The organism is Kribbella sp. NPDC051936 (assembly GCF_040680955.1).
GTDB lineage: Bacteria > Actinomycetota > Actinomycetes > Propionibacteriales > Kribbellaceae > Kribbella.
In genome coordinates this window covers 447,542-559,510 of sequence record NZ_JBFAXS010000006.1, presented here as the reverse complement: position 1 = coordinate 559,510, position 111,969 = coordinate 447,542, and the positions used below count along the sequence as shown (strand labels likewise).

The following is a 111,969-nucleotide window of genomic DNA, read 5'->3' as shown; positions in this document are numbered from 1 at the left end:
GGCGCGCAACGCCGCGATCACGTCCTGATCGGGTTCGTCGGCGGCCTCGGCCTCGGCGATCCGCTGGGCGCAGGCCCCGATCGCCTGCCGGACCGCTTCGAGCGCGATCTCGTACCCGAAGATCTGCGCGGTCGTCCACTTCGCCCTACCCAGCGCCGGAAGCACAGTCAGGTTGGCGAGATTACCCACAGATAAACGATATCCGACGCCTCGGGTCAGCCCGACGGCGGCCGCCGGGACTCAGACGCCGTTCTGGTTCTGCCCCCTCTTCCTGCGGTTCCGGAAGTCGCCGGTGACCTGGCCCCGCGGGTTCCGGACCAGTCCGTCGTCACCGAGACCGCCGACCTGCGTGGCCCGCCTCGCCTGACCGCCCGACACAGTGCCGCCGTTCGTCACCGCTCGCCGAGTCTCGGCCCGCTTCTGTCCCCACTTGCCCATTACGATCACATCCCCAGGATCGATGGAATGCGCGACTCTACGAGCGTGCAGGAGCAAACGGGCGTTCGAATCAGCCCGCGGTCAGCACACCGTGGACGGAGCATCGCGCCGACCAGCCCATCGGGTGGACCTGGACGACCATCCGGCGGCGGCAGGTCCCGCAGTACCTCGGAGGTTCCAGGGCCAGCGCCTGGCGGCAGTCCTCGTGACTGCCGTCGGCGAGCTCGCGGCCGCAGCGGCCGCAGTACGTCTCGGTCACAGCGTCTTCTGGAGTTCCTTGACCGGCATCTTCAGCTCGGCGAGCAGGTCCAGGTCGGCGGTCGCCGGGCGCCCGAGGGTGGTCAGGTAGTTCCCGACGATGACCGCGTTGATGCCGCCGAGCAGGCCCTCGCGGGTGCCGAGATCGCCGAGGGTCAGCTCCCGGCCGCCGGCGTACCGCAGGACCGTCCGCGGCATCGCCAGCCGGAACGCGGCGATGGTGCGCAGCGCGTCCTTGCCGTCCATCACGTCCAGGTCGCCGAACGGCGTCCCCGGCCGCGGGTTGAGGAAGTTCAGCGGCACCTCGTGCGGGTCGAGCTCGGCGAGCTGGGCCGCGAGCTCGGCGCGCTGCTCCAGCGACTCGCCCATGCCGACCAGGCCGCCGCAGCACAGCTCCATGCCGGAGTCGCGCACCATCAGGCAGGTCTCCCAGCGCTCTTCGAAGGAGTGCGTGGTGACGACGTCGCCGAAGTACGAGCGGGCCGACTCGAGGTTGTGGTTGTAGCGGTGCACGCCCCACGACTTCAGCTCGTCGACCTGAGCCTGGGTCAGCATCCCGAGCGAGCAGGCGATGTTGATGTCGACCTCGGCGTTGATCGCGTCGATCCCGGCCTTCACCTGCGACATCAGCCGCTCGTCCGGCCCCCGGACCGCGGCCACGATGCAGAACTCGGTGGCGCCGGTCTTCGCGGTCTCCTTGGCGGCCTCGACGAGCTCGGGGATGTTCAGCCAGACCGCCCGCACCGGCGAGGTGAACTGGCCGGACTGCGAGCAGAAGTGGCAGTCCTCGGGGCAGCCGCCGGTCTTCAGCGAGATGATCCCCTCGACCTCGACCTCCTCGCCGCACCACTTCACCCGGACGTCGTGGGCGAGCGCGAGCAGCTCGGGCAGCCGGTCGTCGGGGGTCCGGAGAACCTCGACCAGCTGTTCCTGGCTCAGCCCGATGCCCTGCTCCAGAACCTGCCCACGTGCCACGTCCAGGATGTCGCTCATCATTCTCCTGCCTCAACTCAACGGTCCGGGCTCACAGTAGGTCAGAGGGGTACGCCGGGGCTGCGGCGGGCGTCACGTGGAACAGATGCCCCCGGAGTGCCTCATCGCCACTCTCCGCACTCTCCCGGAAAAGTTTCTGGATTTTTCTGGGAAACCTCGTAACCCCCTGTAGAAGGGCTCGTTGATGTGTACGAAGGCGGTTACCGCAAGGAAGACCGCCACCTGATTACCAAGAGCGACAAGGCCGATCATTACGATCAGCACGCAGAGTGGTCACAAGGCCTGAAGCTCGCGGAAATCGGATGTAAGGTAGTGACCAAGAGCTCGGGTCGCCAGCTGTGGTTGGTGACCCGATCCCAAAGCGCCGGGCGCCTCACCCCGGCTTGAGTGGGTCCCTCGGGAAACGATTTGGGCGGAAACGTTCCCGAGGGACCTGCTCCCTTTTCCGGACCTTTTCACAAAGCCTCAGCAACCTACTGCTGAGGCTTTTTCATTTGCTTCTTTTCGCACCGCTTTGTTACGGCTCCGTCACAGCCTGCTTCGGGAAGATCGGCAACCGCAGCGCCCCCGGAGCCTCGGCCGGTACGACGGGGTGCGCCGGCTTCACCGGTTGGACGCGTTCGTACGCCGATCCGGCCGCCGGACGCGGATCCGCCTCGCCCTTGTTCGGCCAGAACGACAGGGCCCGCTCGGCCTGGGCGGTGATCGTCAGGGACGGGTTGACGCCGAGGTTCGCGGAGATCGTCGAGCCGTCGACGATGTGCAGGCCGTCGTACCCGTAGACGCGGTGGTACGGATCCACGACGCCCGACGCCGGTGAGTCGCCGATCGCGCAGCCGCCGATGAAGTGCGCCGTCATCGGCACGTTGAACGGCTCGCCGATCGTGCCGCCCGGCGTACCGTTCATCAGCCGCGCCATCCGCCGGACCACCTGGTTCGCGACCGGGATCCAGGACGGGTTCGGCGCGCCGTGGCCCTGCTTCGACGTCAGCCGCCAGCGGCCCAGCCGGTCGCGCTTGCCGAACGTCGTGATCGAGTTGTCCGCGGTCTGCATCACCAGCGCGATCACGGTGCGCTCGGACCAGTGCTTCAGGTCGTACAGCCAGCGGATGTTCTTCCGCTGCACGCCGAGCTCGCGCAACCAGGTCCGCCAGCGCGGCTTGTCCCCGTCGCCGTCGGTCAGCACGGTCTGCAGCAGCGACATCGCGTTGCTGCCCTTCCCGTACCGCACGGGCTCGATGTGGGTGATCTCGTCGGGGTGGAACGACGACGTGATCGCGACGCCGTAGCTGTAGTCGACGTCGCGGTCGCGGGAGATCGCGCCGAGCAGCGACTCCGAGTTCGTCCGGGTGAGGACGCCGAGCCGGTCCGACAGCCGGGGCAGCTTGCCCTCGTCACGGAGCCGGTGCAGCAGCTTCGCGGTCCCGAGGGCCGAGGCCGCGAACACGACCTGCTGCGCGGTGAACCGGCGGGTGGCCTTCTTGTTCGACGTCCGCCGGGTGTCGATCGCGTATCCGCCGCCGGTTTCTTCGGGGAGCGGCTCGACCGACGTGACCGTGGTCAGCGAGTACACCTCCGCGCCGGCCTTCTCCGCCAGGTACAGGTAGTTCTTGGTCAGCGTGTTCTTCGCGTTGTGCCGGCAGCCCGTCATGCACTCGCCGCAGTTGATGCAGCCGGTACGGCGGGGGCCCGCGCCGCCGAAGTACGGGTCGTCGACCTCCACGCCGGGCTCACCGAAGAAGACACCGACCGGTGTCGCGCGGAACGTCTCGCCGACCCCCATGTCCTCGGCGACCTGCTTCATCACCTTGTCGGCCGGTGTGAACCCCGGGTACGTCGTCACGCCCAGCATCCGCTTCGCCTGGTCGTAGTACGGCGCCAGCTCGGACCGCCAGTCGGTGATGTGCGCCCACTGCCGGTCGGCGTAGAACGCGGGCAGGGGCTCGTACAGCGTGTTCGCGTAGTTGAGGCTGCCGCCGCCGACCCCGGCGCCGGACAGGATGATCACGTCGCGCAAAGCGCTGATCCGCTGGATGCCGTACATGCCGAGCTTCGGGGCGAACAGGAACCGCTTGCCGTCCCACGAGTTCTTCGCGAAGGCGGCGTCCTCGAACCGCGCCCCGGCCTCCAGGACGGCGACCCGGTACCCCTTCTCGGTCAGCCGCAGCGCCGACACCGACCCACCGAAGCCGGACCCGATGATCACGACGTCGTAATCGAAGGTCATGGGGCCTCCCGGTCTGGACTGAGGAGCGGAGGGAGCGAAGCGACCGGAGCGACGAGGGAAGACCGGGAGTCACAGCCCCATGACCCGCCGAGCGGTAGCGAGGCATTCAATACGGTCACGGGCGGCCGATCTTCTTCAGCACCCGCAGCGCGCCGGTCATCAGCTCGGCGAACTTCTCGTCGGACAGACCGTGCGAGGCGGCGATCGGGAGCAGCCGCTGGGTGGCGATCGCCTGTGGCTCGACGTACCGCCGGATGCCCTCGACGCCCTGCCGCCGGCCGAGACCGGACTGGCGCATGCCGCCCATCGGGGTGTCGATCGAGCCGAACGTCGCGCCGTACCCCTCGTTGACGTTGACCGTACCGGCCATCAGCTGCGCCGCAACCGCGCGGCCGCGGCGGCCGTCCCGGGTCCAGACGCTCGCGTTCAGGCCGTACTCGCCCTCGTTCGCGCGCTGGATCGCCTCGGACTCGTCGGAGAACCGGTAGATCGACACGACCGGGCCGAAGGTCTCGTTGTCGAAGCACTCCATCGCCGGAGTGACGCCGGACAGCACGGTCGGCTCGTAGAAGAGCGGCCCGATGTCCGGTCGCGGCTTGCCGCCGGCCAGAACGGTCGCGCCCTTCGACCGGGCGTCCTCGACATGCCGCGTCGTGGATTCCAGCTGTGCCTTCGAGATCAGCGAGCCCATGTCGACGTCCCAGCCGGTGCCGGCGCTGAGGCGGAGTTTCTTCACCCGGTCGACGAAGGCCGTGACGAACGCGTCGTACACCTGGTCCGCGACGTACAGCCGCTCCATCGAGACGCACAGCTGGCCCGCGTTCGCGAAGCAGGCGCGGACGGCGCCCTCGGCGGCGCGGTGGATGTCGGCGTCGCGCAGGACGAGCATCGGGTTCTTGCCGCCGAGCTCGAGACTGCAGCCGATCAACCGCTCACCCGCCTGCTTGGCGACCAGGCGGCCGGTCTTCGTCGAGCCGGTGAAGCAGATGTAGTCGGCGTTCTGGATCAGCGCGCCGCCGACCGTCGGGCCGTCGCCGTTGACCGGGATCCACGCCTCCCGCGGCAGGCCCGCCTCGTACAGCAGCTCGATACCGCGCAGCGCGGTCAGCGGGGTCTGGCTGTCGGGTTTGTGGACGACGGTGTTGCCGGCCAGGATCGCCGGCAGCCCGTCGGAGATCGCCATCGTCAGCGGGTAGTTCCACGGCGAGATGATGCCGACGACGCCCTTCGGGACGAACCGCGTCTCGGCGCGGGTCAGCAGCGGGAAGATCCCGAGCTTGCGCTGCGGCTCGAGCAGCTCGAACGCCTTGCGGCCGTAGTACCGCGCGGTGAGCGCGACGTGGGCGAGCTCCTCGAACGCCTGCTTCCGCGCCTTGCCGGACTCGCGGATGATCAGGTCGACCAGCTCGTGCCGGTGGTCGAGCACCAGGTCGTGGTACCGCAGCAGGATCGCGGCACGCTCGGCGAGCGGGACCCGCCGCCAGGTCTGCTGGGTCCTCCGGGCGGTCCGGACCGCCGCGACCACGTCGTCCGCGCTCGACACCGGCAGGTCCGCGATCGGCTGCCCGGTGGCCGGCGCGTACGACGTCCGAGTCCCGGCCGTGGCCCGCAGCAGACCAGACAACCGGCGGATCACCGACTGGTCGGTCGCGTACGAGGCGGTGGGGTCGAGCTCCGGATCCGCGGGTATCGACGTCTGGTCGCTCATAGAGGAAGGCTACCTGCCGGTAATGCAGGGTGTCAGTATCAGAGAATGGTTAAGCTGATCCGCTGATACCTGCGAAGGGGTGGAACGTACAGATGGTGGACAGCGGGGGGCTCTGGACGCCTCCTGAGGACGAGCTCGGCGAGGCGCTGCAGACAGCCCAGGTGCTGATCGAGGAAGGCCGGGCCGACGAGGCGGGGCCGTACCAGCAGCGGGTCATCGAGCTGGCCAGGGAGCGGGCCGAAGGGCACCCGAACCACTACGAGGCCAAGCACCTGATGGCCGCGACCCAGTACGAGCTGGCCGGGTCGCTGAACGCCTCCGGCCGGCACGAGGAGGCGCTCGCCGCGCTCCACGAGGCGCAACTCGGCTACACCGAACTCCAGGACGCCGGCGTACTGGACGCCACCTGCTTCCTCGCCGACGTCCGCGCCCGGCGCGCGATGACGCAGGCGCACCGCGGCCACGGCGCCACCGCCGTCCTGGAGATGGACGGCGCGGTGATCGCGTACGGCCAGCTCGTCGGCGGCGAGGACGGGCTCAAGCACCAGCCCGACTTCGCCCGCGTGCTCGCGATGAACGCGCTCATCCTGCGCCGGTACGGCGACCCCGCGCTCGCCGTCGCGTCCGCGGACGCAGCGACCCAGCTGTTCCTGCAGCTCGCCGACCAGATCAACGAGAGCCCGCAGTCGCTGTCCTACGCCCGCTACCTGTGTACGGCGACCGCGGTGTCGGCCGACGTCCACGCCGCCGAGGGACGGCTGGACCTCGCCCTCGAGGCGGACGAGATCGGACTCACCACGGCCGACACGCTCGCCGACTCCGACTCGACGACCGACATGCGTACGCTCGTCGCCGCGCTGGTCCGCAAGGGCAAGCACCTCGGCACCGTCGGCCGCCTGGAGGGCGAGTCCTGCCTGCGGACGGCGTACGACACCGATGCCGAGACGGCAGCCCGCGTGGTCGAGGAGCTGGACCGGGGCCTGCCGCTGACGCTGGTCGCCGCACTGGAGAACGCGGAGCTCAAGCTCGGCCCGTTCGAGCAGTACCACCGCCTGGTCGCGCTCAGCGAGCCCGCGCCGGGGATGACGCTGGCGACCGTGTCCGGCCGGACGGACCCGGAGTCGGCGGCACAACGCGCGGCCGAGCTCGCCGAGCTGGTGCGGCCGCTGCTGCGCGAGGACGCGGACACCGCGCTGACGCTGGGCCTCGAGGCGCACTACCTGTTCGCGATCTCGTCCGAGCGGGAGTCGCACCGGATGCGGTTCCAGACCGCGACGTACGTGCCGATCTGGGCGCAGCTGCTGCTCGACATCTCCGAGGGCTACTTCCAGGCCGGGCGGACCGAGATCGCGCTCGACCTCGGCGGCTGGTGCGCGGAGGTGGCCACCGCGCTGATCCCGTTCGCCGACGCCGACGAGGCGATGAAGGAGCTGGCCGGGGCCTGCTACCGGCACCACGGCAACCTGCTCGCCGCCACCGGCGACCTGGCGGCGTCGTACCAGGCCCACGAGGCGGCGGAGCAACTCCAGCTCGGCCGTTGAGAGGCGGTAAGACCCCCGCTGCTTGACGCGCTTTCCGCCCGGACGGACGCTGGCGCTGAAAGGGGGAGGCTCATGGATGTCGTAGAGCTGCACAACCGTACGGTCGCGAACTTCGCGGAACTGGCCTCCGGGGTGACTGCCGGCCAATGGTCGGCGCCGACCCCGTGCTCGGACTGGGACGTCCGCGCGCTGGTGAACCACGTCGTCGGCGAGGAGCGCTGGACCCGGCCGCTGATGGAGGGCCGGACGATCGCCGAGGTCGGGAACACCCTCGACGGCGACCTGCTCGGGGACGACCCGGCCGGAGCGGCGTCGGCCGCGGCCGAGGAGGCCCGGACCGCCGCGACCCGGTCGATCGACAAGGTGCACCTGTCGTACGGCGACGAGGATCCGGACGAGTACCTGCGCCAACTCGCGGCCGACCATCTCGTGCACGGGTGGGACCTGGCCGTGGCCACCGGCGCAGCGCCGCGGATGGACGCCGACCTGGTCGACGACGTCGCGACCTGGTTCGCGAAGCGCGAGGAGCTGTATCGCTCGGCGGGCATGATCGGCGAGCACCTCGACGGCTTCACCGAACCGGCCGACGCGCTGCTGGCCGCCTTCGGAAGGAACCCGCGGTGGAGTCCGGCGCCGTAGTCGAGCGGTTCGGCGACGCCTTCGACCAGTGCGATCTGGAGACGGTGATGTCGCTGGTCACCGACGACATCGTGTTCGAGTCCACCTCGCCGTCGCCGGACGGCGGGCGCTTCGAGGGCGCGGACGCCGTCCGGGCGGAGTGGGCGAAGCTGTTCGAGAACACCGTCGACCCGCACTTCGAGACCGAGGAGCTGGTGGTGGCCGGCGATCGCGCCGTGGTGCGCTGGCGGTACTCGTGGCGCATCGACTCCGGCGACCGCGGCCACGTCCGCGGCGTGGACGTCCTGCGCCTGCGGGACGGGAGGATCGCGGAGAAGCTCTCCTATGTGAAGGGTTAGTCCTGGAGTTCGGTCTTCAGGGCGCCGACGAACAGGCCGGCTTCGGCCTCGGTCATGCCGGTCTCGGACACCACCAGCGCGGTCGCCTGGTGGAGCTCGCCCGCGGCCTTGAGCGCGCGGGTGCGCTCGGCCAGGTTGGTGCCGGGCCGGCGCACCAACGGCGTCCCGGTGGTCGGCGGCACGTACCGCCCGAGGCGGATGTCGTCGACCAGCTCCTTGGAGTGCTTGAGGTCGAGGCCGGTGCGGTCACGGATCAGCTTGACCGCGTGCACCGCCTTCTTCGTGGTGATCAGGAACCGCACCTGATCGACATCGTCCGCGGACAGTCGGCCTCGCGCCGCGGCGAGGGCAACATTGTCCGTCTCCTGGCTGCTCCGTCGGCTGAACAATCCCATGCCGCAATCCTTCCAGAACCCATCAAGCCCGGTGAACTCGAAGCCCGTCGGCGAGCAACCGGAGGATCTCGGGCCAGGCCAGACCGCCCAGCTCGCGGTCGGCGGCCGCCGTACCGCCGCGGGCCATCCGTTGCCCCGCGGTCTTCGGCTCCTCACCGGGCAGCACCGCGCGATGCCCGGCCTCGGGGACCGTCACGATCCGCGTCGGCCGGTCGCCGCGCCGTCGCGCGATCTCCTCGGCGAACTCGACCGCCGGCCACACCCGGTCGTCCCCTCCCGCCACGAGCAGCACGTCGCGGATGCGCTCCACCGGGATCCGGGCGCGCTCGGCATCGGCGTACGTCGCCACGCTCTGCCGGTACAGCCCGACGTAGCTCGGCGGGTCGTCGGCGGCTGCCCAGCGCGGGTCGAACGGTACGAACGGCAGCGGCTCGCCCTGCCAGGTCCACGCCGACCGCTGGCTGCCGTCCTCCAGGACCCGGCCCCACACGTAGGCGCTCGGCGCGAACGCGACCACCGCGTCCACGCGCTCGTCCAGCGCACCCAGCAGCAACGCCGCCTCGGCGCCCCACGAGCTGCCCATCACGACCAGCCGATCGTGGTCAGCCAGCTCGTCCAGCGGGAACGACTCCAGCGCCACCTCGTGCGTGACGGTCCAGCGCGGCGCAAGGACGTCGTACCCCTCCGCCTCGAGGAGGCGCGCACGGTCCGAGTCCGGCGCACCGCTCGAACCGTGCAGGAGCAAGACGCCGGTGCTCAACCGACGACGACCTCGACCCGCTGGAACTCCTTGAGCTCCGTGTAGCCGGTGGTGGCCATCGCGCGCTTGAGCGCACCGACCAGGTTCATGGTGCCGTCCGGGACCCAGGAGGGGCCGAACAGGATCTGCTCCATGGTGCCGGTGACGCCGACCTCGACCCGCTCGCCGCGGGGCAGGTCCTGGTGCCAGGCCTCGGCGCCCCAGTGGTACCCGCCGCCGGGGGCGTCGCTCGCGCGAGCCAGCGGCGAACCGACCATCACCGCGTCCGCGCCGCAGGCGATCGCCTTCGCCACGTCACCGGACCGCCCGACCGAGCCGTCCGCGATGACGTGCACGTAGCGCCCGCCGGACTCGTCCATGTAGTCTCGCCGGGCCGCCGCGACGTCGGCCACCGCCGACGCCATCGGCACCGCGACGCCGAGCACCTTCCGGGTGGTGTGCGCGGCGCCGCCGCCGAAGCCGACCAGGACGCCGGCCGCGCCGGTCCGCATCAGGTGCAGCGCCGCCTGGTGCGTCGCGCAGCCGCCGACGATCACCGGGACGTCGAGGTCGTAGATGAACTGCTTCAGGTTCAGCGGCTCCGCCTGCCCGGACACGTGTTCGGCGGACACCGTCGTGCCGCGGATGACGAACAGGTCGACCCCGGCGTCCACGACGTGCTTGGCGAACTGCTTGGTGCGCTGCGGCGACAGCGCGCCGGCCACCGTGACACCGGAGTCGCGGATCTCCTGCACCCGCTGGGAGATCAGCTCGGGCTTGATCGGCGCCGCGTAGATCTCCTGCAGCCGGTGCGTCGCCTGCTGCGCGTCGAGGGTGGTGATCTCCTCGAGCAGGTTCGCCGGGTTCTCGTACCGCGTCCAGAGGCCTTCGAGGTTCAGGACGCCGAGACCGCCGGCCTTGCCGATCGCGATCGCGGTGGCCGGCGACATCACCGAGTCCATCGGCGCGGCCAGGATCGGCAGCTCGAACCGGTACGCGTCGATCTGCCAGGCGACCGAGACCTCCTCCGGGTCCCGCGTCCGGCGCGACGGCACGATCGCGATGTCGTCGAACGCGTACGCCTGCCGGCCGCGCTTGGCCCGGCCGATCTCGATCTCGGTCATCTGGTGTCCTAACGGGTGTGTGCAGGCGGGGTCAGCGGCCGGAGTAGTTCGGCGCCTCGACCGTCATCTGGATGTCGTGCGGGTGGGACTCCTGCAGGCCGGCGGAGGTGATCCGGACGAACCGGCCCTTCTCCTGCAGCTCTGCCACCGTGCGGGCGCCCGTGTACCACATCGACTGCCGCAGGCCGCCGACCAGCTGGTGCGCGACGGCCGACAGCGGGCCGCGGTACGGCACCTGGCCCTCGACGCCCTCGGCGATCAGCTTCTCGTCGCCGCTGCCGTCGTGCTGGAAGTAGCGATCCTTGGAGTACGACTTGCGCAGGCCGCCGGCCGACGACATCGCACCGAGCGAGCCCATCCCGCGGTACGCCTTGAACTGCTTGCCGTTGATGAACACCAGGTCGCCCGGCGACTCCTCGCAGCCGGCGAGCAGCGAGCCCAGCATGACGGTGTCCGCGCCCGCGACGAGCGCCTTGGCGATGTCACCGGAATACTGCAGGCCGCCGTCGCCGATGACCGGGACACCGGCCGGCTTGCAGGCCAGCGACGCCTCGTAGATCGCGGTCACCTGCGGCACGCCGACACCGGACACGACCCGCGTCGTGCAGATCGAGCCCGGGCCGACGCCGACCTTCACGCCGTCCGCGCCCGCGTCGACCAGCGCCTGCGCGCCCGCGCGGGTGCCGACGTTGCCGCCGACGACGTCCACGCCGCGGGTCGCCGGGTCGGCCTTGAGCTTGCGGATGATCTCGATCTGGGCCTGGGAATGACCGTGCGCGGTGTCCACCACGAGCACGTCGACGCCGGCCTCGACCAGCGTCATGGCCCGCTTGTAGGCCTCGCCGAAGAAGCCGATCGCGGCGCCCACCATCAGCCGGCCGGTGGCGTCCTTGGTGGACAGCGGGAACTTGTCGCGCTTGACGAAGTCCTTCAGCGTGATCAGGCCGGTGAGCTTGCCGGCCTCGTCGACCAGCGGCAGCTTCTCCACCTTGTGCTTGCTGAGCAGCGCCATCGCGTCGTCGGCGGCGATCCCCTGCCGGCCGGTGATCAGCGGCTGCTTGGTCATCACCTCGCGGACCGGCCGGGACAGGTCGGTCTCGAAGCGCATGTCGCGGTTGGTGACGATGCCGACCAGGACGCCGGCGTCGTCCACCACCGGGACGCCGGAGATCCGGTACTGCCCGCAGAGCGCGTCGGCCTCGCCGATGGTGGCGTCCGGGCCGATGGTGATCGGCTGCGCGATCATGCCGGACTCGGAGCGCTTGACCAGGTCGACCTGCTGGGCCTGGTCCTCGATCGAGAGGTTGCGGTGCAGGACGCCGAGGCCGCCCTGGCGCGCCATGGCGATCGCCATCCGGGCCTCGGTGACGGTGTCCATCGCGCTGGACACCAGCGGGATGTTGACCTCGACGTTACGACTCAGGCGAGACCGGGTGACGGCCTCGGACGGGATGACGTCGGACTCGTTCGGCTGCAGCAGCACGTCGTCGAAGGTGAGACCGAGGACGGCGAACTTGTCGGGAACTCCAGCGGGGGTGATGTCCATGGGGAAAACGAGCACCTTTTGTACGGCGGCAACGGGACCCCATCCTATCCGCGCCGCCGCCAGGCCCCGAATCCGCCGTCCACAGGCAACCGCCCGCCGCTGGGCGACGGGCGGTGCGTGGCCGGACGGTTACCGGATCGGCTTGTTGACGACCTCGAGGATCTGCAGCAGGCTCGCGTCGGTCGTGGAGCCGTGGGTCCGCTCGATGGCGGCGTGCTTGCCCTCCGGGTACTGGCCGGTGGAGTGCTTGCCGGTCGGGTAGGTCTTGCGGACCGAGCCGGTGCTGACCTTCCCGCTCGAGTGCTTCCCGCTCTTGGCCGACTTCGTGCTCTTGGCCGAGCTGCGGGTGTCGATCGACTTCGCGGTCGCGTCGGGAACGCCGAAGAACTGCTCGGCGCTCTCGTTGGTGACCTGCAGGCCGGTCGGCGTCGGCAGGACCTCCTGGATCTTCTCGACCAGTTGCTCCACCTGCTGCTGGACCTGCTCGGTCTGCTCCGGGACCTGCGTGACCGGGCTGCTCGGCTTCGTGTCGTCGCCGGAGGTGTCACTGGTACCGGTGCTGTCGGTGCCGGCGGGCGTGGTGCTGTCCGAACCCGGCGGCGTGGTCTCCTCGCCACCGGTCTGACCGTCGCCGGACCCCGCGCTTGGCGTACCGGTCGGGTCGCTCACCGTGTTGTCGCCGGTCCCGGTCCCGCCGTCGCCCGTGTTCGTCTCGCCGTTCGTCGGCGGTGGAGTCGCGGTGGTCGTGTCCGTCGGCGTCGGGGTCGGGGTCGCCGGCTCGGTCGGCTCCTCGGTCGGCGTCGACGGCGGCGTGTCCGGTGGGTTCTCGGTCTTGGTGTCGGTCGGCTCGTCGGTCTTGGTACCGGTCGGCTCGTCCGTCTTGTCGTCGGTCGGCTTCGGCGTCGCCGTCACCTCGGTCGTCGGCTTGACCGGCTCCTGCGTCTTCTGCTCGACGGTCGGCCAGGCAAACGGCAACTCGCGGGTCGCGATCGGCCTGCCCTCCGGAGGCACCACGACCTCCGGCGTGCCCTTGAGGTCCTGCGCCTGCGGGTCGTCGTCGGTTGCCGCGCCGTCCTTGCCGGACTGGGCGGCGTGCTCGGCCTTGGCCTTCTCCTTGAAGTCCTTGCCGACCTTGACGATCTTGCTCCGGTCCACGACCGGCGAGCCGTCGACGTCCTCCTTCGGGAAGCTGGTCTGCGGGCGGACCGCGTCGACCATCTTCTCGATGACCTTCTCGTACGGCGACAACGGATCGCCGGTGACCGCCGCCGCGACCCCGGAGACCGACAGCGCGGCCACCGCGGCGACACCGAAGGCCAGACCGCGGGTCGCCATCTTGCGGGCGAACGGGTCGGTCATCGGGTTGAGCGCGGCGCAGCGCGCCAGGAAGCTCTCCGGATCGTCGATGGTCTCCACCGGGAGCTCGTCCTCGACCTCCACCGCGAGCCGTAGATCGGCCAGCAGTGCGACGGCCGGGTCGTGCTCGCCCGCCGAGCGGGCGGACTCCCCACCGGCGGCAAGCAGATCGAGCAGTGCGTCATCGGCCTCGATCGCGTCCAGGTCGAATCGGTCAGCCATGATGCCCCTCCCCTGCTCTTCCTCGTTCCAGCTGTGTTTCATGCCCCACGAACCCCCTGAGCGTGTTCAACGCCCGATGCTGTGCGACCCTCACCGCCCCCGGTGTCATCCCCAGTGCCCGGCCGGTCTCCTCGGCTGACATCCCCGCAACGACGCGAAGGCGCAGGATCTCGCGCAGTTTCTCCGGCAGCTTGTCCAGCAGCCCCATGATGTGCTGGACCTCTGAGTGCCGAACCGCGTGCTCCTCCGGCGTCGGTGACTCGTCCGCGCCGTCCGGCAGGTCCGGCGTCGAGACGTCGGCGACCGCGAACGCACGCTGGGCATCGGCGACCTTGCGGGCCGCGATGCCGTAGACGAAAGCCTCGAAAGGCCTCCCCTCGTCGCGGTAGCGGCCGAGCGCGCCGAAGACCGCGACACAAACTTCTTGCGCGACGTCGTCGACCATGTCGGCGCCGCCGGGATAGGTCCACAGACGGGACCGTACGTAGCGGTGCGCCACAGCGCGCACCCTGGTGAGCAGGTCGTTGAGAGCTGTGCGGTCCCCGTCGCCGGCCAGCGCGGCAAGATCCCTGAGCTCGACCCGGTCGTGGGTGTCAGGTACTCGGACCTCTGTCACCCCTCGCCCCCTCGTGTTCGGACCGGTCAGCTCGAAAGATGCTACGGCGCTCAACTCTCCTTGCATAGTGGCAATTCGTGGTCAACCCCGGGTTTTGGTCACGATCTGTCACTACTGGCCGGTTCGGTTCACCGCGGCGCGCTGAACCGGATGAGTTCGGTGGCGTGATCGCCGCCCCAGTCGATCGGCGTGCGGCCGGTCTCCAGCCAGCCCGCCCGGCGGTACAGGCGCTCCGCCGCGCCGCGGTTGCCGACCACCTCGAGCGACAGCGGCCGCCCGAGCTCCGCCGCTGTCTGCACGCAATGGTCGAGCAACTGGCGGCCAACCCCCTGACGCGTCGCCGTCGGATCCACGAACAACCGCTCCACCTCGGCGCCGTCGCCCACTCCCGTCAGCACCGCGTGCCCGACAACCCGCTCACCGGCTCCGGTCACGGCCACCCAGCAGCCGAGCGCCGCCTCCGGCGTCAGCCACCGCTCCGGGTCGGCGGGCCAGTTGATCGGATAGCCGGCCTGCTCGTGCACCACCCGCAACAACTCGACGCAGACCTGCAGGTCCTCGGAACGACGCTCGCGAATCGACACAGCTCCTATGAGAACAGAGCACCGCCCGGCAGTTACCTGCCGGGCGGTGCTCTGTGTGCTGTGCTGTCGAACTACTGCCTGACTACCGGCTTACTACTGCCTGAGGTCAGTGACCGTGCCCGTGGCCGTGACCGGCCGCGGCGGGCTCCTCTTCCTCGGGCTTGTCGACGACCAGCGTCTCGGTCGTCAGCAGCAGCGCGGCGATCGAGCCGGCGTTGGCGAGCGCGGACCGGGTCACCTTGACCGGGTCCAGCACGCCCTGGGCCAGCAGGTCGCCGTACTCACCGGTGGCGGCGTTGAAGCCGCTGCCGGACTCGAGCTCGGCCACCTTCGACGTCACGACGTAGCCCTCGTAGCCGCCGTTCTCGGCGATCCAGCGCAGCGGCTCGACGATCGACTTGCGGACGATCCGGACACCGGTCGCCTCGTCACCTTCGAGGTCGAGGCCGCCGTCCAGGACGGTCGCCGCGTGCACGAGAGCGGAGCCGCCGCCGGCGACGATGCCCTCCTCGATCGCGGCCCGGGTCGCGGACACCGCGTCCTCGATCCGGTGCTTCTTCTCCTTCAGCTCGACCTCGGTGGCCGCGCCGACCTTGATCACGCAGACGCCGCCGGCCAGCTTGGCCAGCCGCTCCTGCAGCTTCTCGCGGTCCCAGTCGGAGTCGGTGCGCTCGATCTCGGACTTGATCTGGCTGACCCGGCCCTCGATGTCCTCGGCCTTGCCGGAACCCTCGACGACGGTCGTGTTGTCCTTCGAGACCACGATCCGGCGGGCCGAACCGAGCACCTCGAGGCCGACCTGGTCGAGCTTCAGCCCGACCTCGGGGGCGACGACCTGCGCGCCGGTGAGCGCGGCCAGGTCCTCCAGCATCGCCTTGCGGCGGTCGCCGAAGCCCGGCGCCTTGACGGCGACCGAGGTGAAGTTGCCGCGGATCTTGTTCACCACGAGGGTGGACAGCGCCTCGGCCTCGACGTCCTCGGCGATGATCAGCAGCGTCTTGCCGGACTGCACGACCTTCTCCAGCAGCGGCAGCAGGTCCGCGATCGCGGAGATCTTGCCCTGGTGGATCAGGATGTACGGGTCCTCCAGCACCGCTTCGCCGGCCTCGGCGTCGGTGATGAAGTACGGCGAGATGTAGCCCTTGTCGAACTGCATACCCTCGGTGAACTCGAGCTCGGTCCCGAAGGTGTTCGACTCCTCGACGGTGATCACACCGTCCTTGCCGACCTTGTCGAACGCGTCCGCGATCAGCGCGCCGATCTCGGCGTCGCGGGCGGAGATGGTCGCGACGTGGGCCATGTCGCCCTTGTCGTCGACCGGCTTCGCGGTGTCCACCAGCTTGGCCGACACGGCCTCGACGGCCGCCTCGATACCGCGCTTGAGACCCATCGGGTTGGCGCCGGCGGCGACCGCCCGGAGGCCCTCGTGCACCAGCGCCTGCGCCAGCACCGTCGCGGTGGTGGTGCCGTCACCGGCGATGTCGTTGGTCTTGGTGGCGACCTCCTTGGTCAGCTGCGCACCAAGGTTCTCGAACGGGTCGTCCAGCTCGACCTCACGGGCGACGGTGACACCGTCGTTGGTGATGGTCGGGGCGCCCCACTTCTTGTCCAGGACGACGTAACGGCCCTTCGGGCCGAGCGTCACCTTCACCGTGTTCGCGAGCTTGTCGACGCCGCGCTCCAGCGCGCGCCGCGCGTTCTCGTCGAACTCGAGGATCTTCGGCATGAAAAATCCAGTCCCTCTCTGAAATTCGCTCTTCGTCAACAGCACGGACGACCTCGCTGCGCCCAGACCGACTCCGCCCCGGCGCCGGTGTGCGGCCCCAGGGCGGTGTCAGTCAGGAACAGCGAGCGATCGTCACTTGCTGACGACTGCGAGGATGTCGCGGGCGCCCAGGATCAGGTAGTCCTGGCCGTCGTACTTGACCTCGGTGCCGCCGTACTTGGAGTAGATGACCTTGTCGCCGACGGCGACGTCCAGCGGGACGCGGTTGCCGTTGTCGTCGATCCGGCCCGGGCCGACGGCGAGGATCTCGCCCTCCTGCGGCTTCTCCTTGGCGGTGTCCGGGATCACCAGGCCGGACTTCGTGGTCTGCTCGGCTTCGAGCGGCGCGACGAGGACGCGGTCCTCGAGCGGCTTGATCGTGACCGACACTTGCTGACCTCCACGGTCGAATTCGCTTGTCTGTGGCATGTGGTCGCGCTCCCCTGCCGTCGCGGGGGTCAGAGGCCGGACCGCTGGCACCCTCGTGTGGAGAGTGCCAACACCGAATCTAGGCCGCGATTAGCACTCGGTCAACTCGAGTGCCAGACGAATTCTCAGCGGCCGGGTAATCGTCCGGGTACGGAATGTGGCCGAACGCTGGGCCGGACCCGGGTCCGCATGCGACCGTTCTCCCAGAGCGATCACAGGAGGGGCCCATGGCGTTCAAGCTGCCCGCGTTGCCGAAGCTGTCCGGCCGGACGATCGCGCTCCTGACCGCCGTCGCCGCGGTCGCCGTCGGCGCCGGCGCGGCCAACACGTCGAAAGAGTCGCCACCGGCCGCCGGCCCGCCCACCGCGGCCCCGGCAGCAGACCCACCCAAGGTCGACGAAGCGGTGTCGAACGACGCGACGGCGGCCGAGCTGAAGGCAGCGGCCGCGCTGCCGCAGTGCAGGTCTGCCCGGCTCGTGCCGGTGAACCGCAGCTGGGGCATCCCGATGCCGTCGATCCTGGGCAGCACGAGCACGACCTGCAACCTCATGTACGGCGACGACCCGTTCCGGGGCTCCAGCCGGACAGGTGATCCGGAGACCGCGATCCAGGTCCTCCAGCGCAACCTGAACTTCTGTTACGGCACCAAGCTCGCCGTCGACGGCATCTACGGCACCAACACCCGCACTGTCATCAAGATGGTGCAGCGCAAGCACCACCTGGTGGTGGACGGCATCTACGGCCCGAAGACCCGCTCCGCGATGAACTGGCGCCTGTACTCGATGGCTACCCGCAGCTGGAGCAGGAGCTGTTCCAGCCCGCTCTAGGCTTACCGGGTGACTGTCACGGCGTTGCTCGATGGACCAGGCGCTGAGGTGCTGGCGGCTGCTTGTGCCGAGTACCGCCCCGGCAGAGAGCTCCAGCTCGTCGAGAAGCTCAGACGCTCGTACGACGCGACGCTGGTCACGACTGCGGTGACCCAGGCCGCACTGCGCCACCGTGCGACCGCCAAGTTCGGTCCGGACGCGGAGCGCATGTACTTCACCCCGGACGGCCTGGAGCAGTCCACCCGCACCACAGTGAGCACCCACCGCGCCGTACGGATCGCAGCCACCCAGCTCGACACCGTGGTCGACCTGGGGTGCGGCATCGGCGGCGACCTGATCACGATGGCGCGCGCCGGCCTGCGGGTCACCGGCGTGGAGCGGGACCCCGAGACAGCAGCGGTCGCCCGGGCGAACCTGGCCACGTTCGACCTGCCCGGCGACGTCCTGGTAGGCGATGCACAGACAACGGACCTCACGCCGTACGACATGGTGTTCGCCGATCCTGCGCGGCGGGCCGACGGGCGGCGCGTGTTCGATCACAACGCCTACTCGCCGCCGTGGTCGTTCGTCACTTCGCTCCTGGAGCGGACGGCGTGCGTGAAGGTGGCGCCCGGCATTCCGCACGACGCGATTCCCGACGGCGTGGAGGCCGAGTGGATCAGCGATGCCGGTGAGGTGAAGGAAGCCGCACTGTGGTCCGGAAAGCTGTACGGCGGTATGCCCCGCCGGGCGACGCTGCTGCCGAGCCAGGCGAGTGTCGCCGAAGCGCCGGACGCCGAGGTCGGGCCGGTCGGGCGGTACATCTACGAACCGGACGGCGCGGTCGTCCGGGCCGGTCTGGTGACGGCGGTCGCGGCAGCCGTGGGTGGATGGCTTCTCGATCCGCGCATCGCTTACGTCACGGCGGCGCAGCACGTGCCGACGCCGCTCGCCTCGGCGTACGAGGTGCTGCAAGAGCTGCCCTACAAGGAGAAGGCGTTGCGCGCGTGGGTTCGCAGCAACGGCATCGGCACACTGGAGATCAAGAAGCGCGGGGTGGATCTCGATCCGGCGCAACTGCGCAAGAAGCTCGCTCCGAAGGGTGCGGCGTCGGCAACGCTGATCATTACGCGGATCGACCGGGACGCCGTCGCCTACTCGTGCCGCAGAGTGGCTGATGGCCGATAGCACCAGGCCCGACGGCCGGCCTCTCGAGTCGGAGCTGTTCCCGTCCGCGGGCGCACACCGATGGGTTTCCGGAGGCACCAGTGCGGTGCACACCCACGACGAGGGGCACTTGGTGTACGCCGCCCGCGGCGTCATCTCCGTCCACACCGATCACGGCACCTCGATCGTGCCCGCCAACCGCGTCGCCTGGACGCCGGCGCACGCGACGCACCACCACCGCGCGCACGGCGAGACCGACATGCGGATCGTGTTCCTGACCGCCGGACTGGCACGGCGCATCCCGGACCGCCCGGCCGTCTTCCTTGCCTCCGGTCTCGCCCGCGAGGTACTCCTCGCCCTGACCAGCCGCCAACTCGACACCGGAGCCCGGCGCCGCCTGGAACACGTCCTCGTCGGCGAACTCCACGAAGCCGCCGAGCAACCGCTGCAACTCCCCGAGCCGCGCGACGACCGCCTGCGCACCATCGCGAAACTGCTGCACGAGAACCCGGCCGACAACACCCCGCTGGCCGAGCTCGGCCGTGCGGCCGGCGCCGGCGCCCGGACGCTCAGCCGGCTGCTCCGCGACGAGCTCGGCATGACCTTCTACGAATGGCGCACGCAGCTCCGGATCTACCATGCCCTCGTGCTGCTCGCCGCCGGCCACGACACCACGTACGTCGCGCACGCGTGCGGCTGGGCGAACCCGAGCGGCTTCATCGCGGCCTTCGCGGCGATCGTCGGCACCACACCCGGCCGGCACCGGGCCGAACAGTCCTGACTTGCGCTCGACCTGTATTCGAACATATGATCGATCTCGCGAGCGGGTCTCCGGGGACCTGCCGGCGGGCGAGGTGCTGCGTCCGCTGCTGCTCTCCCCGGAGGCCCGCCACCAAGGTCGGTTCCCCTACGATGCCGGGCCGTCGCACGGCACCCGCAGCCGGTGTTTCACCGGCATCCGGAGCCGCGCCACCGCGATGTTCGCGATCGCCGCGGGGATCGAGGACGGCGCGCCGTCCGGAAGCTCCTCGCTGCCGCCGCCGGCGCCTGTCCCGGCGCGGGCGGATCGGACGAAGTCCGCGACCAGACGGTCCCACTCCTTCGGACGCCGCAGCATCGCGTGCGCCTCGCCGCGGACCGAGTACGTCGTCACCGCCACTCCGGCCGCCCGCAGCCGCGCCGCGTACGCCGTCGTACCCGCCGGATCGGTCATCCTGTCGTCGGTGCCGTGCACGAAGGTGACCGGCGGACGCAGTGCGGCGAGCGGTTCGCGGGCCGGCAACCACGGGGCCAGCCCGAGTACGCCCGCCACCCGTGGATGATCGCCCGCGGCGACAACCGCCCGCCCGCCCATCGAGTGCCCGATCAGGAACACCCGCGAGAGCACCGGCGGCAGCTCGTCCAGGACGGTCCGCAGATCGACGGCCGCGTCGCCGGCGTCGTTCCAGCCGCGGAAGCGATACCGCAGGAACCCGATCGCAGCCTCCGGCGCCGCCGCGCGCGCGGCCACCGCGAACGGCCACATCCGCAACAGCGCGGGCCGCCACAGATGCGGGACGGCGTGCGAGTGCTCCGACCCGCCGTGGGCGAGCAGCACCAGATCCGTCGCTCCGGCCGGGCGCCGGACGAAGTCGACACCCGGGCAGCTCACAGCTGGTTGTACAGCTCGGTCGGCTCCTTGCGGATGGCCATCATCCGGCCGGGCGGCGTCTCGGTGAAGCCGTACGAGCGGTAGAGCTCGTGCGCGTCGGCCGTCGCCAGCAGGATCTGCCGCAGGCCCTTCAGGTCCGGGTGCTCCAGCAGCGTCGACACGACGAACCGCCCGAGGCCGTGACCCCGGTGCGACTCCAGCACGAACACGTCGGCCAGCCACGCGAACGTGGCCCGGTCCGTCACCATCCGCGCGTACGCCACCATCGCGCCGGCCGCGTCGTACACCCCGAGGTTGAGCGATCCCGCGATCGCGCGGTCCACCACCTCGCGCGGGATCCCCTGCGCCCAGTACGACGAACTCAGGAAGCTCTGGACGACAGCGGCGTCGACGCGTTCGGCGGTGTCGTCGGCCTCGAAACCGTCCGGCCCGGTCCACTTCATTTGTTCAGTACCTCCGTGATCGGCATCGAAGAATCGGCGGGGAGATCGAGTGGCGACGGCTGCTTCCCGGCCCGGACCAGTTCGGAGCCGAGCGCGGCGACCATCGCGCCGTTGTCGGTGCACAGCCCCGGCCGCGGCACCCGGACGGCGATACCGGCCGCGGCGGCCCGCTCCTCGGCCATCGCCCGCAGCCGCGAGTTCGCCGCGACACCGCCGCCGATCAGCAGGTGCTCGAACCCGCGGTCCTTGCAGGCGTCGATCGCCTTGCGGGTCAGCACGTCGCAGACCGCCTCCTGGAAGGCTGCGGCCACGTGGTTCACCGGCACGTCCTCACCGTCGCGGCGGCGCGCCTCGACCCAGCGCGCGACCGCGGTCTTCAACCCCGAGAACGAGAAGTCGAACCGGTGCCGCTCGAGGTCGCGCTGCGACGTCAGCCCGCGCGGGAACGTCACGTACAGCCGGTCGCCGCCGTCGCGCGCCGCCTTGTCGATGTACGGCCCGCCCGGGAACGGCAGCCCGAGCACCCGCGCGACCTTGTCGAACGCCTCCCCGGCCGCGTCGTCGATGGTGCTGCCCATCGGTACGACGCCGTCGGTGATGTCAGTGATGTCATGGACCGCGAGCAGCGACGAGTGCCCGCCGGACACCAGCATCGCGACACAGCCCTTCGGCAGGTCACCGTGCTCCAAGGTGTCGACCGCGACGTGCGCCGCGAGATGGTTCACGCCGTAGATCGGTTTGCCCAGCGACAACGCCAGGCCCTTGGCCGCCGCGACACCGACAAGCAGTGCACCAGCCAGCCCGGGGCCGCTGGTCACCGCGACCGCGTCCACATCGGTCGGCTTGATCCCGGCGGTCTCGCAGGCCCGCCGGATCGTCGGCACCATCGCTTCGAGGTGCGCGCGACTGGCCACCTCGGGGACGACACCGCCGAACCGGGCGTGCTCCTCGACACTGGACGCGACCGCGTCGGCGAGCAGCGTCTGCCCGCGCACGATCCCGACGCCGGTCTCGTCGCACGACGTCTCGATCCCCAGGATCAAAGGCTCGTTCACAGTTCCTCCCGCCACCGCATGATCAGCGCGTCCTCGCCGCCGCCGTAGTACCCCTGCCGCCGGCTGATCTCCTCGAACCCGAACCCGGCGTACAGGGCCTGCGCCGACTGATTGCCTGAGGCAACTTCAAGCAGAACCGTCCGGCCCGCACAACGGTCCAGGGCGATCGTCATCAGCTGCCCACCGATACCGGTCCGCCGCTCGGCCGGCGTCACCGCGATCCGCAGTACCTCGACCACGTCCTCCACAACCGGAGGCACCAGCAGTACGGCGTACCCGACGACCGCGCCCTCGTCCGCGACCAGGATCGTCCGGTCCTCGGACATCCGCCCGAACTCGTCCGCCCACGCACCCGCACTCCAGGCGTCCGACCCGAAGCACACCTCGTCGAGCGCGACCAACGCCGGCAGATCGTCCGCGCGCGCAGGCCGGATGGCAGGTCTCACAGCACGCTCTTCGGCCCGGCGGACATGGTCACGTCGGGGCGACGAAGGTACATCGGCTCCGGCTCGACGACCACCAGGGTCCCGGTCGCGACACCGGTCGCGAGCACCTCGGCCGACGGATACTCGGCAACCGCGTCATCGGCGGCCGGCGGCAGACCCAGCACGTCGCCGTACAGAACAGCACCTCGGCCGATGACGGGCAGCCCGGACAGCACGTGGGCGACGTCGGCCGGCTTGTCGACCGCGGGCCCCTCCAGGCGCCGGCGACTCCCGTCCGCGGCCGGCCCGTCGTACAGCGCCCAGTAGATCTCCTTGCGGCGCGCGTCCGTGGCGACCGCGACCGGCAGGGTCAGCGACGACTGGCGCGCGAGGATATCGAGGCTGCAGACACCGGAGACCTCGATGCCCAGCACGTCGCCCATCGTCCGGGCCGTCACCAACCCGACCCGCAGCCCGGTGAACGGGCCGGGGCCGACGCCGACCGCGATCCCGGTCAGGTCGCGCGGGCCGGCTCCCGCTGATTCCAGCGCCGACGCGATCGCAGGGGCGAGCAGCTCGCCGTGCCGGAGCGCGTCGACGGTCGTCGACGAGGCGACGATCTCACCGGCCGGCGTCGCCAGCGCGACCGTGACCGCGGCACTCGAGGTGTCGAAGGCGAGCAGCATGTCAGTTCTTCCCCAAAGCCGACACGCGGACGCCGGAGGTGGCCCAGCGCGGGCCGACCGGGGTGATCCGCAGCGCGCGCGTCTCGTCGGTGTCGTCGTCGCCACGCGTCACCACGATGTCGAGCCGGTCGGGCGCGAGCGCCTCGGCCAGGCCGTGCCCCCATTCGACGACGGTGACCGCGTCCTCCAGGCCGGCGTCCAGGTCGAGATCGTCCAGCTCCGCGAAGCCCCCGACCCGGTACGCGTCGACGTGCACCAGCGCGGGCCCGTCGACCAGCGACGGATGTACCCGCGAGATCACGAACGTCGGCGATGTGATCGCGCCGCGCACCTTCAGCCCGGCGCCCAGCCCTTGCGTGAACGTCGTCTTCCCCGCCCCGAGGTCCCCAGACAGTACGAGCACGTCGCCAGCCCGCAGCTGCCCGGCCAGCTCCTCGCCGATCGCCCGCATGTCGTCGGCGGTCGGCACCTCCAGCTCGAGAGGCATCGCCTTGGCGAAGATCAGGTTGTGCGCCTGCTGGTCGACGACGGAATATCCCCGCCGGCGCCAGAACTCCACGGTGTCCGGCAGCTCGATCCGCGCGATCAGGTTCACCCGGTTCAGCCCCCGCCGTACGGCGACCTCCTCGGCGCAGCCGACCATCGCCGAGGCGACGCCGCGGGCCTGGGACCGCGGGTCGACCGACACGCGGCGCAGGTTGAGGATGTCACCGGCCTGCTCGAACAGCATCGCGCCGAGCGGCACCCCGTCGCTGAGCACGAGCAGCCCGCCGTGCTCCGCGAGTGCGGCCGCCACGGTCGTGACGTTCTCGGACAGCTGCGTCGACGGCGGATCGAGCACCCGCCGCGCGGCGAACGCGTGGTGGATCACCGACACGATCTCCGCGGCATGCTCGGGTGTCGCGTCGACGACGTGCAGGTCGGTCATGACCCCCCTAACGATTGTTCAGCTCTCTCGATCATCCCAAGGAGGGCGGCGGTGAACTCGCGGTGGTGCTCGATCAGGCCGAGATGGCCGCAGTTCTTCACCTCGACCAGCTCGGCGCCGGGCACCCGCCGGACGATCTCCTCGGCGTGGGCGAACGGCGTCAGGTGGTCCTTGTCGCCGCCGATCACGACGCACTCCACCTTCTGCAGCGGCTCCAGCGCCTCGAACTTGTCGTGCAGCGCGAAGATCGGGTAGAAGTCCGCGATCACCTCGATCGGCGTCGCCGCGATCATCTCGTTGACGAACTCGGTGAACGCCGGCGGCACCTCGGAACCGAACGAGTACTTCCGGGTGAGCAGGTAGCTGAGGTCCGTCCCGGCCTTCCGGCTGCGCTCCACCACGTCCGGGATCCGGGCCAGCGCGGCGACCGTCGGCGTCGCGAGCGCCCGCGCCAGCATGCCGACCTTGCCGGGGAACATGATCGGGACCTGGTCCAGCCCGCCGGCGCTCGTCGAACACAGGCCGACGCCGATCACCCGGTCGCCGAACAGCTCGGGATGCTGCTCGGCGAGCGCCATGATCGTCATACCGCCCATCGAATGACCGATCAGGATCACCGGCCCGGTCGGCGCGAACCGCTCGACGATCCCGTACAGGTCCTGGCCGAGGTGGTCGATACTGACGCCGTCCTTGGGCGACCGGCCGGAGCGGCCGTGCGAGCGCTGGTCGTAGAAGACCATCGTGCCGATGCCGGCCAGGTCACGGCGCTCGAAGTGCCAGGCGTCCAGGTTCAGGCCGTACCCGTGGACGAAGATCACGGTCAGGTCCTCGGGCGGCAACGGCAACTTGCGGCTCAGCCGTCGCTTCGGCGGTGGCGCGGGTCGCCGGGAACGCTTGAGTTCGTCCACCTCGACGTACAACTCGACGCCGTCGTCGGCGGTGAAGATGTACGGCGTCCCGCGCTGCGAACCGAAGGGCTCCGCCTCCAGCTGCTTGCGCTGGCCCGAGCGCCGCCCGATCACCTGACGCTCGACCGCGACACCGGCCGCGGCACCCGCCGCCAGCACGCCGACCGCGGCCCCGATCAGACCAGCAGTCCGACTTGCTTTGGACATGCCGGCCTACCTTTCGGCCGGGGTGGCGGGGTGGGGCAGGTCCTGAGCGCTGTCGACGTACCTGCGCGGGATGCGCACACCCAGCCGGGTCACGATCTCGTAGTTGATGGTCCCGGCCGCGTCGGCCCAGTCGTCCGCGGTCGGCTCGCCCGCCGTCCCCGAGCCGAACAACACGACCTCGTCGCCCGCCGCGGCCTCGTCGTCCTCGAGATCGACGACGCACTGGTCCATGCAGATCCGGCCGACGATCGCCCGGCGCCGGCCGTGCACCTGGACCGGGCCGCCGTTCGACGCGTGCCGGGGCAGGCCGTCGCCGTACCCGAGCGGGACCAGGCCGAGCGTTGACGGGCGCGGCGCGGTCCAGGTCAGACCGTACGAGACGCCGGCGCCGGCCGGCACCCGCTTCACCATCGCCAGCCGCGCCTTCAGCGTCATCGCCGGCTTCAGCCCGAGCTCGGCCGACGGCAACGCATGCCCGAACGGCGACAGCCCGTACGTCGCGACGCCCGGCCGGACCAGGTCGAAATGGGTCTCCGGCAGCGCGAGCGTGGCGCCGGAGTTCGCCAGGTGCTTGAACTCGGCGTCGACGCCGAACGACTCGGCCACCTCGATCGCCTCGGTGAAGGTCGCCAGCTGCGACTCGTTCACCGGGCTCTTCGGCTCGTCCGAGGACGCCAGGTGCGACCAGATGCCCTTGATCTCGATCCGCCCGGCGGCCTGCTCGCGGACGGCGGCGCGGATCAGCGCCGGCCACTCCTCCGGTACGGCGCCGCCGCGGGACATGCCGGTGTCGATCTTCAGGTGCACCCGCGCCGGACGGTCCTGCACGCCCGCGGCCAGCTCGTCGATCTCCCACGGCGCCCCGGCCGACAGGTCGATCCCGGCCTCGATGGCGTCGGCGAGCGGCTCGCCGGGCGTGGTCAGCCAGCAGAAGATCCGCCCGGTGTCACCGGCCTCGCGGAGCGCCAGCGCCTCCTCGAGCACCGCGGCGCCGATCCAGTCGGCGCCGGCCTCGCGAGCGGCCCGGGCGACCGGGACCATCCCGTGCCCGTACCCGTCGGCCTTGACCACGGCCATCAGCTGCGCACCCGCGGCGCGGGCGCGCAGCGTGGTCACGTTGTGACGGATCGCGGCCAGATCGACCACCGCCTCGGCGCGGACCGGGCGGGACTGAGGAGTAGGCATGGTCGGTCCAGGGTATGTCTCCCAGCCCCACGCCGTCGCGAGCAGGTGCTCGGCGCGGCGCATCGGCGTGCTGGAGCGAAGGCCTCGATGTGGTTTCATCGTGGCCTTTGCTCCAGTGCGGCGAGGTGGCGTGCCGAGTGCCGCGCAGTAGGCGTGGGGCTGGGAGACATGCCCTCGTCTCAGGCGCCGTCGATGAGGGGCGCGAGGGCGGTCATGGTGTGGAAAACCGTGTCCGCATCGGAAAGTTTCGCGGGGTCGGTCATGCCGGCGTACCCGAAGACCTTCATCCCGGCGGCGACCGCGGCGGCGACGCCGAGCGGGCTGTCCTCGATCACCAGGCAGTCGACCGGCTTCACGCTCATCGAGGCGGCCGCGTGCAGGAACAGGTCGGGGGCGGGCTTGCCGTGTGCGACGTCCTCGGCGCTGAAGATCCGGCCTTCGAACCGCTGCAGGAAGCCGACCGCGGTCAACGCCGTACGGATCCGCCGATGGGTGCCGGAGGAGGCCAGGCAGTAGGTCAGGCCGCGGTCGTCCAGGTGGTCGAGGACCGCCTCGACGCCCTCGATCGCCCGCAGGTTCGCGAACCCGTCGAACAGCCGCTGGTGGTAGCGGTCCTCGAGATCGGCTGGCAGCGGCCGCCCGAGCCGCGCCTCCGCCGTCCGGCGCATCGACGCCATCGACCCGCCCATGAAGTCCCGCACCGCTTCCTCGAACGTGTACGGCAGCCCCGCCTCGGTGAGCAGCTCGGCCAGAATCGTGTTGGCCAGCCGCTCGGAGTCCACCAGCACACCGTCGTTGTCGAAGATCACCAGTTCCGTCACATCCAGAACCCTAAGCCTCAATCCGTGGACGAGTCGGCGGTACGGACGACCCGGCACGCCAGCCCGCCGGGGAGCTTTCAGGGGTTCACCTCTGAGAGTGTCCCTTCACCCCCTGCACACCGTGGGCGAAGGGCCCAGTTGGCAGGTGAACCTCCCAAATGCGGGCCTGCCGACGGGTGCTGTGCGTTGGATCCACGGTAGGTCGCGCACGTTCAGCGGCCACCGCGAGAACGCGGTGGCCGCCGGGGGTCGCGAGAGCGCGAGGGTCAGCTCTCCTGGATGGAGAAATCGGTGAAGGCGAAGCGCTGCTTGGTGTTGTTGGTGGAGACGACCTCCACGCCGTAGTCGACCTGCCAGGTGGTGGAGTTCGCCGGGATCCACTTCCGGGCTTCCAGGTCCTGGAAGAACGACTGCAGCGGCATGGTGCCGGCGGTCTGGGTGTTCACCGACTTGTAGGTGAAGATGCCGCCCGGAGTGTTGGCGCCGTCGGTCTTCCAGACCTCGTACTGCTGGCCGCCGATCGTCGTGGTGCCGATCTTCGAGCCGGCCGGGGTCTGGCCGGAGTTCTGGGTCCAGATCATCAGCTCGTTCTCGAAGCCGTTGTTGATCCAGATGTCGAACGCCACGTTGTAGATGCAGCCCGAGCAGCTCGGCGCGGTGGCGGCGAACTTCGCCGACTGGATCCGCGCGAGCGGGAAGTCGGCGTAGTCCTTGTGCACGTTCGGGTACGCCTGGACGCCGAGGTCACCGGGCTTCGGCTGAGTGACGTCCTCGAACCAGTTGTCGTAGTTGCAGACCGACATCGTGTACGTGCCGTTGTGGTTGTTCCACATGTTGTTGTGCACGTAGTACTGGCCGTAGGTCCGGCCCTCGCCGGCGTTACCGGTTGCTGTGGTTACCCAGCCCGGGTTGGTGCAGCTCTTGGTCCCGGTCGGTGTGCTCGTCGGGGTGCTGCTCGACGGGCTCGTCGGCGTGCTGGTCGGCGGGCTCGACGTGGGCGGCGTGGTCGGTGTGGTGGTGGTCTGCGTCGGCGTCGCGGTGGGCGTGCTGGACGTCGGCGGCTTGGTCGGCGTCGTGGTGGTGGACGGTGCCGGGGTCGTGGGCTGACCCGCTACCGCGGCGAAGTCGTAGTGCGCCGTGTACGTCAGCTTGGTGCCGGCCGCGTACTTGCTGCCGTCGTACCGGAGCGCACGCAGGCGGTAGCTCTGGTCCGTCGTGCGGCTCGGGTCGATCGACAGCATCGCGGGACCGGAGGGGGTCGCGGTGATCGCGACCGGCTTCTGGCCGAAGCCGTGCAGGACCGTGCATCCGGAGTACGCGTCCAGGACGCAGGTCTCCACACGTCCGGCACTGGGCAGGGCGGTCACCGTGCTGTCCGCGGCGTTCGCGGTCGCGACCGGCGAGTCCTTGCTCGCGTGCACGACGATCGGCGCCGCGACCAGCACGCCGACCGCGAGGACGGCCGCCGGGAGGAGGGTGCGACTCCGGAATGATCGGGGGGAGGGGGGCATGCGAAACGTTCCTGTCTGTCTCTGACGGTCTGCCCGGTGTTGCCCCAGTGCTACCGGGCGACCAGCTCTTCGGTTGGGTCCCCAGGAAGGTTGCTCTCGCGTACGGCGCCTGACGTTATCCAACCGTGACCAAGAGATGTCAACCCCGGGTCCTGAATTAACGGAGCCTTCACCTGCAACGCGAGCGCTGCCGGCAGCGTCCTCAGAGTGTGAACACACGGATGATCTCACTCTCCGCGACGGCTCTGCTCCTCCTGACCGCGTGCGGGACCGAGGCCGGAACCGGCTCCGGGGACGACGCGCGGAACGGCGCCGCGCTGACCGGGCGGACGTTCCTGTCCACCTCGGTGAGCGAGAACGGGAAACCGCGAGAACTTGCTCCGCGGACCCGGATCCGGCTGGAGTTCACCGAGGACGGCCGGTTGTCCTTCGATGCCGGCTGCAACTCGTCACAGGCGAAGGTGTCGACGAGCGACGGCCGGCTGGTCCTTGACAAGGAGATCACGTCGACGCTGATCGGCTGCATGGAGCCGCTCCAGAGCCAGGACGCCTGGATGGCCGGCGTGATCGCGGCCGAGCCGGCCTGGAAGCTCGACGGCGACAAGCTCGAACTGTCCACGGACAGCGCGACAATCTCGCTGCTGGACCGGCAGACCGCAGTGCCGGACCTCGCGCTCGACGGGACGAAGTGGGCGCTGTCCACCGTCGTCACCGGCGAGTCCGCGTCGCACCAGGTCGGTTCCGAGAAGGCCTGGATGACGCTGAACGGCGAGCGGGTCACCGGTTCGACCGGTTGCAACGAGTTCCAGGGCACGGTCGCGCGCGGGACCGGCACGCTGACCTTCGGCGAGCTCGCAACCACCCGGAGGGCCTGCGCGGAGGCCGCGGCCACGCTGGAATCCGTTGTCCTGAAGGGATTGAAGGGCGAGCTGACCTACACGATCGACGGCTCGACGCTGCAGCTGCGCTCCTCCTCCGGCGGCCTGGACTTCACCGCGCTACGCTGACGCGAGTAGGCTCGGTCGCACCGACAGCGGCACCGTCTTCGCGGCCGGCGACGAGCAGATCGTCGAGGTGGAGTGCGCCGGGGCCAAGGCGCTCTTCCTCCGGCTGCGCTCGGCCGAACGCACCGCCGCGGTCACCGAAGCCGTCAACCGGCACACCCTGACCTGGACCGAACCGGTCCTGCGATCACAGCTGTCCCTGGAGACGGACCCGTACGGCCTCGTTCCGTTGCTGATGGCAACAGGCGGCGGGGCGGCCGAGCCCGCCACCGCGGACCTGCTGGAACGGGCTCTCGTCCACCCGAGCGAGCAGGTCCGCCAGGCGGCCGGCTACGCGATGCGGATGTCGAAGGCCTGGACCTCGTTCTTCGTCGTCTCGTAGGAAACCAGGAGGTGCCCGCGGTCCTTCAGCTGCTGACGTTGGGCCGCGGTCAACGGGATCGTCCACTGCTGGATGCCGCGCGTGACCTGCTGTGTGGCCTGCTGCACCAGGTGACCGCTCATGTCCGGCGACCACGGCGGCGTCGCCCCGTCGGTGATCGCACACGGCGTGAACCCGTAGTCCGGCGGCGGGTCCGCCGTACACGACGTCGTCCACACCGGGATCGCTCCGAGCTCCCCACTGGTCAGGAACGCCCGCGCGGTGCCGGTGCCCTTCGACGACGTGACCAGGTGGACGGCGTTCCCGCGCGCCGTCGCCGACAGGATCCGGAGGTCGTCGGCCGGCACCCGGCCGGAGATCGGTACGCCGTTGCGCGCGGACTGCGCAATCGTTTGCGGCGACAGCGCGCCGTTGAGGTTCGGGTTCGACACATCGGGCGGCGCCGGTGTCGTCGGACGGTCCGCGGGCGGCGTGTAGCCGGGGAGCGTGGCGAGGCCCCAGCGGTACGGGTCGGACTGCACGGATCCGAGCGCCGACCAGCCGAGCCGGGTGCTCATGTCGATGTGCCGCAGCGTCGTCGTACCGGGCGCCGACGTGTCGTCGTTGTCGTACGGCGTGATGTTCAGCCCGAGCCGCGACGGGTCGACGGCGGACGGCAGGTCCGCGAGCGGGATCTTCACCTCGAGGTCGTACCCGCCGCCGGTGTAGGCGTGCGGCACGGTCGTCTCGTTGCTCCCGACCCACTGCGCCGTCGACGCGACCTGGACGCCGGGCGCGTTGCCGGTGTCGAGAGCGCCGCTCGAATAGCCCTGGTGGTTGTCGGCGTCCCGTTCCCAGCACGGCGCACCGGTCTGGGTGAAGGGGAAGATGCCGAGCTTGAACGTGTTCGCCGTGTCCTTGAGGTCCTGCGACGCGGTGCCGCGCGGGTCGAGCAGGATCTCGACGGAGTCGGCCTGCCAGTGCCCGACACATTCGGCCGGCGTCACGGCGTACGACTGGAAGTCGTCGCGGACGTGGATGAAGAAGTACAGCGCGTCGTCGGACCGGCTCACCTTCGCGGTGCTGCCGGCGCCGGTCGCGGACACGCCGCAGTCGTCGACACCGGTGCAACCGCTCGCGCCCTGCCAGATCCGGCCGAGGTCGAGCGTCGGGCCGGGGTACTCACCCGGATCGGCCTTCCCGTCGACGACCGGAGCCTGTGCTGTCTGCGGGATCGCCGTGGTCGGCACGAGGGTCAGGGTGAGGGTCTCGCTGCCGGTGGCGGTGCGGATCGGGATGCTGACGTTCTGCTGGGCCGGCAGGGTCGCGTCGGTGTTGGTGAGCTTGAACGTGACGGTCGTGTCCGCTCCGGGTGCCAGATCGTACGGCTTGGCGTTCGCGTCGACGGTGAAGTTCGCCGGGAGATCGAGCGACACCGCGCCGGTCTGTTGCTTGGCCGACCAGTTGTGGACGACGACTGGTACGTCGATGGTCTGTCCGACGCCCATCGACTGGATCGCCTGGGAGCGGCCGAGCCGGTTGGCCTGCGGTGCGGTGTTCCGCAGCCACTCGTCGTACTCCTGCCAGTTCCCCCAGCGCTGGAAACGTCCCTCGGCGGCGGAAACGATTCGTACCACGTTTTCCGTGTAGCCCGTCGCGTGGCCGGTCGTCGTGTAGAGCGCGGAAACCTTGGCGTTCTGGTCGACCGTCGCGCCGGCGGCGGGCGTGACGGTGAAGGTCAGGTCGGCCGACTGCTTCGGTTGCACCTGCCGCGGACCGTCCACCGACCAGCCCGCCGGAACGCCGAGCTGAACGTTGCCAGCAGCAAGCTTTCCGCCGGGTGCCCGCAGGTGCACGGTCGCCTGGAACGGCTCACCGGCGACGTTGTAGAACCGCGAGAACGTGATGTACTCCAGCGTTCCCAGCGGCAACCCGCCCGGATCAGGCTTCTTCGCACCGAACAGAATCGCGTCGTCGCGGCCGGCGAGCGGGCTGCTGTTCGGCTGGAACGGCACGAACGACTCGGTCATCCCGAAGCGCGGACAGGCCGGCGCCGACGTGCCCTTGTACATCACGCGGCTCTGTGTCGGGTACGCCGCGCGTCCCTCGTCGGCGACCTGCTGCCAGATCTTCGGCGTCCCGGCCTGCTGCCCCTGCGAGTTGCCGGCCGGCCAGGTGTACGGCGAGTTGTAGCCGGTCCACACGCCCGCGACCGTGTCGAGGCCGGTCGGTGTGAATCCGGTGGTGCAGTTCGCCGAGGCCGTCGTACCGCCGGCGCCCGCGGTGCTCCCGCCGGAGAAGACCTTCTTCACCTGCCAGGTGCTGAGGGCGTGCGGGCCCTTCAGTTGCTCGGGGAACCTGGCCGGATCCGCGGCCGCGAGCACACCTTCCCAGATCAGCCGGCCGGCCTGCTGGTGGTTTCCGTGGCCGGCGGCGAGGGTCGGCGTGAAGCCGATGTAGATCTCCGGCTGCGTCTCGCGGATCACCCGCGTGACCCGGCGGAGCGTTTCCTGCTCGTCCCAGAAGTACTGCGTCAGCGGTGCGCTCTGGTTGTAGAAGAAGTCGATCCGGTCGAGGTTGAAAATATCGACGGTCCCGGAGCGGTAGTGCGCGACCCGGTCCTCGTTCTCGCGCCGCAGACCGAGGTCGGGGCCGAGTTCCGGGCCGGTCGCGTTCCCGCCGCCTTCGCCGCGGGTCACCATGATCACGCCGCACTTGACGCCGTACAGCTGATGCCAGACACCGCACGGGCCGATGATGCTGGTGTCGTCGTCGGGATGGGCCCACTCTCCCATCACGTCGATCTTCGTCCGTGCGTCGGCGACGTACGCCCGCGCCTGCTGCGCGTGCGCCGGCAGCGGCAGCACAGCCAGGACGACCAGGACCACGAACCCCACGAATCGCTTCACGAGCACACTCCAAGGGCGGCGGAGGCAACGCTCCAGTCCTACGTCCGGCCCGCCGCGCCCGCAACACCAATCGCGCGCCTCAGCTCAGGATGCGGCGAGTCACCTCGGGGAGGGCCTGCGCGACGGTCATGGCCGTAACCGGTCCGCCGCCGGACGCGAGGTTGGCCGCGGCGGCGTGCAGGTACGCACCTGCGGCGGCCGCGTCCAGCGTGGACAGACCAGCGGCCAGGAGCGAACCGCACAGGCCGGCGAGGACGTCGCCGGCGCCGGCGGTGGCGAGCCACGGGGTGGCGTTCGTGTTCACCCGCACTTCGCCGTCGGGGCTCGCGATCACCGTGGTCGAGCCCTTGAGCAGGACGGTCACGTCGAACCGCTCGGCGGCCAGGCGGGCGTGCTTCAGCCGCTCGGCCTCGACGGTCGCGCGGTCGACGCCGAGGAGGCGGGACAGCTCGCCTGCGTGCGGGGTGGCGAGGACGTTGACGTGGTCGCCGGAGTCGTCGAGGGCCTTCAGGCCGTCGGCGTCCAGGACTACCGGCTCGTCGGCGTCCAGCAGGTCGCGGATCCGTGGGATGTCCAGGTCGTCGCCGAGTCCGGAGCCGATCGTCCAGGCCTGCACGCGGCCGTCGCCGACGACCTCCGGATGGGCCTCGCGCACGGCGCTCGCGACGGCGTCCGGGCCGATGTAGCGCACCATGCCGACCGGGCCGGCGAGCGCGCCGGAGGTGGCGATGACCGCCGCGCCCGGGTATTGCGTGGAGCCGACCATCAGGCCGAGTACGCCGCGGGAGTACTTGTCGGACTCGCCGTGCGGGACGGGGTACAGCGCTCGTACGTCGGATGCCTGGAAGGCCTGCACCTCGGCGGGCGAGGGATCCAGGCCGATGTCGACGAGGTGCACCGGGCCGCAGGCGGTCGCCGCCGGATCGACGAAGTGGCAGATCTTGTGCGTGCCGAACGTGACGGTGAGGGCGGCGTCGACGTGCGGCTCCGGAGTCTCACCCGTGTCGACATCGACGCCCGACGGCGTGTCGACGGCCACGATCGGTACGCCGTTGTCGTTGGCCAGCCGCACGGCCGCGAGCGCGTCGGGGCGCAGGCCCGGCCGCCCGCCGATGCCCACGATCGCGTCGACCACGACGTCGGCGGCGGCGATCTCCTCCTCGACGGCCCCGGAGATCTCGGCGGAGACTTCACCGGTCGTCGAGACGCCGCGCCCGCCGGCCTCCGTCAACGCCGCAAGGCCCCGCGCGTGCACCTTGGGCGAAAGGAGTACGGCCGTGACTTTCGCGCCGCGACGAGCCAGCCGCGCGCCGGCGTACAGCGCGTCGCCGCCGTTGTCGCCGGAGCCGATCAGCAGCACCACGCGGGCGCCGTACGTGCCGCCGAGGAAGTTGCTGATGGCAACCGCGAGACCGCCGGCCGCGCGCTGCATGAGCGTGCCCTCGGGCAGCTTCGCCATCAGCTCGGCCTCGGCCGCCCGGACCTGCTCGACGGTGTGCGCGTGCCGCATGGTCAACCCTCCAGGACGACGACGGCGGAGGCGATCCCGGCGTCGTGGCTGAGCGAGAGGTGCAGGCTCTGGACGCCGAGTTTGGCCGCCTGCGCCGCGACCGTGCCGGTGATCTCCAGCCACGGCCGCCCGGTCTCGTCGGTCTGTACCTCGGCGTCGTGCCAGTGCATCCCGCCCGGGGCCCCGAGCGCCTTCGCCAGCGCCTCCTTGGCCGCGAACCGGGCCGCCAGCGACGCCGGCGGCTTCACCGCCTCGACGGCCGTGAACACCCGATCCCGCAACCCCGGCGTCCGCTCCAGCGTCCGCATGAACCGATCCACGTCGACCACATCGATACCCACGCCGACGATCATGCAGCCACCCTAGCCGCCGTCGGTGAGGGGCGAGGTGGTGGATTGGCGCACGCGCATGTCGACGGCCAGGTCCAGGCGCAGGGCGGTCGGGGTCTTGCCGCGGGACAGGTCGAGGACGACCCGGGTGGCGAGCTGGGCCATCTGCTGGAGCGGCTGATGGACGGTCGTGAGCGGCGGCGTGACCCAGTCCGCCATCGGCAGGTCGTCGTACCCGACGACGGACAGGTCGCGCGGAATCTCGAGGCCCAGCTCACGGGCGGCCTGGTAGACGCCCAGCGCCTGCATGTCGCTGCCGGCGAAGATCGCGGTGGGCGGGTCGGCGAGCCGCAGCAGCGCGAGTGCCTCGCGGTGGCCGCCGCCGACCTCGAAGTCGGCCCACCGGATCAGCGCGGGATCGACCTCCACTCCGGTCGAGCGCAACGCGTCGGTGTACCCGTCGACGCGTTGCCGTGAGCACAGCGTCGTGACCGGACCGCCGATCATCCCGATCCGGGTGTGGCCGAGCGTCCGCAGATGCGTCGTCGCCAGCCGCCCGCCGTTCCAGTTCGCCGAGCCGATCGAGGGTACGTCGTCGCCCACGTCGCCGACCGGATCGACCACGACGAACGGGATCCGGCGCGCCTCCAGCTGGGCGCGCTGGTCGGCGTCCAGGTCCGAGAACACCATGATCACGCCGAGCGGTCGCCGGTTCAGCACCGACTCGATCCACTCCTGCCGCGGCCGCAGCGCGCCGCCGCACTCGGACAGCACCAGCTCGACGCCCTCGGCGCGGACGACCTCCTCGACGCCGCGGATCAGCTCCATCGCCCACTCGCCGCCGAGCTGGTTGAACACCAGGTCGATCATCGGGCCGGCCGTCGTGCTCGCGCTGCGCCGCCGGTACCCGTGCTCCTGGATCAGGCTCTCGATCCGCGCCCGGGTCGCCGCGGCCACGTCCGAGCGCCCGTTCAGCACCTTGGAGACGGTCGGCACCGACACCCCGGCCTGCTCGGCGATCTTGGCAATGGTCGGCCGTTCGCCCACGACGCCTCCCGATCCGAAACTTTCGGACCAGGCTACCTGTGGATCGCGCGTCCCCGGGCGTCCGCTACGCCGCTCAGCCGGTAGAAGTACGTGTTGACCTGGTCCCGCCACTCACGCGCGTTCGACAGTTGCGTCCCGAAGCGGGCGGTGATGTCGGCCCGGACGGCCGGCTCGAAGCGTTCGGCGATCACCTGCCAGCGCGCGACCATCGCCTCCACCTCGGCGTACCCCTGGAAGTGTGTGTCGTAGATGTGCTGCAGCACGCTGCTGCCGCTCTGCAGCACGTGGTCGTACGGCACGTGGTGGAAGAACAGCAGCAGCTCGTCGGGACACGTGTACGGGTCCTCGTACCGACTCGCCAGCGGCTCCGGGTACTGCCCGGTGAAACCAGAGCCCGTCTTCACCGTGCGGTCCACGCCGACGCCGTACCGGTCCGCGAAGTGGTACCTCCCCGTTCCCGAGTACTCGTAGCCGTTGACGCTCGGCCCGTAGTGGGTGCCCGGCGTCACCATGAACCCGACGCCGAGCGGCGCGGTGTACCGCTCGTACGTCTGCCACGAGCCGGCCATGATCGTCACCAGCTCGCTGCGGGTCCGGTCGTCCATCGCGAAGGTCGCGGCGGCCCACTCGTGCAACAGGCTGACCGGGTCCGCGGCGGGATCCCACGCGAGCCGCCCGAACGCGTAGAGGTTGCTCTGCGCAAGCTTGCTGCCGGTCCAGTTGGCGTCGTCGCCGACGTTGGACACGGCAACGATCGCGCCGATCCGGTCGGCGACCGTCGCGCCACCGCCGCCGCTGGTGTCGAACTGCAGGATCTCCCGCCACCAGGGCCCCAGGTAACACAGGTCCTGCTGCTGGCCCGAGTACTCCTGCGTGACCTGGAGCTCGACACCGAACACGGTTTCCTGGATTTCCCCGAGCAGCGGCGAGACCGGCTCCCGGACCTGGAAGTCCAGCGGCCCGTGCTGGATCTGCAAGACAACGTTTTCCTCGAACCGTCCGTCCAGCGGGACGACCGCGTCGTACGCCGCGCGCGCCCGATCCGTCCGGCGATCGCGCCAGTCCTGCTCGGATTCCGCGGCGGAAACCCGCCAGAAAACCGTTCCGCCGTACGGCGCCACCGCCCGGGCCAGCAAGTTCGCACCCTCGGGGTCGCGGGCGGTCCGCACCACCAGGCCGCCCAGGTCGGGGACCACGTCGTACACCCGGGCGATCGCGGCGGCCCACCAGCGCGCGACGCGTTCGTCGCGCGGGTCGTCGACGAAGTCGATCGCGAGACTCACCGCGATCCCGTAGTCCCGGAAGACGCCGGCGAGCCGCGCCACGTCCGGCAGCTCGGCGTTCGCGAGGGCGACCGTGTTGATCCCGATCGAGGCCAGCAACCGCGCGTACGCCCGGACCCGGGTCAGGTCGGGCACCACCTCGCCGTCGCGGAAGAAGATCGAGCCGCCCGAGTACCCGCGCCGGACCGCGCCGGACAGCTCGTCCCAGTGGTCCAGCATCCGGATCGGTACGGCGGGCTGCTCGACGACGGTGAAGTCGCCGCTCATCCACTCGAAGTACCTGAGCAGGTAGAAGTATCCGTACAGCAGGCCGTGCCCACCCTCGGCCGCGACGACCAGGTCGTTGCCTCGTCGCACCACCACGAACCCCTCGACGCCCAGCCCGTGCTCGGGGACGGCGGCCTCGACCTCGCGCCACAGGGCGGTCTCGCGGACGCGGCTCAGCGCGCAGACGGCGACCTGGACGTCGGTGCGGAAACGGCGGACCTGCCGGAGCTCGGCCCGGATCGTCTGGGCGAGCACCCCGGACGCGTGGACAGTCACCTCGGGCAGGCGTTGCGTACCCAGCCAGGCGGAATCGGCGGTCATCGAGCGCTGATCCTGACATACCGGACGGTCACCGAGCGGTGACCGAAAGTTTCGAAACCGTACTGTAGCTGACGCGACCGTGTCGGAGCTGAGACCAAGGCCACTCCGGTCCGATGTGGGTGCATCCGTCGCCGATGGGAAGAATGGGCCACATGCTGCAGCCGTCGCGGGAGGTGACTCCCTACACCGAGCTCGACCGGGCCACCTGGGCGCAACTGGCCGAGACCACCATCTCCCCGCTGACGGCGGACGAGGTCGAGCGACTGCGCGGTCTCGGCGACGAGATCGACATGGACGAGGTCCGCGAGGTGTACCTGCCGCTGTCGCGGATCCTCTCGCTGTACGTCCGGCACGCCCGCGCACTGCACGCGGACACCGAGGGGTTCCTCGGCAAGCAGGTCGAGACCCGCACGCCGTTCGTGATCGGGATCGGCGGATCGGTTGCCGTCGGCAAGTCGACGACCGCCCGCCTGCTGCGCGAACTGCTCGCCCGCTGGCCCGAGCACCCGCGGGTCGCGCTCGTCACCACCGACGGTTTCCTCTGGCCGAACGCCGAGCTCGAGCGCCGGAACCTGATGCAGCGCAAGGGCTTCCCGGAGTCGTACGACCGCAAGGCCCTGCTCCGCTTCGTGGTCGAGGTGAAGTCCGGGATGGACACGGTCGAGGCGCCGGTCTACTCGCACCTGCACTACGACCGGATGCCCGGCGTACGGACGACCGTCGAGCAGCCCGACATCCTGCTGCTCGAAGGCTTGAACGTGCTGCAGCCGGCGCCCCGGCACGCGGACGGCAAGAGCGGTCTCGCGGTCAGCGACTTCTTCGACTTCTCGGTGTACGTCGACGCCGCCGCCGACGACATCCGCTCCTGGTACGTGGCCCGCTTCCTCAAACTCTGGGAAACGGCGTTCCGCAACCCCGAGTCGTACTTCGTCCGCTACGGCGAACTCAGCCGCGAGGAAGCCATCAAGAAAGCCGAATCCCTCTGGGACGGCATCAACGGCCCGAACCTCCGCGAGAACATCCTCCCCACCCGCTCCCGAGCCACCCTCGTCCTCCGCAAAGGCCAGGACCACGCCGTCCGCTGGGTCCGCCTCCGCAAACTCTGACCTGGCGGCCGACCGTCAGGCGCGGGCGCGGAGCGCCGGTACGACGGCCAGCGCGACGACTGCTGCCGTCAGGGCGAAGGCGACCGGGTAGCCGGTGCCGCTGACGATCGCCCCGAAGACCAGTGCGCCGAGGCCCCAGCCGCCGTCGTACGCGAGGTTCCAGAGCGCGCTGACCTGGCCGTAGCGGGACCGGTCGACGCGGTTGTACATGAGCGCCAGCGTCAGGTTCTGCGCGGCGCCGAACCCGATGCCGAAGCAGGTCGAGCCGATCAGGATCGCGGCCGCGCTCGGCAGGAAAACCAGCGCACCGGCGCCGGTCACCGCGAAGATCAGCGCGGGGGCGAGCAGCTTCGCGGGACCGATGCGATCGGCATACCGCCCGGCCAGCCACCGCGCGGCCGGCGCCGCGATCGCCTGCAGCAAGAGCGCCGTCGCCACCATCGACTGCTTGCCCGAAGCAACGGCCAGCGGCAGAAAGGTCACACTGATCCCGGCCGCCACAGTCACCGCCGCGAACACCAGCGTCGGCATCAACAGCCCACTCCCCCGTACGCCGCCCAGCACCTTCACGTGCTGCTCCTCGACGTCGACCCGCGCTGGCAGCCCGACCAACGCCACGAGCCCCACCAGCGAGGCCACCGCGGCCAGCACGAACAGCGCGCCAAAACCAACCACGTGAGTCAGGTAAACCCCGAGCGGCAGCCCGATCACCGCAGGCACCCCAACCGCAACGCCGTACACCCCCAGCGCCTCACCACGACGGCTCGCCGGCGCCAGATCCGCGACCAATGCCACCGCCCCGACAACCAGAATCGCCAGCCCCGCACCCCGCACCACGCAGACGGCCAGCACAACCGGCAGCGACGCCGACACCAGCAACACCAACGAAGGCACCCCGAGCAGCACCAGCCCAGCCCCGAGCACCACCTGGTACCCCCACCGAGCCAGCATCCGCGGCACAACCAACTCGACCCCCACCGCGGAAAACATCATCGCCGCAGTCGACAGCCCCGCCCCGACCCCACCGGACCCGTTGGCCGCGAGGTACATCGGCACCGCGGAGGTGAGCAGATACATGCTCAACCCGGACCCGAATACCATCACCAACAACCGAACGAACTGGCTGCTCAAAAGCCGCTCAACAGCAACTGCGGGAACCTCGCACACGCTGGTCATATCTAGAAGGTAGAGAACAACTGGTATGCCCCACAGATCCAGTTTCAGACCCGCATAGAGGACCAGTTCAATGATCAGCGGTCTGTCACTTTGTCGACAAGAGACTCAGACGACCAGCCTCAGAGCGAAGCGATCAGAGGCGGAAGGTGTCCGCCTCCCCGGCCGGCGTCGCAGTACCGCGCGAACATCTCGGTCGCCTCCGCCGCGGCGAGAGCCTCGGACGAGTACAACTGGGTCTCACAACGGTTCCAGGTCATGGCCACCCCGACCGGCAGCGACGCCTTGCGGCAACAAATCGACGAACCCGACCACTTTCAGACTGAACCCTCACCGCCCGCTACCGCGGTCGACCCGCCGAACCCCGCGTCACCGGCCACTCGTCTACTGACTCGGCTAGTGGCTTCCGACACGCCTCAATCAAGCTCGGCGAAATTTGACTCTGCCAGACTATTCAACGCATCAATAACGTGCTGGCGGGTAACCTTGGAAACTACGAGAGTATCTGACAACACGCATGCACCTGAGGTTCGGACTTCATCAGATACCTCTTGATTGAGCCGCACAACATCGTAGACAGTGAGGCGCCATTGGCGGACGCCGCTGCGGACAACAACGTCAGTGAGGTACCCTTTCGCTTCGGTTTCGAATTCATAACCCTCAAGGTAATCCGGGAAATGCACCTCAAACGGAACTTCTGGCATACGTCTACCGAACCTTAATCTTGGCGAGTTCGTCAGCGAATTGTTGAGGAGTTAGATTCGCCCCAGGCCTTGGAACTATTTCATAATGCTCCAGATCCTGACGGCCCCTTTGAATTATTCGCAACGTATTTGGGATCGTGGTCTGATCGATCTCGTACGGCACGAACCAGAACGTAACACCACGTAACCCGCCGTAGCCACAAACCTGCAGCTACCTGCAAATTCCCGAAAATCTGTAACGCCCGTCGCGCGGCCGCGGCTGGGGGCGAGTACACGAAGTCTGGGCCTTCCACCGGTTACCTTCACTTGGTGGGAAGTGTCGTGCACGTTTGGTCGGCGCGCGCCGGGCTCGAGAGCAGGTTGACAGCACGCAAGCTCCTGCTCGATCTCGCCGGGACGCTGGTCGATCGGCCGTCGCTGCGGCACGACGAGGCGGGGCGCCCGCACGTCCCCGGGCTGGCCGTGAGTGTCACCTACTCCCAGCACCGAGTCGCCGTGGCCGCGTCGTACGACGGTCCGGTCGGTGTCGACCTGGAAGAGATCACGCCACGGGATTTCCAGTCGCTGGCGAACCGTTGGTTTACCCAACGCGAGTTGGACTGGATGGCTGGGCAGCAGGATCGACTGGAGGCGTTTCTGCAACTCTGGACGGCCAAGGAAGCTGTCGGTAAGGCGCTGGGCGCCGGACTGCGGGGGTCAGGGCTGCGGCGGGAGATGCCGCTCGGCGGCGGGCGGATTGAGTCCGCGCCCGGTCTCTCGGTGACATACCTGCCCTGCGCAGGCGGCGTACTCACCCTGGCGGCGCCGACAGGTGTCGGTGTCCACCTGGCGTCACCGGGTCTTGACCCGGTGTGTGCGCGTGGGTAACTTTCGCGTCGCGGGGGAGTATCTGTAATTCAATTACTTTGGCGTTCGCCCCTGCCCGCCCGGACTGAGTTGGTGACACCGATGGAACTGACCCGACGCCAGACCCTCGGACTCGCGGCGGCTGCCGTCGCTGGGTCCACGGTCGCCGGCACCATGACCGCTTCCGCCCACACCGACCGGTGGGTCCGCGACACCCTGCTCCGGATGACGCTGGAGCAGAAGGTCGGCCAGCTGTTCGTTCTCTACGCCTACGGCCCGACCGCCGCCACCGCGGACGCGCGCAACACCAGCTTGTACGGCGTGGCGACGCCGGCCGAGGTGGTCGCGAAGTTCAACCTCGGCGGCGTCATCTACTTCACCTGGACCGACTCGGTGAAGGACCCGCAGCAGATCGCGAACCTGTCGAACGGCCTGCAACAAGCCTCACTGGCCAACACCGGCATCCCGCTGCAGATCAGCACCGACCAGGAGTACGGCTCGGTCGTCCGCGTCGGCCCGCCGGCGACCCAGTTCCCCGGCGGGATGGCGCTCGGCGCGACCCGCTCGGCAAACTTCGCGCGCGAGGCGGGGGCGATCGCCGGCCGCGAGCTGAAGGCGCTCGGCATCACCACCGACTTCGCCCCGGACGCGGACGTCAACGTGAACCCGCTGAACCCGGTGATCGGCGTCCGCTCGGCGTCGTCGGACCCGGCGCTGGCCGCCGAGATCGTCGCCGCGCAGGTGAAGGGGTACCAGCGCGACGGCCGGATCGTCTCGACCGCGAAGCACTTCCCCGGGCACGGCGACACCGAGACCGACAGCCACGTCGGGATACCGGAGATCCACCACACCCGCGAGCAGTGGACCGAGATCGACCTGCCGCCGTTCCGGGCCGCGATCCGGGCCGGCATCCAGTCGATCATGACCGCGCACATCGTGGTGAAGGCGCTCGACCCGTCCGGCGACCCGGCGACGCTGAGCCGTCCGATCCTGACCGGGATCCTGCGCGAGCAGCTCCGGTTCGACGGCGTGGTGATCACCGACTCGCTGGGGATGAAGGGCGTCCGCGACAAGTACGGCGACGCCGAGATCCCGCTCCGGGCGATCGAGGCGGGCGTCGACCAGCTGCTGATGCCGGTCGATCCCGGCCTGGCGTACAACTCGGTGCTCGACGCCGTCCGCGGCGGCCGCATCTCCGAGGCGCGCATCGACGAGAGCGTCACGCGCATCCTCAAGCTCAAGTACAGCGGCGGCCTCGTCGACCAGCCGTACGTAGACCTGTCCCGGATCGCCACGGTCGTCGGTACGCCGGCCAACTACGCCGCGGCCCAGCGGATCGCTGACCGCAGTACGACGCTCCTGCGCAACGACGCCGATCTGCTGCCGCTCTCCCCCGCGCCGCGCACGATCGTCGTGACCGGCTACAGCCCGGCGACGCTGGCCGCGGCGCTGCAGCGCCGTGGTGCGACGACCGTCGTGAAGGACACCGGCACGGCGCCGAGCGACGCGAAGATCACCGACGCGCTGGCCGCCTCCGCCGCCGCCGACCTCACCGTCGTACTGACCAACAAGGCGTGGGACACCGAGGTCACCGACAAGCTGGCCAAGCAGCAGAAGCTGGTCAACGGCCTGCTCGCCACGGGCCGCCCGGTGATCGTCGTCCCGGTCCGCGATCCGTACGACGTCGCGTACTTCGACGACCCGGCGACCACGCTGGTCACGTACGGGAGCACCGCCGTCTCGATGGAGGCCCTCGCCAAGGTGCTGTACGGCGAACTCGCGCCGACCGGCAAGCTCCCGGTGGAGATTCCTGCGAAGCCGGACGCGAACGGCGAGGCGGCCGTGCTGCACCCCTTCGGCCACGGGCTCACGTTCGACCCGCGGGACACCCGGCTGACTGTTGCCTCGTACAACATTCACGCCGGGGCCGGCGAGGACAACGTTTTCGACCTCGAGCGGACCGCGCGGGCGATCAAGGCGCTGGACGCGGACATCGTCGGACTACAGGAGGTCGACGTCCACTGGGGCGACCGCAGCCAGTGGCTGGACACGATCGCGGAACTCGCCGGAAAGCTCGGGATGTACCCGGCGTTCGCGCCGATCTACGACCTCGACCCGGCGGCCGTCGGTCAGCCCCGTCGGCAGTACGGCGTCGGGGTGCTCTCGCGGTTCCCGGTGGTGCGGGTCGAGAACCATTCGATCACCCGGCTGTCCACCCAGGACCCGAACCCGGTGCCCGCACCGGCACCCGGTTTCCTCGAGGTGGAGGTCGACGTCCGCGGGCGGCTGCTGCACGCGTACTGCACGCATCTCGACTACCGCGGGGATCCGACCGTGCGGCGGATGCAGGTGGCGGACACGGTCCGGATCCTGTCCCAGGATCGGCGTCAGGATCTGCAGATTCTCGTCGGTGACTTCAACGCGGAGGCTTCCGCACCGGAGCTCTCCGGGTTGTGGACTCGGTTGACGGACTCGTGGACCGCGGCCGCGGAAACCGTTGGCGGGCCGAGCACCTACCCGGCGGTCGCCGCCGTCAAGCGGATCGACTTCGTCACCGTCGGCAAGGGGCTGTCCGTGCGGAGCGCGGAAGTGCCCGCCGAGGTGCCGGTCGCCGAGGCCGCGAGTGATCACCGCGCGATCGTCGCCCACCTGTCCTTCCGTCGCTGACCCGCTCTGGTTCGAGGAGAGATCATGAAACGACGCAATCTGCTGGCCGGCGCCGGCGCGCTCGCCGCCGCCCCGCTGATCGACGTACCCGCCGCGCAGGCTGTCTCCAGCCGGAAGGTGATGACGGGCGCCGAGGTGCTCGCGAACGACGGCTGGCGGGCGTTGTCCGGCCAGAAGGTCGGCGTGATCAGCAACCCGACCGGCATCCTCCCGGACTTCAGCCACGTCGTGGACACCATGCACGCGTCCGGCGCGGTCGACATCGTCGCCGTGTTCGGTCCAGAACACGGTTTCCGCGGCAGCGCACAGGCCGGCGGCTCGGAGGGCGACCACGTCGACCCGCGCACCGGGATCATGGTCTACGACGCGTACGGCGCGAACGCGGACAAGCTCGCCGGGCTGTACACGAAGGCCGGCGTGGAAACCGTGGTCTTCGACATCCAGGACGTCGGCGCCCGGTTCTACACCTATATCTGGACGATGTTCGAGGCGATGCTCGCCGCGGTCCGCACCGGCGCCCGGTTCGTCGTCCTCGACCGGCCGAACCCGGTCGGCGGCTACGCCCGCGGCCCGATGCTGAAACCCGGCTACACCTCCGGCGTCGGCAAGAAGGAGATCATCCAGCAGCACGGCATGACGGTCGGCGAGCTGGCCCGGATGTTCGACGCCGAATACCTGCCACTGGAGCCGAACGGCGGCCGGCTGAAGCAACTGACCGTGATCGAGGCGAAGAACTGGAAGCGGGACCAGCTGTTCGACGACACCGGCCTGACCTGGGTGATGCCGAGCCCGAACATGCCCACGCCGGACACCGCGCTGCTGTACCCCGGCCTGTGCCTGTTCGAGGCGACCAACATGTCCGAGGGCCGCGGGACGACACGCCCGTTCGAACTGATCGGCGCGCCGTACGTCGACTACAAGTGGGCGCAGGCGCTGCAGACCAAGGACATCCCGGGCGTCGCGTTCCGGGAGGCGTACTTCACGCCGACGATCAGCAAGAACGCGAACGTGCTGTGCGGCGGCGTCCAGGTCCAGATCACCGACCCGCACCGGGTCGAGGCGATCACCGCGGCGACGCACATGATCGTCGAGGCCCGTAAGCTCTACCCCGAATTCACCTGGCGGGCGGAGACCCCACCTGGCCGGTGGATCGATCTGCTGACCGGATCGGACCGATTCCGGACCATGCTTTTGGCGGATGCGACCGCCGAGGAGATCGTGGCAGCCTGGAAGTCCGAGACCGACGCCTGGACGGCCCGGCGCGCGCAGTACCTGCTGTACAAGGGAGCTCACCGATGAAGCGGTGGGCCGCACTCACGACTGTCTCTGCGGTGATACTGACGATGGCTTCCCCTGCTGTTGCTGCCGGCCACAGTTCCGGGCGGTTCGACCGCCCGTACTCCGGCTACGCGCCGAAGACCACGCTGCTGCGTGACGCGACCCCGGCGAAGGCCGGCCTGGACCCGGCGCCGATCGACGCCGCGCTGGCCCAGGTCGCCGGCTGGACGCAGCCGATCGGTTCGGCGAAACCGTTGTACGCCGGCGCCGTCACGCTGCTCGGCCACGACGGGAAGATCGTCACCCGGACCGCCACCGGTCTGGCCCTGAAGTACGCCGACGGCCAGGGCACCGAGCTGCCGGCGGACCAGCAGATCCCGATGCGCACCGACACGATCTTCGACCTGGCCTCGGTGTCCAAGCTGTTCACCTCGATCGTCACGCTGCAACTGGTCGAGAAGGGCAAGGTCGACCTGGACGCGCCGATCGCGACCTACGTCCCGGAGTTCGCGGAAAACGGCAAGGAAACCGTCACGGTCCGGCAAGCACTCACGCACACCAGCGGATTTCCGTCCTGGCTCCCGCTGTGGAGCGCGCAGCCGGACCCGGCGTCCCGGCTGCAGATGGCCCTGACCGCGAAGCTGCAGAACGCGCCCGGTACGACGTACCTGTACAGCGACCTGAACCTGATCGCCCTCGGCGAGCTCGCCCACCGGGTGACCGGGAAGACGCTGGACAAACTGGTCGCCGACGGCATCACGAAACCGCTGCAGATGCGCGACACCGGCTACAACCCGGACCCGAAGAAGAAGCCGCGGATCGCCGCCACCGAGTACCAGTCCGCGCCGCCGCGCGGGATGGTGTGGGGCTCGGTGCACGACGAGAACGCCTGGTCCCTCGACGGCGTCGCGGGTCACGCGGGCGTGTTCAGCACCGCCGACGACCTCGCCGTCCTGGCGCAGACGTTCCTCAACGGCGGCAGCTACCGTGGCGCCCGGATCCTCAAGGAATCCTCGGTGACCGCGATGATCACGAACTTCAACCAGGGCTTCCCCGGCAACGACCACGGCCTCGGCTTCGAGCTCAACCAACGCTGGTACATGGGCGGCCTGTCCGGGCCGCGCACGGCCGGCCACACGGGCTACACCGGCACATCGCTGGTGATCGACTTCGACTCCCGCTCGTTCGCGATCCTGCTCACCAACCGCGTGCACCCGAGCCGCAACTGGGGCAGCAACAACCCGGCCCGCCGCGCGGTCGCCCAGGGCCTCGCGCTCGCCCTCGGCGTCGGCCCGCGGCACGGCAAGGACGCCTGGTTCTCCGGGACGACGGACAACGCGACCAGCACCCTCGACACGAAGGTCGTCGTACCGGCCGGCGGCGCGAAGCTCGCGTTCGACCTGTTCGTCGACACCGAGGACACCGACCTGCTCTACCTGGAGACGTCCGCGGACGGAACGACGTGGACGAAGGTTCCGTTCACGGTCCGGGACCGGGGCTCGGTGATCGACACCGACGGCTCGATCAGCGGCTCCGGGGACCGGCACTGGCACCAGGTGACGGCGGAGCTGGGTGCGGGCGCACAGACCGTCCGCTGGCGCTACACGACCGACCCGCTGTACCAGGGCCGCGGCGTCTACGTCGACGGTGTGAAGATCACGAGCGCGTCTGGTCTTCTTCTCGACGGCGAACGGACACCGGAATCATTTACCGCAACAGGTTGGAGACTTTCGCGTCGGTGACCCCATCTCGTGCATAGTCGCCGTACCGTGGCTGTCATGAATTCAACATCCTCTCCAGAACCCACGGGGCCGCTGCTGGTCCGGGTCCGCGCGGTGATGCCCGCGCTGGCGCCGGCCGAGCAGCGGGTGGCGAACGCGGTCCTCGCGGACCCGGGCGGAGTGGCGGCGATGACGATCTCCGAACTGGCCGAGGTGGCGTCCACCTCGGAGACCACGGTCATCCGGTTCTGCAAGCAGATCGGCGTCCCCGGCTATCCGCAGCTCCGCCTGCAGCTGGCGGCCCAGTCGGCGCAGGAGAGCGTGCGCCCGGAGGTCGGCGGGGACATCGAGCCCGGCGACTCGCTGGCCGACGTGGTCAGCAAGGTGGCCTTCGCCGACGAGCGGGCGGTCCGGGAGACCGCGCAGCAGGTCGACGTGGACGCGCTGGCCAAGGTCGTGGACGCGGTAGTGAAGGCCAAGCGGGTCGATCTCTACGGTTTCGCGGCGAGCGCCTTCGTGGCCCTGGACCTGCAGCAGAAGCTGCACCGCATCCGGCGCGTGGCGTTCGCCTGGTCGGATGTCCACATCGCGCTGACCAGCGCGGCGCTGCTCGGGGAGGGCGACGTCGCGATCGGCATCTCGCACACCGGCACCACGGTCGAGGTCGTCGAGGCGCTCGAGGAGGCCGCCAAGCACGGCGCGACGACCGTTGCGGTGACCAACTTTCCGCGGTCCCCGCTGGCCCGGACCGCGGATCTCGTCCTGACCACGGCCGCCCGCGAGACGACGTACCGCTCGGGCGCGATGGCCAGCCGGATCGCGCAACTGACGGTGATCGACTGCCTGTTCATCGGGGTCGCGCAGCAGGTGCTGCCGGACGCCCGGAAAGCGCTGGAGGAGACGGCCAGCGCGGTCCGCGGTCACCGCCTCAAGGGGTCCGAGTAGCAGCCTGTCAAGATTCAACGGAATTGAAAATCCTTCAGTAGAAAACTAACATCGATCCCGTGACCTCACCGACCGAGCAGCGCAACCCGAGGACGCTCGCCATCGATGCGGTGGGCACGTCCGAGATCCTCCACCTCGTGAACAACGAGGACGCCCTGGTCGCCGGGGCGGTCAGCGCGGTGATCCCGGAGCTGACCAAGGCCGTCGACGCCGCCGTCGAGGCGGTCCGCGGCGGCGGCCGGGTGCACTACTTCGGCGCCGGCACTTCGGGACGCCTGGCCGTCCTGGACGCCGCCGAGCTGCTGCCGACGTTCCACGTGCCCGACGGTCTGGTGGTCGCCCACCACGCCGGCGGGATGGAGGCGCTGCTCCGCGCGGTCGAGAACGTCGAGGACTCCGAGGAGGGCGGCGCCGCCGACGCGGCCGCCGTCACCGGTCAGGACCTCGTCGTCGGGCTCGCTGCTTCCGGGAGCACGCCGTACGTCGCCGGCGCGCTGAAGGCGGCGCGTGCCGCCGGGGCGAGCACCGTCCTCGTCACGTCCAACCCGGATGCGCCGCTGGCGCCGCTCGCGGACGTCGTGATCGCCGCGGACACCGGCCCCGAGGTGATCGCCGGCTCGACCCGGCTGAAGGCCGGCACCGCGCAGAAGATGATCCTGAACGCGTTCTCGACGACGCTCATGATCAAGCTCGGCCGCACCTGGTCCAACCTGATGGTCGACCTGGTCGCCACCAACAAGAAGCTCCGCGGCCGGATGCTCCGGATCCTCGCCGAGGCCACCGGCGCCGACGAGGACGCCTGCGAGACCGCACTCGCGGCCGCCGACGGCGAACTCAAGCCGGCCCTGGTCCACCTCCTCACCGGCACACCGATCCCCGAGGCCCGCGCAGCCCTCGAAGCCGCCCACGGCCGCGTCGCCACCGCCCTGGCCGAACTCGCCTGACACGGGCGGGCTATATCACCGCCCGCCGGCAGGTCAGACGGAGATGTCAACGGACGGGCGGAGTTCGGCGGCTGCGGCGAGGGCCTCGTGGGCCGGGTTGTCGAGGAAGGTCTTGAGGAGCTCGGCGTCGGCGGGGCGGTCTAGGTATGGGAGGGCGATCTGCTCGTACGCCGCCTGGAAGCGCGGGCCCCAGCGGCGGGTGCCGAGGCGGGCGGTGCGGGAGCAGTTGTCGACCATGTAGGCGACGTCGCGGGAGTGCATGTACGGGAGCAGCGAGTCGACGGCCTCGATCACCGACTCGTTGACGATCTCGGACCATGCGTGGCCGCGCGCCGCGAACTCGTCCACCTGCGCCATCATCGTCGCCACGAACAGCCCCGCGGTCAGCGGGTCGACGACGGCGGGCGCGGTGTCGCGCCGGGCGTGCACCTCGGCGCTGTGGGCCCACATCGGGCTGCCGCCGATCTCGGTCATCGGCCGGCTCGCCAGCCGCTGCTCGGCGAGGATCACGCTGCGCAGCTCGGTGCCGTCGGCGACCTCGTCGTAGATCTCGGCGACCAGGTCGCGGGCCGGCCCGTACGTCGCGGAGTACGCGCGGTCGAACAGGTCCTCGTCGCCGCACACCGCACGCACCGCCGCGAGCCCCGACTCCGAGATGGTCCGCGCGATCGGCCCGGTGATCGCCTCGGTGGAGCGCTCGTACGCCGTCACCGGATCTGCCCCGTCGATCCGGAAGTAGCGGTACAGCGCCTCCACCAGCCCGTGCACCGCGCCGAGCAGGATCGCCCGCTCCCCCACGATGTCCGAGCGGTACTCGTCGCGCAGCGTGGTCGCGAACGTGTACGGCGACCCGAGCCCGACCGACCAGGCGAGCGCCCGGTCCCACGCGTGCCCGTCCGGATCCGCGTGCACGGCGATGCTCGCGTTGATCCCGGCCCCGTTGACGGTCGCGCCTTGCTGGTACAGGCGACGGACCGAGTCCCCCATGCCCTTCGGGCACACCGCGATCACCGGATGTCCCTCGGGGAACGCGCTCCCGGTCGAGGTCAGGTGCCCGAGCAGGAATCCGTGGGACAGGCCAATGGTCGCGCCGGGCTTCAGCACCGCAAAGATCTCCTCGTGGTGCGCGGCCAGCGCCGCGTCCGCGATCAGCAGGATCACCAGGTCGCTCGCGGCCGCGACCTCGAGCCAGTCCCCCAGCGTCCCGTCGGCCTCGGTGAACCCGTGGGCGTGGGCGTCCTGCGCGGACCGCGATCCCGGCCGCAGGCCGACCGTCACGCTGATGCCGGTCCCGTCGAGCGAGTCCCGCAGGTTCAGCGCCTGCGCCCGCCCCTGCGGACCCCACCCGAGCACGCCGATCCGCTCGACCCCGTGCAACGCCTTGGGCAGCAAGGGAAACAGGTCCCGCCCACCCCGCACGATGTCCTCGGACCCGCCGGGAACGTCCATCACCTCAACCCGAAACACCGAACTCTTCATGCCCACCAGTCAACGGGCGGCGCAGCCATTGCAGCAAGCGCAATATGTGCAGCGGACCGGTGCACGAACTGAAACGGACGTGCGTCACTCACCAACCGGCCCGGAGCTCGCGGGTTCACGCCTGGGGCCGGGCGGCGCGGCCGGCGCCGGCGGGCTTGGTGAGTGACGGAGGTCCGCCCCTTCGACAGCCCGCCGGAGCCGTCAGGACTCGAGGCCGACTGCCTTCAACGGGTTCGGCCACGCCTTCAGAGCGGCGAGCAGGTCCGGGTCCTGGGTGGTCGCCAGAGCCTGTTCGTAGGCGTCCGTGATGACGTCGGCGATGCGGACCGCCGACCCGGTGTCGGCGGACCGTACGGCGGCCTCCACCATCGCGAGGCTGATGACGTTGGAATGCACCTCCGACTGCGGGATCGTCGACGTCCGGACGGCGTCGACGAACTCGGCCAGCGACCCGGCGATCTCCTCCGGCTCGTCGGCCATTGCCGCGGGCAACGCTTCACCGGAGGCCAGCTCGGCGACCGGTGCGTTGTCGCCGTCCCAGGTCGCCGTACCGCCGGGGGCGCTCGCCCGCCACAGGCCGTTCCACGACGTCTCCAGGCCCGGGGCGCACCAGCTGCCGGTGAAGGCGAAGCGGGTGCCGTCGGAGTAGGTGAAGATCGCGGAAGCGGCCGCGTTGCCGTCGAACCAGCTCCAGGACGGGTTGTACGAATCGCAGTACACCGACACCGGCTCCGACCCGATCAGCTTGCGGGACAGGTCGAACTGGTGGATCGCCATGTCGACCAGGAGCGGCTCGGCCATCCGCTCCCGGAAACCGCTGAAGTGCGGCGCCTTGAAGAACTCGCACGACAGCGTCCCGATCGACCCGAGCTCGGCCAGCTGACGCTGGAAGGCGTTCACCGCGCGGAAGTAGCGGCGGGACTGCGAGACCATCAGCAGCCGGCCGCTCACCTCACTCGCGGCGACCATCGTCAGACATTCGCGGACTGTCTCCGCGAGCGGCTTCTCGCACAGCACCGGGACGCCGCGCAGCAACGCCTCGACGCTGACCTTCGGATGCGCCACCGGCACCGTGACGTCGATGACCGCGTCGAACTCGACGGACAGGTCGCCCATCGCGGCGGCGACCGGTACGTCGCCGAATCCGTGCTCGTCGGCTGCCGCGCGCGCGACGTCCAGGTCGAGGTCGACGAGGCCGGCCAGGACGACGTCGGGGTTGGCGGCGATGGTGCGCAGCCAGGCGCGCCCCATCCCGCCGGCTCCGACCTGCAGCAGTCGCAAGGGTTCAGGCATCGGCAGGCTCCTCGATGGGTCCGGTGTACCCGTGGCCGTTGAAGAAGTCGTCGGTCTCGTAGCGCAGCAGCGTCGGGATCTTCCGCTCGGGCAGGTCGGTGTTCACCCACGCGACGCCGTTCGCGATCACCCTACGCACGTCCTTGTGGTGATAGACCGGGTAGTCCTGGTCGCCCGGCGAGAAGTAAAAGATCTTCCCGTGCCCGCGGCGGTACGTAATGCCGGAGCGGAACACCTCGCCGCCGGAGAACGAGGAGACGAAGATCAGCTCGTCCGGGACGGGGATGTCGAAGAACTCGCCGTACATCTCCTGCTGCTCGATCACGATGGGGTGCGGGACACCCTGCGCGATCGGGTGCGTCGGGTTGACCGTCCAGACCAGCTCGCGGTCGCGCTCACTGCGCCAGCGCAGCGTGCAGGTGGTGCCCATCAGCTTGCCGAAGATCTTCGACCAGTGCCCGGAGTGCAGCACGACCAGGCCCATCCCGGACAGCACGTGCTGGTACACGCGGTCGACCACCTTGTCGTCGACCTCGCCGTGGGCGGCGTGGCCCCACCACACGAGGACGTCGGTCTCCGCCAGCACGTCCTCGGTCAGGCCGTGCTCGGGCTCGTCGAGGGTCGTGGTGGCGACCTTGGCGTCCGGGAGGTTCTCGGCGATGCCGGCCGCGATGGCGGCGTGCATGCCGTCGGGGTAGATCTCGCGGACGTGCGGCTCCACCTGCTCGTGCCGGTTCTCGCCCCAGACGAGTACGCGAATCGTCATATCTCTTGTCCTTAAGGGTTATTTGACGGCTCCGCCGATGGCGCCGGCGGCGATGTACTTCTGCGCGGCGACCAGCAGCACGATGGCCGGGATCGCCGAGAGCACCGCGGTCGCCATCACCGCGTTCCAGTTCTGCACCTGGGTGCCGAGGTACTGGTAGATCCCGAGCGTCACCGGCCGGACGCCGCCCTTGGTGGTCAGCGTCAGCGCGAACAGGAAATCGCTCCAGGAAAACAGGAAACTGAACAGCCCGGCGGTGATCAGCGAGTTCTTGCTGATCGGCAGCACGATCGCGACGAACGCCCGGAACAGCCCGGCGCCGTCCACCCGCGCGGCCTCCACCAGCGACGGCGGCAGCGAGAGCATGAACGAGCGCAGGATCAGGATCGCGAACGGGATCCCGCTGCTGCAGTTCGCGACGATCAGGCCCGGGATCGAGTTCAGCAGCCCGATCCGCTCGTACGCCGTGTACAGCGCGTTCGCGATCACGATTCCCGGAATCATCTGCGAGATCAGGATCGCCAGCAGCCCGATCGACACCCAGCGGGACCGGAACTGCGAGAGCGCGTACGCACACGGCGTCGCGATCGCCAGACTCAGCACGACCGTTCCGGCCGCGATGATCATGCTCGTGACGAGGTTTCCGCCCTGCTCGTCGAGAGCGCGTTTGTACCCGGAAAACGTCGGATGCAACGGCAGGAAACCGGCGGTGAGCGTGTTTCCGGACGGCTGCAGCGAGGCGTTCACCATCCAGTAGACCGGGAACAGCATCACGCACAGGACCAGCACGCCGATCACGGTGTAGGTGGTACGTCGCATCAGGTCCCCCTACTCGTCGACGGCACGACGGGTGCCGCGCAGGTAGAAGATCGCGAACACGAACGAGATCGCGATCAGGATGTTGGACAGTGCCGCGCCCTGGCCGAATTTGAAGTCGATGAAGGACTTCTCGTACGACTGGGTCGCCAGTGTCTGTGTCGCATTCGCCGGCCCGCCGCCGGTGAGGCCGAGGATGATGTCCAGGACCTTGATGGTGTAGACGACACCGAGCATCAGCAGCACACTCGCGACCGCCCGCAGGTTCGGCCAGGTGATGTACCAGAAGGATCGCCACCCGGTCGCACCGTCGAGCTGGCCGGCCTCGTACAGCTCGTCGGGGATCTCCGCGAGACCGGAGTACAGCAGCGTCACGTTGAACGGGATGCCGATCCAGATGTTCACGCCGATCACCGCGATCAGCGCCACCGACGGCGAGTTCAGCCACGGCACCGGGTCGCCGATCAGGTGCAACTTCAGCAGCGTGCGGTTCAGGATGCCGCTGTCCTGCTCGAGGATCGATCGCCAGGTCGCGCTGGACACGATCAGCGGCAGCAGCCACGGCAGCAGGAGCAGCGACCGCAGCAGCCCGCTCAACGGGAACTTCTTGTGGAAGAACAGGGCCAGCCCGAGGCCGATCGCGAACTGGAAGGCGATCGACCCGATGGTGAACAACGCCGTGTTCAGCATCGCGTCCGAGAACAGCTTGTCCGTGACGACCGTGCTGTAGTTCTTCAGCCCGACCCACGGCGCGGCACCGGTGAAGAACGTCTTCAGCCCGTAGTCCTGCAGGCTCATCAGCAGGTTCTTCACCACCGGGTAGCCGAACAGCGCCACCATCGCCACCGCGGCGGGCAGGACGAACAGCACCTTGGTGAGGGACTCGCCGCGGTGGCGCCGGCCGCGAACCTTCTCGCGGCCGGCCACCGTCGTGCGTGTGAGCGTCACCATTGCATCAGCCGCCGGAGGCCTGCTTGAAGGCGTCCTGGGCCGAGGCCTTACCGGTGAGCGCCAGCTGAATCGCCTGGTAGATCACCTTCGCGGCGTCCGGCCACTTGTCACCCAGTTTGCCGGTCCGCGACCGGGCGGTCTTGACCTGCTCGGCGAAGGCCTTCATCGACGGCACTTCCTTGGCGTACTGGTCGAGCAGCGACAGCTTGGTCGGGAGCGTGAACCGGGCCTTCGCCCAGGCCAGTTCGTTCTCGTCCGAGTTCAGGCACTTCACGAAGTCGGCGGCCTTCTGCTGCTTGGCCTGGTCCTTGTTCAGCGGGACCGTCCACGCCTCGCCGCCGAGCGGCGCGACCGGCGTCTGGTCCGGCTTGTTCAGCGGGAACGTGACGACGTCCCACTTCACGTTCGGCGACTTCTGCAGCGCCGGGATCTGCCATGGGCCGTTGAGCATCATCGCGGCCTTCCCGGCCACGAACTGGTCCTTCACATCACCCTGCGTCCAGTTGATGACGCTCTTCGACGCCGAACCCGCCTTGACGAGATCCACCCACAGCTGCAGGGCTTCCGCCACCTGCGGGCTGGTCAGGTCGGTCTCGTCGCCACCGTTGGTCCACATCGCCGGCAGGAACTGCCACGAGCCTTCGTACGTCGCGTTGGCGTTGAACGCCATCCCGTAGCGACCGGGCTTGGTGAGCTTCTTGGCGGCCGCCTTCAGCTCCTCCCAGGTCTTCGGCGGCTGCACGCCGGCCTCGGCCAGCATGTCCTTGTTGTAGAACAGCGCGATCGTGTTGGTCACCGGCGCCAGCCCGTAGAGCTTGCCGTCGTACGACGTCGCGTCGACCATCCCCTTGATCACGCCGTCGCCGTTCAGGCCCATGTCGTTCAAGGGCGCCAGCGCGCCGGTCGCGGCGATCTGCTGGACGTCGGGGTTGTCGAGCATCAGCACGTCGGGCAGCGTCTTCGACGAGGCCTGCTGCAGCACCTTCTGGATCAAGGTGTCACCAGGCACCGTCTCCCGTTGAATGGTGATGCCGAGCTGGGACGCGCAGGAGTCAAGTCCCTTCTGCACAAGGGATTTGTCCGGGTCGTTGTTGTAGTAGTCCAGGACCGTGAGGCTCTTGACGCTGTCGCCGGATGCGGACGACTGGCCGCCGCCGTTGTCACCGCAGGCGACCAGCAGGAGCGACACCGTCGTCGCACCCGCCAGCGCGGCGGCGATCCGCTTGCTGATCATGACATCGGACTCCTTCAAAGCGTTTAACCGATGGACGAGGGGACTGGGGCGGATGTTGTGGATTTGGCGGTAAACCGCTTAACTGAGGTGTTGAAGGACTATGTTCCGTACGTCACACCGCTGTCAAGGGCTCAGAGGGGGTCGATCGATGGTCACGATGCGCGACGTCGCTCAACGGGCGGGAGTCTCGATCGCGACCGTCTCGTTCCTGCTCAACGACACCAAGCCGGTGACGGCCGCGACCCGCGCGCGGATCGAGCAGGCGATGCTGGAGCTCGGCTACCGGCGCAACGTGGTCGCTCGCGCGCTGGCCAGCAAACGCACGCACATCGTCGCGATGGCGTACCCGGCGCTCGAGCACCGGTTCGGGATGTCGACCGCGGAGTTCTTCACCAGCGCGGCCGAGGCGGCCCGCAAGCAGGACTACCACCTGGTGCTGTGGCCGGTCGGCAACGACGGCGTCGAGCTCCGGGAGCTGCTCGGGCAGGGCTTGGTGGACGGCGTCGTCCTGATGGAGGTGCAGCTCGACGACCCGCGCATCGAGGTACTGCGCCAGTCCGGGACGCCATTCTCGCTGATCGGGCGGACGACCGAGCTCGACGGCCTGTCGCATGTGGACATCGACTTCGACACGACCGTCGAGGACGCGGTCGAGCACCTGTACGAGCTGGGGCATCGCGAGCTCGTGCTGATCTCCGGTGACCTGGACGACCCGCGGTTCCACGCCTACGGCCCGTGGGTGCGGACCGAGGAGGCGTACCGGCGCATCGCTGCGTCGTACGGCCTGCCGGTCGTGGTCGTCCCCTGCTCCGACACCACCCAGGCCGGGAAAGGAGCCGCCGAACGCGTGCTCGCCGAGTATCCCGAGACGACCGCGGTCCTGGTCCTCAACGAGTACGCCGCGCTCGGCGTCGTCTCCGGACTGAAGCGCGCCGGCCACGACATCCCGGGCGACATCTCGGTCCTGTCCCTGCTGACGGTGCCGGAAACAGCCGTGATGAGCGACCCCGAACTCACCATGATGCGCACCCCGGGCCCCGAGCTCGGCCAGCTCGGCACCGAGGCCCTGCTCCGTCAGCTCGAGGGCGACGCACCGCTGCCACCGCAGCTGGTGCCGGCGAAGCTGTTCGCGGGCGCTACGGTCGCAGGTCCCAGAGCGCCGCGACCAAAGGCCGGCGCAGGTCGGCGCGGCGCGCGCAAAGCCCGATCGTGAGCGGTTCCAGGTCGGCCGGGAGCTCGGTCAGCTGATCACGCACGGCCGACGACTCGAGGACGAGGCGCGGCACGACGCCGACGCCACATCCCAGCGCCACCAGGGCGAGCAGCGCCTCGTGCCCGTCCGGCTCGGCGGCGATCACCGGCTTCACACCGTTCCTGCGGAACCAGCGGAACGCGTTGTCGCGGACCAGACCCCGGGCGGGTACGACGTACGGGCCGTCGGCGGCGCTGTCGCGGGCCTTGACGAGGACCAGGTCGGTGACGGCAACCGTTCGGGTGACCAACGATTGCGGGAGGCGCCGGGGAATACCGGCCACCGCGGCGTCCACCTCGCCCTCGTCCAGACGGGCGAGCGCGGCGGCCGCGTCGCCGGTGCGGATGGCGAGGCGGATCTGCGGGTGTTCCGCGCGCAGCGGCGCCAGCAGGTCCGGCAGCAGGGTCTGGCAGGCGGTGACGGTGGCGAAGATGCGCAGCTCACCGGTGAGACCGGCCGGCTCGGCGGAGCCGGACCGGTAGTCCGCCCACAGTTCCAGCGCCTGCTCGGCGTACGTCGTGAAGCGTCGCCCCTCGGCGGTCAGCACGACGCCCCGTGGCCCGCGATCGAGCAACTGGGCGCCGGCCCGCGTCTCCAGGCGCTGGATCGTGCGGGTCAGCGTGGCCGCGCTGACGTGGCACTCCAGGCTCGTCCGGCCGTAGTTGAGGGTGCGCGCGAGGTGCAGGAAGAGCTCCAGTTCCCGGTGCTCCACGGTCACCTCCGGCGGGCGTACGCCTCGATCTCGATCTTCATCCGCGGGTCGGACAGCCCGCACACCAGCATCGTGGCGGCCGGGCGGATCTCGCCGAACGCGCGCCGCAGCGTCGGCCAGCACGGCTCGAAGTCGTCCCGGTCCGGCAGCATGTACCGCACCCGGACGACGTCGTCCAGCGAGCATCCCGCCGCCTTCAGGGCGTCCGCGATGTTCACGATGCAGCGCTCGGCCTGCGCCACCACGTCGTCCGCGATCGTCATCGCCGAGTAGTCGAAGCCCGTCGTCCCCGAGACGTGCACCCAGTCGCCGTCGACCACGGCGCGCGCGTACCCGATCTGCTCCTCGAACGTCGAACCGCTCAGAATCGCCCGTCGCTCAGTCATACCCCGAACGCTAGGCAACCGCGGGCCGCGCGGTCGAGCCGGCCAGCCGGATCGTCGGCTTCGGGACCTGGTACGTCGTGACGTCGCCGCCGTCCATCACCGCGAGGATGGCCTCGCCGACGATCGTGCCGAGACCGTGCACGTCGACCGTCACCACGCTCAGCGGCGGAGTGGCCAGCCGGGCGACCGCGGTGTCGTCCCACGCGATCACCGACAGCCGGCCGGGGACGGCGACGCCCAGCTCCTTCGCCACGGCGAGACCGCCGATCGCCATCAGGTCGTTGTCGTACACAACGGCCGTCGGGACCCGACTGCCGGTCAGCAACCGCCGCGTCGCGTCGCGGCCGGCGTCCTCGGAGTAGTCGCCCTCGATGACGCGGCCGTCGACGTCCTGCTCGGCGCAGGTCGCCATGAACGCGTCGTCGCGCGCCTGGCAGTGCAGCATGTCGCGCGGACCGCTGACCCGCGCGATGTCGCGGTGGCCGAGGTCCGCGAGCGCCCGTACGGCGGCCCTGGCGCCTTCGGCGTTGTCGACCAGCACGTTGGTGATCGGGGCCTCGAGCTCGGGCCCGCCGAGCAGCACCGCCGGCACCGCGAGCCGCTCGAGCTCGGCGAGCCGGGGGTCCTTGGTCCGCAGGTCGACCATGACGATGCCGTCGACGTGCCGGCTCGGCACCCAGCGCCGCCAGATCTCGATCTCCTCGGCGGTGTCGGCCGCGAACTCGATCAGCAGGCTCACCCGCCGGCCGTCGAAGACCTCCTCGATCCCCTGCACGACATCGGCCATGAACGGCTCCATACCGAGCAACCGCCCGGGACGCGCCAGCACCAGCCCCGCGATCCGCTCGCGCGACGTCACGTCCCCCATACACTGCCCTCCAAGGCCATCGAAGCCACTATATTCACAGACCTAACTAACTCGACAGATTGCGGATGTTCCGATGCAGCAGGTCAGCGACGCGTCGCGATCACCGGGCTACGACCCGGCACCGACGAACAGCCGTGCCCTCATTGTGGACAGCATCCGCTCCGCGGGCACGGTCAGCCGGGTGGAACTCACCCAGATCACCGGCCTCACCGCCCCGTCGGTCACCACCGTGGTCCGGCGGCTGATCGACGACGGGCTGGTCGACGAGGCCGGCCGCGGCTCGTCCACCGGCGGCAAACCGCGCACGCTGCTCCGGATCAGGGCAGCGGCCCGGTACGTCGTCGGCGTCCACCTGAGCGCCGACAGCCTGACGTACGTGCTGGTCGACTACGCCGGCGGGGTGGTGGCGCGCTGGCGGCGCGCCGGGCCGGGCGAGGCGAGCGACCCGGAGCAGGTCGTGGCGCGGATCGCGACCGAGACCACCGAGCTGATCGAGCGGTCGGGGATCGACTCCTCGCTGGTTCTCGGGCTCGGCTTCGTGTGTCCCGGCCCGCTGATCCGCAACCGCGGCGTCACGTCGGCCCCGCCGTCGATGGCGCGCTGGGTCGACTTCCCGATCCACCAGCGCCTGGAAGAACGTCTACAGTTGCCGGCGCTGCTCGAGAACGACGCCACCGCGGCCGCCGCGGGCACGCGGCTGACCACCAGCCACGACGTCTCGGTGATGGCCGCGCTGTTCATGAGCGAGGGCATCGGGTCGGGCCTGCGGCTGAACGGCAACGTCTACCAGGGCGCGCACGGCAACGCCGGCGAAGTCGGGCACGTCTGCGTCCAGATCGGCGGCCCGCAGTGCTGGTGCGGGAGCACCGGCTGCCTCGAGGCGATCGCCGGGCCCGCGACGGTCGTCGCCAAGGCCCGCGCGGCAGGGCTCGACCTCGGCTCACAGCGCCGTACCGGCGTGGCGGCGTTCGCGGCGATCGCCCGGCTGGCGCTGACCGGCGACTCCCGGGCCGAGGCGATCCTGCGCGACTCCGCGTCCTGGCTCGCGCTCGGCGCGCAGACGATCACGAACATGTACGACGTCCAGCTGCTCGTGCTGACCGGGCCGGCCTTCGCCGTCGCCGGGACGATCTACCTGCCGATCATCCAGGAGCGGATCCAGAGCTCGGCGTTCGGCCGGGCCGTGAACACCGAGGTGGTCCTCGACGAGCGCGGCCACGACGCCGCCGCGATCGGCGCGGCCCTGATGATGCTCCGCTCCGGGACCGTTTCGGCCTAGCCTTCGCCGTTTGCTCCACTCTGCGCGGTCAAACCGTTACTGATCAACGTCTTGTCTTATGTTTATTAGGCGAACTAAGTTACCGCCAGCTTCCCTGGCGGGTGCCGGGGTGACGTGCGGAAAGGACGATCAATGCTCCGGAACCCGAAGGACCGTACGAGGACGCGGCGCCTGGTGAGCGTCGCGGCCGTCGCGACAGCCACCGCCCTCCTGATCAGCGCCTGCGACGGCGCCGCCGCCGGCGGTGGGCAGGCAGCCGCGAAGGACGCCTCCGTCACCGTCGCGGCCGGCGACATCACCGCGGAGAACTTCAACCCGTTCAGCACTACCGCGCTGCAGCCGACGCTGGGCGTCATCTACGAGCCGCTCTACTGGTACAACTTCGCGAAGCAGTCGGACCCGACGCCGGTGCTCGCCACGGGCTACTCCTGGAACGCCGCCGGGACCGAGCTCACCATCAAGACCCGCCACGACGTGAAGTGGAACGACGGTCAGCCGTTCACCGCCAAGGACGTCGCGTTCACCTTCAACCTGGTCGCGAAGACCCCGGCGCTGAACCCGTCGGGCCTCGCCGCCACCGCGAAGGCGACGGCCGACGACACCGCCGTACTGACCTTCAAGTCGAAGTCCCTGATGCAGGAGCCGGCCGTGCTCGCCAACCAGGCGATCGTGCCCGAGCACATCTGGAAGGACATCAAGGACCCGACGACCGACCTGAACAAGAACCCGGTCGGCACCGGGCCGTTCAAGGTCAAGTCGTACACGCCGCAGAGCTTCGTGCTGACCAAGAACGACCAGTACTGGGAGCAGGGCAAGCCCGAGATCAAGGAGGTGCGTTACCTCCCGGTGAGCTCCGCGGACGCTGCCAGCGCCGCACTCGTGGCGGGCAAGGTCGACTGGGCGAGCGCCTACCTGCCCGGCATCGACAACATCATCAAGTCCGGCAAGAACCTGACCTACGTCAACTCGCCCGTGATGACGACCGTCATCGTGACGTGCTCCAACGCCCAGCTCGGGTGCGCCGGACCGCAGACCGATCCCGCCGTCCGCAAGGCGATCTATCTCGCGATGAACCGCGAGCAGCTGGCCAAGCTGGCCGGCGGCGGCGTCGCGGGTGTCGGCTCGCCGACCCTGCTGCTGCCCGGTCGCGACGACGAATGGATCGCGGACTCGGGCAAGGCGAAGCTGCCGCAGGCGCCCGACACCGCCGAGGCGAACAAACTCCTCGACGCGGCCGGCTGGACGAAGGGCAGCGACGGCGTCCGGTCCAAGGGCGGCAAGCGGCTGTCGCTGACGGTCCAGACCGTGACCGGCTGGAGCGACTACATCTCGATCAACGACACCCTCAAGCAGCAGCTCGCGGCCGTCGGCATCGAGCTCAAGCCCAGCCAGGTCTCCTGGAACGAGTGGAACGCCGCCCAGACCAACGGGAAGTTCCAGCTCTCGCTCGACTCCGTCGGCCTCGGCGCCTCCACGAACCCCTACTTCACCTACGACGGCAAGCTCGCCACCGTGAACACCGCGCCGGTAGGCAAGACCGCCACCGCCGGCAACCAGTCGCGGTTCTCGAACCCGGCCGTCGACGCCGCGCTCAAGGTCGCCGCCGGGACGACGGACAAGGCCGCGCAGAAGGCGGAGTACGCGAAGATCCAGACCGTCATCGCGGACCAGCTGCCCTACATCCCGGTCTACGTGAACTCGATGCTGACCGAGTTCAACACCTCCCGCGCCACCGGCTGGCCGACCAAGGACAACATGTACGTCCTGCCCGCGGCCTGGAAGGCCTGGGACGCCGGAATCGTCCTCAAGACCATCAAGCCCGCCAGCTGAGCGCGGGTCCGCCGTGCGCTATCTGCTGCGAAAGCTGGCCTTCTACGTCGCTGCACTCTGGGCGGCCCTGACCCTGAACTTCCTGATTCCCCGGCTGATGCCGGGGAACCCGGTCGACCTGATGTTGTCGAAGCTGGCGACCAAAGGCCCGGTCACCCCGACGACGCGGAACGCGATCCAGGCACTGCTCGGCACCGACACCAGCTCGTCGCTGTGGGACCAGTACTGGACGTACCTGCACCAACTGGTCAAGGGCGACCTCGGTACGTCGATCGCGTACTTCCCCGCGCCGGTCTCCCAGGTCATCGGCCAGACACTCCCCTGGACCGTCGGGCTGATCGGTCTCGCGACGGTGATCTCGTTCGCCGTCGGGATCCTGCTGGGACGCGCCGCCGGCTGGCGGCGCGGTTCCTGGGTCGACAGCCTGATCCCGGTCACCACGATGCTGCAGTCGGTGCCGTACTTCTGGCTCGCGCTGCTGCTGCTCTTCCTGCTCGGCAGCACCTGGCCCGTCTTCCCGCTGACCGGCGGGTACGACGTGTACTCCGTGACGCCCGGCTGGAGCCTCCCGTTCGTGCAGTCGGTGCTGTACCACGGGGCGTTGCCGGCGTTGACGATCGTGATCTCGTCGATCGGCGGCTGGATGCTCGGGATGCGCAACATGATGGTGTCGACGCTGTCCGAGGACTTCGTCGTCACCGCCGAGGCGAAGGGGCTGACCCCGCGCCGGATCCGGTCCCGGTACGTCGCCCGCAACGCGATCCTGCCGTCGGTGTCGGGATTCGCGATCTCGCTCGGGTTCGTGGTCGCCGGATCGATCGTCACCGAGGCGGTCTTCACCTACCCCGGCATCGGCTCGGCGCTGTTGCTTGCCGTCAACAACAACGACTACGCGCTGATGCAGGCGGTGTTCCTGATCATCACGCTCGCCGTCCTCGGCGCGAACCTGCTCGTCGACCTCCTGTACGGCGTCATCGACCCCCGCACCCGTGCGCGGTCCTGAGAAGGGGCTCCTGAATGGCAATCACCACCGAAGGGGCGGCCGCCGTCGAGAAGTCGGCGCCGGTGCGCCGCCGGGCCTGGCCGCCGCTGACCCTGAAGCTCGCGGTCGGTCTGGCCGTCGCCGGGCTGATCGTCTTGTTCGGCGTCCTCGGTCCGCTGCTCGTCGGCAACCCGTCGACGGTCCGGGACATCGGGCTGACCGCGCCCGGAAACGGCTTCCTGCTCGGCACCACCCAGAGCGGCCAGGACGTCTTCGCCCAGCTCGCGTACGCCACTCGCGGCTCGCTGATCATCGGCGTCGTGGTCGGGGCGATCACGCTGCTGCTGTCGGCGTTCTTCGGCGTCGTCGGCGCGTTCGTCGGCGGCGCGACCGACGAGGCGTTCTCGCTGTTCACGAACATCATGCTGGTGATCCCCGGCCTGCCGCTGGTGATCGTGATCTCCAGCTACGTACCGAACAAGTCGATCTGGCTGGTGGCCGCCGTGCTCGCGATCACCAGCTGGGCCGGATCCGCCCGCGTGCTGCGCGGCTTCACGCTCAGCGTCCGCAGCCGCGACTACGTGCTCGCGGCCCGGATCGGCGGCGAGAAACGCTGGCGGATCCTGCTCGTCGAGATCCTGCCGAACCTGATCCCGCTGCTCGCCTCGCAGGTCGTGTTCGCGGTGATCTTCGCGATCCTCGGTGAGGCGGGTCTGTCGTTCCTCGGGCTCGGCGCGTCCGGATCCTTCACCTGGGGAACCATGCTGTTCTACGCGCAGAACGGCCTGGCGCTGCGCCTCGGCGCCTGGTGGTGGTTCGCGCCGCCGGGCCTGGCGATCGCCCTGTTCGGGGCGGCGCTGTCGCTGATCAACTTCTCCATCGACGAGATCATCAACCCGAAGCTGCGCGCGCAGACGCGTGCCGAACGCAACAAATGGAGCGTGAAGGCATGAGGGTCCTGAGCATCGAGAACCTCAGCATCGACTACCTGGCCGAGACCACCGTGCACGCCGTCCGCGACGTGTCCCTGACGTTGGAACGCGGGGAGATCCTCGGCCTGGCGGGTGAGAGCGGCTGCGGGAAGTCGACGCTGGCGTACGCGATCACCCGGTTGCTGAAACCGCCGGCGCAGATCACCGGCGGACGCGTGGTGTTCTCGTCCCGCGAGGGCTACGACATCGACCTGTCGTCGCTGGCCGGGGACGACCTGCGGGCGTTCCGCTGGGACAAGATCGCAATGGTCTTCCAGGGCGCGATGAACTCGCTCAATCCGGTCCTGCGGATCTCCGAGCAGCTCGAAGACGTCTTCCTGACGCACCGGCCCGAGCTGAGCAAGACGGAGCGCCGCGCACGCTGCGGCCAGTTGCTCGAACGCGTCGGCGTGGACCGGGACCGGCTGCGTGCCTATCCGCACGAGCTGTCCGGCGGTATGCGGCAACGCGTGATGATCGCGATGGCGCTGGCGCTCGAGCCGCAGGTGCTGATCATGGACGAGCCGACCACCGCGCTCGACGTCGTCGTCCAGCGGGAGATCCTGCGCGAGATCACCCGGCTGCGCGCCGAGCTCGGGTTCGCGGTCGTCTTCATCACCCACGACCTGCCGCTGCTGCTCGAGATCAGCGACCGGATCGCGGTGATGCGGGACGGGCTGATCGTCGAGCTCGACGACGCCTTGACGCTCTATACGAGGCCGCAACACCCGTACACGAAGCGACTGCTGTCGTCGTTCCCGAGCCTGACCGGGGACCGCGGCGGCTTCGTCAGGACCGGCGCGATCGACGAGGAGGCAGGATGAGTGCGCTCGAGATGCGCGAGGTGGTGAAGGAGTACCGGCTGCGGAACGGGCTGCAGAGCAAGCGCCTGCGGGCGGTGGACCAGGTCAGCTTCGAGTTGCAGCCCGGCCGGACGATCGCATTGGTCGGCCAGTCCGGCTCCGGCAAGTCGACGATCGCCAAGCTCCTGCTCCAGCTCGAGCGGCCGACGTCCGGCCAGATCCTGGTGGACGGCAAGCCGATGCAGTACCGCGGCGCGGCGGCGGCGACGTACCGCAAGGCCGTCCAGATGGTGTTCCAGGATCCCTTCGCGTCGCTGAACCCGTACCACTCGATCGCGCACCATCTGGCCCGCCCGGTCAAGCTCCACCACCCCGCCTTCACCCGGGACGAGGTCGACGAGCGGGTCTTCGAGCTCCTCCGCCGGGTCCGCCTCGACGAGGACTTCGCGCACCGCAAGCCGCACGAGCTGTCAGGCGGTCAACGCCAACGGGTCGCGATCGCCCGCGCGCTGGCACCCGAGCCGGCGATCCTCGTCGCCGACGAGCCGGTGTCGATGCTCGACGTCTCGATCCGCCTCGGCGTGCTCAACCTGCTGGCCGCGCTGCAGCGCGAGGAGAACCTGGGCGTCCTCTACATCACCCACGATCTCGCCACCGCCCGGCACTTCAGCGACGAGATCATGGTTCTGTACCACGGCAAGGTCGTCGAACAGGGCCCTGCCGACGACGTGATCCTCAACCCCCAGCACGAGTACACCCAGCTATTGGCGGAGGCAGCCCCAGCGCCCGAGCGACGGCTCGCCGAGCTGAGGCCGTCAGGCAGCTGAGACGGGAAACGGCAACCTGGGACCAGCTCTGCCAGGTCTCAGGTTGCCGTTTCAGGTCCCAGGTGTTTCAGAGTTTCAGTGCGGAGGCGACCACGTCCGCGAGGGAGTGGGCGATCTCGTGGGCGGTGTCGGAGGACTCCGCCTCGACCATGACCCGGACGAGAGGCTCGGTGCCCGACGGCCGGAGCAGGACCCGGCCGGTGTCGCCGAGGCGGGCGGTGGCCTCGGTGACGGCGGACTGGACCGTGGAGTCGGTGCCCGCGCGGGACTTGTCCACGTTCTTCACGTTGACCAGGACCTGCGGCAGGCGGGTCATCGCGCCGGCCAGATCGGCCAGGCTTTTGCCCGTCTGGGCCACGCGCGCGAGCAGCATCACCGCGGTCAGCGTGCCGTCGCCGGTGGTGGCGTGGTCGGACAGGATCACGTGCCCGGACTGCTCACCGCCGAGCTTGTGGCCGCCGGCCTTCATCGCCTCGAGCACGTACCGGTCGCCGACCTTGGTCTGCTCGACCGCGATCTGCTCCCGCACCATCGCCTGCACGAACCCCAGGTTGCTCATCACGGTCGCGACGACGGTGTCGTTCGAGAGCCGGCCGCTGTCCCGCATCGCCAGCGCCAGCACCGCGAGGATCTGGTCGCCGTCGACGAGCTCGCCGTTCGCGTCCACCGCCAGGCAGCGGTCGGCGTCACCGTCGAGCGCGATGCCGACGTCGGCGCGGTGTCCGACGACCTCGCGCTGCAGACCCTCGATGTGCGTGGATCCGCAGTTCAGGTTGATGTTCAGCCCGTCCGGGGCCGCGGCGACCGTGATCACCTCGGCGCCGAGCCGGCGCAGTGCCTCCGGCGCGGTCTGCGAGGCGGCGCCGTTCGCGCAGTCGATCACGACCTTCAGGCCGTCGAACCGGTTCGGGGCCGAGCGGACCAGGTGCGAGACGTAGGTCTCGAACCCCTGCCCGTCGTCGGTCATCCGGCCGACATCGGCACCCGTCGGACGCTGCCACTCCTCGCCCATCCGGGCCTCGATGGCGTCCTCGATCACGTCGTCGAGCTTGATCCCGCCGCGGGCCAGGAACTTGATGCCGTTGTCCGGCATCGGGTTGTGACTGGCGGACAGCATGACGCCGAGGTCGGAGCCGGTCGAACCGGTCAGGTACGCGACGGCCGGGGTCGGCAGCACGCCGAGCCGGACGACATCGACGCCGGCGCTGGCCAGACCGGCCACCACGGCGGCTTCCAGGAACTCACCACTGGCACGCGGATCCCGCCCCACAACGGCGCGCGGCCGGTGCCCTTCGAAGGCACCGGCCTCGCCGAGTACGTGAGCTGCCGCGACCGAGAGGTCGAGCGCCAGCTCCGCGGTCAGGTCCACGTTCGCCAGGCCACGGACTCCGTCCGTGCCGAACAAACGCCCCATCAGGTGATCAGCGCTTGCTGTACTGAGGCGCCTTACGGGCCTTCTTGAGACCGGCCTTCTTGCGCTCCTTGATCCGCGCGTCGCGGGTGAGCAGGCCGGCCTTCTTCAGACCCGGGCGGTTGGCCTCGAGGTCCGCGGCGTTCAGGCAGCGGGCCACACCGAGCTGCAGCGCACCGGCCTGGCCGGTGATGCCGCCGCCGTTGATCCGGGCGATCACGTCGTACGAACCCTCGAGGCCCGCGACGACGAACGGCTCGTTCACGTGCTGCTGGTGCACCTTGTTCGGGAAGTAGACGTCGAGGTCCTTCCCGTTGATCTTCCACTTGCCGGTGCCCGGGACGATCCGAACGCGAGCGACGGCCTCCTTGCGACGGCCGGTGGCGCCGGCCGGGTTGATGACCGCGACCCGACCCGTCTCGGCGCGCTGCTCCGGAGCCGGGTTGGTCTCGGAGGTGTAGGCGACCGGGCCCTCGGTGTCGATGGGGACCTCGGTGTCGAACTCTTCGGTCTCGGTGGTGATGTCGCTCACGCTGTGAATCCTCGTTTACCTGGTTCGTCGATCGCTTACTGGGCGATCTGGGTGATCTCGAACGGCTTCGGCTGCTGCGCCGTGTGCGGGTGCTCCGGACCGGCGTACACCTTCAGCTTGGTCAGCAGCTTCCGGCTCAGGCGGTTCTTCGGGAGCATGCCCCAGACGGCCTTCTCGACGGCCTTGCGCGGGTCCTTGTCGAGGATCTCGCCGATCGGCGTCGCGGTCAGACCACCCGGGTGACCCGAGTGGCGGTACGCCAGCTTGTCGGTCCGCTTGGTGCCGGACAGGGCCACCTTGGAGGCGTTGACGACGACGACGAAGTCGCCACCGTCGACGTGCGGAGCGAACGTCGGCTTGTGCTTGCCGCGCAGCAGGGTGGCGATCTGGACGGCGAGCCGACCGAGCGTGACGTCGGTGGCGTCGATCACGTGCCACTCACGAGTGACGTCAGCAGGCTTCGGGCTGTACGTGCGCACGGTCGTTGACCTTCGTTTCTCAGAGTTGAACAGAACTGGACGTCGGCGAGCGGTCAGCAGACGTGTCTGTCCTGGACCTGGAACGCACAACAGCAGCCCAGAATACCGGCGCCGCCGTGTTCGGGTCAAAGTGAGCCCACACGCCGAGGGGACCCCGGCTTGGAAGCAGCTGAGGACCGCACTAGTTTAGCGGTGAAGATTGCAGTCCAGACCCGCGTCCCGCCGGCTGATCTACCCTCATTCATCCAGGCGATGACGCCAGCTTCCGAAGAGGGCATTGTGACCGAACAGTCGCTCACCGTCCGGGACAACCGGACCGGCAAGGACTTCGACCTTGCCATCACCGATGGCACCATCCGTGCCGCAGACCTCAAGCAGATCAGCGCATCCGACGGCGACGGTGGCCTGGCCACCTACGACCCCGGCTTCGTCAACACCGCGTCCTGCCGTTCCTCCGTCACCTTCATCGACGGCGACAAGGGCATCCTGGAGTACCGCGGGTACCCGATCGAGCAGCTCGCCGAGCAGTCGAACTACCTCGAGGTGGCTTACCTGCTGGTGAACGGCAAGCTGCCGAACAAGGCGGAGTACGAGGCCTGGGCGCACGACGTGACGTATCACACGTTCGTGCACGAGAACCTGAAGACCTTCATGCAGGGCTTCCGGTACGACGCGCACCCGATGGGCATGCTGCTGGCCTCGGTCGGCGCGCTGTCCACGTTCTACCCCGAGTCGCGCAACATCTTCGACGAGGAGTCCCGGGCGCTGCAGATCCGGCGGCTGATCGCCAAGATGCCGACCCTCGGCGCGTTCGCCTTCCGGCACGCCCAGGGCAAGCCGTACGTGTACCCGGACAACGAGCTCAGCTACACGGCGAACTTCTTGTCGATGCTGTTCAAGATGAGCGAGCCGAAGTACGCCGCCGACGACCGGCTGGTGCGCGCGCTGGAGATCCTGTTCATCCTGCACGCCGACCACGAGCAGAACGCGTCCACCAACGCGGTCCGCGCGATCGGCTCGACCCAGGTCGACCCGTACACCGCGGTGGCCGGCGGGATCGGCGCCCTCTACGGCCCGCTGCACGGCGGCGCCAACGAGGCGGTGCTGAAGATGCTGCGCCGGATCGGTGGAGTCGAGAACGTGCCGTCGTTCATCGAGGGCGTGAAGAACGGCGAAGAGCGGCTGATGGGCTTCGGCCACCGGGTCTACAAGAACTACGACCCGCGGGCGAAGATCATCAAGAAGGCCGCCGACGACGTCTTCGAGGTGACCGGCATCAACCCGTTGCTGAAGATCGCCGTCGAGCTGGAGAAGATCGCGCTGGAGGACGACTACTTCGTCTCCCGCAAGCTCTACCCGAACGTCGACTTCTACTCCGGACTGATCTACGAGGCCCTGCAGTTCCCGCCGGAGATGTTCACCGTGCTGTTCGCCATCCCGCGCACCTCGGGCTGGCTGGCCCAGTGGCTGGAGATGCTCGGCGACGGCGACCAGAAGATCGCCCGCCCGAAGCAGATCTACACCGGCGGCCGCGGCGTCCAGTACGTGCCCATGGGCGACCGCTGACCTGACCCCCGAACGGCCCCCGACCACCCGGTCGGGGGCCGTTCCGCTGTTCAGGGAGAAACTGTCCGGCGCGGTGCACGACGAGTACCTGCGGAACTTCTGGCACGTCCGGGACAGGGCGGCGTCGTCACCTGCGGGTTGGAAACGGCCCCGGGCGGGCTTGATGCCTCGGTCCGGGGCCGTTCGGCGCCTCTGCCGACTACGACGCGGCCGGGGTGCTTGCCGGTTCCGTCAGGTGCGCGACGAGATCGCCGACCTGGCCGCGGGCGCGGATCATCGCGAGGTGGTCGATGTAGTCGCGGGACTCCACGATCAGGCCGTCGCGGACCCGCAGGACGAAGATCGCCGGCACGCGGAACGGCGCGCCGGTGGCCAGGATCGTGCCGGCGTACTCGAACTCCGCCACGATCACCTCGGGGTCCGTCGTCTCGTGGACGCGGATGTCGTCGGGCTGGAAACGCACCACCTCGGTGACCCGCGGGCCGACGCCGCCGAAGTGCTCGCGGAGCGCGTCCCGGCTGAGCAGCGGGTGGTCGCCGTACGGGTTCATCGGGTGTCGCACGTCGGTCTGCTCGGCGTACAGCTCCGGCAGCACGGCGAAGTCGCGGTCGGCGACGCCGTGCACCAGCTTCAGGAAGACCTGTTCAGGAGTCATCGGATACCTCACGGGGTTAAACGGAGTGATGACTTCGAATATATGGAGTCACGACTTCGTTTACAACCCGGCCGCGGTTCGCCGCGTCTTCTAGGCTGAGGGCGACGGAGGGGAGCTGGGGTGCGAGCAGACGCACGGGACAACCGGGCCAGGATCATGACGGCCGCGGACGACGTCTTCGGGCGGTCGCCGGGCGCGTCGACCGACGACGTGGCCAAGCTGGCCGGGGTCGGGATCGCCACCGTCTTCCGGCACTTCGCGACCAAGACCGAACTGCTCGAGGCGGTCCTGACGCTGCGCCTGGAGCGGATCCGGGACCGCGCACTGGAGCTGACCGGCAGCGACGACCCGGGGACGGCGTTCTTCGAGTTCTTCACCCAGGTCGTGGCAGAGTCCGCGTCGAAGCTGGCGATCGGCGAAGCACTGACCGCTGCGGGCGCGGCCGCCGGCGAAGAGACCCAGGAGGCCGGGCGCGGGATGCGAGCGGCATTCAGCGGGTTGCTGACCGCGGCGCAGAAGGCCGGCGCGGTGCGCGCGGATGCCGAGCTGCCCGAGGTCTATGCGCTGCTCATCGGAGCGTCCCGCGGCGCGACCGCGGCCAAGCTCGACCCGGAGACCCGCGACCGCATGCTCGCCATCGTGTACGACGGCCTGCGGCCGCGTTCGTGAGGCGCCGCCGGCGGTCCTGGTCCCGTCTGCGTCGAGTCCTGGTGTCGGCGACGGTCGCGGCCGTTCTGCTGATCGTCGTACCGCTCGGAACGTACGCCGTCTCGCTGCGCATGCACTACTCCGGCGAGCCGTCCGGCCGGACCCGCAACCAGGATGCGTTGTGGCTCGGCCATGCCTGGGTCGACGGCCGGAAGACCGCCGCCGACGTGACCGCGCTGGCGCAGCGCCTGCAGGGCACCGGCATCCGCGACCTGTACGTGCACACGGGTCCACTGGAGCACGACGGCTCGTTGCCGTTGGCAAAGGTCTCGCCGAAGGCGCGCTGGTTCGTCGACGCGGTCCGTGCCGCGGCCCCCGGCGTCCGCGTCCAGGCCTGGCTCGGCGACGTCGTCCAACCGGGCAAGGACCCGGGCATGAACCTCGACGACGCGGCCGTCCGCCGGCGGGTCGTGGAGTCGGCGTCCGCCGTTCTGCAGCAGGGTTTCCAGGGCATCCACTACGACTTCGAGCCGGTACGGTCCGGCTCCGCGGGGTACCTCGCCGTACTGGACGAGACGCGCGCGCTCGGTACGACGCTGTCGGTCGCGGCGGCGCAGATCGACCCGCTCTGGTACCTGCATGCGATCCCGGTCGACAAGTGGTGGTCGCAGGACTACTTCCGTCAGGTCGCCGAACGCGTCAACCAGATCGCTGTCATGTCTTACGACACCGCACTGCCTCTGGAGTCCCTGTACGGCGGCTATGTCGCCAAGCAGACCAAGTTGGCGCTGGAGGTCACTCCACCCGGCACAGACCTTCTCATGGGCCTCCCGGCGTACTGGGAGAACAACGCCGCGCACTGGGGCAATGCGGAGACAGTCAGCGCGGCGGTCCGCGGCGCACGCCTCGGCCTGGGCGACACACCTCACCAGAACTTCGGCCTCGCCCTGTACGTCGACTTCGCGGCCACCGACCAGCACTGGGCGGCGTACCGCGACGGCTGGTGCGTGGCGCCCTAGAACGGGTTCCAGCGGGTCAGAGCGAGGATGAGTCCGCAGACCGCGACGTAGACCGCGTTGATGAGCAGCACCGGCGACGGTCGACTGGTGACGGGCTCCTCCGGCAGGCCGGTGTGGGAGCGCAGCCGGAGCGTCTCGAACACCGCGGCGACCTGGGGCAGGTCCTTGTCCGCGATGCCGCCGACGACGTGCCAGTCGTCCCCCGCTTCCAGGCTGAGGGCCTCGTCCTCGACCTCGACCGACTCCACGGTCCGCCAGGACAGGCGCCGGTCGGTCCACCCGGTGCGGATCCACAGGTCGGTCGCTGTTGCAGTCACCCGGAACAGTGCCCGAGAGCCGAGCGAATGCGCCAACTGCGCGCCGACCAGGGTCGCCATGAACGCGGCGTACCAGTCACCCCAGTTCGCGAAAGCCCCGACGGCAAGCGGCCCCACGAGCAGTACGGCGATGAGCGCCGGCAGACTCCACCAGGACCTGGCCTGCAGCGGGACCTCCCAGGGCAGGGTCGGCACATCCCGCGCCGGCTCGACAGGCGGCGCGGTGGGCAGGTCCTCGGCCGGCTCGAAGTCCGTCGGCAGGCTGCTGGCGGTCTCGTCGTGCCAGGGCAGCTTTCTGGGCGCCCGGAACGGGCTGACCGGCCTGAGCGTTTGGCCGCCGAAGACCAGCGTCGGCCAACTGCCCTCGGCAAGGTCTCCGACCAGCAGCGCGTCACCGCGGTACCGCTTCAGCGTCTGCGCCCACTCGCGCTTGAGCTTGGCCGGCGCGTCGCCCTGCTCTTCGTCGTCGAGCGCGCTGAAGGCCTCGAGCAGCCGCAGATCGCCTTCCTCGTCGTCCAGGCCGGCCTCGAGGAAGCCCAGCAGGACCGTACCGTCGGCGGACCGGACCGTGAAGGCACCGGAAACGTGCGGATCGATCCGGACCGGCGTGGCCGGCCCGCTCCAGGATCTCTGTGGACGCGCTCGGCGGAGCCGGAGGTCGCGCAGCGCGAACAGGAGGGACAGCAACCACGCACCACCGGCCACCGTGTACCAGAAGGTGTAGTCGGCCAGCTCAGCTCGCAGCCGGAGCCAGTCGCGGTCGGCAGGGTCGACGAGGATCGGGATCTGCTCGCCGGTGTCGTAGTCGCCCGCCACGGACACCGTGCGGCTGCTGCCGTCGGGCAACTGGAGAGCGAGTTCCCCTTCGTCGTTCAGGCTCTTCGCAACAGCAGTCTGCTCGACGGCACGTCGGAGATGGATTTCCTCGCGCTGGTCCTGCCAGCTCATCACGCCGAACGCGGCAGCACCCACCAGAGCCAGGGCGACCGCCACGAGCAGTCTGCTGGTCACACCGATCCTTGCGGCCTCAGGTATCTGGACCCGCTCCGGATGCATCCGCCCGGCCAGTGACCGTTGGCGAAGGCGGCTCGTGAAGACCCAGACCAGCAGTACGGCACACAAGGCCCCGTAGACGGTCCACGCGACGCGCGCAGAGGCCACATCGTCGTACCGGAGGTCGAGCGCCATGAACACCAGGCCGGCCAGCGCTGCGACGATCGGCTGCCACCACAGCAGGGCGAGCGACGCGAGGCAGGCAATCATCGCCAGTGAGAACGTCCGGTCCGGTCCGCAGACCGTCGGGTGCTCGACCGAGCAGTTGCTGGTGTCGCCGATCACCGACGCCAGGATCGCCCCGAGCCAGACCGCCGGTAACAGCCACCGGTAGGTCCAGCTCGGGACGACGGTGCGGGCCCACCGGGCTGCGAGAGCGCCTGTCACGCGAGAACTGTAAGGGTCAGCGTGCCCGTTCCACGCGACCCTCGTCCCAGACCGGCTCGTCGGGCTCGTAGACCGAGCCGTCGGCGCCGAACACCAGGTAACGATCGAAGCCACGGGCGAACCAGCGGTCGTGGGTCACTGCGAGGACCGTGCCGTCGAAGGAGTCCAGCCCCTCCTCCAGCGCCTCGGCCGACTCGACGTCCAGGTTGTCGGTGGGCTCGTCGAGCAGCAGCAGAGTCGCACCGGACAGCTCCAGCAGCAGGATCTGGAAACGGGCCTGCTGACCGCCGGACAGGCTGTCGAAGGTCTGCTCGGCCGCATGCGCCAGCTCGTACCGGTCCAGCTTGCGCGAGGCCAGCTCACGTCCCATGCCGTCCCGGTGGTCGTCACCCCGGTGCAGGATCTCCAGCAGCGTCCGGCCGACCAGCTCCGGATGCTCGTGCGTCTGCGCGAACCAGCCGGGCCGCACCCGTGCACCGAGCTTGGCCTTGCCAGTGTGCGCCACGGACGCGATCTGGATGTCGCCGACGGGCTGGTGCTCCACGTCCGGATCCGAACCGCCGTTCGCGAGCAGCCGCAGGAAGTGGGACTTGCCGGAGCCGTTCGACCCCAGGACCGCGACGCGTTCGCCGTACCAGACCTCCAGGTCGAAGGGCTTCATCAGCCCGGTCAGCTCGAGCTGTGTGCACACCACGGCCCGCTTGCCGGTGCGGCCGCCGGTCAGACGCATGCTGACCTTCTGCTCACGTGGCAGGGCCTGCGGCGGGCCGGCCTCCTCGAACTTACGCAGCCGGGTCTGTGCGGCGCGGTAGCGCGACGCCATGTCGGAGTTGTACGCGGCCTTCTGCTTGTACATCAGCATCTGTGCGCGGAGCTTCGCGTGCTCCTCGTCCCAGCGCTTGCGCAGCTCCTCGAAACGCTCGAACCGGTGCCGCCGGGCCTCGTGGTACGTCGCGAACCCGCCGCCGTGCGTCCACGCGGTGTTACCCGCGGCGCCGAGCTCCACGGTGACGATCCGGGTGGCGGTGTTGGCCAGCAGCTCCCGGTCGTGGCTGATGTACAGCACGGTCTTGTCGGAGCCACGCAGCTGCTCCTCCAGCCACCGCTTCCCCGGTACGTCGAGGTAGTTGTCCGGCTCGTCCAGCATCAGCACCTCGTCCGGACCGCGCAGCAACGCCTCCAGCACCAGCCGCTTCTGCTCACCGCCGGACAGCGTCTTCACCGCACGCCAGCGACAGCGGTCGAACGGCACGCCGAGCGCGGCCGTCGTACAGACGTCCCAGAGGACCTCGGCGTCGTACCCACCGACCTCGCCCCAGTCCGCGACCGCCTGCGCGTACCGCAGCTGGGTCTTCTCGTCGTCGGCCTCCATCATCGCCAGCTCGGCCTTGTCCAGCTTGGCCGCAGCCTGCTGGATCGCCTCCGGCGCGACGCCGAGGAGCAGGTCCCGCACGGTCGACTCGTCGCGCACCGAGCCGACGAACTGGCGCATCACGCCCAGCCCGCCGGACCGGGAGATGCTGCCGCTGTGCGGTTTCAGGTCACCGGCGATGATCCTGGTCAGCGTGGTCTTCCCGGAGCCGTTGGCACCGACCAGCGCCACCTTCGCACCGTCACCGACCCGGAACGTGACGTCGTCCAGCAACACCCGCCCGTCCGGCAGCTCGTACCCGATCCCGGCGACATCCACGTGACCCATTCCCCCAGTCTGACGGGACCGGCAAGCCCCACGCGAGCGGTTATCGTGACGCCCGTGCTGTCCGTCCCCGGCCCGGAGATCCTGCCCGGCACCCGCGAGTACGCGTGGGTCGCGAGCGTCGTCGCCGCGACCGAGCGTCGTACCGGCAGGCCGTCGCGGTGGGACCGGCGGCTGTTCGAGGAGACCAGCGGAGTGTTCGCCGCGGCGACCCCGAACGGACCGATGACAGTCAGCCGGGAGCACGTTCTCGACCCGGTGCTGCGCGGGTACGACGCCCCGGAAGAGCTGAGCTACCACGATCACCAGCTGATCCGGCTCGCCACGGCCGTCGTCATCCACGAGACCGACCATCACCAGGCCGAGCTCGGCGATCCGGCCGCGCCCGATGCGATTCGGGAACTCGGTCCCGCGGACATGGCGCTCAGCGAAGGCTTCGCGGAGCTGAAGGCGAAGCGCCTCACGACGGCGGTCATGGAGGGCACCGGCATGGATCGGGCGATCCCCGGGAGCACCCAGGCGCGGATCGGCTCGGTGTACCCGGGCTATCGGGGCAGCGTCGAGGGCGTCGTGCTCGGCCTGCAGGAACTCACCGGCCGGCCGCGCCACGAGATCGTCTCGGCGATCCAGGACGCACCGCGGCTGCAGCGCTACAACGCCATGGCGGACCTGCTCATCGACGCCCGCCTGGACGGCCTGATGCCTCCGGAGCACCGGTCCCAGGTCCGGCTGGCGCTCACCCGCCCGCTGCTCGACGAACTCGCCGCGATGACCGATCACGAGTCACCGACCGGCGACCAGCGGGCGCTCGACAACCTGGGACACGAACACGCGGAGCGTGCCTTGCGTACCGTGGAACAGCAGTTGGCGGGGATCGAGCAGCACTACCGCGCGCACGGTGACCATCCGCCGCGGATGCCGATGTCGGCGCAGGAGCGGGCGCAGGTCCAGCGCATCGAGGCGTACTACGGCCGGCCGTCCATCGACCTGGAAACCACCCATCTGCGGCAGTTCCTCGACTCCGGCGCCCACTCCGGCCTGGCGGGTGGCGGAACCGCGGCCGGCGGCGGGGCAGCAGGAGCAGCAGCGTCGGGTGCCGCAGCCGCGGCCCGCTCCGTCTGGCGGCTGCCGCCCTCCAACGGCGGGCAGGCCCGCTAGGCGACCCTCTGACGAGGAATGATCGACGGCGTCCTGAGGTGAGGGAAAGGTACGGATGGACGCGTATCGCGAGGCGCAGCGGCTGTACGGCGAAGCGACGATGTCGGCGGCCCAGGGGCAGGACCGGATCGCCCAGTTGGAGCAGGCACTGCAGCGGATCGGGCAGTTGGTCCCGCAGGCAGCGGCTGACCAGCGGGCCGCCCTTCTGCTGATGAACAGCTCGCTCGCGGAGCAGATCGCCGGCCTCGCGGAGGGCAGCCGGTGAACGAGCTCCTCCGGCGCGGTCCGGAGATCCTGCCCGGCACCTGGGAGTACGAGTGGGTCGCGTCGGTCGTCGCCAAGGCCGCCGAGTACGCCGGCCGCGACTCGCACTGGAACGGGAAGCTGTACGAGCAGGACGGTGACATCAGCGGGATCTACCACACCGACGGCAGCATGACGATCAGTCGCAAGCACGTGCTCGACCCGGCACGGGCCGTCTACGCGGCGGCGCAGACCCCGACCCGCGACGAGCGGTGGGCGGCCTCGAGCGCGACCGAGATGGCGGTCTTCCAGGCGCGGCTCTCACTGTCGCAGTTCGGTGACGAGTCGGCGCCGGGCGCGACGCCGAACGGATCGTGGGAGGACCTCGCACTCGAGCGCGGCCTGGCCGACGAGTTCACCCAGCGGTACGTCGGCCGGATCTCCGAGGATCTGACCGAGCACTCGTTGCCGCACGGCCACATGTCCGCGTTCCCGGCGTACACGGCGGCCACCAGCCGGCTGATGTACCCGCTGGCAGGCGCCACCGGCCTGGGCGTGAACCAGCTTCGCGACCTGGTCGAGAGCACCGAGCGAACGCAGCGGTTCGCCGTGATCGCCGACCGGGCAATCGATCACCAGGTCGGCGACCTGGTCCCCGACGCGCACCGGGCCCAGCTGCGCGAGCACCTGACCGGGCCACTGCGGCGCGGGCTCGGCGGACTGGCGATGACGGAGCACAGCCGGCTCACGGATCCGGGTGTGAAGTACAGATGGGGCGACAGCTCGGCGGAGTGGACGGCGCTGGAGTTCGAGACGAACCTCGACACCATCAAGGACCACTACGAGTCCTGGAACGCCGAGCACCCGGGCGTGGAGCCGCCGGAACTGCCGGACTCGGCATTGGAGACGTTCCGGGACCGTGAGGACGAGGTCCGGCAGATCTGGGCTGAGGCCGGATGGCCGGCGCAGCGTCCGGTCGCGGGGCGCGAGCAGGCCTATTACCAGCAGCTGCCGGAGCAGCTCTACCCGAACGAACGCGAGCAGGAGATCGCCAGGCTGCAGCAGTTCCTGTGGTCACACACGGCACCGAGCCGGCACGCCGCCGCCCAGACAGCGAGCGGCGACCGCCCCGACAACGTGCGGTCCATCAAGTCCGCCAAGAGGCCGGACCGCGGCGTCGAGTGAGCTACCAGTCCTTCAGCGCGCTCAGGTAGGTACCACCGGACGGGCGGACCGAGTCCTTCATGAACAGCTTCAGCGGTGCGGAGAACAGACCGTAGGTGTGCGTGCCGGTGAAGAAGCCGGCGTCCGTGCAGCCGTCGTACACCACCCAGATCTCCTTGACGCCACTTGCCGTGGCGAAGCGCAGTGCGATCGCCTCGGACGGCTTAGTAACCTGTGGCGCGCACTTGAAGACCGGTAGCTCCGGATTCCGCTCCGGGAGCACCTTGATCGCGTCGACGACCTGTTGCGCCACCGCGCCGTCGAACTGCATCTGTCCGAGCAGACCGCCCTGCCCTGTGCTGTAGCGGCACGCGGTCAGACCCGTCACCGGAGTGTTCAGGTCGAGCCCGGTCCCGGTCGGAACGTCGCTCGGCCCGGCGACCTGCTGGATCGGATGCTGCGCCGGACAGGCGGTGTTCTCCGCCGCATTCGGCCGGACGCCCTGCGACGTCCGCTCCGGGGCCACAGCCTTGCCTTCGCCGGCCGAGTCGCTGTGGCTCGTGGCGACCGGCGAATCACTGCCCATCACGCTCCAGACGCCGCCCACTGCTGCCGCCACCAGGACCGCGGCGGCCACCACCGACATCCCCTGGCGGCGCCGGTGCACGCGCCGACGGGCCTCCCGCGCCAGAGCGGTCGTCTGCATCCCCTGCGTGTCCGCGTGGCCCTGGAGCGCCGAGGTGATCTTGGGGCCGAGCTCCCGCTCAGGATCGTGCTCAGGCATTCTCGGCTCCTTCCGTCCCTCGTTCGCTGCTCAGTGTGGTCTTCAGTGCTGCCAGTGCGCGGTGCACATGCGAGCGGGCGGTCGCTTCCGCGCAGTGCAGCAGCTGGGCGATCTCGGCGTACGACAGCTCCTCGTAGAACCGCAGTACGACGGCTGCCCGCTGCTTGTCCGGGAGCGTCGCGCACAAGGCCCAGATGGCATCCGACTCGGCGCGCGCCGCCGTACCGTCCCCGACGGCTCGTGCGGTGCGAACCGGGTCGTCCACCGGCGCCTCACGCCGGCGGAACCTCCGCCACCAGGAGATGTGTGCGTTCACCACCATGCGCTTCACGTACGCCTCGGGGTCGTCGGCACGGCTCACCCGCCCCCAGCGCGCACAGGCTGTGGTCAGAGCGTCCTGTACGGCGTCCTCGGCCAGATTCGCGTCGCCGGTGAGGACGTAGGCGAACCGCAACAGGGCATCGGCCTTCTCGGTGACCCATGCCTCGAAGTCGAGCGGCTCCGTCCGCACCTCCGCTGCCGCCAAGACTGCCTCCATACCCCTCAGGACGCCGGTGTGCCGCTCTTCGTTGCAGTACCGGCACGGTCGGGTCAGCGCGCCAGCTGACCGCTGCCTCCGCCGCCTCGTTCGTCCCGAGCCGCGCCTTGTCCCCGCTGAGGCCGCTGCTCACCCTGCTGGTGTGCGTCGGTCCCAGGCACAGAGATACCAGACGCGGGGCTCTGCTCTGCCTGTAACCGAACCGCAAACGCTTGCCAGTCATGCCCCCGCTGCTGTTGCCACGGCTGCGCCACGAACTGCCCATGCGGAGCCTGCACCGGCCGCGGAGGCGCCTGCTGCTCTTGGGCTCGCGCGGCGTCGGCCTGCGCTTTCAGAGTGGCCAGGTGTCGGTGTTCGGCCAGCTTGGGGGCGGCTGTGTGGTGCAGTTTGGCCAGGAGGCGCCGGCCTTCGTTGGACGCCATCAGGGGGATCGCCTTGAAGTGGTCCTTGAGCGGGCGCTGGGCCAGAGCGGCCAGCCTGTTGTAGCCGCGAACGAAGTGGTTGACCTCGCGGTCCGTCCACGGGCGGTTCCGCTCGCTCTCGATCGCCCAGCGGGTCGAGCCGATCTGGTGCTGCCAGACGCCCTTCTTCCGCTCGTTCGTGAACACCGGCTCGGCCTCGCCCCGGCGGTACACGTGCAAGGCGTCGGCGAGCCCCTGCATCTCGATCGCGTCGGCCGTGCCGAGCATGTCCCGGTAGATCTGATCGTGCTGATCAGCACCGATCCAGCGCCCGTACCCGGCTTCCTGCCGCCCGTCGAGGAACCGCTCCATGATCCCGAGCTGGCTCTGCGACTCGTGCACCGCCGCGAGCGCGACCTCGACCCGATACCCCTTGTCCTGGAACTGCCTCATCAGGTCGAGGTCGTACTGTCCGGCGATCGGGAACGGTACGACGACGTCCATCCGCCGGGCCTGCACGTCCTGCAACGCCCAGCCGCGCCACGCGCTCGCGTCCTGCCCGTACACCCCGGAGGCACTGTAGTCGTCCTCCAGCGCCCCCCGCGCATAGTTCGGGTGCTTCTCGAGCAGCTCGTCGTGGTCCACGACGTACGCGTTCTTCATGCCGAGGCGGTCGATCGCCGCCGCCTGCATCGTGGTCTTGCCCGCGCCGGGCTGCCCCGCGATGAACAGCACGGTCGGCTGCCGCCACGGCGGGCGCCCACGGCCGTGCCCGGCGAGTCCCGGCCGGATCCGCCGCAGGTAGAACTCCCCCAGCTTCTCCTTCGACAGCCGGCTCATTGCCGCCCGGCGCGAACCCGGGCCAGCAACTCCGGGAACTCCGCGTTGATCCGCGCGATCTCGCCCCCGTCGTCCGGGGACAGCCGGCGCCGCAGCTCCTCGTACTCCGCGGACGCCGCGGCCAGCCGATCCGCCTCGGCGTCGTCGCCGGCGTCCTCGGCATCCCCGATCCGGGCGCTGTACGCCGCGATCACCGCGCCGATCCGGTTCCGCGCGGACTCGTAGGCGCGCTCGTCGTCGAACGACCAGCGCGGATCCGGCTCCGGGTGCGGCGTTTGCGTCATCAGCGCGACCCTACCCCGGGCATAGATGCCTGCGGCAAGTTATTCCCGGCGGGTCCGCAGCACCCGGAATCCCTTGGCGCTGCCGACCCGCTCGGACGGGTATCCCTGGTCGGTCAGCCATCGCTGCAGCGAGTCACCGCCCAGATTCTTTCCGATCACGAACCAGGCGGTCCCGTCCGGCGCGAGACGGCTCAGCCAGCGCAGCAGCATCTTGTGGAGTTCGGGTTTGCCGATGTGGATCGCCGGGTTCGACCAGATCTGGTCGAATCGCACGTCGTCGGGTACGTCGTCCGGCAGCGCCGCGCGTACGCGGTCCGCGACGCCGGCCGCCTCCGCGTTCACCTGGGTGAGCTCCAGCGCGCGGTTGTTCACATCGACCGCCCACACCGTCGCTTCCGGAGCCTCCACCGCCAGCGCGCAGGCGATGGGTCCGTAGCCGGCCCCCAGGTCGAGGAAGGTCCCCGGCCCGGTCGGCGGTTCCACCGAGCGCAGCAGCACCGACGTACCGATGTCCAAGCGGTCCCGGGAGAACACTCCGGTCGCCGTGGTGAAGACGTACGGCCGTCCCCAGATCCGGGCCTCGACGGTACGCCGTACGTCCGTCGACTGCGGATCCGCCGAGAAGAAGTGGTCACCCACGCTGATGCACCTCTCCCCTGACCTGACGTGCCTGCAAAGCCCGCGCGGCCAGCTCGTCGTCTGCCGGGTAGCGCACTTCCTCCAGTGTCAGCCCGTGCGCCGGCAGGACGGACACGGCGGAGTCCCGCACCTTCCCGGCCAGCACCGCTGCGGGCCAGGAAACGTCCCGGCGTCCGTCGCCCACAGGGATCATCGAGCCCACCAGAGCCCGCACCATCGAGTGACAGAACGCATCTGCGATCACAGTGCCCTCCAGCTGCCCGACACCCGTCCGCTGCCAGGAGAACTCCAGCAAAGCCCGCACTGTGCTGGCACCCTCCCGCTTCTTGCAGAACGCCGCGAAGTCGTGTTCCCCGAGCAGACCGGTCGCGGCCGCGTTCATACGGTCCACATCCATCGGACGGCCCACCCGCAGCACGTGTCCCCGGGTGAGCGGGTCCCAGCCGGCCGGGTCGTCGCACAGCCGGTACACGTAGCGGCGCGCCAGAGCCGAGAACCGGGCGTCAAAGCCCTCTGGGGCCGCCGTAACGGCCGTGACAGCTACATCGGCGGGCAGGACGCCGTTCAGCCCTCTGAGAAGCCTCAGCGGGTCCACAGCGCCTTCTACGTCCACATGGGTGACCTGCCCGCGGGCGTGCACCCCGGTGTCCGTCCGGCCGGCACAGGTCACAGTCACCGGCTCCGGCAGCCGCAGTACGACGCGGACCGCTTCCTCGAGCTCGCCCTGCACGGTACGGAGACCTTCCTGACGGGCCCACCCGTGGAAGGCTGCTCCGTCATACCTGAGGTCGATCCGCCAGCGCACACGGCAATCTAACGCAACAGAGCCCCCTCACCGTGCGGCGAGGGGCTCTGCGCTGACTACCAGCGAATGACTTACTTGTCGTCCGTCTTCGCGTCCTCGGTCGTGGTGTCCTCGGCGACGACGTCCTGGACCTTCTCGTCCTGGACGTCCTCGACCTTGGCCTCGTCCTGCGGCTCGTCGGCCTTCTCCTCGGCCTTCGGAGCGGCCGCCTTCTTGGCCGGAGCCTTCTTCGCGGCGGTCTTCTTGGCCTTCGGGCTGTCGGCCAGGGCCTCGACCAGCTCGATCTTCACCATCGGGGCGTTGTCGCCCTTGCGCGGGCCGAGCTTGGTGATCCGGGTGTAGCCACCCGGACGGTCGGCGTACCGCTCGCCGATCTCGGTGAAGAGCACGTGCACGACGCTCTTGTCCTTGATCCGCTTCATCACCTGGCGGCGCGAGTTCAGGTCACCACGCTTCGCCTTGGTGATCATCTGCTCCGCCAGCGGCTGCAGGCGCTTGGCCTTGGCCGCGGTGGTGGTGATGGCGCCGTGCTCGAACAGCGACGTCGCGAGGTTGCTGAGGATCAGCTTCTCGTGCGCCGGGCTGCCGCCCAGCCGGGCACCCTTGGTGGGGGTAGGCATCTCATAACTCCAGGAATCTCAGGCTCGTCGAGCCGTGGGGATACGGCCCGACGGGCCTTTGGTCAGCTCAGTACTGCTCGGTCTCGGCGAAGCTCTCGTCCTCGTCGTCCGCCTCGTTGCCGTAGGCACCGGACGCGGCGCGGAGGTCGAACCCGGGCGGGGAGTCCTTCAGCGACAGGCCCATCTCGGCCAGCTTCAGCTTGACCTCGTCGATCGACTTGGAGCCGAAGTTCCGGATGTCCAGCAGGTCCTGCTCGCTGCGCGAGATCAGCTCACCCACGGTGTGGATGCCCTCGCGCTTGAGGCAGTTGTACGACCGGACGGTCAGCTGCAGGTCCTCGACGGGCAGCGCCAGGTCGGCGGCCATCTGCTCGTCGACCGGCGACGGGCCGATGTCGATGCCCTCGGCCTCGACGTTCAGCTCGCGGGCCAGGCCGAACAGCTCGACCAGCGTCTTACCGGCCGACGCGACGGCGTCGCGGGGCAGCATCGACGGCTTGGTCTCGACGTCGACCACCAGGCGGTCGAAGTCGGTGCGCTGCTCGACACGGGTGGCCTCGACCTTGTAGGTGACCTTGAGCACCGGCGAGTAGATCGAGTCGACCGGCATCCGGCCGATCTCCGCGTCGGCGGACTTGTTCTGGACGGCGGACACGTAGCCGCGGCCCCGCTCGACGACCAGCTCCATCTCGAGCCGGCCCTTCTCGTTCAGGGTGGCGATCTTCAGGTCCGGGTTGTGCACCTCGACACCGGCCGGCGGCGCGATGTCGGCGGCGGTGACGTCACCGGGGCCCTGCTTGCGCAGGTACATGGTGACCGGCTCGTCGTGCTCGGAGGAGACGACCAGGTCCTTGAGGTTCAGGATCAGCTGGGTGGCGTCTTCCTTGACCCCGGCAACGGTGGAGAACTCGTGCAGGACACCGTCGATCTTGATGCTGGTGACGGCCGCCCCCGGGATGGAGGACAGCAAGGTCCGGCGGATCGAGTTGCCGAGGGTGTAGCCGAAGCCCGGCTCCAGCGGCTCGATCACGAACCGCGAGCGGTACTCGTCGACGACCTCTTCGGTCAGGGTGGGGCGCTGTGCGATAAGCAACTTCTTGTTCCTTCTGTGTCGCGACGACCACTATTTGAGGTCGCGAGTGAAGAACGCACCGATCCGGCCGGCGGCCAGGAGGCCGCCGGCCGGAACCGGGTCAGTTCTTCGAGTAGAGCTCGACGATCAGGTGCTCGGCGACCTGGGTGTCGATCTGCTGCCGGGTCGGCAACTGGTGGACGAGGATCCGCAGACGCTCCGGCATCACCTCGAGCCAGGCCGGGACGACGCGCTCGGAGTGCGTCTCCCGGGCAATGATGAACGGCGTCGTCTCCACCGACTTCGGCTTGACATCGATGATGTCGTGCGCCGAGACGCGGTACGACGGGATGTTCACCTTGATGCCGTTCACGGTGAAGTGACCGTGCACGACGAGCTGACGCGCCTGCCGGCGGGTCCGGGCCAGGCCGGCGCGGTACACCACGTTGTCCAGCCGGGACTCCAGGATCTGCAGCAGGTTGTCACCGGTCTTGCCGGAGCGCCGCGAGGCCTCCTCGTAGTACCGGCGGAACTGCTTCTCGAGAACGCCGTACGAGTAGCGCGCCTTCTGCTTCTCGCGCAGCTGCAGCAGGTACTCGCTCTCCTTCGGGCGGCCGCGGCCGTGCATACCCGGCGGGTACGGACGACGCTCGAACGCCTTGTCGCCACCGACGAGGTCGACCCCGAGACGGCGCGACTTCTTGGTCATGGGTCCGGTGTAACGGGCCATTTTCGTGCTCCTCTCTGGGTCAGACCCGGCGCCGCTTGGGCGGGCGGCAGCCGTTGTGGGCAACAGGGGTGACGTCCTGGATGGTGCCGACCTCGAGGCCGACCGCACCCAGCGAACGGATCGCGGTCTCACGGCCGGAGCCGGGACCCTTCACGAACACGTCGATCTTGCGCATGCCGTGCTCCATCGCGCGGCGCCCGGCGGCCTCGGCGGCCATCTGCGCGGCGAACGGGGTGGACTTGCGCGAACCCTTGAAGCCGACGGTGCCCGCGGAGGCCCACGAGATGACCGCGCCGGTCGGGTCGGTGATCGTCACGATCGTGTTGTTGAACGTGCTCTTGATGTGCGCGTGGCCGGCGGCCACGTTCTTCTTCTCCTTGCGGCGCACCTTCTTCGCGCCGGCCGCGGTGCGGCTCTTGGGAGGCATAGGTCAGTTGCTCCTGGGGTGGTCGACAGTCATCCGGGTCACTTCTTCTTCTTGCCGGCGATCGCCTTACGGCGACCCTTGCGGCTACGGGCGTTGGTCCGCGTGCGCTGACCGCGCACCGGAAGCCCGCTGCGGTGCCGGCGACCCTGGTACGACCCGATCTCGATCTTGCGGCGGATGTCCGCGGTCACCTCGCGACGGAGGTCACCTTCGATCTTGTAGTTGCCTTCGATCCAGTCCCGGAGCTTGACCAGCTCGTCGTCGCCCAGCTCGTGGACGCGCTTGTCCGGGGAGACCCCGGTGTTCTTCAGCGTTTCCTGGGCGCGCGTGCGGCCCACACCGAAGATGTACGTGAGGGCGACCTCGATGCGCTTGTCGCGCGGCAGGTCGACTCCTACGAGGCGTGCCATGTGGCGGTGTTCCTTTCGTCGGCAGAGGTGTGGTGGCGCGCTGCGTCCTTGCCCGCCTCGGTGAGTTGTGTGTTCACCGGCAAGGCCCCGGCCTCTGTTCCGGGGGCGACGCCCGGGACGGATCCCGGACGAGCATGCGCGCTGTGGTGCGAAAGTGCCGTGTTCCTGCGTGGGCTGGTCAGCCCTGCCGCTGCTTGTGCCGCGGGTTCTCGCAGATCACCATGACCCGACCGTGCCGGCGGATCACCTTGCACTTGTCGCAGATCTTCTTGACGCTCGGATTGACCTTCATCGAGCTACTTTCTTCGACAGGTGTTGGTGGGTCTTACTTGTACCGATAGACGATGCGACCCCGGGTGAGGTCGTACGGCGACAGCTCCACGACGACCCGGTCCTCGGGGAGGATCCGGATGTAGTGCTGCCTCATCTTGCCGCTGATGTGCGCGAGCACTTTGTGCCCGTTGGACAGCTCAACACGGAACATCGCGTTCGGCAGGGCCTCGACGATGGTGCCCTCGAGTTCGATTACTCCCTCTTTTTTGGGCATGTCCTCGCACTTCTGTAGACGTGACTGGCTATGGCTACAAAGAGCCAAGGAAAAAGTGTACGCCACGCGCGGCATTGAGCCCAATTGGGGCCTCAGCGGGTACTCTCCAGCTGCGCCATGTGCTCGGCGCCCCAGTCGTCCAAGGGCATCAGCGCGACGTTGAGTGACACTCCGAGTTCAGTGAGTGAGTATTCGACCTTCGGTGGCACCTGGTGGAAGACCTCCCGGTGCACGATGCCCCGCGACTCCAGCTCGCGCAGTTGCTGGATCAGCATCTTCTCCGTGACGCCGGAGATCTCCCGGCGCAGCTCGCCGAACCGCAGCGGGCCGTGATGCAGCGCCCAAAGGATGCGCGGCTTCCACTTCCCGCCGATCACATCCGCCGCGGCGTCCAGGCCACACGTGTACGGGCGCATACTTACCCTTCCGTCAGTACCTGACTATTTAGTGGGTACTTGTCCATCCTAAAGCGTGGGATCCAGGGTGGACCGCATGAAGACACCTGTCACCGTCCTGGGGCTCGGCGCGATGGGAACCGCCCTCGCCAGGGCCTTCCTGACCGCCGGCCACCCGACCACCGTCTGGAACCGCACCCCCGGCCGCTCGCCCGAACTCGACGTCGTACGCGCCACCACAGCGGCCGAGGCGATCGCGGCCAGTCCGCTGGTCGTCGTGTGCCTGCTCGTCGACGACACCGTCCGCAGCACACTCGACGGCATCGACCTCACCGGCAAGACGGTCGTCAACCTCACCAACAGCACACCCGACCAGGCCCGCGGCACCGCAGAGCAGCTCACGAGCGCGGGAGCGCAGTACCTCGACGGCGGCATCATGGCTGTGCCCGCGATGATCGGCGGTCCAGCGGCATTCATCTTCTACAGCGGCGAGCCGGAGGCTTTCGAGAAGCACAGCACCGACCTGTCTGTGCCGGCACGCCCGGCGTACGTCGGCGCCGACCCCGGGCTGGCCGCCCTGTACGACATCGCCTTGCTGAGCGCCATGTACGGCATGTTCGGTGGCGCCCAGCATGCGCTGGCCCTCATCACCGGTCAGAGCCTCGCGGCGGAGCCGTTCACCACCCAGTTCCTGGGCCCATGGCTGACGGCAATGCTCACGAGCCTGCCCCGCATCGCCGAGGATCTCGACAACGGCCCTGCGGAGACGGCCGGTTCGAATCTCTCCATGCAGGCAGCTGCCTACGAGAACCTCATCAGCACTTCAGAAGCACACGACGTCGACCCGATGCTGCTCGCGCCGATGGGCGAACTGCTGCAGCGGGCCGTGGCAGCCGGCCACGGCAAAGCTGATCTGTCGGCGCTCGTCAGTCTGCTGAGGACTGCGTAGCCGCCCACTGTTCGCCCGCGCGCCAGACCTGCTCCGGCATGAGGTCCAGCAGGTCGCAGGCCGCGTCGAGCTGCGCGAGGGCGGTGGTCGCGTCGCGGTACGCCGGGAGGATCGCGACGAACCGCCGGCCCTCGCAGCTGAAGCCGAACGCCGGTACCTCGGCCAGCGCCTCGACCGCCCGCGGATGCAGGACGGCCAGCGCGTGATCCTCACGCCCGTTGAACAAGCGGTACTGCCCCGGCAGGCCCTCGACCGTCAACGGCAACGGCAGGAAGCTCGCCGCCGCGACCGGCGCGAGCCCCGCGGGCAGCACCTGCAGCGGCGGCAGCGGACGCTCCACCTGTAGATCGAGGAAGTCGAAGCCGAGTTCACGGCGCCCGACCTTGTGCCGGAACCGCCCGGTCCAGAACTCCCGGCCGCGATGCCGGCCCGATGTCACGTCGGCGACCTCGGCCTCCGGGTCCGCGTCGAACGGTGGGAACGGCCAACGATCCAGCAGCTCCGCCGCGGACGCGCTGACGCGCCAGCCGAGCTGCCCGGCGGCCTCCGCCCACTCCCGCCGGCGGCGGCCGTCGGCGATCCGCAGCGCCAGCGTGAACCCGAGCAGCACCAGGAACCAGGCCAGCACCATCCACCCCACCCACCGGGGCTCCAGCAGCAGCCCGGCGACCGCCAGCGGGACGGCGACGGCGAACCAGACCACATAGACGATCGCGGCCCCCTGATGCACCTGCCACGCCAGATCCGGCCGCAGACGCGGACCGGCCAGGCGGCGACTCATCGGGGCCGCTGTCAACGGCGCCTGCCGAGGCCGCCGAGGGCGATGATCGCCCACGGGATCAGCAGCCAGACCGGCCAGAAGTGCGGCCAGTGGCCGCCGTTGCCCAGCCCGATCACGAACCAGATCACCACGTTGATCAGCACGACGCCGGTGAAGCCGCCGATCGCCCCGCCGCGGTGCTGCGGGTGGTTGTCCTTCTTCCGCTCCGGGAAGCTGCCCGGCTCCGGTGCGGGCTTGGAGTCCTTGACCACCTCAGGCGTCTGGTACGTCCGCACCGGCGGCAGGTCACGCACCAGCGGCTCGAGCTCGCCGTACGTCTGCACGGTGTAGAGCTGGTCGAGGCGCGACGAGAACTCGGGCTGGTCCAGCCGGCCGTCCGCGAACGCGTCCCGCAACCGGCCGGCGATCTTGTCCCGGTCGGCTTCGGTGAAACGCTGGTGCGGCTGGTACTGAGGCATGTCTCAAGTGTGCCTCAGCTCCGGTCCGCTCCGCGTCCCCCGACGGGTGGACCCCCGTGGTCCGTCAGTCGGCGAGGGCGCCGAACTTCACGCCGAGCTCGGCGAGCTCGGACTCGCCGCCGTCGATGGCGGTCAGCACCCAGGGGCCTTGCGGAGTGAGAGTGAACGTGTGCTCTGTGTGTGCGGCCGACCGCCCGTCGTTGGTGACGACGGTCCAGTCGTCCTCGAGCGTGTGATTCTCCTGCTTGCCGAGCGTGAGCATCGGCTCCACGGCCAGCGCCATCCCCTCGACCAGCTTCGGCCCGCGGCCGGCGCGGCCGAAGTTCGGCACGTTCGGCGGCTGGTGCATGGCCGAGCCGATACCGTGCCCGACGAAGTCCTCGACGATCCCGTACGACGAGTTCGCCCGGACGTGGGCCTCGATCGCGGCCGAGATGTCGGACAGCCGGCCGCCGAGCCGGGCCGCGGCGAAACCGCGCCACATCGACTCCCCGCAGATCCGCGCGAGCTCCAGCAGCTCGGCGTCGACCTCGCCGACCGGCACCGTGATCGCGGCGTCGCCGTGCCAGCCGTCCACGATCGCGCCGCAGTCGATCGAGATCAGGTCGCCGTCGGCGAGCACCCGGTCGCCCGGGATGCCGTGCACGATCTCGTCGTTCACCGACGCGCAGATCGAGCCGGTGAACCCGTGGTACCCCTTGAACGACGGCGTCGCGCCGGAGGACCGGATGTTGTCCTCCGCGATCGCGTCCAGCTCGCCGGTGGTGATGCCGGCCCGGACCTCACCGCGGAGCAGCTCCAGCGTGCGGCCGACCACCAGGCCGGCCTTACGCATGGCGAGGATCTGCTCACGGGTCTTGATCTCGATCCCGCGGTCCCTAAACATCAGTGCACATCACTTACTCGGTGACGGTTTTGAGGGCCGCGAGCACGCGCTCGCTGACCTCGTCGATCTCGCCCACGCCGTCCACCTCGACGAGCAGGCCGCGCTGGGCGTACACCCGCAGCAGCGGCTTGGTCTCGGCGGTGTAGACGTCCTGCCGGTGCCGGATGACCTCTTCGGAGTCGTCCGTTCGGCCCTCGGTCTGGGCGCGCTTGAGCATCCGGCCGACCAGCACATCGGTGTCGGCGACCAGCGCCACGACCGCGTCCAGCTTGTGCCCGTGCTCGGCGAGGATGTCGTCCAGCGTGCCGACCTGGGCCAGCGTCCGCGGGTACCCGTCGAGCAGGAAGCCGTCGCCGGCGTCGGCCTCGGACAGCCGGTCCCGCACCATCGCGTTGGTGACCTCGTCCGGGACGTAGTCGCCCGCGTCCATGTAACGCTTCGCCTCGACACCCAGCGGCGTCTCGTCCTTCACGTTCGCACGGAAGATGTCGCCGGTGGACACGGCCGGGATATTCAGGCGTTCCGCAAGCACCTTTGCCTGCGTGCCCTTGCCCGCCCCGGGCGGACCCATCAGCAACATTCTCATCAGCGCAGGAACCCTTCGTAGTTTCGCTGCTGCAGCTGACTCTCGATCTGCTTCACGGTGTCGAGTCCGACACCGACCATGATCAGGATCGACGTACCGCCGAACGGGAAGTTCTGGCTCGCGTTCAGCAGGACGAGAGCGACCAGCGGGATCATCGAGATCACCGCGAGGTAGATCGCGCCGGGCAGCGTGATGCGGTCCAACACGTACTTCAGGTATTCCTCGGTCGGCCGACCCGCCCGGATCCCGGGGATGAAGCCGCCGTACTTCTTCATGTTGTCGGCGACCTCCTTCGGGTTGAAGGTGATCGAGACGTAGAAGTACGTGAAGAAGATGATCAGAGCGACGTAGGTCGCCATGTAGATCGGGTGGTCGCCCTTGACCAAGTTGCCCTGGATCCAGTTGGACCAGCTCTTGCCCTGCTGGAACTGACTGACCAGAACGGGGAGATACAGCAGGCTGGAGGCGAAGATGACCGGGATGACACCGGCCTGGTTCACCTTCAGCGGGATGTACGTCGACGTGCCGCCGAACATCTTCCGGCCGACCATCCGCTTCGCGTACTGGACCGGGATCCGGCGCTGGGCCTGCTCGATGAAGATGACCGCCGCCATGATGACGAGGCCGATCGCGATCACCACGACGAAGGTGGTGATGCCCTTCTGCTTGCGGATGCTCCACAGCTGGGTCGGGAAGGTCGCGACGATCTGGGTGAAGATCAGGATCGACATACCGTTACCGACGCCACGGTCGGTGATCAGCTCACCGAGCCACATGATCACGCCGGTACCGGCGGTCATGGTCAGCACGATGACGGTGATCGTGAACCAGTCGTCCTTGTACAGCAGCGGCTCGCTGCAGCCCTGGAACAGCCGGCCCGGCGTCCGGGCGAGCGCCACGAACGCGGTCGACTGCAGGATCGCCAGACCGACGGTCAGGAACCGGGTGTACTGCGTGATCTTGGCCTGACCCGCCTGGCCTTCCTTCTTCAGCGACTCCAGCCGCGGGATCACCACGGTGAGCAGCTGCAGGATGATGCTGGCGGTGATGTACGGCATGATGCCGAGCGCGAAGATCGCGAGCTGCAGCAGCGCGCCGCCGGAGAACAGGTTGATCAAGTTGTACAGGTTGGCGTTCTGGCCGCCCTGCGAGATCTTGATACACGTGTGCAGCGACTGGACGTTCACACCGGGCGCCGGAACGACCGAGCCGATCCGGAAGATCACGACGATGAAGAGCACGAACAAGATCTTCCGGCGCAGGTCCGGAGTCTTGAACGCGTTGGCAAAGGCGCCTAACACCCTGTCCTCCCACAAGTTTCCCTGGCCGCGGGCACGGCAGGGGCCTAGCTAAGCCTCTGGGCAAGAGACGAACCAGGGCTCGTCCGACCGGCGCAGGATATCAAGCACCGATCGTTACGAGCCCTGGACCTCGTGTCACACCTCGGTCGTGGTTCCCCCGGCCGCCTGGATCTTGTCCGTGGCGGACTTGGAGAACTTGTGCGCCGAGACCTGCAGTGCCACGGTCAGTTCGCCGTCACCCAGCACCTTGACCGGCTGACCACGACGGACCGCGCCCTTGGCGACCAGGTCGGCCACGCCGACCTCGCCACCTTCGGGGAACAGTTGTCCGAGCTTGTCCAGGTTAACGACCTGGAACTCCACCCGGTTCCTGCTCTTGAAGCCCTTCAGCTTCGGAAGCCGCATGTGCAGCGGCATCTGGCCACCCTCGAAGTACTCGGGGATGTTGTTACGCGCCTTGCTGCCCTTGGTACCGCGGCCGGCGGTCTTGCCCTTGCTGCCCTCACCACGACCCACACGGGTCTTGGCGGTCTTGGCGCCGGGCGCCGGACGCAGGTGGTGAACCTTGAGCGCCATGTCAGTCGACCTCCTCGACGGTGATGAGGTGGCGAACCGTGCGGACCATGCCGCGAACCTCGGGGCGGTCCTCGTGGACGGCGGTGTCGCCGATCCGCTTGACCCCCAGGGTGCGCAGCGTGTCGCGCTGGTTCTGCTTACCACCGATGCCCGAACGGATCTGGGTCACCTTCAGGCGTGCCATCAGGAAGCCACCTCCGCCCGCGCCTTCAGCAGGGCCGCCGGGGCGACGTCCTCGACCGGCAGGCCACGGCGCGCGGCCACGGCCTCCGGGGTCTCCAGGTTCCGCAGCGCCTCGACCGTGGCGTGCACCACGTTGATCGAGTTCGAGGAACCCAGCGACTTGCTGAGGATGTCGTGGATCCCGGCGCACTCCAGGACGGCGCGCGCCGAGCCACCCGCGATCACACCGGTACCGGGCGCGGCCGGGCGCAGCAGCACCACGCCGGCAGCCTTCTCACCCTGGACCGGGTGCGGGATGGTGCCCTGGATCCGCGGCACCTTGAAGAACGCCTTCTTGGCCTCCTCGACGCCCTTGGCGATCGCCGCGGGCACCTCCTTGGCCTTTCCGTAACCCACACCGACGGTGCCTTCACCGTCGCCGACGACCACGAGGGCGGTGAAGCTGAAGCGACGACCACCCTTCACGACCTTGGCGACCCGGTTGATGGCTACCACGCGCTCGATGTAGGCGGTCTTGTCCGCCTGCTGACCACGACCCCCGTCGCGGCCACGGCGCTCACCACCGGCGCCGCCTCCGCGACGCTGCTGGCCTCCGCTCATGTCGAACTACCTTCTTCCTTGATCGCCTGTCAGAAGCCGAGCCCGCCCTCGCGGGCGGCGTCGGCCAGGGCCGCGATGCGGCCGTGGTACTTGTTCCCGGCCCGGTCGAACACGACCGAGTCGATGCCGGCTGCCTTGGCCCGGTCGGCGATCAGGCCGCCGACGGTCTTGGCCTTGTCGGTCTTGTTCGCCTCCGCGCCACGCAGGTCGGCCTCCATGGTGGAAGCCGAAACCAGCGTCTTGCCGGCCACGTCGTCGATGACCTGCGCGAACAGGTGCTTCGAGGACTTCGAGACCACCAGCCGCGGCCGCTCGGCCGTGCCGTTGATCTTCTTCCGGACCCGGATCTGCCGACGCAGCCGGGAGGACGTCTTCTTGGCGGAGTGCTTGTGCGGACGCAGTCCGATCGCCATGGTTACTTACCAGCCTTTCCGACCTTGCGGCGCACCTGCTCGCCCGCGTACCGCACACCCTTGCCCTTGTACGGCTCGGGCTTGCGCAGCTTGCGGATGTTGGCGGCGACCTCACCGACCGACTGCTTGTCGATGCCGATGACCGAGAACCGGGTCGGGGCCTCCACGTTGAAGGTGATGCCCTCGGGGGCGTCGACCGTGATCGTGTGGCTGTACCCGAGCGAGAACTCCAGCTGGGTCGGTCCCTTGGACAGGACGCGGTACCCGACGCCGACGATCTCGAGCTTCTTCTCGTAGCCGTCCGTCACGCCGGTCACCAGGTTGGCGATCAGGGTGCGGGAGAGGCCGTGCAGTTCCTTGCTCTTGCGCTGGTCGTCGGGGCGGGTCACGGCGATGGCGCCGTCCTCGTCCCGGTTGACCGCGATGGGCTCAGCGACGACGTGCGACAGCTGACCCTTCGGACCCTTCACAGTGACCGTCTGGCCGTCGATCGTGACGTCGACGCCGGACGGGACCGTGACCGGGAGCTTACCGATGCGAGACATTCAGTGGTCCTCCTTCCGGTTTCTTCGTCACCAGACGTAGGCGAGGACTTCCCCGCCAACGCCCTTGTTCTTGGCCTGACGGTCGGTCAGCAGACCCTGGGACGTCGAGATGATCGCGACGCCCAGGCCACCGAGGACCTTGGGCAGGCTGGTCGACTTCGCGTAGACCCGCAGGCCCGGCTTGCTGATCCGCCGAACACCCGCGATGGAGCGCTCCCGGCTCGGGCCGAACTTGAGGTCGACGATCAGGGTCTTGCCGACGGTGCCCTCCTTGGGCTCCTCCACCTTGTAGGAGGAGATGTAGCCCTCCTGCTGGAGGATGTCGGCGATGCCCTGCTTGATCTTGCTGTACGGCATCGAGGTCGACTCGTGGTACGCCTGGTTGGCGTTGCGCAGACGCGTCAGCATGTCTGCGATCGGGTCGGTCATCGTCATGGCCTGGGGCCTCTTTCCCGCCGTGGTTTCGCCGTTCGGCGACCTACGGTGACTAGATGGTGGTGAATGGGGAGAAGTTCTGGGGTGGAGACGGTCACCAGCTGGACTTGGTCACGCCGGGCAGCTCGCCCCGGTGCGCCATCTCCCGCAGGCAGATCCGGCACAGGCCGAACTTGCGGAAGACCGCCTTCGGCCGGCCGCAGCGCTGGCAGCGCGTGTAGCCACGCACCGCGAACTTCGGCTTCCGGGCCTGCTTGACCTTGAGTGCTGTCTTCGCCACGTCAGTTCTCCTTGAACGGGAAGCCGAGCGCCCGCAGCAGGGCCCGACCCTCGTCGTCGTTCTTCGCGGTGGTCACCACGGTGATGTCCATGCCCCGGACACGGTCGATCCGGTCCTGGTTGATCTCGTGGAACATCACCTGCTCGGTCAGACCGAAGGTGTAGTTCCCGGTGCCGTCGAACTGCTTCGGGGACAGACCGCGGAAGTCGCGGATCCGGGGCAGCGCGAGCGCCAGCAGCCGGTCCAGGAACTCCCACATCCGGTCGCCGCGCAGCGTCACGTGCGCGCCGATCGGCATCCCCTCACGCAGCTTGAACTGCGCGATCGACTTACGGGCCTTGGTGACCTGCGGCTTCTGGCCGGTGATCGCGGCCAGATCCTTCACCGCGCCCTCGATCAGCTTCGAGTCGCGAGCCGCCTCGCCGACGCCCATGTTCACCACGATCTTGGTGAGCCCGGGCACCTGCATGACGTTCTCGAACTGGAACTGCTCGTGCAGCTTGCCGACGATCTCCTCGCGGTACTTCGTCTTCAGCCGCGGCTGGACCTTGTTCTCGGTTACTGCGGTGGTCATCAGATCTCCTCGCCGGTACGCCGGGCGATCCGGACGCTCCGGTAACCGGTGTACGTCGAACCGTCGGGACGGCGCTTCTGCACCTCGACGCGGTTGTAGCCGACGCGGGTGGTCACCTTCTGCTTCTTCCCGTCCTTCTCGACCTCGACCAGAAGGGCGACGTTCGAGACGTGGATCGGGGCTTCCTGGGTGACGATGCCACCGGTGGTGCCGCCGCGCTGGGCCTGCTGCACCTTGGTGTGCTTCTTCACCCGGTTGACGCCCTCGACGATGACCTTCTCGTCGTTCGGGAAGACCTGGATGATCCTGCCCTCGAGGCCCTTCGAGCGACCCGAGATCACACGGACCTGGTCACCCTTCTTCACGTGCAGCTTCTTCTGGGCAGCCATCTCAGAGCACCTCCGGCGCGAGCGAGATGATCTTCATGAAGCGCTTCTCGCGCAGCTCCCGGCCGACCGGCCCGAAGATACGGGTGCCGCGCGGCTCGCCGTCGGCCTTCAGGATCACCGCGGCGTTCTCGTCGAAGCGGATGTAGGAGCCGTCCGGACGCCGGCGCTCCTTCACGGTCCGCACGACGACCGCCTTGACGACGTCACCCTTCTTCACACCACCGCCGGGGATCGCGTCCTTGACGGTGGCGACGATCGTGTCACCGACACCGGCGTAGCGCCGACCGGAGCCACCGAGAACGCGGATGCAAAGGATCTCCTTCGCGCCCGTGTTGTCGGCGACCTTCAGTCGCGACTCCTGCTGGATCATCTGTTGATCTCCTGGTTGTCTCGCTGGTTCTCAGCTGGGCCGAGCCTTGCGGAACGAATAATTTCGAATGGTTGCCGGCAGCAGCCGGGAACTACTTGGCCTTCTCGAGGATCTCGACGACGCGCCAGCGCTTGGTCGCCGACAGCGGCCGGGTCTCCATCAGGAGGACGCGGTCGCCGATCCCGGCGGCGTTCTGCTCGTCGTGCGCCTTGAGCTTGCTGGTGTGCCGGATGACCTTGCCGTACAGCTTGTGCTTCACCCGGTCCTCGACCTCGACCACGACGGTCTTGTCCATCTTGTCGCTCAGCACCAGGCCCTCACGGGTCTTCCGGCGGCCTCGCGCCTCGGTGGTCGTGCTCACGGTCTCGTCCTTCGCGTTCTCGGTCATGCGTTGGCCTTCTCACTGTCGTCCGCAGTCTCTTCGGCGGCAGCCTCGGCCTCGACCGGGGCGTCGACCTCCTCGGTGATACCGAGCGCACGCTCGGACAGCACCGTGTAGATGCGGGCGATGTCCTTGCGGACGGCGCGCAGCCGGCCGTGGGACTCCAGCTGGCCCGTGGCAGCCTGGAACCGGAGGTTGAACAGCTCCTCCTTGGCTTCACCGAGCTTCGTCAGCAACTCGTCCCGGCCCAGGTTCCGCAGCTCGGCGGCGGTCAGGGTAGCCATCAGTTCTCACCTGCCTCTCGGGTGATGAAGCGGCACTTCATCGGCAACTTGTGGATCGCGCGGCGCATCGCCTCGCGAGCGATGTCCTCCGGAACACCGGAGAGCTCGAACAGCACGCGGCCGGCCTTCACGTTGGCGATCCACCACTCCGGCGAACCCTTACCGGAACCCATCCGGGTTTCGGCCGGCTTCTTGGTCAGCGGACGGTCCGGGTAGATGTTGATCCACACCTTGCCGCCACGCTTGATGTGCCGGGTCATCGCGATACGCGCGGCCTCGATCTGCCGGTTGGTGATGTAGTGGCTCTCCAGCGCCTGGATGCCGAAGTCACCGAAGGCCAGCGTCGTACCGCCCTTGGCCGCGCCGGAGCGCTTGGGGTGGTGCTGCTTGCGGTGCTTGACCTTGCGGGGGATGAGCATCGGTCAGCTCTCCGTTCCGGTCGTCTCGGCGGGCTTGTCGGCCGCCGGCGCCTCCGCTGCCGGAGCAGCGGCGTTGTCGTTGCGGCGGTTGTCCCGGCGGTCGTCGCGACGGCCACCGCGGTCACCACGCTCGCCGCCACGGCCACCGCGGTCGTCCCGGCGAGCCGGCCGACGCTGCTGGGTGGCGGCCCGGGCCGCGGCCTGCGCCTCGCGCTCGGCGCGGGAGCCGGCGACGTCGCCCTTGTAGATCCAGACCTTCACGCCGATCCGGCCGAAGGTCGTCCGGGCCTCGTAGAAGCCGTAGTCGATGTCGGCCCGCAGCGTGTGCAGCGGGACGCGGCCCTCGCGGTAGAACTCCGACCGCGACATCTCCGCGCCACCGAGCCGGCCGGAGCACTGGATCCGGATGCCCAGGGCGCCGCCACGCATGGTGGTCTGCATCGCCTTGCGCATCGCGCGGCGGAATGCCACGCGGCCGGACAGCTGCTCGGCCACGCCCTGCGCGACCAACTGGGCGTCGACCTCGGAGTTCTTCACCTCGAGGATGTTCAGCTGCACCTGCTTGCCGGTGAGCTCCTCCAGGCCGCCCCGGATCCGGTCCGCCTCGGCGCCGCGGCGACCGATGACGATGCCCGGACGAGCGGTGTGGATGTCGACCCGGACCCGGTCACGGGTGCGCTCGATCTCCACGCGGGAGATGCCGGCGCGCTCCATGCCCTTGCTCAGCAGACGACGGATCTTGACGTCCTCGCCCACGTAGTCCTTGTACAGCTTGTCGGCGTACCAACGGCTCTTGTGGTCGGTGCTGATGCCGAGACGGAACCCGTGCGGGTTTACCTTCTGTCCCACGTCAGGACTCCTTCTTCTCAGCGGTGGCCTTCTTGGCGGCCGTCTTCTTCGCGGTCGCCTTCTTGGCCGGCTTGTCGGCGGCGGCCTCGGCCGGCTTGTCGGCGGACTTCTTGGCCGCCTTCTTCGCCGGGGCCTTCTTGGCCGTGTCCGCCGTGTCAGCGGTCTTCTTGGCAGCGGCCTTCTTGGCCGGCGCCTTCGGAGCCGCCTCCTCGGTGACCCGCGGCTCGACCACGACGGTGATGTGGCTGGTCCGCTTGTCGATCCGGGTGGCCCGGCCCTGGGCGCGCGGGCGGTGACGCTTCAGCGTCGGTCCCTCGTCGACCAGGATCTTGGACACGATCAGATCGGCCCGGCTCAGGTGCTCGGTGCCCTCGGCGTTCGCCGCGGCGCTGTCGACGACCTTGTACACGGTCGCGGCAGCGGCCTGCGGGGCGAACTTCAGAGTGGCGAGTGCGTCGTCGACGCCGGCACCGCGCACCAGATCGGCCACGCGGCGCGCCTTCATCGGCGTCACGCGGACGAAGCGCGCGACCGCGAAGGCCCCGGGCTGCTCGCCCAGCAGGCTCTCGCGACGGGCGCTGATCGCCCTACGCTCTTGAACGCTCATGATGTTCGAATCTCTCCGTAGGTTGCTTTCGCTTCGTCACTGATCCCCAGGGGGTCAGCGACGCCGTGACTTCCGGTCGTCCTTCTCGTGACCCTTGAACGTCCGGGTCGGGGCGAACTCGCCGAGCTTGTGCCCGACCATCGAGTCCGTCACGAACACCGGCACGTGCTTGCGGCCGTCGTGCACCGCAATCGTGTGGCCGATCATGTCCGGCACGATCATCGATCGGCGGGACCAGGTCTTGATGACGTTCTTGGTGCCCTTCTCGTTCTGCACCTCCACCTTCTTGGCCAGGTGGTGGTCGACGAACGGGCCCTTCTTCAGGCTGCGTGGCATTTGGCCGGCTCCCTATCAGCGCTTCTTGCCGGCCTTGCGGCGCCGGACGATCATGCGGTCGCTTTCCTTGCGGGTGCGGGTCCGGCCTTCCGGCTGACCCCACGGGGACACCGGGTGGCGACCACCCGAGGTCTTACCCTCACCACCACCGTGCGGGTGGTCGACCGGGTTCATCGCGACACCGCGGACGGTCGGGCGCTTGCCCTTCCAGCGCATCCGGCCCGCCTTGCCCCAGTTGATGTTCGACTGCTCGCCGTTGCCGACCTCACCGAGGGTGGCGCGGCAGCGCACGTCGACCATCCGAACCTCGCCGGACGGCATCCGCAGGGTGGCCATCCGGCCTTCCTTCGCGACCAGCTGAATGCTGGCACCGGCCGAGCGGCCCATCTTCGCGCCACCGCCGGGACGCAGCTCGACGGCGTGCACCGTGGAGCCGACCGGGATGTTGCGCAGCGGCAGGTTGTTGCCGATCTTGATGTCCGCGGCCGCGCCGTTCTCGACGATCGTGCCCTGACGCAGGTTGGACGGGGCGAGGATGTAGCGCTTCTCGCCGTCCACGTAGTGCAGCAGCGCGATCCGGGCGGTCCGGTTCGGGTCGTACTCGATGTGCGCGACCTTGGCCGGCACGCCGTCCTTGTCGTACCGCTTGAAGTCGATCAGCCGGTACGCCCGCTTGTGGCCGCCACCGTGGTGCCGGGTGGTGATCTTGCCGGAGTTGTTCCGGCCGCCCTTCTTCGGCAGCGGACGCAGCAGCGACTTCTCGGGGGTCGAACGGGTGAGCTCGACGAAGTCGGCCACGCTCGAGCCACGGCGGCCCGGCGTCGTCGGCTTGTACTTGCGGATTCCCATTACGACTGGCCTCCGAAGATATCGATGCGGTCGTCACCCTTGAGGGTCACGATCGCCCGCTTGGTGTCGGGGCGCTTACCGAAACCGGACCGGGTCCGGCGGCGCTTGCCCTTGCGGTTCAGGGTGTTGACGTCGCTGACCTTGACCTTGAACACCTTCTCGACCGCGAGCTTGATCTCGGTCTTGTTGGCGTCCGGGGCGACCTCGAACGTGTACTTCTGCTCGTCCAGCAGGCCGTAGCTCTTCTCGCTCACGACCGGCCGGAGCAGCACGTCGCGGGGGTCCTTGTTGACTCCGTGGCTCATGCTTCTACCTCCTCGGCCTCAGTCGACGTGGCGACGGCCTTGACGGACTTGCCCTTGGGCGCGCCGGCGACGAAGGAGTCGAGGGCGCTCTTGGTGAACACCACCGCGTCGCTGCACAGCACGTCGTATGCGTTCAGCTGGTCGGCCGCGATCAGGTGCACGTGCTGCACGTTGCGCAGGCTCAGCCAGGTGAGCTCGTCGGCGCGGTCGACGACGACCAGCGCCTTACCCGGCTCGGTCACCTCGCCGAGCACCTTCAGCGCCGACTTGGTGGAAGGCTTGTCGCCGTCCACGAAGCTCTCGACCACGAACACCTTGCCGTCGCGGGCCCGGTCCGACAGCGAGCCGCGGAGAGCGGCGGCGATCATCTTCTTCGGGGTCCGCTGGCTGTAGTCACGCGGCACCGGGCCGTGGACGACGCCACCGCCGGTGAACTGCGGCGCGCGGGTCGAACCCTGCCGGGCGCGACCGGTGCCCTTCTGGCGGTACGGCTTGGCGCCACCGCCGGACACCTCGCCCCGGGTCTTCGCCTTGTGCGTGCCCTGACGGGCCGCGGCCAGCTGGGCCACCACGACCTGGTGGATCAGCGGCACGTTGACCTGGACGTCGAACAGCTCGGCCGGAAGCTCGGCGGAGCCCTTCTTGCTGACCTTGTCGCCCTTCACGACGACGACGTCGACGGTGCTCACTTCGCAGCTCCCTTCGCGGCGTTGCGGATCAGCACGAGGCCGCCCTTGGGGCCGGGAACGGCACCCTTGAGCAGGATCAGGCCGCGCTCGACGTCGACCGCGTGGACCGACACGTTCTGCGTGGTGACCTGCTCGGCGCCCATCCGGCCCGCCATCCGCAGGCCCTTGAAGACCCGGCCCGGGGTGGCGCAGCCGCCGATGGAACCCGGCGAGCGGTGCTTCTTGTGCACACCGTGGGTGGCGCGCAGACCGTGGAAGCCGTGCCGCTTCATCACACCGGCGAAGCCCTTGCCCTTGCTGGTCGCGGAAACGTCGACGCGCTCGCCGGCCTCGAAGGCCTCGGCCTTGATCTCCTGGCCCAGCGTGTACTCGCTGGCGTCGGCGGTGCGCAGCTCCAGCAGGTGGCGCCGCGGCGTCACGCCGGCCTTGTCGAAGTGACCGCGCATCGGCTTGGTGACCTTGCGCGGGTCGATGTCGCCGAAGGCGATCTGGACGCCGTCGTACCCGTGGCTGGCCGAGGTACGCACCTCGGTCACGACGCAGGGGCCGGCCTGGACCACGGTGACGGGGACGACGCGGTTGTTCTCGTCCCAGGTCTGGGTCATGCCGAGCTTGGTGCCCAGCAGACCGCGCGTGTTCTTTAGCTTGCTCATTGGTTGTTCGTGTCCCTCAGAGCTTGATCTCGATGTCGACACCGGCCGGCAGGTCGAGACGCATCAGCGAGTCGACGGTCTTCGGCGTGGGGTCGATGATGTCGATGAGCCGCTTGTGGGTGCGCATCTCGAAGTGCTCGCGGCTGTCCTTGTACTTGTGCGGCGAGCGGATGACGCAGAACACGTTCTTTTCCGTCGGCAACGGCACCGGGCCAGCAACCTTCGCACCAGTACGCGTCACCGTGTCGACAATCTTGCGTGCCGAGCTGTCGATGACCTCGTGGTCGTAGGCCTTCAGCCGGATGCGGATCTTCTGTCCCGCCATCGCTTCGCTTCGTCCTTCTCTATCGTCTTCGCCTTCGTCGCTCCGACCCCCGCGGTCGGGTGTGTCGCGCTCGCAGCACGCGCGTGACTCACCGCTTCTTCGACCCTGGGAGGAGATCGGGGCCCGGTCTCGGACCGGAACCTCGGCATGGTCTCCGGTCCGGCGCACCAGCCCGATCAAGAAGATCTGGGGCGCGCCCCGGCGGCCTCGCCTGAGCAACCTGAATATTGTGCCAGAGATCGGCGCCGGAACGCCAATCGGGTGGCTTTGCGCCTGATCCGGTACCACCTGAGCGCCGGATCAGGCACAAAGCAGAGGTCCGCGGGGGCTCAGGTTCGAGCCCTCGCGGACCTCATGAGATCACTTGACGATCTTGGTGACCCGGCCGGCGCCGACGGTGCGGCCACCTTCACGGATCGCGAACTTCAGACCGTCCTCCATGGCGATCGGCTGGATCAGCTCGACCGTCATGTCGGTGTTGTCGCCCGGCATGACCATCTCGGTGCCCTCGGGCAGCGTGACGACACCGGTGACGTCGGTGGTACGGAAGTAGAACTGCGGGCGGTAGTTCTGGAAGAACGGCGTGTGACGGCCGCCCTCCTCCTTCGACAGGATGTAGACCGACGCCTCGAAGTTCGTGTGCGGGGTCGTGGTGCCCGGCTTGATGACGACCATGCCGCGCTCGACGTCCTCGCGCTTGGTGCCACGAAGCAGCAGACCGACGTTCTCACCGGCCTGGCCCTCGTCGAGCAGCTTGCGGAACATCTCGATACCGGTGACCGTGGTGGTCTGCTTCTCCGGACGGATGCCGACGATGTCGACGGTCTCGTTGACCTTGATGACACCGCGCTCGATCCGGCCGGTGATGACCGTACCGCGACCCGTGATGGTGAAGACGTCCTCCACCGGCATCAGGAACGGCTTGTCGATCTCGCGCTCCGGCTGCGGGATGTACTCGTCGACGGCGTTCATCAGCTCGATGATCGACTCGCCCCACTTGGCGTCGCCCTGCAGCGCCGGGTGCGCGGCAACCCGCACGATCGGCGCGTTGTCGCCGTCGAACTCCTGCTCCGAGAGCAGCTCGCGGACCTCGAGCTCGACGAGCTCCAGGATCTCCTCGTCGTCGACCATGTCGCACTTGTTCAGGGCGACGACCATCGCCGGCACGCCGACCTGACGGGCGAGCAGCACGTGCTCACGCGTCTGCGGCATCGGGCCGTCGGTGGCGGCGACGACCAGGATCGCGCCGTCCATCTGAGCCGCACCGGTGATCATGTTCTTGATGTAGTCCGCGTGCCCCGGGCAGTCGACGTGGGCGTAGTGCCGGGCCTCGGTCTGGTACTCGACGTGCGCGATCGAGATGGTGATACCGCGCTGGCGCTCTTCCGGCGCCTTGTCGATCTGATCGAACGCCGACGCCTCGTTCAGGTCCGGGTACTTGTCGTGCAGCACCTTGGTGATCGCCGCGGTAAGAGTGGTCTTACCGTGGTCGATGTGACCGATGGTGCCGATGTTGACGTGCGGCTTAGTCCGCTCGAACTTCGCCTTCGCCACTGGGGCCCTCCTAGATAAATTGACTACGCCGTACGCCGACGCGCTTGGGGTGTGGTGGTCAGGAGCGAGAGACTACTCGCCCCGGGCCTTCTTGATGATCTCTTCCGCCACGTTCTTCGGAACCTCGGCGTAGGAATCGAACTGCATCGAGTAGGACGCGCGGCCCTGGGTCTTCGACCGCAGGTCACCGACATACCCGAACATCTCCGACAGCGGCACCAGGGCCTTGACGACCCGGCTGCCACCGGGGCCCTCGTCCATCGACTGGATCTGGCCACGGCGGGAGTTGAGGTCGCCGATCACTTCACCCATGTAGTCCTCGGGGGTGGTGACCTCGACCGCGAACATCGGCTCCAGGATGACCGGATTCGCCCGGCGGGCGGCATCCTTGAAGGCCATCGAACCAGCGATCTTGAACGCGAGCTCGGAGGAGTCGACGTCGTGGTACGCGCCGTCCTGCAGCGTCACCTTGACGTCCACCATCGGGTAGCCGGCCAGTACGCCGAACTCCATCGCCTCCTGGGCGCCCTCGTCCACCGACGGGATGTACTCCCGGGGGATGCGGCCACCGGTGACGGCGTTGACGAACTCGTAGCCACCCTCGCCGCCGGCCTCGACCGACGTCGGCTCGATGTCGATGATCACGCGCGCGAACTGACCCGAACCACCGGTCTGCTTCTTGTGCGTGTAGTCGACCTTCTCGACCTTCTTCTTGATGGTCTCGCGGTAGGCGACCTGCGGCTTGCCGACGTTGGCCTCGACGCGGAACTCGCGCTTCATCCGGTCGACCAGCACCTCGAGGTGCAGCTCGCCCATACCGGCGATGATCGTCTGGCCGGTGTCCTCGTCGGTGCGGACCTGGAAGGTCGGGTCCTCCTCGGCGAGCCGCTGGATCGCGACGCCCAGCTTCTCCTGGTCGGCCTTCGACTTCGGCTCGATGGCGACCGAGATGACCGGGGCCGGGAACTGCATCGACTCCAGCACGACCGGGTTCGACGGGTCGGCCAGCGTCTCACCGGTGGTGGTGTCCTTCAGACCCATCACGGCGACGATGTGGCCGGCGCCGATCGACGCGATCTCCTCACGCTTGTTCGCGTGCATCCGGTAGATCTTGCCGATCCGCTCCTTGCGGCCCTTGGTCGGGTTCAGCACCTGGGTGCCGGTCTCGAGCTTGCCCGAGTACACCCGGATGAAGGTCAGCTTGCCCAGGTGCGGGTCCGCGGCGATCTTGAACGCCAGGGCCGAGAACGGCTCGCTGTCGTCCGGCTTGCGCAGCACGACCTGGTCGGAGTCCTTGACGTCGTGGCCCTCGATGGCCGGGACGTCGATCGGGCTCGGCAGGTAGGCGTTGACCGCGTCGAGCAGCGGCTGGACGCCCTTGTTCTTGAACGCGGTACCGGTCAGCACCGGGGTGAGCTTGCTCGCCAGGGTCGCGCGACGGATGGCCGCCACGAGCTGCTCCTGGGTCGGCTCCTCGCCCTCGAGGTACTGCTCCATGACCTCGTCGTCGGCCTCGGCCAGCGTCTCGATCAGCTTGTCGCGCCACTCGGCGGCCAGCTCGGTGTGGCTGGCCGGGATCTCCTCGACCGTGTAGTCCTCACCGATCTTGGTCTCGCCACGCCAGGTCAGCGCGCGCATACCCACCAGGTCGACGACGCCGATGAAGTCGGCCTCGGCCCCGATCGGCAGCTGCATGACCAGCGGTACCGCGGCCAGGCGGTCCTTGATCATGTCGACGCAGCGCATGAACTCGGCGCCGGTGCGGTCCAGCTTGTTCACGAAGCAGATGCGGGGTACGCCGTACCGGTCCGCCTGACGCCAGACGGTCTCGGACTGCGGCTCCACACCGGCCACACCGTCGAACACCGCGACCGCGCCGTCGAGCACGCGCAGCGAACGCTCCACCTCGACGGTGAAGTCGACGTGGCCCGGGGTGTCGATGATGTTGATGGTGTGGTCTTTCCAGGTGCAGGTCGTCGCGGCGGACGTGATCGTGATGCCGCGCTCCTGCTCCTGCTCCATCCAGTCCATCGTGGCGGCGCCCTCGTGGACCTCACCGATCTTGTAGGTGATACCGGTGTAGAAGAGGATCCGCTCGGTCGTCGTCGTCTTGCCGGCGTCGATGTGGGCCATGATCCCGATGTTGCGGACCTTGGCCAGGTCGGTGGTGATTTGTACGGCCACCTCGGTGGTCTACCTCTCGATTCTGTACTGCGTCAAAGGGGTGAACGCTGGGGTCCGGATCGGACCCCGGATCACCAGCGGTAGTGGGCGAAAGCCTTGTTGGCTTCGGCCATCTTGTGCGTGTCCTCGCGGCGCTTCACCGACGCACCGAGACCGTTGGAGGCGTCCAGGATCTCGTTCATCAGCCGCTCGGACATGGTCTTCTCGCGACGGGCGCGGGAGTACGTCGTCAGCCAGCGCAGCGCCAGCGTGGTGGACCGACCGGGCTTGACCTCGATCGGCACCTGGTAGGTGGCACCACCGACGCGGCGGCTCTTCACCTCGATGCTCGGCTTCACGTTGTCCAGCGCACGCTTGAGCGTGATCACCGGGTCGGTGCCGGTCTTGGTGCGAGTGCCCTCGAGCGCGCTGTACACGATGCTCTGCGCGATCTGCTTCTTGCCGTCGACCAGGATCTTGGAGATCAACTGGGTGACGAGCGGCGAACTGTAGACCGGGTCGATGATGACCGGGCGCTTCGGGGCGGGGCCCTTGCGCGGCATTAGCTCTTCTCCTTCTTCGCGCCGTACAGGCTGCGAGCCTGCTTCCGGTTCTTCACACCCTGGGTGTCGAGCGAACCGCGGATGATCTTGTACCGGACACCCGGGAGGTCCTTCACACGACCGCCACGGACGAGCACGATCGAGTGCTCCTGCAGGTTGTGGCCGACGCCGGGGATGTAGGCGGTGACCTCGATGCCGCTGGTCAGGCGGACACGCGCAACCTTGCGAAGCGCCGAGTTCGGCTTCTTCGGCGTGGTCGTGTAGACGCGCGTGCACACACCACGACGCTGAGGGGAACCCTTCAGGGCCGGCGTCTTGTTCTTGGACACCTTGTCCTGGCGGCCCTTGCGGACCAGCTGCTGAATGGTGGGCACCGCGTAGCTCTTTCTGTCGTCCGGCTGGGTTTGTTGCTTTTACCTGACCCCCGCGGTCGGGTGTGTCGCGTGCGCACGAGCAGACCGAAGCCGTAATCTTCCAGACTGTCGGCAGGAGTCCCGTGCCACGCGGCCCGACCCGTTGGACGAGGGGCACGCATGACGGCCCAGGAAAGACCCCGGGCACGATCGTTAAGACTAGCGGGTGCCCCTAGCACGGTCAAAATGAGTAATCGACCACGGTAGAGAGCCTTCCGCCCTTCCAGTGTACAAGGCTTACGGAGTGGCTCTCCCGGCCAGGAAATCAGTGGCCGCCGTCGGGTCTCCGGTGACCGTCAGGACGGTCGGCGGCAAGCGCTTCCACAGGCACAGGCCGAGGTCCGCGGCGGTGCCTGAGAGGACTGCCTCGCCGACCGCCTTCGCATGCTCCACCCGCGGCGCAATCCCTTGTGACACAGGCGTCAGCGTCCATTCGTCACCCGTGTCGACGGCCCGGACGCCGATCTGCCGGGTGACCGCCGGCGCGAATCCGCGGGCCAGCATCCGGGGCAGGAACACCTCGAACACCTCGTCCACTCCGTCGGCCGCGATGGCCGGCCGGACGACGTCCGGCCGCGCCCCGGGCTGCTCGCCCGTCGCCGCCTCGGCCTGGAGCAGGTCCACGAGGTGGACAGCCGTCTCATGCAGGCGCCGGCGGGCCCAGAAGCCGGCCCGCTGGTCGACCGGGGCGAAGTTCCAGCAGGGCTCGTCCGGATCGACCGCCCGGAGCGCTGCCGCCAGGGCCGCGCTCGTCCCGGCGTACCAGTCGGCCCAGGAGATCGTCGTACGGAGCACCTCCGGCACCTTCTGGGCGGTGCCGGACAGCAGGATCGACGCGGCCCAGCGCTGCCCCGACCCCAGATGCAGGGCCAGGTCGGCGACCGTCCAGCCGGGGCAGGCCGGGACCGCCGCCTCCGGGTCGACCCGTTCGAGGGCGGCCGCGAACTCCGCGGCCACCCGCTCGAACTCGGTCAGATGGTCGATCGGCTGGTCAGACACGGAACTCGACGTCGGTGATCAACCCGTCGACGACCCGGTACAGGGCCAGCTGCGGGGTGGATCCGCCGTCCTCGTAGCTGACGACGTGCTCCACCACCCACTCCCCCAGCGACAGCCGCTGGACGACCTCGGTCTTGCACTCGCCGGCGTCGAAGCGCGGCCGGTAGAACTCGCGCAGGAACCGGCGGCCCTTCAGTTCGGAGCCGTCCGCGCGCAGGATCCGGGCGGTCGGCGAGTACATGGCCAGGAAGGCCTCGAGATCGTGGGCGGCGTACGCGGCGTGCTCACGGGCGATCACCCGCGCGGCCGGGGTGTCGGCCGTGATGGCCGCGACCGTCGCGAAGCCCAGATCGGCCAACGGGGCCTGGGCTGCCACCGGCGCGGGCGTGACAGGTGCAGGTGTGACAGGGGCAGGCGAGACAGGCGTAGTGACGACGGGGGCCGGCTGAGTAGCGGGTTCAGCCGGGGCCGACGGCGTCTTCACCGCGACGGCTGCCTTGGCGGCGGACGTCGTACGGCGGGTGGAGGTGGTCTTCTTCTTGGTCGGAGGCGGGACGAGGAGCTTGGTGTCGTCGCCGGGTTCCTCGCCGAGGTGGGCGATCGCCCAGTCCAGGGCCTTGGTGACGGCGGCGCGTGATTCTTCGGTGTGGTCGAGCATGTCGAACCCGTGGTGCCCTTTCGGTACGTCGATGATGTCCAGCGCGGCGCCGCCCGCGGAGACGAACTCCGCAACCGGACCGGCGAGCTCCTCACGCTCGAGTCCGGCTCTTGTCAGCAGCACCGGCAGATCCTTGTGTTTTCCGATCACTTCAGCGGCGGTTACCAGGTCGTCGACACCGGGCGGGGTGGCGAGCAAGGGGTACGTCAGGGCGACGAAACGCAGCCAGTCGGGGCGGCTGTCCAGCCACTCCCCGGCGAGCAGGCCGGCGCCCGAGAAGAACCACAGGCCGACCCGATCGGGATCGACGCGTGGATCGGAACGCAGTACGCCGACCGCAGCCTCCACCTCGTCCGCGGCCGTGACCAGTCGGTCCAGGCCGTGAATCAGGCTGTGGTCGACCACCGCCGACACCAGGCCACGCCTGGCGGCAGCGGTTGCATAACCCTTGTAGACCGGCCAGTCCCGAGGCATCACCTCGAGGTTCGCCGGTCCGGGTCCCCCGTGCACGAAGAGAATTGCGCCGCCTCGGGCGGTACCGGGCGGGCGGTACAGGTCGATCTCCCCCAGGCGATCGACACGTACGTCAGAACCTTCCAGAACCCCCAAGACGAAAGGCCGCAGGTAGGCCGGCAGATCCGTCATGGACCAATCTTGGCGCATCCCGCCCACACTTTCAGCCGCCACCCCGAGTGTCTTTCCCACCCCGCCCCGTACTGGCCCCGTACTGGCCCTGTACTGGCCCTGTACTGGGCCGTAAACGCCGCGAGGGCGGCACCTCCCGGCAGGGGAAGTGCCGCCCTCGGCGGTGTGACTGCGCTCAGTTCTGGTAGGAACCGAGGTCGAAGTCGTCGAGCGGGACCGACTGACCGCTGGACGGGCCGAAGTCGTAGTCGTACGACTCGTAGCCGACCATCGAGTACATCGCGGCCTTCGCCTCCTCGGTGGGCTCCACCCGGATGTTGCGGTAACGGTCCATGCCGGTACCCGCCGGGATCAGCTTTCCGATGATGACGTTCTCCTTCAGACCGACCAGCGAGTCGGACTTGCCGTGGATCGCGGCCTCGGTCAGGACGCGGGTCGTCTCCTGGAAGGAGGCGGCCGACAGCCACGACTCGGTGGCCAGCGAGGCCTTGGTGATACCCATCAGCACCGGACGGCCCGAGGCCGGCGTACCGCCCTCGGCCACCACGCGGCGGTTCTCCGCCTCGAAGGTGACGCGGTCCGCGAGCTCGCCCGGCAGCAGCTGGGCGTCGCCCGACTCGATCACCGTGACCCGGCGCAGCATCTGCCGGACGATGATCTCGATGTGCTTGTCGTGGATGGCCACACCCTGCGACCGGTACACCTCCTGGACCTCGTCCACCAGGTGCTCCTGCGCCTTGCGGACACCCAGGATCCGCAGAACCTCCTGCGGGTCCGGCGTACCCTGCGTCAGCTGCTGGCCGACCTCGACGTGCTGGCCCTCCTCGATCAGCAGGCGACCGCGCTTGGAGACCGGGTAGGCGACCTCCTCGGACCCGTCGTCCGGCGTCAGCACCAGCTTCCGGGTCTTGTCGGTGTCCTCGATCGAGATCCGGCCCGCGGCCTCCGAGATCGGCGCCTTGCCCTTGGGCTGACGCGCCTCGAAGAGCTCGACGACACGCGGCAGACCGTGGGTGATGTCATCACCCGCGACACCGCCGGTGTGGAAGGTCCGCATCGTCAGCTGCGTACCCGGCTCACCGATGGACTGGGCCGCGATGATGCCGACCGCCTCGCCGATGTCGACCGGCTTGCCGGTCGCCAGCGAACGGCCGTAGCACTTCGCGCAGGTACCGGTCTTGGCGTCACAGGTGAGCACCGACCGGACCTTGACCTCTTCGAGGCCGGCCGCGACCAGCTTCGCGATCGACACGTCACCCAGGTCGGCGCCACCGGCGAGCACGACGTTGCCGTCGGCGTCCAGGGCATCGGTGGCCAGGGTCCGCGCGTACGCGCTGGTCTCCACGTTCTCGGCGTGCACGACCTTGCCGTCCGGGCCCTTCTCGCCGATCTGCTTCGGCAGGCCCCGCTCGGTCCCGCAGTCCTCCTCGCGGATGATGACGTCCTGCGACACGTCCACCAGACGCCGGGTCAGGTACCCCGAGTCGGCGGTCCGCAGCGCGGTGTCGGCCAGACCCTTCCGGGCACCGTGGGTAGCGATGAAGTACTCGACCACCGACAGGCCCTCACGGAAGTTGGACTTGATCGGCCGGGCGATGATCTCGCCCTTCGGGTTGGCCACCAGACCACGCATACCGGAGATCTGCCGGATCTGCATCATGTTGCCTCGGGCACCGGAGTGCACCATCATCCAGATCGGGTTGTCCTTGGCGAAGTTCTCCTCCATCGCCTTACCGACCTCGGCGTTGGCGCCGGTCCAGATCTCGATCAGCTCCTGACGCCGCTCGGACGAGGTGATCAGACCCCGCTCGAACTGCTTCTGGACCTTCTCGGCCTGGGACTCGTACCGGGCCATGATCTCGGGCTTCGACGGCGGCGTGCTGAAGTCGTCGATCGACACCGTGACACCCGAACGGGTGGACCAGTAGTAACCGAGGTCCTTCAGCGCGTCCAGCGCGTGCGCCACCTCGACCTTGGTGTACCGCTCGGCCAGGTCGTTGACGATCCCGCCGAGCTGCTTCTTGCCCACCTCGGTGTCGACGAACGGGTAGTCCGCCGGCAGCGCCTCGTTGAACAGCGCCCGGCCCAGCGTGGTCTCCAGCGAGAACCCGCCGTCCGGCAGCGCGGTCGCGTCGGCCGGAGCGGCCGACCCGTCCAGCCGGATGGTGATCTTGGCCTGCAGCGACAGCTCGTTGCGGTCGAAGGCCATCACGGCCTCGGCCACCGAGCTGAACGCCCGGCCCTCGCCCTTGGCGCCTTCCTTCAGCATGGTCAGGAAGTAGATGCCGATGATCATGTCCTGGGTCGGCATGGTGACGGGGCGACCGTCGGCCGGCTTCAGGATGTTGTTCGTCGACAGCATCAGGATCCGGGCCTCGGCCTGCGCCTCGGCCGACAGCGGCAGGTGCACCGCCATCTGGTCGCCGTCGAAGTCCGCGTTGAACGCGGAGCAGACGAGCGGGTGGATCTGGATCGCCTTGCCCTCGATCAGCTGCGGCTCGAACGCCTGGATGCCGAGCCGGTGCAGCGTAGGCGCACGGTTCAGCAGCACCGGGTGCTCGGTGATGACCTCTTCCAGCACGTCCCAGACCTGGGCGCGCTGGCGCTCCACCATCCGCTTGGCGGACTTGATGTTCTGCGCGTGGTTGAGGTCCACCAGCCGCTTCATCACGAACGGCTTGAACAGCTCCAGCGCCATCGCCTTCGGCAGACCGCACTGGTGCAGCTTCAGCTGCGGGCCGACCACGATGACCGAACGGCCGGAGTAGTCGACGCGCTTGCCGAGCAGGTTCTGACGGAAACGACCCTGCTTGCCCTTGAGCATGTCGGACAGCGACTTCAGCGGCCGGTTGCCCGGGCCGGTGACCGGACGGCCGCGGCGGCCGTTGTCGAACAGCGCGTCGACGGCCTCCTGCAGCATCCGCTTCTCGTTGTTGACGATGATCTCCGGCGCGCCCAGGTCGAGCAGTCGCTTGAGCCGGTTGTTCCGGTTGATCACGCGGCGGTACAGGTCGTTCAGGTCCGAGGTCGCGAACCGGCCACCGTCGAGCTGCACCATCGGGCGCAGGTCCGGCGGGATCACCGGGACGCAGTCCAGCACCATGCCCATCGGGCTGTTGTTCGTCGCCAGGAACGCGGTGACGACCTTGAGCCGCTTCAGGGCGCGGGTCTTGCGCTGCCCCTTACCGGTCTTGATCGTCTCGCGCAGGTTGTCCGCCTCGGCCTTCAGGTCGAAGGTCTCCAGCCGGCGCTGGATCGCGGCGGCGCCCATGGCGCCCTCGAAGTACTTGCCGAACCGCTCCTTCATGGCGCGGTAGAGGATCTCGTCGCCCTCCAGGTCCTGGACCTTCAGGTTCTTGAACCGGGTCCAGACCTCGTCGAGGCGGTCGATCTCGCGCTGCGCACGGTCGCGCAGCTGCTTGACCTCACGCTCGGCGCCTTCCTTGACCTTGCGGCGTACGTCGGCCTTGGCGCCCTCGTTCTCGAGCTGCGCCAGGTCCTCCTCGAGCTTCTTCATCCGCTGCTCGATGTCGTTGTCACGACGGTTCTCGAGCT

At 69.1% G+C, this 111,969-nt stretch carries 122 protein-coding genes and 1 pseudogene (2 of these 123 only partly in view); 29 read left to right on the top strand and 94 right to left on the bottom strand.

Going from position 1 to position 111,969, the window contains the following annotated elements; all coding sequences use genetic code 11:
• From AB0L64_RS23875 to AB0L64_RS23850, 6 genes are all read right to left on the bottom strand, one after another.
• On the bottom strand, positions 1-189 hold the beginning of the coding sequence (locus AB0L64_RS23875) for a hypothetical protein (protein WP_363713267.1). 192 nt of this gene lie to the left of the window's left edge; the window shows 189 of its 381 coding nt (coding positions 1-189); its start codon is at positions 187-189; its stop codon lies off the left edge, out of view.
• A 51-nt stretch (positions 190-240) separates the two neighbouring features.
• The gene (locus AB0L64_RS23870) at positions 241-438 is read right to left on the bottom strand and encodes a hypothetical protein (protein ID WP_363713265.1); all 198 of its coding nucleotides are present in this window, start codon (positions 436-438) and stop codon (positions 241-243) included.
• 70 nt (positions 439-508) lie between these two features.
• A complete protein-coding gene (locus AB0L64_RS23865; RefSeq protein ID WP_359927565.1) occupies positions 509-697 on the bottom strand; it encodes a hypothetical protein in 189 nt (62 codons plus the stop codon).
• A complete protein-coding gene (gene bioB / locus AB0L64_RS23860; protein ID WP_363713264.1) occupies positions 694-1,689 on the bottom strand; it encodes a biotin synthase BioB in 996 nt (331 codons plus the stop codon). The genes AB0L64_RS23865 and bioB overlap by 4 nt, the downstream gene beginning before the upstream one ends.
• A 517-nt stretch (positions 1,690-2,206) precedes the next feature.
• Entirely contained in the window at positions 2,207-3,916 is a 1,710-nt protein-coding gene (locus AB0L64_RS23855) for a GMC family oxidoreductase (protein WP_363713263.1), read from the bottom strand.
• Between the two features lie 115 nt (positions 3,917-4,031).
• Positions 4,032-5,624 (bottom strand): succinic semialdehyde dehydrogenase, encoded by a 1,593-nt coding sequence (locus AB0L64_RS23850; protein WP_363713261.1) that lies wholly within the window; start codon positions 5,622-5,624, stop codon positions 4,032-4,034.
• Between the two features lie 92 nt (positions 5,625-5,716).
• Between AB0L64_RS23850 and AB0L64_RS23845 the strand changes: the two genes are divergently transcribed.
• From AB0L64_RS23845 to AB0L64_RS23835, 3 genes are all read left to right on the top strand, one after another.
• The gene (locus AB0L64_RS23845) at positions 5,717-7,165 is read left to right on the top strand and encodes a hypothetical protein (RefSeq protein ID WP_363713259.1); all 1,449 of its coding nucleotides are present in this window, start codon (positions 5,717-5,719) and stop codon (positions 7,163-7,165) included.
• Positions 7,166-7,237: 72 nt separating this feature from the next.
• Complete coding sequence (locus AB0L64_RS23840) at positions 7,238-7,804, top strand: TIGR03086 family metal-binding protein (RefSeq protein WP_363713257.1); 567 nt, start codon at positions 7,238-7,240, stop codon at positions 7,802-7,804.
• Positions 7,786-8,142 carry a nuclear transport factor 2 family protein gene (locus AB0L64_RS23835; RefSeq protein ID WP_363713255.1) on the top strand — a complete coding sequence of 119 codons (357 nt, stop codon included), beginning with the start codon at positions 7,786-7,788 and terminating at the stop codon, positions 8,140-8,142. The genes AB0L64_RS23840 and AB0L64_RS23835 overlap by 19 nt, the downstream gene beginning before the upstream one ends.
• Here AB0L64_RS23835 and AB0L64_RS23830 read toward each other — a convergent pair.
• The 9 genes from AB0L64_RS23830 to groES all read right to left on the bottom strand — a co-directional run bounded on the left by AB0L64_RS23830 (position 8,139) and on the right by groES (position 16,879).
• Complete coding sequence (locus tag AB0L64_RS23830) at positions 8,139-8,537, bottom strand: hypothetical protein (protein ID WP_363713254.1); 399 nt, start codon at positions 8,535-8,537, stop codon at positions 8,139-8,141. The two genes, AB0L64_RS23835 and AB0L64_RS23830, sit on opposite strands and share 4 nt — an antisense overlap.
• A 22-nt stretch (positions 8,538-8,559) precedes the next feature.
• Entirely contained in the window at positions 8,560-9,297 is a 738-nt protein-coding gene (locus AB0L64_RS23825) for an acyl-CoA thioester hydrolase/BAAT C-terminal domain-containing protein (RefSeq protein WP_363713252.1), read from the bottom strand.
• Positions 9,294-10,400, bottom strand: coding sequence for a GuaB3 family IMP dehydrogenase-related protein (locus AB0L64_RS23820; protein ID WP_359927588.1), 1,107 nt, complete (start codon positions 10,398-10,400; stop codon positions 9,294-9,296). Before AB0L64_RS23820 ends, AB0L64_RS23825 begins: the two co-directional genes overlap by 4 nt.
• A 31-nt stretch (positions 10,401-10,431) precedes the next feature.
• Positions 10,432-11,946, bottom strand: coding sequence for an IMP dehydrogenase (gene guaB / locus AB0L64_RS23815; protein WP_363713250.1), 1,515 nt, complete (start codon positions 11,944-11,946; stop codon positions 10,432-10,434).
• A gap of 129 nt (positions 11,947-12,075) precedes the next feature.
• Positions 12,076-13,524 (bottom strand): hypothetical protein, encoded by a 1,449-nt coding sequence (locus AB0L64_RS23810; protein WP_363713248.1) that lies wholly within the window; start codon positions 13,522-13,524, stop codon positions 12,076-12,078.
• Entirely contained in the window at positions 13,517-14,140 is a 624-nt protein-coding gene (gene shbA, locus AB0L64_RS23805) for an RNA polymerase sigma factor ShbA (RefSeq protein WP_355699537.1), read from the bottom strand. Before shbA ends, AB0L64_RS23810 begins: the two co-directional genes overlap by 8 nt.
• A gap of 128 nt (positions 14,141-14,268) precedes the next feature.
• A complete protein-coding gene (locus tag AB0L64_RS23800; RefSeq protein WP_363713245.1) occupies positions 14,269-14,724 on the bottom strand; it encodes a GNAT family N-acetyltransferase in 456 nt (151 codons plus the stop codon).
• Positions 14,725-14,830: 106 nt separating this feature from the next.
• Positions 14,831-16,450 (bottom strand): chaperonin GroEL, encoded by a 1,620-nt coding sequence (groL, locus tag AB0L64_RS23795; RefSeq protein WP_359927597.1) that lies wholly within the window; start codon positions 16,448-16,450, stop codon positions 14,831-14,833.
• 132 nt (positions 16,451-16,582) lie between these two features.
• A complete protein-coding gene (gene groES / locus AB0L64_RS23790) occupies positions 16,583-16,879 on the bottom strand; it encodes a co-chaperone GroES (RefSeq protein ID WP_130384566.1) in 297 nt (98 codons plus the stop codon).
• Positions 16,880-17,145: 266 nt separating this feature from the next.
• On the opposite strand from groES, the gene AB0L64_RS23785 reads away from it, so the two are divergent.
• The 3 genes from AB0L64_RS23785 to AB0L64_RS23775 are packed head-to-tail and all read left to right on the top strand — an operon-like array spanning position 17,146 to position 19,672.
• Positions 17,146-17,745: a peptidoglycan-binding domain-containing protein gene (locus AB0L64_RS23785; RefSeq protein WP_363713243.1), complete on the top strand. Its 600-nt coding sequence runs from the start codon at positions 17,146-17,148 to the stop codon at positions 17,743-17,745.
• 9 nt (positions 17,746-17,754) lie between these two features.
• Positions 17,755-18,912 carry a class I SAM-dependent methyltransferase gene (locus AB0L64_RS23780; protein WP_363713241.1) on the top strand — a complete coding sequence of 386 codons (1,158 nt, stop codon included), beginning with the start codon at positions 17,755-17,757 and terminating at the stop codon, positions 18,910-18,912.
• The gene (locus AB0L64_RS23775; protein WP_363713239.1) at positions 18,902-19,672 is read left to right on the top strand and encodes an AraC family transcriptional regulator; all 771 of its coding nucleotides are present in this window, start codon (positions 18,902-18,904) and stop codon (positions 19,670-19,672) included. The genes AB0L64_RS23780 and AB0L64_RS23775 overlap by 11 nt, the downstream gene beginning before the upstream one ends.
• Before the next feature lie 126 nt (positions 19,673-19,798).
• On the opposite strand, the gene AB0L64_RS23770 is transcribed toward AB0L64_RS23775, so the two are convergent.
• From AB0L64_RS23770 to AB0L64_RS23725, 10 genes are all read right to left on the bottom strand, one after another.
• Complete coding sequence (locus tag AB0L64_RS23770; protein ID WP_363713237.1) at positions 19,799-20,542, bottom strand: alpha/beta hydrolase; 744 nt, start codon at positions 20,540-20,542, stop codon at positions 19,799-19,801.
• A complete protein-coding gene (locus AB0L64_RS23765) occupies positions 20,539-20,985 on the bottom strand; it encodes a GNAT family N-acetyltransferase (protein WP_359927612.1) in 447 nt (148 codons plus the stop codon). Before AB0L64_RS23765 ends, AB0L64_RS23770 begins: the two co-directional genes overlap by 4 nt.
• On the bottom strand, positions 20,982-22,040 hold the full coding sequence (tsaD, locus tag AB0L64_RS23760; protein WP_363713234.1) for a tRNA (adenosine(37)-N6)-threonylcarbamoyltransferase complex transferase subunit TsaD: 1,059 nt from the start codon (positions 22,038-22,040) through the stop codon (positions 20,982-20,984). Before tsaD ends, AB0L64_RS23765 begins: the two co-directional genes overlap by 4 nt.
• Entirely contained in the window at positions 22,037-22,486 is a 450-nt protein-coding gene (locus AB0L64_RS23755; protein WP_363713232.1) for a GNAT family N-acetyltransferase, read from the bottom strand. The genes tsaD and AB0L64_RS23755 overlap by 4 nt, the downstream gene beginning before the upstream one ends.
• Positions 22,483-23,151, bottom strand: coding sequence for a tRNA (adenosine(37)-N6)-threonylcarbamoyltransferase complex dimerization subunit type 1 TsaB (tsaB, locus tag AB0L64_RS23750; RefSeq protein WP_363713230.1), 669 nt, complete (start codon positions 23,149-23,151; stop codon positions 22,483-22,485). The genes AB0L64_RS23755 and tsaB overlap by 4 nt, the downstream gene beginning before the upstream one ends.
• Position 23,152: 1 nt before the next feature.
• Positions 23,153-24,079 carry a tRNA (adenosine(37)-N6)-threonylcarbamoyltransferase complex ATPase subunit type 1 TsaE gene (tsaE, locus tag AB0L64_RS23745; protein WP_363713228.1) on the bottom strand — a complete coding sequence of 309 codons (927 nt, stop codon included), beginning with the start codon at positions 24,077-24,079 and terminating at the stop codon, positions 23,153-23,155.
• A complete protein-coding gene (locus tag AB0L64_RS23740; protein ID WP_363713226.1) occupies positions 24,076-25,194 on the bottom strand; it encodes an alpha/beta hydrolase in 1,119 nt (372 codons plus the stop codon). Before AB0L64_RS23740 ends, tsaE begins: the two co-directional genes overlap by 4 nt.
• A gap of 6 nt (positions 25,195-25,200) precedes the next feature.
• Positions 25,201-26,379 (bottom strand): alanine racemase, encoded by a 1,179-nt coding sequence (alr, locus tag AB0L64_RS23735; RefSeq protein WP_363713224.1) that lies wholly within the window; start codon positions 26,377-26,379, stop codon positions 25,201-25,203.
• A gap of 179 nt (positions 26,380-26,558) precedes the next feature.
• The gene (locus AB0L64_RS23730; protein WP_363713222.1) at positions 26,559-27,200 is read right to left on the bottom strand and encodes an HAD-IA family hydrolase; all 642 of its coding nucleotides are present in this window, start codon (positions 27,198-27,200) and stop codon (positions 26,559-26,561) included.
• 266 nt (positions 27,201-27,466) lie between these two features.
• Positions 27,467-28,711 (bottom strand): hypothetical protein, encoded by a 1,245-nt coding sequence (locus AB0L64_RS23725; RefSeq protein ID WP_363713220.1) that lies wholly within the window; start codon positions 28,709-28,711, stop codon positions 27,467-27,469.
• Positions 28,712-28,932: 221 nt separating this feature from the next.
• Here AB0L64_RS23725 and AB0L64_RS23720 point away from each other — a divergent pair, with 221 nt between their 5' ends.
• Positions 28,933-29,718, top strand: coding sequence for an META domain-containing protein (locus tag AB0L64_RS23720; RefSeq protein ID WP_363713218.1), 786 nt, complete (start codon positions 28,933-28,935; stop codon positions 29,716-29,718).
• A 67-nt stretch (positions 29,719-29,785) separates the two neighbouring features.
• Entirely contained in the window at positions 29,786-30,097 is a 312-nt protein-coding gene (locus AB0L64_RS23715; protein WP_363713216.1) for a hypothetical protein, read from the top strand.
• Here the strand turns inward: AB0L64_RS23715 and AB0L64_RS23710 are convergent.
• The 5 genes from AB0L64_RS23710 to AB0L64_RS23690 all read right to left on the bottom strand — a co-directional run bounded on the left by AB0L64_RS23710 (position 30,046) and on the right by AB0L64_RS23690 (position 37,742).
• Entirely contained in the window at positions 30,046-32,985 is a 2,940-nt protein-coding gene (locus tag AB0L64_RS23710) for a PIG-L family deacetylase (RefSeq protein ID WP_363713214.1), read from the bottom strand. The genes AB0L64_RS23715 and AB0L64_RS23710 overlap by 52 nt on opposite strands.
• A gap of 79 nt (positions 32,986-33,064) precedes the next feature.
• Positions 33,065-34,495, bottom strand: a complete 1,431-nt coding sequence (locus tag AB0L64_RS23705; protein ID WP_363713212.1) for an NAD(P)H-hydrate dehydratase — start codon at positions 34,493-34,495, stop codon at positions 33,065-33,067.
• 2 nt (positions 34,496-34,497) lie between these two features.
• Entirely contained in the window at positions 34,498-34,848 is a 351-nt protein-coding gene (locus AB0L64_RS23700) for a holo-ACP synthase (RefSeq protein WP_141854699.1), read from the bottom strand.
• 9 nt (positions 34,849-34,857) lie between these two features.
• Positions 34,858-35,871, bottom strand: a complete 1,014-nt coding sequence (locus tag AB0L64_RS23695; protein ID WP_359927649.1) for a LacI family DNA-binding transcriptional regulator — start codon at positions 35,869-35,871, stop codon at positions 34,858-34,860.
• 32 nt (positions 35,872-35,903) lie between these two features.
• A complete protein-coding gene (locus AB0L64_RS23690; protein ID WP_363713209.1) occupies positions 35,904-37,742 on the bottom strand; it encodes an alpha-glucuronidase in 1,839 nt (612 codons plus the stop codon).
• Positions 37,743-37,894: 152 nt separating this feature from the next.
• On the opposite strand from AB0L64_RS23690, the gene coaA reads away from it, so the two are divergent.
• A complete protein-coding gene (gene coaA, locus AB0L64_RS23685; RefSeq protein ID WP_355482669.1) occupies positions 37,895-38,848 on the top strand; it encodes a type I pantothenate kinase in 954 nt (317 codons plus the stop codon).
• 15 nt (positions 38,849-38,863) lie between these two features.
• Here the strand turns inward: coaA and AB0L64_RS23680 are convergent, their stop codons facing one another.
• The gene (locus AB0L64_RS23680) at positions 38,864-40,024 is read right to left on the bottom strand and encodes an MFS transporter (protein ID WP_363713207.1); all 1,161 of its coding nucleotides are present in this window, start codon (positions 40,022-40,024) and stop codon (positions 38,864-38,866) included.
• A gap of 413 nt (positions 40,025-40,437) precedes the next feature.
• Positions 40,438-40,725, bottom strand: coding sequence for a hypothetical protein (locus AB0L64_RS23675; RefSeq protein WP_363713205.1), 288 nt, complete (start codon positions 40,723-40,725; stop codon positions 40,438-40,440).
• A 309-nt stretch (positions 40,726-41,034) separates the two neighbouring features.
• On the opposite strand from AB0L64_RS23675, the gene AB0L64_RS23670 reads away from it, so the two are divergent.
• The 6 genes from AB0L64_RS23670 (at position 41,035) to murQ (ending at position 49,126) form a co-directional block, all read left to right on the top strand.
• Positions 41,035-41,592: a 4'-phosphopantetheinyl transferase superfamily protein gene (locus AB0L64_RS23670; RefSeq protein ID WP_363713203.1), complete on the top strand. Its 558-nt coding sequence runs from the start codon at positions 41,035-41,037 to the stop codon at positions 41,590-41,592.
• Positions 41,593-41,673: 81 nt separating this feature from the next.
• On the top strand, positions 41,674-44,238 hold the full coding sequence (locus tag AB0L64_RS23665; protein ID WP_363713201.1) for a glycoside hydrolase family 3 N-terminal domain-containing protein: 2,565 nt from the start codon (positions 41,674-41,676) through the stop codon (positions 44,236-44,238).
• Positions 44,239-44,262: 24 nt separating this feature from the next.
• The gene (locus AB0L64_RS23660; RefSeq protein ID WP_363713199.1) at positions 44,263-45,537 is read left to right on the top strand and encodes a DUF1343 domain-containing protein; all 1,275 of its coding nucleotides are present in this window, start codon (positions 44,263-44,265) and stop codon (positions 45,535-45,537) included.
• Positions 45,538-45,581: 44 nt separating this feature from the next.
• Entirely contained in the window at positions 45,582-47,258 is a 1,677-nt protein-coding gene (locus AB0L64_RS23655; RefSeq protein ID WP_363713197.1) for a serine hydrolase, read from the top strand.
• A gap of 36 nt (positions 47,259-47,294) precedes the next feature.
• Positions 47,295-48,182 (top strand): MurR/RpiR family transcriptional regulator, encoded by an 888-nt coding sequence (locus tag AB0L64_RS23650; protein ID WP_359927667.1) that lies wholly within the window; start codon positions 47,295-47,297, stop codon positions 48,180-48,182.
• 59 nt (positions 48,183-48,241) lie between these two features.
• Complete coding sequence (gene murQ / locus AB0L64_RS23645) at positions 48,242-49,126, top strand: N-acetylmuramic acid 6-phosphate etherase (RefSeq protein ID WP_363713195.1); 885 nt, start codon at positions 48,242-48,244, stop codon at positions 49,124-49,126.
• 33 nt (positions 49,127-49,159) lie between these two features.
• Here the strand turns inward: murQ and AB0L64_RS23640 are convergent, their stop codons facing one another.
• From AB0L64_RS23640 to AB0L64_RS23615, 6 genes are all read right to left on the bottom strand, one after another.
• Positions 49,160-50,605 carry a ketol-acid reductoisomerase gene (locus AB0L64_RS23640; protein ID WP_363713193.1) on the bottom strand — a complete coding sequence of 482 codons (1,446 nt, stop codon included), beginning with the start codon at positions 50,603-50,605 and terminating at the stop codon, positions 49,160-49,162.
• A 201-nt stretch (positions 50,606-50,806) separates the two neighbouring features.
• On the bottom strand, positions 50,807-51,898 hold the full coding sequence (locus AB0L64_RS23635) for a Gfo/Idh/MocA family oxidoreductase (RefSeq protein ID WP_363713191.1): 1,092 nt from the start codon (positions 51,896-51,898) through the stop codon (positions 50,807-50,809).
• Complete coding sequence (locus AB0L64_RS23630) at positions 51,891-52,664, bottom strand: ThuA domain-containing protein (RefSeq protein ID WP_363713189.1); 774 nt, start codon at positions 52,662-52,664, stop codon at positions 51,891-51,893. Before AB0L64_RS23630 ends, AB0L64_RS23635 begins: the two co-directional genes overlap by 8 nt.
• Positions 52,665-52,682: 18 nt before the next feature.
• Entirely contained in the window at positions 52,683-53,483 is an 801-nt protein-coding gene (locus tag AB0L64_RS23625; protein WP_363713187.1) for a carbohydrate ABC transporter permease, read from the bottom strand.
• 9 nt (positions 53,484-53,492) lie between these two features.
• Complete coding sequence (locus AB0L64_RS23620) at positions 53,493-54,431, bottom strand: sugar ABC transporter permease (protein ID WP_355482648.1); 939 nt, start codon at positions 54,429-54,431, stop codon at positions 53,493-53,495.
• A 4-nt stretch (positions 54,432-54,435) separates the two neighbouring features.
• Complete coding sequence (locus AB0L64_RS23615; RefSeq protein WP_363713185.1) at positions 54,436-55,665, bottom strand: ABC transporter substrate-binding protein; 1,230 nt, start codon at positions 55,663-55,665, stop codon at positions 54,436-54,438.
• A gap of 148 nt (positions 55,666-55,813) precedes the next feature.
• Here AB0L64_RS23615 and AB0L64_RS23610 point away from each other — a divergent pair, with 148 nt between their 5' ends.
• Positions 55,814-56,878 (top strand): LacI family DNA-binding transcriptional regulator, encoded by a 1,065-nt coding sequence (locus tag AB0L64_RS23610; RefSeq protein ID WP_363713183.1) that lies wholly within the window; start codon positions 55,814-55,816, stop codon positions 56,876-56,878.
• Here AB0L64_RS23610 and ilvY read toward each other — a convergent pair.
• From ilvY to AB0L64_RS23595, 3 genes are read right to left on the bottom strand one after another with little or no spacing between them, the layout of a single operon-like run.
• The gene (ilvY, locus tag AB0L64_RS23605; RefSeq protein WP_359927689.1) at positions 56,802-57,629 is read right to left on the bottom strand and encodes an HTH-type transcriptional activator IlvY; all 828 of its coding nucleotides are present in this window, start codon (positions 57,627-57,629) and stop codon (positions 56,802-56,804) included. The two genes, AB0L64_RS23610 and ilvY, sit on opposite strands and share 77 nt — an antisense overlap.
• 2 nt (positions 57,630-57,631) lie before the next feature.
• Complete coding sequence (locus AB0L64_RS23600; protein WP_363713180.1) at positions 57,632-58,015, bottom strand: RidA family protein; 384 nt, start codon at positions 58,013-58,015, stop codon at positions 57,632-57,634.
• Positions 58,016-58,025: 10 nt separating this feature from the next.
• A complete protein-coding gene (locus tag AB0L64_RS23595; protein ID WP_363713178.1) occupies positions 58,026-58,883 on the bottom strand; it encodes a substrate-binding domain-containing protein in 858 nt (285 codons plus the stop codon).
• A gap of 73 nt (positions 58,884-58,956) precedes the next feature.
• Here AB0L64_RS23595 and AB0L64_RS23590 point away from each other — a divergent pair, with 73 nt between their 5' ends.
• The 6 genes from AB0L64_RS23590 to AB0L64_RS23565 all read left to right on the top strand — a co-directional run bounded on the left by AB0L64_RS23590 (position 58,957) and on the right by AB0L64_RS23565 (position 65,575).
• Positions 58,957-60,162 carry an ROK family transcriptional regulator gene (locus tag AB0L64_RS23590; RefSeq protein WP_363713176.1) on the top strand — a complete coding sequence of 402 codons (1,206 nt, stop codon included), beginning with the start codon at positions 58,957-58,959 and terminating at the stop codon, positions 60,160-60,162.
• Positions 60,163-60,294: 132 nt separating this feature from the next.
• Positions 60,295-61,992, top strand: a complete 1,698-nt coding sequence (locus tag AB0L64_RS23585) for an ABC transporter substrate-binding protein (RefSeq protein ID WP_363713174.1) — start codon at positions 60,295-60,297, stop codon at positions 61,990-61,992.
• Between the two features lie 13 nt (positions 61,993-62,005).
• Positions 62,006-62,995 (top strand): ABC transporter permease, encoded by a 990-nt coding sequence (locus AB0L64_RS23580; protein ID WP_363713172.1) that lies wholly within the window; start codon positions 62,006-62,008, stop codon positions 62,993-62,995.
• Positions 62,996-63,009: 14 nt separating this feature from the next.
• Positions 63,010-63,927 (top strand): ABC transporter permease, encoded by a 918-nt coding sequence (locus AB0L64_RS23575; protein ID WP_363713170.1) that lies wholly within the window; start codon positions 63,010-63,012, stop codon positions 63,925-63,927.
• Positions 63,924-64,769: an ABC transporter ATP-binding protein gene (locus AB0L64_RS23570; protein ID WP_359927706.1), complete on the top strand. Its 846-nt coding sequence runs from the start codon at positions 63,924-63,926 to the stop codon at positions 64,767-64,769. Before AB0L64_RS23575 ends, AB0L64_RS23570 begins: the two co-directional genes overlap by 4 nt.
• Positions 64,766-65,575 carry an ATP-binding cassette domain-containing protein gene (locus tag AB0L64_RS23565; RefSeq protein ID WP_363713167.1) on the top strand — a complete coding sequence of 270 codons (810 nt, stop codon included), beginning with the start codon at positions 64,766-64,768 and terminating at the stop codon, positions 65,573-65,575. The genes AB0L64_RS23570 and AB0L64_RS23565 overlap by 4 nt, the downstream gene beginning before the upstream one ends.
• 67 nt (positions 65,576-65,642) lie before the next feature.
• On the opposite strand, the gene glmM is transcribed toward AB0L64_RS23565, so the two are convergent.
• Genes glmM through rplM form a run of 3 tightly spaced genes read right to left on the bottom strand, consistent with a single transcriptional unit; the run spans position 65,643 to position 67,997 of the window.
• The gene (glmM, locus tag AB0L64_RS23560; RefSeq protein ID WP_363713165.1) at positions 65,643-66,989 is read right to left on the bottom strand and encodes a phosphoglucosamine mutase; all 1,347 of its coding nucleotides are present in this window, start codon (positions 66,987-66,989) and stop codon (positions 65,643-65,645) included.
• Positions 66,990-66,996: 7 nt separating this feature from the next.
• Complete coding sequence (rpsI, locus tag AB0L64_RS23555; protein WP_355482625.1) at positions 66,997-67,518, bottom strand: 30S ribosomal protein S9; 522 nt, start codon at positions 67,516-67,518, stop codon at positions 66,997-66,999.
• A gap of 35 nt (positions 67,519-67,553) precedes the next feature.
• On the bottom strand, positions 67,554-67,997 hold the full coding sequence (gene rplM, locus AB0L64_RS23550; RefSeq protein WP_131286311.1) for a 50S ribosomal protein L13: 444 nt from the start codon (positions 67,995-67,997) through the stop codon (positions 67,554-67,556).
• A 279-nt stretch (positions 67,998-68,276) separates the two neighbouring features.
• Between rplM and AB0L64_RS23545 the strand changes: the two genes are divergently transcribed.
• Positions 68,277-69,563 carry a citrate synthase gene (locus tag AB0L64_RS23545; RefSeq protein ID WP_359927713.1) on the top strand — a complete coding sequence of 429 codons (1,287 nt, stop codon included), beginning with the start codon at positions 68,277-68,279 and terminating at the stop codon, positions 69,561-69,563.
• Positions 69,564-69,762: 199 nt separating this feature from the next.
• On the opposite strand, the gene AB0L64_RS23540 is transcribed toward AB0L64_RS23545, so the two are convergent.
• Positions 69,763-70,218 carry a nuclear transport factor 2 family protein gene (locus tag AB0L64_RS23540; RefSeq protein ID WP_363713162.1) on the bottom strand — a complete coding sequence of 152 codons (456 nt, stop codon included), beginning with the start codon at positions 70,216-70,218 and terminating at the stop codon, positions 69,763-69,765.
• A gap of 120 nt (positions 70,219-70,338) precedes the next feature.
• Here AB0L64_RS23540 and AB0L64_RS23535 point away from each other — a divergent pair, with 120 nt between their 5' ends.
• Both AB0L64_RS23535 and AB0L64_RS23530 read left to right on the top strand, forming a co-directional pair.
• Complete coding sequence (locus AB0L64_RS23535) at positions 70,339-70,887, top strand: helix-turn-helix domain-containing protein (protein ID WP_363713160.1); 549 nt, start codon at positions 70,339-70,341, stop codon at positions 70,885-70,887.
• 41 nt (positions 70,888-70,928) lie between these two features.
• On the top strand, positions 70,929-71,885 hold the full coding sequence (locus AB0L64_RS23530; RefSeq protein WP_363713159.1) for a hypothetical protein: 957 nt from the start codon (positions 70,929-70,931) through the stop codon (positions 71,883-71,885).
• Here the strand turns inward: AB0L64_RS23530 and AB0L64_RS23525 are convergent.
• Positions 71,882-73,642: a hypothetical protein gene (locus tag AB0L64_RS23525; protein WP_363713157.1), complete on the bottom strand. Its 1,761-nt coding sequence runs from the start codon at positions 73,640-73,642 to the stop codon at positions 71,882-71,884. The genes AB0L64_RS23530 and AB0L64_RS23525 overlap by 4 nt on opposite strands.
• Positions 73,643-73,658: 16 nt before the next feature.
• A complete protein-coding gene (locus AB0L64_RS23520; protein WP_363713155.1) occupies positions 73,659-75,341 on the bottom strand; it encodes an ATP-binding cassette domain-containing protein in 1,683 nt (560 codons plus the stop codon).
• Positions 75,342-75,395: 54 nt separating this feature from the next.
• Between AB0L64_RS23520 and AB0L64_RS23515 the strand changes: the two genes are divergently transcribed.
• Genes AB0L64_RS23515 through AB0L64_RS23505 form a run of 3 tightly spaced genes read left to right on the top strand, consistent with a single transcriptional unit; the run spans position 75,396 to position 77,924 of the window.
• Positions 75,396-76,496 (top strand): hypothetical protein, encoded by a 1,101-nt coding sequence (locus AB0L64_RS23515; RefSeq protein WP_363713153.1) that lies wholly within the window; start codon positions 75,396-75,398, stop codon positions 76,494-76,496.
• 55 nt (positions 76,497-76,551) lie between these two features.
• Positions 76,552-76,761 carry a hypothetical protein gene (locus tag AB0L64_RS23510; protein WP_359939355.1) on the top strand — a complete coding sequence of 70 codons (210 nt, stop codon included), beginning with the start codon at positions 76,552-76,554 and terminating at the stop codon, positions 76,759-76,761.
• Positions 76,758-77,924 carry a hypothetical protein gene (locus AB0L64_RS23505; RefSeq protein WP_363713151.1) on the top strand — a complete coding sequence of 389 codons (1,167 nt, stop codon included), beginning with the start codon at positions 76,758-76,760 and terminating at the stop codon, positions 77,922-77,924. The genes AB0L64_RS23510 and AB0L64_RS23505 overlap by 4 nt, the downstream gene beginning before the upstream one ends.
• A gap of 1 nt (position 77,925) precedes the next feature.
• On the opposite strand, the gene AB0L64_RS23500 is transcribed toward AB0L64_RS23505, so the two are convergent.
• From AB0L64_RS23500 to AB0L64_RS23435, 14 genes are all read right to left on the bottom strand, one after another.
• Complete coding sequence (locus tag AB0L64_RS23500; protein WP_363713149.1) at positions 77,926-78,687, bottom strand: hypothetical protein; 762 nt, start codon at positions 78,685-78,687, stop codon at positions 77,926-77,928.
• Positions 78,680-79,213: a SigE family RNA polymerase sigma factor gene (locus AB0L64_RS23495; protein ID WP_359939364.1), complete on the bottom strand. Its 534-nt coding sequence runs from the start codon at positions 79,211-79,213 to the stop codon at positions 78,680-78,682. The genes AB0L64_RS23500 and AB0L64_RS23495 overlap by 8 nt, the downstream gene beginning before the upstream one ends.
• Before the next feature lie 65 nt (positions 79,214-79,278).
• Positions 79,279-80,466, bottom strand: coding sequence for a zeta toxin family protein (locus tag AB0L64_RS23490; RefSeq protein ID WP_363713147.1), 1,188 nt, complete (start codon positions 80,464-80,466; stop codon positions 79,279-79,281).
• Positions 80,463-80,750: a hypothetical protein gene (locus AB0L64_RS23485; protein ID WP_363713145.1), complete on the bottom strand. Its 288-nt coding sequence runs from the start codon at positions 80,748-80,750 to the stop codon at positions 80,463-80,465. Before AB0L64_RS23485 ends, AB0L64_RS23490 begins: the two co-directional genes overlap by 4 nt.
• A 39-nt stretch (positions 80,751-80,789) precedes the next feature.
• A complete protein-coding gene (locus tag AB0L64_RS23480) occupies positions 80,790-81,389 on the bottom strand; it encodes a methyltransferase (protein WP_363713143.1) in 600 nt (199 codons plus the stop codon).
• A complete protein-coding gene (gene truA / locus AB0L64_RS23475) occupies positions 81,382-82,194 on the bottom strand; it encodes a tRNA pseudouridine(38-40) synthase TruA (RefSeq protein WP_359939376.1) in 813 nt (270 codons plus the stop codon). The genes AB0L64_RS23480 and truA overlap by 8 nt, the downstream gene beginning before the upstream one ends.
• Positions 82,195-82,265: 71 nt before the next feature.
• The gene (gene rplQ, locus AB0L64_RS23470) at positions 82,266-82,814 is read right to left on the bottom strand and encodes a 50S ribosomal protein L17 (protein ID WP_355699464.1); all 549 of its coding nucleotides are present in this window, start codon (positions 82,812-82,814) and stop codon (positions 82,266-82,268) included.
• Between the two features lie 67 nt (positions 82,815-82,881).
• Positions 82,882-83,907 carry a DNA-directed RNA polymerase subunit alpha gene (locus AB0L64_RS23465; protein WP_130384620.1) on the bottom strand — a complete coding sequence of 342 codons (1,026 nt, stop codon included), beginning with the start codon at positions 83,905-83,907 and terminating at the stop codon, positions 82,882-82,884.
• Between the two features lie 100 nt (positions 83,908-84,007).
• A complete protein-coding gene (gene rpsD, locus AB0L64_RS23460) occupies positions 84,008-84,616 on the bottom strand; it encodes a 30S ribosomal protein S4 (protein ID WP_355699463.1) in 609 nt (202 codons plus the stop codon).
• 19 nt (positions 84,617-84,635) lie between these two features.
• Positions 84,636-85,043 (bottom strand): 30S ribosomal protein S11, encoded by a 408-nt coding sequence (gene rpsK, locus AB0L64_RS23455; RefSeq protein WP_131286332.1) that lies wholly within the window; start codon positions 85,041-85,043, stop codon positions 84,636-84,638.
• Positions 85,044-85,081: 38 nt separating this feature from the next.
• Entirely contained in the window at positions 85,082-85,453 is a 372-nt protein-coding gene (rpsM, locus tag AB0L64_RS23450) for a 30S ribosomal protein S13 (protein ID WP_141854777.1), read from the bottom strand.
• Positions 85,454-85,631: 178 nt separating this feature from the next.
• Complete coding sequence (gene rpmJ / locus AB0L64_RS23445; protein WP_008361054.1) at positions 85,632-85,745, bottom strand: 50S ribosomal protein L36; 114 nt, start codon at positions 85,743-85,745, stop codon at positions 85,632-85,634.
• 33 nt (positions 85,746-85,778) lie between these two features.
• Positions 85,779-86,000 carry a translation initiation factor IF-1 gene (infA, locus tag AB0L64_RS23440; protein ID WP_012923661.1) on the bottom strand — a complete coding sequence of 74 codons (222 nt, stop codon included), beginning with the start codon at positions 85,998-86,000 and terminating at the stop codon, positions 85,779-85,781.
• Positions 86,001-86,092: 92 nt separating this feature from the next.
• Positions 86,093-86,416 carry a helix-turn-helix domain-containing protein gene (locus tag AB0L64_RS23435; RefSeq protein WP_363713139.1) on the bottom strand — a complete coding sequence of 108 codons (324 nt, stop codon included), beginning with the start codon at positions 86,414-86,416 and terminating at the stop codon, positions 86,093-86,095.
• Between the two features lie 76 nt (positions 86,417-86,492).
• Here AB0L64_RS23435 and AB0L64_RS23430 point away from each other — a divergent pair, with 76 nt between their 5' ends.
• The gene (locus AB0L64_RS23430; protein WP_363713137.1) at positions 86,493-87,344 is read left to right on the top strand and encodes an NAD(P)-binding domain-containing protein; all 852 of its coding nucleotides are present in this window, start codon (positions 86,493-86,495) and stop codon (positions 87,342-87,344) included.
• Here AB0L64_RS23430 and AB0L64_RS23425 read toward each other — a convergent pair.
• From AB0L64_RS23425 to AB0L64_RS23265, 33 genes and pseudogenes are all read right to left on the bottom strand, one after another.
• Complete coding sequence (locus AB0L64_RS23425; RefSeq protein ID WP_363713135.1) at positions 87,322-88,125, bottom strand: hypothetical protein; 804 nt, start codon at positions 88,123-88,125, stop codon at positions 87,322-87,324. The genes AB0L64_RS23430 and AB0L64_RS23425 overlap by 23 nt on opposite strands.
• 11 nt (positions 88,126-88,136) lie before the next feature.
• Complete coding sequence (locus AB0L64_RS23420; RefSeq protein WP_355699459.1) at positions 88,137-88,583, bottom strand: DUF1707 domain-containing protein; 447 nt, start codon at positions 88,581-88,583, stop codon at positions 88,137-88,139.
• A 64-nt stretch (positions 88,584-88,647) separates the two neighbouring features.
• Positions 88,648-89,472 (bottom strand): type I methionyl aminopeptidase, encoded by an 825-nt coding sequence (gene map / locus AB0L64_RS23415; RefSeq protein ID WP_363713505.1) that lies wholly within the window; start codon positions 89,470-89,472, stop codon positions 88,648-88,650.
• Between the two features lie 10 nt (positions 89,473-89,482).
• Complete coding sequence (locus tag AB0L64_RS23410; protein ID WP_355699458.1) at positions 89,483-90,055, bottom strand: adenylate kinase; 573 nt, start codon at positions 90,053-90,055, stop codon at positions 89,483-89,485.
• Positions 90,055-91,356 (bottom strand): preprotein translocase subunit SecY, encoded by a 1,302-nt coding sequence (gene secY / locus AB0L64_RS23405; protein ID WP_359939397.1) that lies wholly within the window; start codon positions 91,354-91,356, stop codon positions 90,055-90,057. The genes AB0L64_RS23410 and secY overlap by 1 nt, the downstream gene beginning before the upstream one ends.
• 135 nt (positions 91,357-91,491) lie before the next feature.
• Positions 91,492-91,932, bottom strand: a complete 441-nt coding sequence (rplO, locus tag AB0L64_RS23400; protein ID WP_167205895.1) for a 50S ribosomal protein L15 — start codon at positions 91,930-91,932, stop codon at positions 91,492-91,494.
• Between the two features lies 1 nt (position 91,933).
• Positions 91,934-92,116 (bottom strand): 50S ribosomal protein L30, encoded by a 183-nt coding sequence (gene rpmD / locus AB0L64_RS23395; protein WP_355482575.1) that lies wholly within the window; start codon positions 92,114-92,116, stop codon positions 91,934-91,936.
• A complete protein-coding gene (gene rpsE, locus AB0L64_RS23390) occupies positions 92,116-92,715 on the bottom strand; it encodes a 30S ribosomal protein S5 (protein ID WP_355699456.1) in 600 nt (199 codons plus the stop codon). Before rpsE ends, rpmD begins: the two co-directional genes overlap by 1 nt.
• 29 nt (positions 92,716-92,744) lie before the next feature.
• Positions 92,745-93,128, bottom strand: coding sequence for a 50S ribosomal protein L18 (gene rplR, locus AB0L64_RS23385; RefSeq protein ID WP_133789404.1), 384 nt, complete (start codon positions 93,126-93,128; stop codon positions 92,745-92,747).
• Between the two features lie 2 nt (positions 93,129-93,130).
• The gene (gene rplF, locus AB0L64_RS23380) at positions 93,131-93,673 is read right to left on the bottom strand and encodes a 50S ribosomal protein L6 (RefSeq protein WP_134107191.1); all 543 of its coding nucleotides are present in this window, start codon (positions 93,671-93,673) and stop codon (positions 93,131-93,133) included.
• A gap of 27 nt (positions 93,674-93,700) precedes the next feature.
• Positions 93,701-94,108 (bottom strand): 30S ribosomal protein S8, encoded by a 408-nt coding sequence (rpsH, locus tag AB0L64_RS23375; RefSeq protein WP_131286345.1) that lies wholly within the window; start codon positions 94,106-94,108, stop codon positions 93,701-93,703.
• Between the two features lie 94 nt (positions 94,109-94,202).
• On the bottom strand, positions 94,203-94,388 hold the full coding sequence (locus AB0L64_RS23370; protein ID WP_012923674.1) for a type Z 30S ribosomal protein S14: 186 nt from the start codon (positions 94,386-94,388) through the stop codon (positions 94,203-94,205).
• 1 nt (position 94,389) lies between these two features.
• Entirely contained in the window at positions 94,390-94,962 is a 573-nt protein-coding gene (gene rplE / locus AB0L64_RS23365; RefSeq protein WP_363713129.1) for a 50S ribosomal protein L5, read from the bottom strand.
• Positions 94,962-95,351 carry a 50S ribosomal protein L24 gene (rplX, locus tag AB0L64_RS23360; protein ID WP_363713128.1) on the bottom strand — a complete coding sequence of 130 codons (390 nt, stop codon included), beginning with the start codon at positions 95,349-95,351 and terminating at the stop codon, positions 94,962-94,964. The genes rplE and rplX overlap by 1 nt, the downstream gene beginning before the upstream one ends.
• Position 95,352: 1 nt before the next feature.
• Entirely contained in the window at positions 95,353-95,721 is a 369-nt protein-coding gene (rplN, locus tag AB0L64_RS23355; protein WP_012923677.1) for a 50S ribosomal protein L14, read from the bottom strand.
• A 91-nt stretch (positions 95,722-95,812) separates the two neighbouring features.
• The gene (gene rpsQ, locus AB0L64_RS23350) at positions 95,813-96,109 is read right to left on the bottom strand and encodes a 30S ribosomal protein S17 (RefSeq protein WP_355482561.1); all 297 of its coding nucleotides are present in this window, start codon (positions 96,107-96,109) and stop codon (positions 95,813-95,815) included.
• Complete coding sequence (gene rpmC / locus AB0L64_RS23345) at positions 96,106-96,387, bottom strand: 50S ribosomal protein L29 (RefSeq protein ID WP_355699453.1); 282 nt, start codon at positions 96,385-96,387, stop codon at positions 96,106-96,108. Before rpmC ends, rpsQ begins: the two co-directional genes overlap by 4 nt.
• Complete coding sequence (gene rplP / locus AB0L64_RS23340; RefSeq protein ID WP_355699452.1) at positions 96,387-96,806, bottom strand: 50S ribosomal protein L16; 420 nt, start codon at positions 96,804-96,806, stop codon at positions 96,387-96,389. The genes rpmC and rplP overlap by 1 nt, the downstream gene beginning before the upstream one ends.
• 3 nt (positions 96,807-96,809) lie before the next feature.
• A complete protein-coding gene (gene rpsC / locus AB0L64_RS23335; RefSeq protein ID WP_355699451.1) occupies positions 96,810-97,655 on the bottom strand; it encodes a 30S ribosomal protein S3 in 846 nt (281 codons plus the stop codon).
• Between the two features lie 217 nt (positions 97,656-97,872).
• A pseudogene (gene rplV, locus AB0L64_RS23330) lies at positions 97,873-98,262 on the bottom strand (50S ribosomal protein L22); the annotation flags it as partial.
• A 54-nt stretch (positions 98,263-98,316) separates the two neighbouring features.
• Complete coding sequence (gene rpsS, locus AB0L64_RS23325) at positions 98,317-98,598, bottom strand: 30S ribosomal protein S19 (protein ID WP_130384641.1); 282 nt, start codon at positions 98,596-98,598, stop codon at positions 98,317-98,319.
• 15 nt (positions 98,599-98,613) lie between these two features.
• Positions 98,614-99,447 (bottom strand): 50S ribosomal protein L2, encoded by an 834-nt coding sequence (rplB, locus tag AB0L64_RS23320; protein ID WP_363713124.1) that lies wholly within the window; start codon positions 99,445-99,447, stop codon positions 98,614-98,616.
• Complete coding sequence (gene rplW, locus AB0L64_RS23315) at positions 99,447-99,752, bottom strand: 50S ribosomal protein L23 (protein WP_130384643.1); 306 nt, start codon at positions 99,750-99,752, stop codon at positions 99,447-99,449. The genes rplB and rplW overlap by 1 nt, the downstream gene beginning before the upstream one ends.
• Complete coding sequence (gene rplD / locus AB0L64_RS23310) at positions 99,749-100,441, bottom strand: 50S ribosomal protein L4 (protein WP_363713121.1); 693 nt, start codon at positions 100,439-100,441, stop codon at positions 99,749-99,751. The genes rplW and rplD overlap by 4 nt, the downstream gene beginning before the upstream one ends.
• The gene (rplC, locus tag AB0L64_RS23305) at positions 100,438-101,094 is read right to left on the bottom strand and encodes a 50S ribosomal protein L3 (RefSeq protein WP_355699448.1); all 657 of its coding nucleotides are present in this window, start codon (positions 101,092-101,094) and stop codon (positions 100,438-100,440) included. The genes rplD and rplC overlap by 4 nt, the downstream gene beginning before the upstream one ends.
• 16 nt (positions 101,095-101,110) lie before the next feature.
• Complete coding sequence (gene rpsJ, locus AB0L64_RS23300) at positions 101,111-101,419, bottom strand: 30S ribosomal protein S10 (protein ID WP_012923688.1); 309 nt, start codon at positions 101,417-101,419, stop codon at positions 101,111-101,113.
• A 360-nt stretch (positions 101,420-101,779) separates the two neighbouring features.
• A complete protein-coding gene (tuf, locus tag AB0L64_RS23295; protein WP_355482549.1) occupies positions 101,780-102,973 on the bottom strand; it encodes an elongation factor Tu in 1,194 nt (397 codons plus the stop codon).
• Between the two features lie 72 nt (positions 102,974-103,045).
• Positions 103,046-105,157: an elongation factor G gene (fusA, locus tag AB0L64_RS23290; protein ID WP_355699447.1), complete on the bottom strand. Its 2,112-nt coding sequence runs from the start codon at positions 105,155-105,157 to the stop codon at positions 103,046-103,048.
• Positions 105,158-105,228: 71 nt separating this feature from the next.
• On the bottom strand, positions 105,229-105,699 hold the full coding sequence (gene rpsG, locus AB0L64_RS23285; protein WP_131286359.1) for a 30S ribosomal protein S7: 471 nt from the start codon (positions 105,697-105,699) through the stop codon (positions 105,229-105,231).
• Positions 105,699-106,073, bottom strand: a complete 375-nt coding sequence (gene rpsL, locus AB0L64_RS23280) for a 30S ribosomal protein S12 (RefSeq protein WP_141854829.1) — start codon at positions 106,071-106,073, stop codon at positions 105,699-105,701. Before rpsL ends, rpsG begins: the two co-directional genes overlap by 1 nt.
• Before the next feature lie 276 nt (positions 106,074-106,349).
• On the bottom strand, positions 106,350-107,111 hold the full coding sequence (locus AB0L64_RS23275; protein ID WP_363713117.1) for a maleylpyruvate isomerase N-terminal domain-containing protein: 762 nt from the start codon (positions 107,109-107,111) through the stop codon (positions 106,350-106,352).
• Positions 107,104-108,414: a nuclear transport factor 2 family protein gene (locus tag AB0L64_RS23270; protein ID WP_363713115.1), complete on the bottom strand. Its 1,311-nt coding sequence runs from the start codon at positions 108,412-108,414 to the stop codon at positions 107,104-107,106. The genes AB0L64_RS23275 and AB0L64_RS23270 overlap by 8 nt, the downstream gene beginning before the upstream one ends.
• A 175-nt stretch (positions 108,415-108,589) precedes the next feature.
• A protein-coding gene (locus AB0L64_RS23265) for a DNA-directed RNA polymerase subunit beta' (protein WP_363713113.1) crosses the window boundary here: on the bottom strand, positions 108,590-111,969 show its 3' portion. Its footprint extends 481 nt past the window's final position; the window shows 3,380 of its 3,861 coding nt (coding positions 482-3,861); its start codon lies beyond the right edge, outside the window; the stop codon is at positions 108,590-108,592.

Coding starts and splice junctions, on each gene's coding strand:
- AB0L64_RS23585 (WP_363713174.1), top strand. CDS start 60,295: ATGCTCCGGAACCCGAAGGACCGTACGAGGACGCGGCGCCTGGTGAGC.
- AB0L64_RS23570 (WP_359927706.1), top strand. CDS start 63,924: ATGAGGGTCCTGAGCATCGAGAACCTCAGCATCGACTACCTGGCCGAG.
- AB0L64_RS23775 (WP_363713239.1), top strand. CDS start 18,902: ATGGCCGATAGCACCAGGCCCGACGGCCGGCCTCTCGAGTCGGAGCTG.
- AB0L64_RS23600 (WP_363713180.1), bottom strand. CDS start 58,015: ATGACTGAGCGACGGGCGATTCTGAGCGGTTCGACGTTCGAGGAGCAG.
- AB0L64_RS23700 (WP_141854699.1), bottom strand. CDS start 34,848: ATGATCGTCGGCGTGGGTATCGATGTGGTCGACGTGGATCGGTTCATG.
- rplB (WP_363713124.1), bottom strand. CDS start 99,447: ATGGGAATCCGCAAGTACAAGCCGACGACGCCGGGCCGCCGTGGCTCG.
- AB0L64_RS23510 (WP_359939355.1), top strand. CDS start 76,552: ATGGACGCGTATCGCGAGGCGCAGCGGCTGTACGGCGAAGCGACGATG.
- AB0L64_RS23595 (WP_363713178.1), bottom strand. CDS start 58,883: ATGGGGGACGTGACGTCGCGCGAGCGGATCGCGGGGCTGGTGCTGGCG.
- alr (WP_363713224.1), bottom strand. CDS start 26,379: ATGCCTACTCCTCAGTCCCGCCCGGTCCGCGCCGAGGCGGTGGTCGAT.
- rplX (WP_363713128.1), bottom strand. CDS start 95,351: ATGGCTGCCCAGAAGAAGCTGCACGTGAAGAAGGGTGACCAGGTCCGT.
- AB0L64_RS23615 (WP_363713185.1), bottom strand. CDS start 55,665: ATGATCAGCAAGCGGATCGCCGCCGCGCTGGCGGGTGCGACGACGGTG.
- coaA (WP_355482669.1), top strand. CDS start 37,895: ATGCTGCAGCCGTCGCGGGAGGTGACTCCCTACACCGAGCTCGACCGG.
- AB0L64_RS23855 (WP_363713263.1), bottom strand. CDS start 3,916: ATGACCTTCGATTACGACGTCGTGATCATCGGGTCCGGCTTCGGTGGG.
- rpsH (WP_131286345.1), bottom strand. CDS start 94,108: ATGACGATGACCGACCCGATCGCAGACATGCTGACGCGTCTGCGCAAC.
- AB0L64_RS23500 (WP_363713149.1), bottom strand. CDS start 78,687: ATGCCTGAGCACGATCCTGAGCGGGAGCTCGGCCCCAAGATCACCTCG.
- AB0L64_RS23705 (WP_363713212.1), bottom strand. CDS start 34,495: ATGCGGCACGCGCACACCGTCGAGCAGGTCCGGGCGGCCGAGGCCGAG.
- rplE (WP_363713129.1), bottom strand. CDS start 94,962: ATGACCACCGCAGTAACCGAGAACAAGGTCCAGCCGCGGCTGAAGACG.
- groL (WP_359927597.1), bottom strand. CDS start 16,450: ATGCCGAAGATCCTCGAGTTCGACGAGAACGCGCGGCGCGCGCTGGAG.
- AB0L64_RS23765 (WP_359927612.1), bottom strand. CDS start 20,985: ATGAAGTGGACCGGGCCGGACGGTTTCGAGGCCGACGACACCGCCGAA.
- AB0L64_RS23435 (WP_363713139.1), bottom strand. CDS start 86,416: ATGCGCCCGTACACGTGTGGCCTGGACGCCGCGGCGGATGTGATCGGC.
- glmM (WP_363713165.1), bottom strand. CDS start 66,989: ATGGGGCGTTTGTTCGGCACGGACGGAGTCCGTGGCCTGGCGAACGTG.
- AB0L64_RS23625 (WP_363713187.1), bottom strand. CDS start 53,483: ATGCGACGTACCACCTACACCGTGATCGGCGTGCTGGTCCTGTGCGTG.
- rpsD (WP_355699463.1), bottom strand. CDS start 84,616: ATGGCCCGTTACACCGGACCCATGACCAAGAAGTCGCGCCGTCTCGGG.
- AB0L64_RS23420 (WP_355699459.1), bottom strand. CDS start 88,583: ATGCCTCAGTACCAGCCGCACCAGCGTTTCACCGAAGCCGACCGGGAC.
- AB0L64_RS23490 (WP_363713147.1), bottom strand. CDS start 80,466: ATGAGCCGGCTGTCGAAGGAGAAGCTGGGGGAGTTCTACCTGCGGCGG.
- AB0L64_RS23590 (WP_363713176.1), top strand. CDS start 58,957: ATGCAGCAGGTCAGCGACGCGTCGCGATCACCGGGCTACGACCCGGCA.
- AB0L64_RS23565 (WP_363713167.1), top strand. CDS start 64,766: ATGAGTGCGCTCGAGATGCGCGAGGTGGTGAAGGAGTACCGGCTGCGG.
- AB0L64_RS23650 (WP_359927667.1), top strand. CDS start 47,295: ATGAATTCAACATCCTCTCCAGAACCCACGGGGCCGCTGCTGGTCCGG.
- rpmC (WP_355699453.1), bottom strand. CDS start 96,387: ATGGCTACCCTGACCGCCGCCGAGCTGCGGAACCTGGGCCGGGACGAG.
- rpsM (WP_141854777.1), bottom strand. CDS start 85,453: ATGGCACGCCTCGTAGGAGTCGACCTGCCGCGCGACAAGCGCATCGAG.
- AB0L64_RS23740 (WP_363713226.1), bottom strand. CDS start 25,194: ATGTCCAAAGCAAGTCGGACTGCTGGTCTGATCGGGGCCGCGGTCGGC.
- guaB (WP_363713250.1), bottom strand. CDS start 11,946: ATGGACATCACCCCCGCTGGAGTTCCCGACAAGTTCGCCGTCCTCGGT.
- AB0L64_RS23620 (WP_355482648.1), bottom strand. CDS start 54,431: ATGGTGACGCTCACACGCACGACGGTGGCCGGCCGCGAGAAGGTTCGC.
- rpmD (WP_355482575.1), bottom strand. CDS start 92,116: ATGGCACGCCTGAAGGTGACCCAGATCCGTTCGGGCATCGGTGGTAAG.
- AB0L64_RS23425 (WP_363713135.1), bottom strand. CDS start 88,125: ATGAGTCGCCGCCTGGCCGGTCCGCGTCTGCGGCCGGATCTGGCGTGG.
- rplN (WP_012923677.1), bottom strand. CDS start 95,721: ATGATCCAGCAGGAGTCGCGACTGAAGGTCGCCGACAACACGGGCGCG.
- AB0L64_RS23830 (WP_363713254.1), bottom strand. CDS start 8,537: ATGGGATTGTTCAGCCGACGGAGCAGCCAGGAGACGGACAATGTTGCC.
- rplQ (WP_355699464.1), bottom strand. CDS start 82,814: ATGCCTACCCCCACCAAGGGTGCCCGGCTGGGCGGCAGCCCGGCGCAC.
- AB0L64_RS23665 (WP_363713201.1), top strand. CDS start 41,674: ATGGAACTGACCCGACGCCAGACCCTCGGACTCGCGGCGGCTGCCGTC.
- AB0L64_RS23680 (WP_363713207.1), bottom strand. CDS start 40,024: ATGACCAGCGTGTGCGAGGTTCCCGCAGTTGCTGTTGAGCGGCTTTTG.
- AB0L64_RS23845 (WP_363713259.1), top strand. CDS start 5,717: ATGGTGGACAGCGGGGGGCTCTGGACGCCTCCTGAGGACGAGCTCGGC.
- AB0L64_RS23410 (WP_355699458.1), bottom strand. CDS start 90,055: ATGAGAATGTTGCTGATGGGTCCGCCCGGGGCGGGCAAGGGCACGCAG.
- rplW (WP_130384643.1), bottom strand. CDS start 99,752: ATGAGCCACGGAGTCAACAAGGACCCCCGCGACGTGCTGCTCCGGCCG.
- AB0L64_RS23840 (WP_363713257.1), top strand. CDS start 7,238: ATGGATGTCGTAGAGCTGCACAACCGTACGGTCGCGAACTTCGCGGAA.
- rpsE (WP_355699456.1), bottom strand. CDS start 92,715: ATGAGCGGAGGCCAGCAGCGTCGCGGAGGCGGCGCCGGTGGTGAGCGC.
- rplR (WP_133789404.1), bottom strand. CDS start 93,128: ATGGCGATCGGACTGCGTCCGCACAAGCACTCCGCCAAGAAGACGTCC.
- AB0L64_RS23785 (WP_363713243.1), top strand. CDS start 17,146: ATGGCGTTCAAGCTGCCCGCGTTGCCGAAGCTGTCCGGCCGGACGATC.
- AB0L64_RS23870 (WP_363713265.1), bottom strand. CDS start 438: ATGGGCAAGTGGGGACAGAAGCGGGCCGAGACTCGGCGAGCGGTGACG.
- AB0L64_RS23720 (WP_363713218.1), top strand. CDS start 28,933: ATGATCTCACTCTCCGCGACGGCTCTGCTCCTCCTGACCGCGTGCGGG.
- rpmJ (WP_008361054.1), bottom strand. CDS start 85,745: ATGAAGGTCAATCCGAGCGTCAAGAAGATCTGCGACAAGTGCAAGGTG.
- AB0L64_RS23655 (WP_363713197.1), top strand. CDS start 45,582: ATGGCTTCCCCTGCTGTTGCTGCCGGCCACAGTTCCGGGCGGTTCGAC.
- AB0L64_RS23540 (WP_363713162.1), bottom strand. CDS start 70,218: ATGACTCCTGAACAGGTCTTCCTGAAGCTGGTGCACGGCGTCGCCGAC.
- rplF (WP_134107191.1), bottom strand. CDS start 93,673: ATGTCTCGCATCGGTAAGCTCCCGGTCACGGTCCCGTCCGGCGTCGAC.
- rplP (WP_355699452.1), bottom strand. CDS start 96,806: ATGCTCATCCCCCGCAAGGTCAAGCACCGCAAGCAGCACCACCCCAAG.
- rplO (WP_167205895.1), bottom strand. CDS start 91,932: ATGGCGCTCAAGGTTCACCACCTGCGTCCGGCGCCCGGCGCCAAGACC.
- rplC (WP_355699448.1), bottom strand. CDS start 101,094: ATGAGCAAGCTAAAGAACACGCGCGGTCTGCTGGGCACCAAGCTCGGC.
- AB0L64_RS23430 (WP_363713137.1), top strand. CDS start 86,493: ATGAAGACACCTGTCACCGTCCTGGGGCTCGGCGCGATGGGAACCGCC.
- AB0L64_RS23575 (WP_363713170.1), top strand. CDS start 63,010: ATGGCAATCACCACCGAAGGGGCGGCCGCCGTCGAGAAGTCGGCGCCG.
- rpsG (WP_131286359.1), bottom strand. CDS start 105,699: ATGCCGCGCAAGGGCCCCGCCCCGAAGCGCCCGGTCATCATCGACCCG.
- tsaB (WP_363713230.1), bottom strand. CDS start 23,151: ATGCTGCTCGCCTTCGACACCTCGAGTGCCGCGGTCACGGTCGCGCTG.
- AB0L64_RS23270 (WP_363713115.1), bottom strand. CDS start 108,414: ATGACGGATCTGCCGGCCTACCTGCGGCCTTTCGTCTTGGGGGTTCTG.
- AB0L64_RS23660 (WP_363713199.1), top strand. CDS start 44,263: ATGAAACGACGCAATCTGCTGGCCGGCGCCGGCGCGCTCGCCGCCGCC.
- AB0L64_RS23850 (WP_363713261.1), bottom strand. CDS start 5,624: ATGAGCGACCAGACGTCGATACCCGCGGATCCGGAGCTCGACCCCACC.
- AB0L64_RS23675 (WP_363713205.1), bottom strand. CDS start 40,725: ATGCCAGAAGTTCCGTTTGAGGTGCATTTCCCGGATTACCTTGAGGGT.
- AB0L64_RS23610 (WP_363713183.1), top strand. CDS start 55,814: ATGGTCACGATGCGCGACGTCGCTCAACGGGCGGGAGTCTCGATCGCG.
- AB0L64_RS23640 (WP_363713193.1), bottom strand. CDS start 50,605: ATGAAGAGTTCGGTGTTTCGGGTTGAGGTGATGGACGTTCCCGGCGGG.
- AB0L64_RS23725 (WP_363713220.1), bottom strand. CDS start 28,711: ATGCCCCCCTCCCCCCGATCATTCCGGAGTCGCACCCTCCTCCCGGCG.
- AB0L64_RS23690 (WP_363713209.1), bottom strand. CDS start 37,742: ATGACCGCCGATTCCGCCTGGCTGGGTACGCAACGCCTGCCCGAGGTG.
- AB0L64_RS23820 (WP_359927588.1), bottom strand. CDS start 10,400: ATGACCGAGATCGAGATCGGCCGGGCCAAGCGCGGCCGGCAGGCGTAC.
- AB0L64_RS23635 (WP_363713191.1), bottom strand. CDS start 51,898: ATGCCTGAACCCTTGCGACTGCTGCAGGTCGGAGCCGGCGGGATGGGG.
- rpsS (WP_130384641.1), bottom strand. CDS start 98,598: ATGCCACGCAGCCTGAAGAAGGGCCCGTTCGTCGACCACCACCTGGCC.
- rpsK (WP_131286332.1), bottom strand. CDS start 85,043: ATGCCTCCCAAGAGCCGCACCGCGGCCGGCGCGAAGAAGGTGCGCCGC.
- AB0L64_RS23485 (WP_363713145.1), bottom strand. CDS start 80,750: ATGACGCAAACGCCGCACCCGGAGCCGGATCCGCGCTGGTCGTTCGAC.
- tsaE (WP_363713228.1), bottom strand. CDS start 24,079: ATGACCGACCTGCACGTCGTCGACGCGACACCCGAGCATGCCGCGGAG.
- rpsQ (WP_355482561.1), bottom strand. CDS start 96,109: ATGACCGAGAACGCGAAGGACGAGACCGTGAGCACGACCACCGAGGCG.
- AB0L64_RS23630 (WP_363713189.1), bottom strand. CDS start 52,664: ATGACGATTCGCGTACTCGTCTGGGGCGAGAACCGGCACGAGCAGGTG.
- bioB (WP_363713264.1), bottom strand. CDS start 1,689: ATGAGCGACATCCTGGACGTGGCACGTGGGCAGGTTCTGGAGCAGGGC.
- rpsJ (WP_012923688.1), bottom strand. CDS start 101,419: ATGGCGGGACAGAAGATCCGCATCCGGCTGAAGGCCTACGACCACGAG.
- AB0L64_RS23520 (WP_363713155.1), bottom strand. CDS start 75,341: ATGGGTCACGTGGATGTCGCCGGGATCGGGTACGAGCTGCCGGACGGG.
- AB0L64_RS23810 (WP_363713248.1), bottom strand. CDS start 13,524: ATGGCTGACCGATTCGACCTGGACGCGATCGAGGCCGATGACGCACTG.
- infA (WP_012923661.1), bottom strand. CDS start 86,000: ATGCCCAAAAAAGAGGGAGTAATCGAACTCGAGGGCACCATCGTCGAG.